The organism is Pseudomonas sp. GCEP-101 (assembly GCF_025133575.1).
Taxonomy (GTDB): domain Bacteria; phylum Pseudomonadota; class Gammaproteobacteria; order Pseudomonadales; family Pseudomonadaceae; genus Pseudomonas; species Pseudomonas nitroreducens_B.
The window spans coordinates 4,122,862-4,237,807 of the sequence record NZ_CP104011.1 but is presented as its reverse complement, the minus strand read 5'-3'; the positions used below and the strand labels follow the sequence as shown (position 1 = coordinate 4,237,807).

Annotated in this window: 95 protein-coding genes (2 of these 95 running past the window's edge); 43 read left to right on the top strand and 52 right to left on the bottom strand. The window is 67.2% G+C overall.

Translation table 11 applies throughout. The features are described from left to right. Together N0B71_RS19445 and N0B71_RS19440 are read left to right on the top strand one after the other, a co-directional pair. A protein-coding gene (locus tag N0B71_RS19445; RefSeq protein ID WP_259754343.1) for a thiolase family protein crosses the window boundary here: on the top strand, window positions 1–95 show its final stretch. 1,039 nt of this gene lie to the left of the window's left edge; 95 of the gene's 1,134 nt are visible here — the last part of the coding sequence; its start codon lies off the left edge, out of view; it ends in the stop codon at window positions 93–95. A gap of 187 nt (window positions 96–282) precedes the next feature. Then, window positions 283–849, top strand: coding sequence for a TetR/AcrR family transcriptional regulator (locus N0B71_RS19440; RefSeq protein WP_259754342.1), 567 nt, complete (start codon window positions 283–285; stop codon window positions 847–849). Window positions 850–1,128: 279 nt separating this feature from the next. On the opposite strand, the gene N0B71_RS19435 is transcribed toward N0B71_RS19440, so the two are convergent. After that, window positions 1,129–1,935 carry an SDR family NAD(P)-dependent oxidoreductase gene (locus N0B71_RS19435; RefSeq protein WP_259754341.1) on the bottom strand — a complete coding sequence of 269 codons (807 nt, stop codon included), beginning with the start codon at window positions 1,933–1,935 and terminating at the stop codon, window positions 1,129–1,131. Window positions 1,936–2,269: 334 nt separating this feature from the next. On the opposite strand from N0B71_RS19435, the gene N0B71_RS19430 reads away from it, so the two are divergent. Then, window positions 2,270–2,407, top strand: a complete 138-nt coding sequence (locus N0B71_RS19430; RefSeq protein WP_259754339.1) for a PSPA7_2676 family Cys-rich small protein — start codon at window positions 2,270–2,272, stop codon at window positions 2,405–2,407. Window positions 2,408–2,471: 64 nt separating this feature from the next. Here N0B71_RS19430 and peaD read toward each other — a convergent pair whose 3' ends face one another. From peaD to peaA, 4 genes are all read right to left on the bottom strand, one after another. Next, window positions 2,472–3,605, bottom strand: coding sequence for a quinohemoprotein amine dehydrogenase subunit beta (gene peaD / locus N0B71_RS19425; RefSeq protein ID WP_259754337.1), 1,134 nt, complete (start codon window positions 3,603–3,605; stop codon window positions 2,472–2,474). A gap of 44 nt (window positions 3,606–3,649) precedes the next feature. After that, window positions 3,650–3,973, bottom strand: coding sequence for a quinohemoprotein amine dehydrogenase subunit gamma (qhpC, locus tag N0B71_RS19420; protein WP_015477047.1), 324 nt, complete (start codon window positions 3,971–3,973; stop codon window positions 3,650–3,652). Between the two features lies 1 nt (window position 3,974). Continuing rightward, a complete protein-coding gene (gene peaB / locus N0B71_RS19415; protein ID WP_259754336.1) occupies window positions 3,975–5,405 on the bottom strand; it encodes a quinohemoprotein amine dehydrogenase maturation protein in 1,431 nt (476 codons plus the stop codon). A 76-nt stretch (window positions 5,406–5,481) separates the two neighbouring features. Then, window positions 5,482–7,053: a quinohemoprotein amine dehydrogenase subunit alpha gene (gene peaA / locus N0B71_RS19410; RefSeq protein WP_259759620.1), complete on the bottom strand. Its 1,572-nt coding sequence runs from the start codon at window positions 7,051–7,053 to the stop codon at window positions 5,482–5,484. 624 nt (window positions 7,054–7,677) lie between these two features. Between peaA and N0B71_RS19405 the strand changes: the two genes are divergently transcribed. Together N0B71_RS19405 and N0B71_RS19400 are read left to right on the top strand one after the other, a co-directional pair. Then, window positions 7,678–9,354, top strand: coding sequence for an MFS transporter (locus N0B71_RS19405; protein WP_259754335.1), 1,677 nt, complete (start codon window positions 7,678–7,680; stop codon window positions 9,352–9,354). 469 nt (window positions 9,355–9,823) lie between these two features. Beyond that, entirely contained in the window at window positions 9,824–11,317 is a 1,494-nt protein-coding gene (locus N0B71_RS19400; protein WP_259754334.1) for an aldehyde dehydrogenase family protein, read from the top strand. Between the two features lie 387 nt (window positions 11,318–11,704). Here N0B71_RS19400 and N0B71_RS19395 read toward each other — a convergent pair whose 3' ends face one another. Then, the gene (locus N0B71_RS19395) at window positions 11,705–12,364 is read right to left on the bottom strand and encodes a glutathione S-transferase family protein (RefSeq protein WP_259754333.1); all 660 of its coding nucleotides are present in this window, start codon (window positions 12,362–12,364) and stop codon (window positions 11,705–11,707) included. Between the two features lie 64 nt (window positions 12,365–12,428). Beyond that, window positions 12,429–13,598, bottom strand: coding sequence for an MFS transporter (locus N0B71_RS19390; RefSeq protein ID WP_259754332.1), 1,170 nt, complete (start codon window positions 13,596–13,598; stop codon window positions 12,429–12,431). A 114-nt stretch (window positions 13,599–13,712) separates the two neighbouring features. Here N0B71_RS19390 and N0B71_RS19385 point away from each other — a divergent pair, with 114 nt between their 5' ends. The 3 genes from N0B71_RS19385 (at window position 13,713) to N0B71_RS19375 (ending at window position 16,970) form a co-directional block, all read left to right on the top strand. After that, window positions 13,713–14,210: a MarR family winged helix-turn-helix transcriptional regulator gene (locus tag N0B71_RS19385; protein WP_259754331.1), complete on the top strand. Its 498-nt coding sequence runs from the start codon at window positions 13,713–13,715 to the stop codon at window positions 14,208–14,210. Between the two features lie 286 nt (window positions 14,211–14,496). Then, the gene (gene gabP / locus N0B71_RS19380; RefSeq protein WP_259754330.1) at window positions 14,497–15,909 is read left to right on the top strand and encodes a GABA permease; all 1,413 of its coding nucleotides are present in this window, start codon (window positions 14,497–14,499) and stop codon (window positions 15,907–15,909) included. Between the two features lie 62 nt (window positions 15,910–15,971). Continuing rightward, entirely contained in the window at window positions 15,972–16,970 is a 999-nt protein-coding gene (locus N0B71_RS19375) for a GlxA family transcriptional regulator (RefSeq protein ID WP_259759619.1), read from the top strand. A 919-nt stretch (window positions 16,971–17,889) separates the two neighbouring features. On the opposite strand, the gene N0B71_RS19370 is transcribed toward N0B71_RS19375, so the two are convergent. Both N0B71_RS19370 and N0B71_RS19365 read right to left on the bottom strand, forming a co-directional pair. After that, complete coding sequence (locus tag N0B71_RS19370) at window positions 17,890–19,584, bottom strand: amidase (protein WP_259754328.1); 1,695 nt, start codon at window positions 19,582–19,584, stop codon at window positions 17,890–17,892. Between the two features lie 433 nt (window positions 19,585–20,017). Next, on the bottom strand, window positions 20,018–20,407 hold the full coding sequence (locus tag N0B71_RS19365) for a hypothetical protein (protein ID WP_259754327.1): 390 nt from the start codon (window positions 20,405–20,407) through the stop codon (window positions 20,018–20,020). Between the two features lie 221 nt (window positions 20,408–20,628). Here N0B71_RS19365 and N0B71_RS19360 point away from each other — a divergent pair, with 221 nt between their 5' ends. Continuing rightward, window positions 20,629–21,048, top strand: a complete 420-nt coding sequence (locus N0B71_RS19360; RefSeq protein ID WP_259754326.1) for a transcriptional regulator — start codon at window positions 20,629–20,631, stop codon at window positions 21,046–21,048. 4 nt (window positions 21,049–21,052) lie between these two features. On the opposite strand, the gene N0B71_RS19355 is transcribed toward N0B71_RS19360, so the two are convergent. Next, a complete protein-coding gene (locus tag N0B71_RS19355; RefSeq protein ID WP_259754325.1) occupies window positions 21,053–21,553 on the bottom strand; it encodes a GNAT family N-acetyltransferase in 501 nt (166 codons plus the stop codon). Window positions 21,554–21,633: 80 nt separating this feature from the next. Then, on the bottom strand, window positions 21,634–22,029 hold the full coding sequence (locus N0B71_RS19350) for a RidA family protein (RefSeq protein ID WP_259754324.1): 396 nt from the start codon (window positions 22,027–22,029) through the stop codon (window positions 21,634–21,636). Between the two features lie 151 nt (window positions 22,030–22,180). On the opposite strand from N0B71_RS19350, the gene N0B71_RS19345 reads away from it, so the two are divergent. Then, complete coding sequence (locus tag N0B71_RS19345) at window positions 22,181–23,104, top strand: LysR family transcriptional regulator (RefSeq protein ID WP_259754323.1); 924 nt, start codon at window positions 22,181–22,183, stop codon at window positions 23,102–23,104. Between the two features lie 39 nt (window positions 23,105–23,143). Here N0B71_RS19345 and N0B71_RS19340 read toward each other — a convergent pair whose 3' ends face one another. Continuing rightward, window positions 23,144–23,836: a B3/B4 domain-containing protein gene (locus N0B71_RS19340; protein ID WP_259754322.1), complete on the bottom strand. Its 693-nt coding sequence runs from the start codon at window positions 23,834–23,836 to the stop codon at window positions 23,144–23,146. Between the two features lie 427 nt (window positions 23,837–24,263). On the opposite strand from N0B71_RS19340, the gene N0B71_RS19335 reads away from it, so the two are divergent. After that, complete coding sequence (locus N0B71_RS19335) at window positions 24,264–25,172, top strand: MBL fold metallo-hydrolase (protein ID WP_259754320.1); 909 nt, start codon at window positions 24,264–24,266, stop codon at window positions 25,170–25,172. Window positions 25,173–25,304: 132 nt separating this feature from the next. Here the strand turns inward: N0B71_RS19335 and N0B71_RS19330 are convergent, their stop codons facing one another. Beyond that, window positions 25,305–26,210, bottom strand: coding sequence for a LysR substrate-binding domain-containing protein (locus tag N0B71_RS19330; RefSeq protein ID WP_259754319.1), 906 nt, complete (start codon window positions 26,208–26,210; stop codon window positions 25,305–25,307). Between the two features lie 379 nt (window positions 26,211–26,589). Here N0B71_RS19330 and N0B71_RS19325 point away from each other — a divergent pair, with 379 nt between their 5' ends. Next, window positions 26,590–28,137 (top strand): nucleobase:cation symporter-2 family protein, encoded by a 1,548-nt coding sequence (locus N0B71_RS19325; protein ID WP_259754318.1) that lies wholly within the window; start codon window positions 26,590–26,592, stop codon window positions 28,135–28,137. A 170-nt stretch (window positions 28,138–28,307) separates the two neighbouring features. On the opposite strand, the gene N0B71_RS19320 is transcribed toward N0B71_RS19325, so the two are convergent. Further along, window positions 28,308–29,225 (bottom strand): hypothetical protein, encoded by a 918-nt coding sequence (locus tag N0B71_RS19320; protein ID WP_259754317.1) that lies wholly within the window; start codon window positions 29,223–29,225, stop codon window positions 28,308–28,310. Between the two features lie 311 nt (window positions 29,226–29,536). Here N0B71_RS19320 and N0B71_RS19315 point away from each other — a divergent pair, with 311 nt between their 5' ends. Genes N0B71_RS19315 through N0B71_RS19305 form a run of 3 tightly spaced genes read left to right on the top strand, consistent with a single transcriptional unit; the run spans window position 29,537 to window position 33,121 of the window. Continuing rightward, window positions 29,537–30,007, top strand: coding sequence for a DUF2271 domain-containing protein (locus N0B71_RS19315; protein WP_259754316.1), 471 nt, complete (start codon window positions 29,537–29,539; stop codon window positions 30,005–30,007). Between the two features lie 14 nt (window positions 30,008–30,021). Then, window positions 30,022–32,184: a PepSY domain-containing protein gene (locus N0B71_RS19310; RefSeq protein ID WP_259754315.1), complete on the top strand. Its 2,163-nt coding sequence runs from the start codon at window positions 30,022–30,024 to the stop codon at window positions 32,182–32,184. 40 nt (window positions 32,185–32,224) lie between these two features. Next, the gene (locus tag N0B71_RS19305; protein ID WP_442964685.1) at window positions 32,225–33,121 is read left to right on the top strand and encodes an FAD:protein FMN transferase; all 897 of its coding nucleotides are present in this window, start codon (window positions 32,225–32,227) and stop codon (window positions 33,119–33,121) included. Between the two features lie 3 nt (window positions 33,122–33,124). Here N0B71_RS19305 and ptrR read toward each other — a convergent pair whose 3' ends face one another. Beyond that, window positions 33,125–34,003, bottom strand: a complete 879-nt coding sequence (ptrR, locus tag N0B71_RS19300; protein WP_259754312.1) for a putrescine utilization regulator PtrR — start codon at window positions 34,001–34,003, stop codon at window positions 33,125–33,127. A gap of 143 nt (window positions 34,004–34,146) precedes the next feature. On the opposite strand from ptrR, the gene N0B71_RS19295 reads away from it, so the two are divergent. Further along, window positions 34,147–35,532, top strand: coding sequence for an NAD-dependent succinate-semialdehyde dehydrogenase (locus N0B71_RS19295; protein ID WP_259754311.1), 1,386 nt, complete (start codon window positions 34,147–34,149; stop codon window positions 35,530–35,532). Between the two features lie 357 nt (window positions 35,533–35,889). Here the strand turns inward: N0B71_RS19295 and N0B71_RS19290 are convergent, their stop codons facing one another. The 5 genes from N0B71_RS19290 to N0B71_RS19270 form a co-directional block, all read right to left on the bottom strand. Continuing rightward, window positions 35,890–36,417, bottom strand: a complete 528-nt coding sequence (locus N0B71_RS19290) for a YbjP/YqhG family protein (RefSeq protein WP_259754310.1) — start codon at window positions 36,415–36,417, stop codon at window positions 35,890–35,892. Between the two features lie 284 nt (window positions 36,418–36,701). Then, window positions 36,702–38,015: a flavin-dependent monooxygenase QhpG gene (gene qhpG / locus N0B71_RS19285; RefSeq protein WP_259754309.1), complete on the bottom strand. Its 1,314-nt coding sequence runs from the start codon at window positions 38,013–38,015 to the stop codon at window positions 36,702–36,704. 178 nt (window positions 38,016–38,193) lie between these two features. Next, a complete protein-coding gene (qhpE, locus tag N0B71_RS19280; protein WP_259754308.1) occupies window positions 38,194–38,853 on the bottom strand; it encodes a subtilisin-like serine protease QhpE in 660 nt (219 codons plus the stop codon). Window positions 38,854–38,856: 3 nt separating this feature from the next. Beyond that, window positions 38,857–40,584: an ABC transporter ATP-binding protein gene (locus N0B71_RS19275; protein ID WP_259754307.1), complete on the bottom strand. Its 1,728-nt coding sequence runs from the start codon at window positions 40,582–40,584 to the stop codon at window positions 38,857–38,859. Beyond that, complete coding sequence (locus tag N0B71_RS19270) at window positions 40,584–42,482, bottom strand: sigma-54-dependent Fis family transcriptional regulator (protein ID WP_259754306.1); 1,899 nt, start codon at window positions 42,480–42,482, stop codon at window positions 40,584–40,586. Before N0B71_RS19270 ends, N0B71_RS19275 begins: the two co-directional genes overlap by 1 nt. Before the next feature lie 240 nt (window positions 42,483–42,722). Here N0B71_RS19270 and N0B71_RS19265 point away from each other — a divergent pair, with 240 nt between their 5' ends. The 11 genes from N0B71_RS19265 to N0B71_RS19215 all read left to right on the top strand — a co-directional run bounded on the left by N0B71_RS19265 (window position 42,723) and on the right by N0B71_RS19215 (window position 58,175). Further along, window positions 42,723–43,127: a MerR family transcriptional regulator gene (locus N0B71_RS19265; protein ID WP_259754305.1), complete on the top strand. Its 405-nt coding sequence runs from the start codon at window positions 42,723–42,725 to the stop codon at window positions 43,125–43,127. A 57-nt stretch (window positions 43,128–43,184) separates the two neighbouring features. Then, a complete protein-coding gene (locus N0B71_RS19260) occupies window positions 43,185–44,348 on the top strand; it encodes an isovaleryl-CoA dehydrogenase (RefSeq protein WP_259754304.1) in 1,164 nt (387 codons plus the stop codon). 128 nt (window positions 44,349–44,476) lie between these two features. After that, window positions 44,477–46,084, top strand: coding sequence for a carboxyl transferase domain-containing protein (locus tag N0B71_RS19255; RefSeq protein ID WP_259754303.1), 1,608 nt, complete (start codon window positions 44,477–44,479; stop codon window positions 46,082–46,084). A gap of 92 nt (window positions 46,085–46,176) precedes the next feature. Beyond that, the gene (locus N0B71_RS19250) at window positions 46,177–46,974 is read left to right on the top strand and encodes a gamma-carboxygeranoyl-CoA hydratase (RefSeq protein ID WP_259754302.1); all 798 of its coding nucleotides are present in this window, start codon (window positions 46,177–46,179) and stop codon (window positions 46,972–46,974) included. Next, on the top strand, window positions 46,974–48,935 hold the full coding sequence (locus tag N0B71_RS19245; protein ID WP_259754301.1) for an acetyl/propionyl/methylcrotonyl-CoA carboxylase subunit alpha: 1,962 nt from the start codon (window positions 46,974–46,976) through the stop codon (window positions 48,933–48,935). Before N0B71_RS19250 ends, N0B71_RS19245 begins: the two co-directional genes overlap by 1 nt. A gap of 191 nt (window positions 48,936–49,126) precedes the next feature. Next, window positions 49,127–50,029: a hydroxymethylglutaryl-CoA lyase gene (locus N0B71_RS19240; protein WP_259754300.1), complete on the top strand. Its 903-nt coding sequence runs from the start codon at window positions 49,127–49,129 to the stop codon at window positions 50,027–50,029. 620 nt (window positions 50,030–50,649) lie between these two features. After that, window positions 50,650–52,074 carry a sigma-54 interaction domain-containing protein gene (locus N0B71_RS19235; protein ID WP_259754299.1) on the top strand — a complete coding sequence of 475 codons (1,425 nt, stop codon included), beginning with the start codon at window positions 50,650–50,652 and terminating at the stop codon, window positions 52,072–52,074. Between the two features lie 321 nt (window positions 52,075–52,395). Then, entirely contained in the window at window positions 52,396–53,661 is a 1,266-nt protein-coding gene (locus tag N0B71_RS19230) for an OprD family porin (RefSeq protein ID WP_259754298.1), read from the top strand. A 93-nt stretch (window positions 53,662–53,754) separates the two neighbouring features. After that, window positions 53,755–55,146, top strand: coding sequence for a GntP family permease (locus N0B71_RS19225; protein WP_259754297.1), 1,392 nt, complete (start codon window positions 53,755–53,757; stop codon window positions 55,144–55,146). Between the two features lie 201 nt (window positions 55,147–55,347). Further along, window positions 55,348–56,118 carry a 3-hydroxybutyrate dehydrogenase gene (locus N0B71_RS19220; RefSeq protein WP_259754296.1) on the top strand — a complete coding sequence of 257 codons (771 nt, stop codon included), beginning with the start codon at window positions 55,348–55,350 and terminating at the stop codon, window positions 56,116–56,118. Window positions 56,119–56,219: 101 nt separating this feature from the next. Then, window positions 56,220–58,175, top strand: a complete 1,956-nt coding sequence (locus tag N0B71_RS19215; RefSeq protein WP_259754295.1) for an acetoacetate--CoA ligase — start codon at window positions 56,220–56,222, stop codon at window positions 58,173–58,175. Between the two features lie 804 nt (window positions 58,176–58,979). On the opposite strand, the gene pcaC is transcribed toward N0B71_RS19215, so the two are convergent. From pcaC to N0B71_RS19170, 9 genes are all read right to left on the bottom strand, one after another. Then, window positions 58,980–59,378 carry a 4-carboxymuconolactone decarboxylase gene (gene pcaC, locus N0B71_RS19210; protein ID WP_045208224.1) on the bottom strand — a complete coding sequence of 133 codons (399 nt, stop codon included), beginning with the start codon at window positions 59,376–59,378 and terminating at the stop codon, window positions 58,980–58,982. Window positions 59,379–59,483: 105 nt separating this feature from the next. After that, window positions 59,484–60,272 carry a 3-oxoadipate enol-lactonase gene (gene pcaD / locus N0B71_RS19205; RefSeq protein WP_259754294.1) on the bottom strand — a complete coding sequence of 263 codons (789 nt, stop codon included), beginning with the start codon at window positions 60,270–60,272 and terminating at the stop codon, window positions 59,484–59,486. 9 nt (window positions 60,273–60,281) lie between these two features. Continuing rightward, window positions 60,282–61,592 (bottom strand): 3-carboxy-cis,cis-muconate cycloisomerase, encoded by a 1,311-nt coding sequence (locus N0B71_RS19200; protein WP_259759618.1) that lies wholly within the window; start codon window positions 61,590–61,592, stop codon window positions 60,282–60,284. 189 nt (window positions 61,593–61,781) lie between these two features. Next, window positions 61,782–62,987: a 3-oxoadipyl-CoA thiolase gene (gene pcaF, locus N0B71_RS19195; protein WP_259754292.1), complete on the bottom strand. Its 1,206-nt coding sequence runs from the start codon at window positions 62,985–62,987 to the stop codon at window positions 61,782–61,784. Then, window positions 62,984–63,766: a CoA-transferase subunit beta gene (locus N0B71_RS19190; protein ID WP_259754291.1), complete on the bottom strand. Its 783-nt coding sequence runs from the start codon at window positions 63,764–63,766 to the stop codon at window positions 62,984–62,986. The genes pcaF and N0B71_RS19190 overlap by 4 nt, the downstream gene beginning before the upstream one ends. Beyond that, window positions 63,766–64,614: a CoA transferase subunit A gene (locus tag N0B71_RS19185; protein WP_259754290.1), complete on the bottom strand. Its 849-nt coding sequence runs from the start codon at window positions 64,612–64,614 to the stop codon at window positions 63,766–63,768. The genes N0B71_RS19190 and N0B71_RS19185 overlap by 1 nt, the downstream gene beginning before the upstream one ends. Window positions 64,615–65,137: 523 nt before the next feature. Beyond that, entirely contained in the window at window positions 65,138–66,070 is a 933-nt protein-coding gene (gene catA, locus N0B71_RS19180; RefSeq protein ID WP_259754289.1) for a catechol 1,2-dioxygenase, read from the bottom strand. A 42-nt stretch (window positions 66,071–66,112) separates the two neighbouring features. After that, on the bottom strand, window positions 66,113–66,403 hold the full coding sequence (gene catC, locus N0B71_RS19175) for a muconolactone Delta-isomerase (protein ID WP_089390365.1): 291 nt from the start codon (window positions 66,401–66,403) through the stop codon (window positions 66,113–66,115). A gap of 41 nt (window positions 66,404–66,444) precedes the next feature. Beyond that, window positions 66,445–67,566, bottom strand: coding sequence for a muconate cycloisomerase family protein (locus tag N0B71_RS19170; protein ID WP_259754288.1), 1,122 nt, complete (start codon window positions 67,564–67,566; stop codon window positions 66,445–66,447). Window positions 67,567–67,714: 148 nt separating this feature from the next. On the opposite strand from N0B71_RS19170, the gene N0B71_RS19165 reads away from it, so the two are divergent. After that, on the top strand, window positions 67,715–68,587 hold the full coding sequence (locus tag N0B71_RS19165) for a LysR family transcriptional regulator (protein WP_259754287.1): 873 nt from the start codon (window positions 67,715–67,717) through the stop codon (window positions 68,585–68,587). 18 nt (window positions 68,588–68,605) lie between these two features. Here N0B71_RS19165 and N0B71_RS19160 read toward each other — a convergent pair whose 3' ends face one another. The 13 genes from N0B71_RS19160 to N0B71_RS19100 form a co-directional block, all read right to left on the bottom strand. After that, window positions 68,606–69,379, bottom strand: a complete 774-nt coding sequence (locus N0B71_RS19160; protein ID WP_259754286.1) for a 1,6-dihydroxycyclohexa-2,4-diene-1-carboxylate dehydrogenase — start codon at window positions 69,377–69,379, stop codon at window positions 68,606–68,608. A 132-nt stretch (window positions 69,380–69,511) separates the two neighbouring features. Then, window positions 69,512–70,525: a benzoate 1,2-dioxygenase electron transfer component BenC gene (benC, locus tag N0B71_RS19155; protein ID WP_259754285.1), complete on the bottom strand. Its 1,014-nt coding sequence runs from the start codon at window positions 70,523–70,525 to the stop codon at window positions 69,512–69,514. Window positions 70,526–70,603: 78 nt separating this feature from the next. Continuing rightward, window positions 70,604–71,089 carry a benzoate 1,2-dioxygenase small subunit gene (benB, locus tag N0B71_RS19150; RefSeq protein WP_442964618.1) on the bottom strand — a complete coding sequence of 162 codons (486 nt, stop codon included), beginning with the start codon at window positions 71,087–71,089 and terminating at the stop codon, window positions 70,604–70,606. Then, complete coding sequence (benA, locus tag N0B71_RS19145; RefSeq protein ID WP_259754283.1) at window positions 71,089–72,456, bottom strand: benzoate 1,2-dioxygenase large subunit; 1,368 nt, start codon at window positions 72,454–72,456, stop codon at window positions 71,089–71,091. The genes benB and benA overlap by 1 nt, the downstream gene beginning before the upstream one ends. A gap of 150 nt (window positions 72,457–72,606) precedes the next feature. Continuing rightward, complete coding sequence (locus N0B71_RS19140) at window positions 72,607–73,050, bottom strand: cupin domain-containing protein (protein WP_259754282.1); 444 nt, start codon at window positions 73,048–73,050, stop codon at window positions 72,607–72,609. 803 nt (window positions 73,051–73,853) lie between these two features. Beyond that, on the bottom strand, window positions 73,854–74,807 hold the full coding sequence (locus N0B71_RS19135) for an AraC family transcriptional regulator (RefSeq protein ID WP_259754281.1): 954 nt from the start codon (window positions 74,805–74,807) through the stop codon (window positions 73,854–73,856). Window positions 74,808–75,029: 222 nt separating this feature from the next. Further along, the gene (locus tag N0B71_RS19130) at window positions 75,030–75,443 is read right to left on the bottom strand and encodes a type IV pilin protein (RefSeq protein WP_259754280.1); all 414 of its coding nucleotides are present in this window, start codon (window positions 75,441–75,443) and stop codon (window positions 75,030–75,032) included. 12 nt (window positions 75,444–75,455) lie between these two features. Continuing rightward, window positions 75,456–79,793 carry a pilus assembly protein gene (locus tag N0B71_RS19125; protein ID WP_259754279.1) on the bottom strand — a complete coding sequence of 1,446 codons (4,338 nt, stop codon included), beginning with the start codon at window positions 79,791–79,793 and terminating at the stop codon, window positions 75,456–75,458. A 28-nt stretch (window positions 79,794–79,821) separates the two neighbouring features. Further along, a complete protein-coding gene (locus tag N0B71_RS19120) occupies window positions 79,822–80,364 on the bottom strand; it encodes a pilus assembly PilX family protein (protein ID WP_259754278.1) in 543 nt (180 codons plus the stop codon). Next, window positions 80,361–81,137 carry a PilW family protein gene (locus tag N0B71_RS19115; RefSeq protein WP_259754277.1) on the bottom strand — a complete coding sequence of 259 codons (777 nt, stop codon included), beginning with the start codon at window positions 81,135–81,137 and terminating at the stop codon, window positions 80,361–80,363. The genes N0B71_RS19120 and N0B71_RS19115 overlap by 4 nt, the downstream gene beginning before the upstream one ends. A 1-nt stretch (window position 81,138) precedes the next feature. Then, window positions 81,139–81,681: a type IV pilus modification protein PilV gene (pilV, locus tag N0B71_RS19110; protein WP_259754276.1), complete on the bottom strand. Its 543-nt coding sequence runs from the start codon at window positions 81,679–81,681 to the stop codon at window positions 81,139–81,141. Beyond that, window positions 81,678–82,100, bottom strand: a complete 423-nt coding sequence (locus N0B71_RS19105) for a GspH/FimT family pseudopilin (RefSeq protein WP_259759617.1) — start codon at window positions 82,098–82,100, stop codon at window positions 81,678–81,680. Before N0B71_RS19105 ends, pilV begins: the two co-directional genes overlap by 4 nt. Window positions 82,101–82,466: 366 nt before the next feature. After that, window positions 82,467–83,816, bottom strand: a complete 1,350-nt coding sequence (locus tag N0B71_RS19100; RefSeq protein ID WP_259754275.1) for an MFS transporter — start codon at window positions 83,814–83,816, stop codon at window positions 82,467–82,469. A gap of 311 nt (window positions 83,817–84,127) precedes the next feature. Between N0B71_RS19100 and N0B71_RS19095 the strand changes: the two genes are divergently transcribed. After that, a complete protein-coding gene (locus tag N0B71_RS19095) occupies window positions 84,128–84,673 on the top strand; it encodes an RNA 2'-phosphotransferase (RefSeq protein WP_259754274.1) in 546 nt (181 codons plus the stop codon). A 6-nt stretch (window positions 84,674–84,679) separates the two neighbouring features. Here N0B71_RS19095 and N0B71_RS19090 read toward each other — a convergent pair whose 3' ends face one another. The 6 genes from N0B71_RS19090 to N0B71_RS19065 form a co-directional block, all read right to left on the bottom strand. Next, entirely contained in the window at window positions 84,680–85,522 is an 843-nt protein-coding gene (locus N0B71_RS19090; protein WP_017519476.1) for an IclR family transcriptional regulator, read from the bottom strand. Between the two features lie 513 nt (window positions 85,523–86,035). After that, window positions 86,036–87,115 (bottom strand): cell division protein ZapE, encoded by a 1,080-nt coding sequence (gene zapE / locus N0B71_RS19085; RefSeq protein WP_259754273.1) that lies wholly within the window; start codon window positions 87,113–87,115, stop codon window positions 86,036–86,038. Beyond that, complete coding sequence (gene pcaG / locus N0B71_RS19080) at window positions 87,105–87,710, bottom strand: protocatechuate 3,4-dioxygenase subunit alpha (RefSeq protein ID WP_259754272.1); 606 nt, start codon at window positions 87,708–87,710, stop codon at window positions 87,105–87,107. Before pcaG ends, zapE begins: the two co-directional genes overlap by 11 nt. Before the next feature lie 12 nt (window positions 87,711–87,722). Continuing rightward, complete coding sequence (pcaH, locus tag N0B71_RS19075; protein ID WP_259754271.1) at window positions 87,723–88,442, bottom strand: protocatechuate 3,4-dioxygenase subunit beta; 720 nt, start codon at window positions 88,440–88,442, stop codon at window positions 87,723–87,725. A 117-nt stretch (window positions 88,443–88,559) separates the two neighbouring features. After that, window positions 88,560–89,489, bottom strand: coding sequence for a pca operon transcription factor PcaQ (pcaQ, locus tag N0B71_RS19070; protein ID WP_259754269.1), 930 nt, complete (start codon window positions 89,487–89,489; stop codon window positions 88,560–88,562). Between the two features lie 6 nt (window positions 89,490–89,495). Then, window positions 89,496–90,365 (bottom strand): helix-turn-helix domain-containing protein, encoded by an 870-nt coding sequence (locus tag N0B71_RS19065; protein ID WP_259759616.1) that lies wholly within the window; start codon window positions 90,363–90,365, stop codon window positions 89,496–89,498. 117 nt (window positions 90,366–90,482) lie between these two features. On the opposite strand from N0B71_RS19065, the gene pobA reads away from it, so the two are divergent. The 7 genes from pobA to N0B71_RS19030 all read left to right on the top strand — a co-directional run bounded on the left by pobA (window position 90,483) and on the right by N0B71_RS19030 (window position 100,260). Further along, window positions 90,483–91,667, top strand: coding sequence for a 4-hydroxybenzoate 3-monooxygenase (pobA, locus tag N0B71_RS19060; RefSeq protein ID WP_259754267.1), 1,185 nt, complete (start codon window positions 90,483–90,485; stop codon window positions 91,665–91,667). A gap of 422 nt (window positions 91,668–92,089) precedes the next feature. Next, window positions 92,090–92,653 (top strand): hypothetical protein, encoded by a 564-nt coding sequence (locus tag N0B71_RS19055; RefSeq protein WP_259754266.1) that lies wholly within the window; start codon window positions 92,090–92,092, stop codon window positions 92,651–92,653. Window positions 92,654–92,926: 273 nt separating this feature from the next. Continuing rightward, window positions 92,927–94,834 carry a c-type cytochrome gene (locus N0B71_RS19050; protein WP_259754265.1) on the top strand — a complete coding sequence of 636 codons (1,908 nt, stop codon included), beginning with the start codon at window positions 92,927–92,929 and terminating at the stop codon, window positions 94,832–94,834. Window positions 94,835–95,227: 393 nt separating this feature from the next. Further along, entirely contained in the window at window positions 95,228–96,382 is a 1,155-nt protein-coding gene (locus N0B71_RS19045; RefSeq protein WP_259754264.1) for a catalase family protein, read from the top strand. Window positions 96,383–96,495: 113 nt separating this feature from the next. Beyond that, on the top strand, window positions 96,496–97,878 hold the full coding sequence (locus tag N0B71_RS19040) for an AAA family ATPase (RefSeq protein WP_151186595.1): 1,383 nt from the start codon (window positions 96,496–96,498) through the stop codon (window positions 97,876–97,878). Between the two features lie 17 nt (window positions 97,879–97,895). Beyond that, the gene (locus N0B71_RS19035; RefSeq protein WP_259754261.1) at window positions 97,896–98,540 is read left to right on the top strand and encodes a DUF4276 family protein; all 645 of its coding nucleotides are present in this window, start codon (window positions 97,896–97,898) and stop codon (window positions 98,538–98,540) included. A 481-nt stretch (window positions 98,541–99,021) separates the two neighbouring features. After that, entirely contained in the window at window positions 99,022–100,260 is a 1,239-nt protein-coding gene (locus N0B71_RS19030; protein ID WP_259754260.1) for a tetratricopeptide repeat protein, read from the top strand. Window positions 100,261–100,748: 488 nt separating this feature from the next. On the opposite strand, the gene N0B71_RS19025 is transcribed toward N0B71_RS19030, so the two are convergent. The 4 genes from N0B71_RS19025 to N0B71_RS19010 form a co-directional block, all read right to left on the bottom strand. Beyond that, window positions 100,749–101,201 (bottom strand): PaaI family thioesterase, encoded by a 453-nt coding sequence (locus N0B71_RS19025; RefSeq protein WP_259754259.1) that lies wholly within the window; start codon window positions 101,199–101,201, stop codon window positions 100,749–100,751. 130 nt (window positions 101,202–101,331) lie between these two features. Next, the gene (locus N0B71_RS19020) at window positions 101,332–101,724 is read right to left on the bottom strand and encodes a hypothetical protein (protein WP_259754258.1); all 393 of its coding nucleotides are present in this window, start codon (window positions 101,722–101,724) and stop codon (window positions 101,332–101,334) included. Window positions 101,725–102,062: 338 nt separating this feature from the next. Then, complete coding sequence (locus N0B71_RS19015) at window positions 102,063–102,218, bottom strand: hypothetical protein (protein WP_259754257.1); 156 nt, start codon at window positions 102,216–102,218, stop codon at window positions 102,063–102,065. Between the two features lie 285 nt (window positions 102,219–102,503). Continuing rightward, a complete protein-coding gene (locus tag N0B71_RS19010; protein ID WP_259754256.1) occupies window positions 102,504–103,625 on the bottom strand; it encodes a M14 family metallopeptidase in 1,122 nt (373 codons plus the stop codon). A 210-nt stretch (window positions 103,626–103,835) separates the two neighbouring features. Here N0B71_RS19010 and lpdA point away from each other — a divergent pair, with 210 nt between their 5' ends. The 7 genes from lpdA to N0B71_RS18975 form a co-directional block, all read left to right on the top strand. After that, a complete protein-coding gene (gene lpdA, locus N0B71_RS19005; protein WP_259754255.1) occupies window positions 103,836–105,236 on the top strand; it encodes a dihydrolipoyl dehydrogenase in 1,401 nt (466 codons plus the stop codon). A 244-nt stretch (window positions 105,237–105,480) separates the two neighbouring features. Next, window positions 105,481–105,750, top strand: coding sequence for a hypothetical protein (locus N0B71_RS19000; RefSeq protein WP_259754254.1), 270 nt, complete (start codon window positions 105,481–105,483; stop codon window positions 105,748–105,750). Between the two features lie 311 nt (window positions 105,751–106,061). After that, window positions 106,062–109,733, top strand: coding sequence for a PAS domain S-box protein (locus N0B71_RS18995; protein WP_259754253.1), 3,672 nt, complete (start codon window positions 106,062–106,064; stop codon window positions 109,731–109,733). Then, the gene (locus tag N0B71_RS18990; RefSeq protein ID WP_259754252.1) at window positions 109,730–110,731 is read left to right on the top strand and encodes an HD domain-containing phosphohydrolase; all 1,002 of its coding nucleotides are present in this window, start codon (window positions 109,730–109,732) and stop codon (window positions 110,729–110,731) included. The genes N0B71_RS18995 and N0B71_RS18990 overlap by 4 nt, the downstream gene beginning before the upstream one ends. A 58-nt stretch (window positions 110,732–110,789) precedes the next feature. Further along, entirely contained in the window at window positions 110,790–111,335 is a 546-nt protein-coding gene (locus N0B71_RS18985; RefSeq protein ID WP_259754251.1) for a DUF4256 domain-containing protein, read from the top strand. Between the two features lie 151 nt (window positions 111,336–111,486). Then, complete coding sequence (locus N0B71_RS18980; protein WP_259754250.1) at window positions 111,487–112,569, top strand: efflux RND transporter periplasmic adaptor subunit; 1,083 nt, start codon at window positions 111,487–111,489, stop codon at window positions 112,567–112,569. Continuing rightward, on the top strand, window positions 112,569–114,946 hold the 5' portion of the coding sequence (locus N0B71_RS18975) for an efflux RND transporter permease subunit (RefSeq protein ID WP_259754249.1). The gene runs 676 nt beyond the window's last position; the window shows 2,378 of its 3,054 coding nt (coding positions 1–2,378); its start codon is at window positions 112,569–112,571; its stop codon lies beyond the right edge, outside the window. Before N0B71_RS18980 ends, N0B71_RS18975 begins: the two co-directional genes overlap by 1 nt.

The window sequence follows — 114,946 nt, the reverse complement described above, 5'->3', positions numbered from 1 at the left end:
CGCTGCTGAAGGAAACCGGCGGGCGCTACGCCATCGCTACCCAGTGCATCGGCGGCGGCCAGGGTGTGGCGACGCTGCTCGAAGCCGTTCGCTGAGGGCTACCGCTGTAGGAGCGAGCTTGCTCGCGAACATTGCTTGACCGGCAAACCCGCGGTTGAGCGGTTCGCGAGCAAGCTCGCTCCTACAGCCAGCCCCACCGCCGTTCCTGCCCTGAATCACCTCCCCGCGCCCGCCCTGCGTTAGAATGACAGCCAGCATTCCATGATCCGCAGGAGACCGGTCATGCGTTACTCCGAAGACCACAAGGCCCAGACCCGCGAACGCATCATCAACGAGGCGGCGCAGCGCTTTCGCAGCGAAGGCGTGGACGCCACCGGCCTGCAGACGCTGATGAAGGCGCTGGGCCTGACCCACGGCGGCTTCTACGCGCACTTCAAATCCAAGGACGAACTGGTGGAGATCGCCCTGCAGCAGGCCGCCGAGCAGTTGCGCCCGATCGTCGACCAGCAGTTCGCCAAGGCCGATCCGCTGCCCGGTTTCATCGACCAGTACCTCTCCCCCGGCCACCGCAACACGCCCGGCAAGGGCTGCCCGCTGCCGACCATCTCGGCCGAACTGGGGGCGCGCGGCAACGCCAGTGCGACGACCGACGCCATCGTCCAGGCGCGCATCGACGCCATCGAGAAGGCGCTGCCCAGCGAGCATGCCGAGGATGAGAGCGTCGCCCTGCTCGCGACCCTGATCGGGGCGCTGGTGCTGTCGCGCAGCGTGGCCGACCCGGCGATGTCCGACCGCATCCTGGAGAGCACGCGGCGGCATCTGAAGCGGGAGATTGGTGCGGCGGAGTGATTGCCGCAGGAACAATCATCTCTTTCGAAAAGTTTGTGCCTGCGTATTCCCCTCACCCCAGCCCTCTCCCGGAGGGAGAGGGAGCCGCCCGTGCCGGCTGACGCTGTGGTTCCACTTCACACCGACTAGTCCCCTCTCCCTCTGGGAGAGGGTTAGGGTGAGGGCCAATCCGAGCGCGGATGCTCCCCCCTAGCGGCCATGACCCGCCACCTCGAAAGCCACGCATAAAAAAGCCCCGGCGCGAGGCCGGGGCAAGCTTTTCGCCACTCTGTTGCTCGGTTACGCCACTACCACGCCATAACGTTGCGCCGGGGCGCTGCGCGACAGGTTCGGCGCCATCTTCAGGCGCGCGGCGGTGAAGGCTTCGAATTCGCCCGCGTCCGGCAGCGCCGGCAGGGTCACCACTTCGCCCTGGGCCAGGCCGGCCAGCGCGGCGTCGACCATGTGGTTCACGTCCATCAGCATTTCCGCCGGCAAGGAGCCGATGTCGGTGCCGGCGCGGTCCCAGATTTCGGTGCGGGTGGCGCCGGGCAGCACGGCCTGGATGCGCAGGCCCAGCGGCGCCAGTTCCTGCTGCATGGACTGGGTCAGGTTCAGCACGAAGGCCTTGGTCGCGCTGTAGCTGCCGTTGAACAGCTCCGGCGCCAGGGCCAGCACCGAGGCCACGTTGATGATGGTGCCGCGGCCGCGCCCGGCGAAAGCCTTGGCGGCGGCGCCGGCAAGGCGCGCGGTGGCGATGACGTTCAGCTCGATCATGCTTTCCAGGCGGTCCAGGTCGGTCTCCAGCAGGGTGCCGTTGATCGCCACGCCGGCATTGTTCAGCAGCAGGCTGATGCTGGCGTCTTCGGCCAGACGCGCCTCGACGCGGGCGCGGTCTTCGCGGCGGGTCAGGTCGGCCTTGAGCACGTCCACCGAGACGCCATATTCCTCACCGAGGCGCGCGGCCAGGGCCTCCAGGCGTCGCTGGTCGCGGGCCACCAGCAGCAGGTCGTAGCCCTGGGCGGCGAGGCGCTGGGCGTAGGTGGCGCCGATGCCGGAGGAAGCACCGGTGATCAGTGCGCGGCCCAGTTCGGATTTGGCATTCATGGTTCTTTCTCCAGGGAGGCGTTCGCCCCGCTTGCAGGATTGAGTGGGCCGGTTGGCCGTCAGGAATGTCCGGCCATTTGAATGATGGCCGTCATCTGAAGGTGAATATTATGCTCATAATATTATCTGTCAAGGCCTGTGGTTCAGCGCTGACAAACGGCCAGAGAGGCAGTGGAAAGCTTAGTGCGACGAGCGTTACGCGCCACCGGGCAGTTTAGGTTGCCCATTCCAGAGCGCCCGCGAGAGGCTCGTGGGCGTCTCCACACAAGAACAATCCCGGAGCGTCACCTGCACCCTGCCTGTCTACGAACCGGAGCGATCCGGAGGAGGACACATGCGATTGCGCTGCTTTTTCCTGGGATGCGTTTGGGATGAAGGGAATCTCACCGAGGTCGGTCGCGTGCCGATGCTGTGCCAGCGCTGCGTGCGCTGCGGCGCGCAGCGGTACCTGAGCCCGGAACCGGAGATCTGAGCCGGAAACGACACTGCCCCGGAGCACGGGAATGCTCCGGGGCAGTTCGTCAATCAGACAGCGTTCAGTTGGCCACGAACGCCTGGCTGGTGGTGATTGCCATGTCGCCGCCGGGCAGCTTCAGATCGCCGATGCGCTCCAGGCTGTCGGCGTCGAAGATCGCCACGTCGTTCAGGGTGCCGGTCAGGTACAGCTTGTTGCCGGCCTTGTTGGTGGTCAGACAGTAGTAGGAGTGGTCCAGGTTCGCCGCCTTGACCAGCTTCTGCTGCTTGATGTCGTACTTCGCCAGGCGGTTGAGCACGCCGTAGACGATGTTGCGGTCCTTGGCCGACCGCATGCCGCTGAAATACACCTCGGTGACCGGGCCGAAGTCGACGGTCTCGGTCTTGCCGGTGGCCAGATCGATGTTGAAGAAGCCGTAGAGGAACTCGGCGGTGGCCATGTCCTGCTTGGCGTCCTTGAACTTCGCCGTGGTGTAGAGCAGCGAGAAGTCGCGCGGGTAGGTCTGCTGGTTCCACACGTAGAGCACATCTGGCGGCGCGTAGTTGGGGCGCTTCCAGTTGCGGCTGGCAATCGCCACGTCGAACTTGCCGGTCTTCACGTCCACCTTGTAGATGTCCGGGCCCGCGACGTAGAGGGTGCCGTCGTCGCCGGTCTGCATGATCGTCAGCTGGCGCGGCGCCGGGAAGGTGCGCACGGGCTTGGCGTCCATGCCGTCGGCGACCGAGTACACCTGCAGGCGCGGCTGCTGCACCTCGTAGTGCTCGGCAAGGATCAGCGTGGGGTTGGCGATGGCGTAGATCTCCTTGCCGTCATGACTGACGGTCATGGAGAACATCGAGCGCGCGTTCTCGCCCGGCTTCTGCGCGATGGTGGCGTGGAACACCGGCTTGCAGTCGTCGAGCTGGATGCCGTAGATGTCCGCGTAGTGGTTGCTGAGGATGTAGGCGACCTTGCGGTCCGGCGACAGCTGGGTCATGCCCGGGCCGTAGGCGCCGGGGATGGTGCAGGTCTTGTAGAGCTTGTCGGTCTGCATGTCGATGACATGCAGGTTGTTCGGGTAGTTGGTGCTGATCAGGTACTCGTGACCACGTTGCAGCGCCTTGCTCACATCGCTGCCGGCATCGGCGGCGACCGCTTGCAGCGCGCAGGCCAGCGAGAGACCGCCGAGCGTGGCGGCGAATGCTTGTCTGGACATGCAGGATTTCCTCTTGTTCTTCTGTCCCATGTGTTTCAGGGCGATCATTTGTCGTCCGGGAATACGGTGCCGAGGTTGCGCCAGTTCTCGGCCGAGGCCTGCGCATCCTTGTTCCAGTCGGGGTAGGTGCTCATCATGTCCGGCACCTGGGCCGGCCACCAGCAGGGGTCGGAGCAGCCGTAGAGGTCCGCTTCCATCGGCTGGCACAGCGAGGACACGCCGCCGAACACGTCGACTTCCCAGCCCGGGTCGGTGGTGGCCGCGCAGCCGGCCACGGAGTTCATCGCCACCACGTCCTCGATGCGATCCTCGGCGGCGGCCTGTTCGAGCTTCTGTGCTTTGGTGTTGATCGCTTTCAGATGTTTCATGTCAGTGCGCCTTCCGCGGTGTGATGTGGCGGTCGATGAAGCTGGGGTTGGAGGCCATGATCCGGCTGTAGACCTCGATGCCGAAGTCGACCCAGTCCCTCATCAGTTCGCAGTAGTGGTAGGTGGGGTGCGCCGGGTCGCCGTAGCGCGCGTAGCTCTCGTGGTAGCAGCCGCCGGAGCAGAGGTTGCGGATGCGACAGCTGGCGCAGCCGGTGTCGGTGCGGTCCAGGCGCTGCGAGAGGAACTCGTTCAGCTCGGCCTGCTTCACCCCTTCATGCACGTTGCCGAAGGTCGGCAGCGAGGAACCGGTGAAGCGGTGGCACAGGTTCAGCTCGCCCTTGTGGTCCACCGCCAGCATCTTCAGGCCGGCGCCGCACGGCAGGGCCTTCTTCTGCCCTTCGTGGATGTCGGTGATCAGCTGGTGCAGGTTGGAGAAGCCGATGTTGCGCCCCTGCAGCGCCTCGTCCAGGTAGCGGCGACCGAGGGCCTTCATGTTGGCGAAGACGTCCTTGAGCTCCTCCCCGGTGAGGTTGTAGCTGCTGATGTCGCCGGAGGTGACCGGCGCGAAACCGACTTCGGCAAAGCCCATCTCGTTGAACAGGTGGTTCCAGATGGTTTCGACGTCGGTGACGCCGGTGGTCAGCGTCACCCGCGCGCCGACCGGCCGCGCGGTGTAGCGCGAGAGCAGCATGTCGGCCTTGCGCCGCACCACGTCATAGGTGCCCTGCCCGCCCACGGTGATGCGGTTGCGGTCGTGCACCGTCTTCGGCCCGTCAATGCTGATGGACAGCCCAAAGCGATGGGCATTGAGCCAGTCGACGATCTCCTCGGTGAGCAGCGTGGCGTTGGTGGTCATGACGAAGTCCACCGTCTTGCCCAGCTCGCCGAAACGACGCTCGCAGTAGGCGACCATGTGCTCGATCAGCGGGCGGTTGGACAGCGGTTCGCCACCGAAGAACACCACGGTGTAGCGCGGCTCGTCGGGGGACTCCTGGATCAGCATTTCCACCGAGGCCTCGGCGGTCTCCGCGCCCATCTTCTTGCCGGCGGACGGCTTGTCCAGGTCTTCCTTGTAGCAGTAGGTGCAGCTGAGATTACAACCGGTGTTGACGTTCAGCACCACGGTGTTGAGCGCGGTGCGATCAACCTTCTTGATGCCGATTTCAGGGGTCAGCGGCGAGCCGTCGCTGACCAGTTCCAGCGCGATCAGCTCGCGCAGGGTCTCGTCGATGTCCTCGGCGGCGAAGCGACCGCCCAGCCGTTGGGTCAGCTCGTCCGGCGAGCAGGCATGCCCGCGCAGCGCGTCGATGATCCCGCCGGTCAGCTCGTCGCTGGCGAACAGCGAGGAGCTGGGGATGTGGAACAACAGGCGGTCGGCGTCGACCTGCACTTCATGCAGGTTGCGTTCGACCAGATTCAAGATGGCGCCCATGGCGACCTCCCGGAACTTTCTTGTTATGCCCACCCGCAGGTGGGCCTCACGCATTCAGTTCATCCGCTCCCGACGGTTACGGGATCGGCGGGTTGTTCCAACGCTGCACGGTGACGATCATGTGCCCTTCGCCCTTGTGCGACTGGCCGGCGTCGTCCACCGCGGCGATCACCTTCAGGTTGCCGGCGTTGTTGGTCATCATCTTGCGCTGCGGGTTCGGGCCGGCATCGCCCGGGGTGAAGATGCCGCTGTCGGCGTCCATCACACCGGCGAACTTCACGTCCTGGTCTTCCTTGGCGCGATCGTCGAAGGGCTCGACCGACCACTGCGCCGGGAACACGCCGATGCGGAACGGCTTGCCATCGGCGCCCTTGCCCCAGGCCTCGGCATCGAAGCTGCCCTGGACCTTGGGCGTGGAGCCGCCATTGCCGCCGATGCGGGCGATGGAGAACTCCGGCACCACCTTCACTTCGGCGATGTCCTTGTACACCGCGAGGCTGCCGCCCTTGGCGGTGCCAACGCTGACGTCGCGCTCGCCGGCGGCCGCCGCATCGCCGGCCTTGACCTTGAGGGTCACGCGCTCGGGCGTCTCGGACACCACCGACACCACCTCCACGCCCTTGCCGAACGACGGCTTGCCCTTCAGGCCGGTGCCGACCACGCTCACTTCGGTCTCCACGCCCGCCTTGATGTAGGCCGGCTGCACGCCCAGCACGCGGCTGGTGCCGTCCTTCGCCGCGACGAAGTCCAGGCCGCGCTCGTCGTGGGCCTTGTCGAACATGCGGCCCTGCATCTGGCCGTTGAGGGCGGCGAACACCTGGCGCAGGGTCACGTCACCGACCGTCACCGCGCCGCGCCATTCGTAACCGTTGTAGAGCACCGCGCTGCCCTCGCCGCTGAACGGCGAGCCATCGGCGTACTGGCCCTTGACGCTGACCTTGAAGGCGTCGTCGCCATCCTGGGTCACGTTCATGCTGCCGGCCAGATCGCCCTTGCCCGGCATGTGCCCGGCGAAGCTCCAGTTGCCCGCCAGCGATTCAGCCTTGGGCCGGTTCTTCTGCCAGTCGGCCCAGGCCTTGCTGTCCAGCGGGTAGCGCTTGGCCAGTTCCGGGACCATCTCTTTCTTCGCCAGGTCGAACCAGTCACGGTCACGGGCCAGGGCCTGGTATTCCAGCGACGGCCAGCGACCCAGGTGGAAGTTCACCAGCTTCTCCCACTCCGCCGCCGGGCGGCGCTGCAGGGCGATGCGCGCGCCGGAGTGACAGCGGGCGCACATCTGCTCGAAGTTCGTATCGAATTTCTCGACGGTGTTGAGCCGGCGCTCGAGGGCGTAGCGCACGCCTTCGGTCTCGCTCGGCGCCAGGCCCTGCTTGTCGGCGAGGAACTTGACCACCGAGCGACGCTCGTCGTCGGTGATCTTCAGGCCATACATCACCTGCATGCGGGCGATGCTCATCAGCCAGCCTTCGGGGGTCTTGCGCTGGTGGCTGATACGGCTGAGGGAATCGTTGCCTTCGGGCGTGTGGCACGCCTGGCACTTGGCGCTGATGATCGCCTGGCCTTCGGGGGCGGCCTGGGCCGTCTGCTGCAGCGCAAGGGCCAGTGCGGCCAGGGTTCCGGCACCCAGATAGTGCCGAAGTCGTGTCATCTTCAAGGTCAGGCCTCCTCGGTATTCTTGTTGGTTATTGGCGCCCACCGATGGGCTAAGAGCTAGCTCTTGAAAGCGGTTTTGCAGGTTGTGTGCCACTACTGCACAGGCCACGCCGGATCAGGCCTCGGGCGGCATCTACCGGCGCTCGCGCAGCACGACGTCGAGGTTGCGCCGTCACATTTCGCGATTGCTGTCTAACTCTGAGACAGGGCCGTGAAACACCCTGAGGCAGTATGGCGCATTGGCCGTGACCGGCAGCGACACCGGGACGGATCGCGGCGGCCGGGCACCGCGGAACAGACCCGGCCGGCATAGACGATGGTCTAATTGCGAGCGCCGCCATTGAGGAAGTCGCCAACGCCGAGGCGCCAGCCAGACGCCTTGCGCGCCACCGCCTGGCCAGGACAGGCGTCAATCCGCGCCAGCCGTGGCGCCAGCAGGCCCCGCGGGTGGCCAGATGCGTGAGAACGATTATGCTTTCAGATGACCCTGCGACTTGTCGCGGGGCCATCTGTCTTCAGGCTTTGCGCAATCCGTACGACCTGACATCAGCCCTGGGCTCGAGTGCGGTAACGGTATTGAGGGACTCCGGCCCAAAACAACAACAAGACGGAGACGAACATGGCGCAGACATACAGCCCGGCCGCGGGCAACGCTCCTCACAGCGGGATCACCAAGGAGGAGCGCAAGGTCATCTTTGCCTCCTCCCTGGGTACGGTGTTCGAGTGGTACGACTTCTACCTCTACGGCTCCCTGGCGGCGATCATCGCCAAGCACTTCTTCGCCGGGGTCAATGAAACCACCGCCTTCATCTTCGCCCTGCTGGCCTTCGCCGCCGGCTTCGCGGTACGGCCCTTCGGCGCCATCGTGTTCGGCCGCCTGGGCGACATGATCGGGCGCAAGCACACCTTCCTCATCACCATCATCATCATGGGCGTCTCCACCGCCGTGGTCGGCCTGCTGCCCGCCTACGCCACCATCGGCGTGGCCGCGCCGATCATCCTGATCACCCTGCGCCTGCTGCAGGGCCTGGCGCTAGGCGGCGAGTACGGCGGCGCGGCGACCTACGTCGCGGAACACGCGCCCAAGGGCAAGCGCGGCTTCTTCACCTCGTGGATCCAGACCACCGCAACCCTGGGCCTGTTCCTCTCGCTGCTGGTGATCATGGCCTGCCGCACCGTACTCGGCACCGAGGCGTTCGAGGCCTGGGGCTGGCGGATTCCCTTCCTGCTGTCGATCCTGCTGCTGATCGTCTCGGTGTACATCCGCCTGCAACTCTCCGAGTCGCCGGTGTTCATGAAGATGAAGGAGGAAGGCAAGGCGTCCAAGGCACCGCTGACCGAGTCCTTCGGCCGCTGGGAGAACCTCAAGGTGGTGATCATGTCGCTGCTCGGCGGCACCGCCGGGCAGGCCGTGGTCTGGTACACCGGGCAGTTCTACGCGCTGTTCTTCCTGCTGCAGACGCTGAAGATCGACGCGCAGACTGCCAACCTGCTCATCGCCGGCTCCCTGCTGCTGGGCACCCCGTTCTTCGTGTTCTTCGGCAGCCTGTCCGACCGCATCGGCCGCAAGAAGATCATCATGGCCGGCTGCATCCTCGCCGCGCTGACCTACTTCCCGATCTTCCACGGCCTGACCCAGTTCGGTAACCCGGACGTGTTCGCCGCCCAGGAGAAGAACCCGGTAACCGTGGTGGCCGACCCGAGCGCCTGCTCCTTCCAGTTCGATCCGGTGGGCAAGGCGAAATTCGTCAGCTCCTGCGACATGGCCAAGAGCCTGCTGGCCAAGCGCGCCATCCCCTATGAGAACCTCAAGGCCGAGACCGGTGCGCTGGCCCAGGTGCACATCGGCGACAAGGTCATCGCCAGCTTCGAAGGGGCCGGCATGCCGGCGGCGGATTTCAAGGCGCAGTCCGAAGCCTTCACCGCGCAGCTGGCCGCCTCGCTCAAGGAAGCCGGCTACCCGGAAAAAGCCGACCCGGCGAAGATCAACCACCTGATGATGCTGGTGCTGCTGACGGTGCTGGTGATCTACGTGACCATGGTCTACGGGCCGATCGCCGCGTGGCTGGTGGAGCTTTTCCCGACGCGCATCCGCTACACCTCGATGTCACTGCCCTACCACATCGGCAACGGCTGGTTCGGCGGCTTCCTGCCCACCGTCGCCTTCGCCATGGTGGCGGCCACCGGGGACATCTACTACGGCCTCTGGTACCCCATCGTCATCGCGGTGATGACGGCCATCCTGGGCATTTTCTTCCTGCCGGAGACGAAGGATCGGGATATCAACCACGGCTGAGCCCCGCCGGCGTGCAACCGTTCGCGGTTGTGCGCCCGCAGGTCCGGCTCTCGTAGGAGCGGACTCCGTCCGCGATCCTCCGGCAGGGCCGGTGCCGCGTCTGTTCGCGAGCAAGCTCGCTCCTACAGGCTCTGGCGGACCAGCTCTTCGTAGGAGCGAGCTTGCTCGCGAACCGCACCGCACGAAACCCATCGCGGACGGAGTCCGCTCCTACGGCTCCCCCGGTGCGAGGCTCCCGGGTGAAATGGCCCCCACCTCGAACGCCATCTTCTGCAATGCGGGCGCCCTGCGTCTCAGCCGCTGTCGCAATGTGCGACAGCGGCCTCCTTCCTCGATCTGCTAAAAATCAATCAATTCTTTTAAATTCAGTAGGTTGCATAAACAACCTAGCCTTGGCACAGCCGTTGCGATACCTCGCCCCAGCGCCTCCCCGACCGGGAGCACGAACAGACAACAAGAGGCCACCGCAATGCTCGCTTCCCTGCCCATCAAGCCCGAATCCCGCGCCTTCCTGCAGCGCTCCCCGACGATGCTGATCGGCGCCGACTGGTCCCGCGCCAGCGACGGCGCCCTGATGGACCTGCGCAACCCGGCCACCGGCGACGTGCTCTGCCAAGTGCCGGCCGCCACGCCTGCCGACGTCGACCGCGCCGTGCGCGCCGCCCGCCAGGCCTTCGATGACTCCGCCTGGAGCCGCACCCGCCCGCGCGAGCGGCAGAACCTCTTGTGGAAGCTCGCCGACCTGATGGAGCGCGACGCCGACCTGCTGGCCGAACTGGAGTGCCTGAACAACGGCAAGAGCGCCGCCGTCGCCCGGGTGATGGACGTGCAGCTGGCCATCGACTTCCTGCGCTACATGGCCGGTTATGCCACCAAGATCGAAGGCGCCACGGTGGATGTGTCCATGCCACTGATGCCCGACGGCGAATTCCACGGCTACATCCGCCGCGAAGCCGTCGGCGTGGTGGGCGCCATCGTCGCCTGGAACTTCCCGCTGCTGCTGGCCTGCTGGAAGCTCGGCCCGGCACTGGCCACCGGCTGCAGCGTGGTGCTCAAACCCGCCGACGAAACCCCGCTGTCCGCTCTGAAGCTCGCAGAGCTGGTGCTCGAAGCCGGCTACCCGGCGGGCGTGTTCAACGTCGTCACCGGCACCGGCATCAGCGCGGGCGCTGCCCTCTCCCACCACCCGCTGGTGGACAAGCTGACCTTCACCGGCTCCACCCCGGTCGGCAAGGAAATCGGCAAGGCCGCCATGGACAACATGACCCGCGTGACCCTGGAACTGGGCGGCAAGTCGCCGACCATCGTCATGGCCGACGCCGACCTCGCCACCGCCGCCGCGGGCGCCGCCCAGGCGATCTTCTTCAACCAGGGACAGGTCTGCTGTGCCGGCTCGCGTCTGTACGTCCAGCGCAAGCACTTCGACAACGTGGTCGCCGACATCGCCGGCATCGCCAACGGCATGAGGCTGGGCAACGGCCTGGACCCGAGCATCGACATGGGCCCGCTGATCTCCGCCAAGCAGCAGAAGCGCGTGTACGACTACATCGAACTGGGCCGCGACAAGGGCGCCACCATCGCCTGCGGCGGCGAACAGTTCGGCCCCGGCTACTTCGTCAAGCCCACGGTGATCGTTGACGTCGACCAGAAGAACCCGCTGGTGCAGGAAGAAATCTTCGGCCCGGTGCTGGTCGCCATGCCCTTCGACGACATCGAGGACGCCCTGCGCCTGGCCAACGACAGCCCCTACGGCCTGGGCGCGAGCGTCTGGTCCAACGACCTGGCAGCAGTCCATCGCATGGTGCCGCGCATCAAGTCCGGCTCGGTGTGGGTCAACTGCCACAGCGCACTCGACCCGGCGCTGCCCTTCGGCGGCTTCAAGATGTCCGGCCTGGGCCGAGAAATGGGCGCCGCCGCCATCGAGCACTACACCGAGCTGAAGTCGGTGCTGATTCGCCTGTGAGCTTTGCCGGCCAGTAAGAGCTGTCTTCTCCTGAACCTCCGTCCGGGATTTCCCTCTCCCCAACCCTCTCCCTGAAGGGAGAGGGAGCCACCAGTGCCGGCTGAAGCAACGATTTCACCTGCACCGAACGGTCCCCTCTCCCGCTTGCGGGAGAGGGTTAGGGTGAGGGGCTCTTGGCTCATCAAAACACCCGGTTCTACCTCGCCCGCGCAGCCCCCCTGCGTGGGTCTTGCCTCCCCCGGTCGCGGCAGCGCACGGGGGATTTTTTTGCCTGTTGCCTAAGGTCTGCCCAGCATCCAGGCGATTGCCCCTGTAGGAGCGAGCTTGCTCGCGAACCGCTTGGCAGGATGTTCGCGAGCAAATTCGCTCCTACAAAAGGCGGAACACTCAATCGCGATCCGGCGCCCCCAGCGGGAACAGCGGCCGGTGCGGCCGTGCCTCCTCCACCGCGCGGGCGAACGACGGGCGCGCCAGCAGGCGGGAGCGATAGGAGCGCAGGGTCGGGTAGCGGTCGCCGATGGGGTGCGTCCAGTCGGCATAGAACAGCGACGGAGCCGCCGCGCAGTCGGCGAGGCTGAAGCCATCCCCCGCCGCCCAGGTGCGTCCGGCGAGTTCCTCCTCCAGCCAGGCGTAGGCCAGCTCCAGCTTGCTCACGGCATGGGCCAGGCCCTCGGCGCGCCGGGTCGCGTCCCCGCTCATGGCCCCCAGCACGGCGTGCTGCACCGGGGTCATCACGTGCCAGTCGAAGAAGCGGTCGAGGAAGCGCACGTCCAGCGCCTTCAGCGGATCCTCCGGCAGCAGGCGCACCGGGCCGGGATGCTTTAGGTGCAGGTACTCGATGATGATGCTGGTCTCGGCCACGCTGTGTTCGCCATCCAGCAGCACCGGGAACTTCGCCAGCGGCCACAGGCGCAGCCAGTGCGCGCCGTTCTCCGGCTGATCCGGGCCAAGGCTGCGGAACTCGAAGGGCATGGCGTTCTCGTAGAGCGCGATCAGCACTTTCTGCGTGTAGGAAGAAAACGGGTGGCCGAACAGGACGAGGGACATGGCGGATCACCTGAGGCAGACCAAAGTACTCAGCCTAGTCCCGAATGATCGCGCCATGGGCTTATCAGCAGGCCTGTGCCTCGACCGCCTGCGGGCGCGGCGGCGCGAAGCGGCTGACAAGTACGAGCATCACCAGGCAGACCAGCGCCATGCCGATCCAGGCCGGCGCCAGGCTGGCCATGGACTGCCGCGCCAGCCCCGCCAGCAGCGGGAACAGCGCCGCGATCAGGTAGCCCACACCCTGGACGAAGCCCACCAGCGCGCCGGCTTCGGCGGGGCCATGGGCGCGGTCCATGGCGACGATGAGCGACAGCGGGAACAGCGCCCCGATCCCCAGCCCGAGCCCGACCATGGCCAGCAGCGCCAGCTCCTGTGGCCAGGCGATCAACACGACCAGGCCGCCCAGCAGCAAGGCGATGGCCAGGACCAGCGCCGGACGGCGGTCCGGCAGCCGGTCGATGAAAGCCGAGACCAGCAGGCCGGCGACCACCTCGGTGAGCGTCAATCCGCCAAGCAGCGCGCCGGCCTGCGCCGGCGTCCAACCGAGCGCCGTGTAGTACGGCGGCAGCCACGCGAGCACCAGCACGTAGGCGCCGGTGCCCAGGCCGAAGAACAGCGCCAGCCAGGCGGCGCGCCGGGCAACCCCGGAAAAGGCCGGCGCGCCCGCATTCATTGGCGCGACCTCGTCCGCCGCCTGGGCCCACACCGGCAGCGCCAGGACGGCAGGCAGCGCCCAGAACGCCAGCGCCGGCAGGTCTCCCCAGACGCTCGCCAGCCAGGGCGAGGCCACGCTGGCCAGCACCGCGCCGCCCATGATCGCGGTGGAATACGCCCCCATCGCACCGCCCACCCGCGTGCCGAAACGCTGACGGATGAACACCGGCAGCAGCGCCTGGCAGGCGGCGATGCCCAGCCCGGCAAGCACCGCCCCGCCCAGCAGCCCCCAAGGCCCCGGCAACAGGCGCAGCCCGCAGGCCAGGGCGATCAGCAGCAGGCCGAACGCTACACCCCGGCGCACCCCCACGTGGTGCAGCAACTGGGCAGCGCTCAGCGCGCCCAGGCCCATCAGCAGCACCGGGAGGCTGGTCAGGAGGCTGGCGAGACTGTCGCTCAGCGTCGCAGAGGCTTGTAGCGAGTCCAGCAGCGGGCCGATGGAGGCCAGCGCCGGGCGCAGGTTGAGGCCTGCCAGCACGACGGCGAGCAGGCAGGTGGCGAGCGAAACGCTTCTGGGCATGGGAATCATCCTTACGGTGCACGCCAGCCCTTGATCGCAAGGACGGCGCAGGCGAATATCTCTACATCAAGACAATTTCAATGTATCTCGACATCAAGATAAAAAGGAAGCCCCATGGACAGAGCCGCGTTCGCTGTCGAGCAATGGCGCCAGCAACTGCCCGAGCTGGACACCGACGGCATGCTCCTGCTCGGCCGCCTTGGCGAAGCCGCGCAGCTGATCGCCCGTGACCACCTCAACCCGCTGTTCGCCGCGTACGGCCTGCAACCGGGCGAGTTCGACGTACTCGCCACCCTGCGCCGCAGCGGCCCGCCCTTCCGCCTCACGCCCACCGTGCTCTACGAAGCGGCGATGATCTCCTCCGGCAGCATGACCAACCGCCTCGACCGCTTGGAGAAGCAAGGGCTGATAGAGCGCATGCCCAACCCCGACGATGGCCGGGGCTCGCTGGTCGGCCTGAGCGAAGCCGGCCTCGCGCTGATCGATGACGCCGTGAGCGCCCACGTCGACAACCAGCGCCAGGTGCTCGCCGGCCTGAGCGCGACGGAGCAGAAGAAGCTCGCCGCCCTGCTGGAAAAGCTCCTCGCCAGCCTGCCCGCCCCCCCTCGCTGAGCGACCTAGTGCCGCCGGCGCCGAGGGGCGTCTGGGCTCCAGGAACCATCATTGCAGAGCGGCTCTTGGCCAGTAATGCGTCGGCCGGTGATGTCGTTTTTGGCCATGCCCATGGCGATTTCGAGCAACTCGCCGCCCACCCGGTGCCTTAGCTTGGGCCTCGCGTGCAGCGCATGTTGCCGCGTCGTCGTCCCGGCCTCGCCTCAAGGACGAGCAAAGCGAAGGGAACTGCGCCGGGCCGGTGTCAGCCCGCCCTGATAACAATTTCAATAAAAAAGGCCGATAGATGAGTGCTCCCAGTGCAAACGGCGCCAATGGCGATCTGGTGCAGGGCTTCAAGCCCCGCCACGTGACCATGCTTTCCATCGCGGGGATCATCGGCGCGGGGCTGTTCGTAGGCTCCGGCCACGCGATCGCCGCCGCCGGTCCCTCCGCCATCGTCGCCTACGCCCTCTCCGGACTGCTGGTGGTATTGGTGATGCGCATGCTGGGCGAGATGGCCGTGGCCAGCCCGGACACCGGCTCCTTCTCCGCCTATGCCGACCAGGCCATCGGCCGCTGGGCCGGCTTCACCATCGGCTGGCTGTACTGGTGGTTCTGGGTACTGGTGATCCCCATCGAGGCCATCGCTGCCGGGGTCATCCTCAACAACTGGTTCCCGCAGGTCGAAACCTGGGTGTTCGCCCTGTCGATGACCCTGCTGCTCACCGTCACCAACCTGTTCAGCGTCGCCAAGTACGGCGAGTTCGAATTCTGGTTCGCCATGCTCAAGGTGGTCGCCATCATCGCCTTCATCGGCCTGGGCGCGGCCGCGCTGCTGGGGCTGCTGCCGGGGCGCGAGGTCAGCGGCCTGCACCGGCTGATGAGCGAGCACGGCGGCTTCATGCCCAATGGCTGGACGGCCATCTTCAGCGCGCTGATCACCACCCTGTTCAGCTTCATCGGCACCGAGGCGGTGACCATCGCCGCCGCCGAATCCAGCGACCCCAGCCGCAACATCGCCAAGGCCACGCGCTCGGTGATCTGGCGCATCAGCGTGTTCTACCTGCTGTCGATCCTGGTGATCATCTCCGTGGTGCCGTGGAACGATCCGCGCCTGGTGGAGATCGGCTCCTACCAGCGCGCCCTGGAGCTGCTGGACATCCCCAACGCGCAATTGTTGATGGACCTGGTGGTGCTGGTCGCCGTGGCCAGTTGCCTGAACTCCTCGGTGTACATCGCCTCGCGGATGATCTATTCGCTGAGCCGGCGCAACGACGCGCCAGCCTTCATCCAGCGCACGTCCGCCGCCGGCGTGCCGCGCGCGGCGGTGATCGCCAGCACGCTGATCGGGGTATTCACCACCCTGCTCAACTTCTTCGCACCGGGGCGGCTGTTCGACTTCCTGCTGGCCAGCTCCGGCTCCATCGCCCTGCTGGTCTACCTCGCCATCGCCGTGTCGCAGCTGCGCATGCGCGGCATCCTGCGCCGGCGCAACCATGAGCTGGTGTTCCGCATGTGGCTGTTCCCCTGGCTCACCTGGCTGGTCATCGCGATCATCAGTTTCATCCTGGTGGTGATGTTCATCATGCCGACGCACCGCGTGGAGGTGAGTTCGACCCTGGCGCTGACGGTGATCATCATCCTGCTCAGCCAGACCGGCCGACGCACGACGCACCACGCCCAGGCCAGTATCGGCCGCCGCGCCGTGCGCAGCTGAGCCAACCGCCCCACCGACAGAGGAGGTGCCGATTGGTCGAACGCCGGCAGTTCAGCGGAGCCATGCAGGGCCGCAACCTGCGCTATCTCGACAGCGAATCGAAGGAGCCCACCCGCCTCGCGCGGGTGGGCTTCCTGCTGCTGGAACACTTCTCCCTGCCGGCGTTCACCCAGGCGCTGGACACCCTGGTCACCGCCAACCTGATCCGCGCGCAGACCTTCGCCACGCAGACCTTCAGCCTCGACGGCGAATCCGTCACCAGCGACCTCGGCCTGGTGATCTGCCCCGGCGCGGCGCTGAACGCCGCGCAGCTCGTCGAGCTGGACCTGCTGGTCGTCTGCGGCGGCCTGCGCACGCCGCTGCGGGCGATCCCCGACCTGACGCGCCTGCTGCAGGCCGCCGCCGACAAGGGCATCGCCCTGGCCGGCCTGTGGAACGGCGCCTGGTTCCTCGGCCAGGCCGGCCTGCTGGACGGCTACCGCTGCGCCATCCACCCGGAGAACCGCGCGGCGCTGGCGGAGATCGCGCGGCACAGCGAGGTGACCAGCGAGAGCTACCAGGTCGATCGCGACCGCCTGACCGCCGCCAGCCCCACGGGTGCCTTCAACCTGGTGCTGGAGTGGATCAATGCGCGCCACGGCCGCGAGCTGGTGGACGCCATCGTCGACATCCTCGCCTTCGAGGAATCGCGCTTCCGCCGCACCCGCCCGGCGCTGCACGAGAAACTCAGCGAGCCGCTGCGCGAGGCGATCAACCTGATGAGCGCGAACATCGAAGAGCCGCTGAGCCAGGACCAGCTGTCCCGCTATGTCGGGCGCTCCAAGCGGCAGATCGAGCGATTGTTCCAGGAGCAGTTGGGCACCACGCCCGTGCGCTATTACCTGGAGCTGCGCATCACCGAGAGCCGGCGCCTGCTGCAGCATTCCAGCCTGCCGATGTACGAGGTCGGGCTGGCCTGTGGCTTCGTCTCGCCCAGCCATTTCAGCAAGTGCTACACGTCGTTCTACGGCTATTCGCCGTCGAAGGAGGTGCGCCATGGGAATGTGAAGTCGGCGAAGTGAAGGCGGCTCCCGTGGGAGCGACTGTCTTTCTCTGAAAGTTCGTGCCTGGGATTTCCCTCTCCCTAGCCCTCTCCCTGAAGGGAGAGGGGACTGACCGGCGTCACGCAAAGCACCGCGCTGGCCGGCGGCATCGGACGACTCCCTCTCCCTTCGGAGTGGGGCGCGCAGCCAGGGCGGAGAAATGCCCCAGCGAGATACTTCAGGTAGGAGCGGAGCGTCTCCGCGATGCTCTTTTGCGAGACAAACCTTCGCGGACAAGGTCCGCTCCTACGAAGGCGGATCGGCGCGCCATCTGCGCAACGGGGCCAGGCACACCGTCCCGTCTCCAAGGTTAATGCCTGCGTCGGATCCGTTCGCGAGCAAGCTCGCTCCTACATTCGATTTCTGCCGTTCGCTCTCCAGGGCTCTGCAGCGAAATGTCCGCAAACGCCCAACGGCCCCGTTCAGAGGCCTCGTTGAAGCGGAGTTTCAGGGGTTGCGCGACAGGGATGTCGCGAGAGCCGCGATGGGCCAGGGATGGCCCTTCGCGGCGGGCCCCTGAAACTGCGCTTCAACGAGGGGATTTTTCGCCCAGGCGAAAACCGGATGATTGGGGCAAGACCTTTGCCCACTTTGGGGCGTTTACCAAAGTGGGTCGCCCGAGGGGGCGAAACGGGAAGTCCATGCGCACGCCAAAGCGGCGCAGAAACACCCAAACTGAAGCAGCACACCGGGAGGATTCGCGCGCAGGCCAGCGCCGGCTCTGCCGACGGATCGCGCGCATGGCCCGCTCCTACAGGGGAGCGCCAGTGCCACCGGTGAATACCAGGCTGGTTCGCGAGCCAGCAATGCATCGGACCATCGACAACGCGGCCCCCACACTTTGCGACCATAAAAAAACCGCGCCCGAGGGCGCGGTTCTTCATCGAGCGTGAGCCAATCAGCCCAGCGGCGGCGTCAGCGGCGGCACCTGGCGCTTGGAGCCGGTCGCCTCGAAGGCGGCGGCGAAGCGCAGCAGCGCCGAGTCGTCATAGGCGCGGCCGGCGAAGGTCAGGCCTACCGGCATGCCGATGTCCGCCATCACGCCCATCGGCACGGTAACGGTCGGCACGCCCAGGTGACGGATCGCCAGGTTGCCGTTGGCGACCCAGATACCGTTGCTCCAGGCGATGTCGGCCGATTCCGGGTTGACGTCGGCGTCCGCCGGGCCGACGTCGGCCACGGTGGGGAACAGCACGGCGTCCAGCTTCAGCTCGTCCATCCAGTCTTCCAGGTCGAGCTTGCGGGTCTTTTCCAGGCCACGCAGGCCGTCGGGCAGGGTCTCGATCTGGTCCCAGGTCTTCAGGCCGCGCTTGGCCATGTTGACGTACTCGTCCATGCCCGCGCAGAGGTCGTCCTCGCGGTTGGGCAGCGTGCCCGGGTCGTGGGGGAAGATCTTCGGCCCATCGACGTCGGCCAGCTTGTTCAGCTTGGGATCGCCGTTGGCCCGGAGGAAATCGTCGAAGCCCCAGCCAGACAGCTCCCACAGCTCATCGTGGAGGAATTCCGGCGAAACGATGCCGCGGTTGTACACCGTCGGCGCGCCCGGACGGTCGCCCTCGCAGTTGGAAACCAGCGGGAAGTCCACTTCGATGACTTCGGCGCCGGCCGCTTCCAGGGCCTTGCGCGCCTGCTCCCAGAGGTCGATGACCGAGGCGCGGGTGTGGATGCGCTGGCCGGTCGGGCCGCCGATGCCGGGCTTCTCGCTGGTGCCGGCCAGCTCGTCCTTGTTGATGTACATGCGCGGCACGCCCAGGCGCTTGCCCTTGAGCGCTTCCGGGCCGGCAGCCAGGTCCAGGTAGGACGCCGGGCGCACCTCGGAAACGGCGGGAATCGGCACCCACGGCTGCAGGCGCCACAGATCGCCGCGCTTGTCGGGGTCTTCGGCAACCACCACGTCGAGCACTTCGAGCAGGTCGGCCATGGTGCGCGCATAGGGCACCACCACGTCCATGGTCGGGGTCAGCGGCCAGTTGCCGCGCACGGAAATCACGCCACGGGACGGCGTGTAGGCGCACAGGCCATTGTTCGAGGCCGGGCCGCGACCGCTGGACCAGGTCTCTTCCGCCAGGCCGAAGGCCGAGAAGCTCGCCGCGGTCGCGGTGCCGGCGCCGTTGGAGGAGCCGGACGCGAACGGCGCGGTGAGGAATTTCGGGTTGTACGGGCTCTCCGCACGGCCGTAGACGCCGCGCTGCATGCCGCCGTTGGCCATGGGCGGCATGTTGGTCTTGCCCAGGCAGATGGCGCCGGCAGCGCGCAGGCGCTCGATGGTGAAGGCATCGCGGTAGGCGATCAGGTCCTTGAAGGCCGGGCTGCCGGAGGCGGCGGTCAGGCCCTTGACCAGGTAGCTGTCCTTGGCGGTGTAGGGGATGCCATCCAGCGGGCCGAGGGTCTCGCCACGGGCGCGGCGGGCGTCGGAGGCTTCGGCTTCCTTCAGGGCCTCGGGGTTGCGCACGACCACGGCGTTGAGCTTGGTCGGGCCATCGTAGGCGTCGATGCGCGCGAGGTAGGCCTTGACCAGTTCGACCGCGGTGGTGCGGCCTGACTCGAGGGCTTCACGCAGCTGCGCAATGGAAACTTCGGTTACCTCGATCATGCTGTCACCGTCGGCTGGAGGTTGGTGGGAAGGGGCAGGTCTGCGTCGCGACGGACCCAGACGGCGCAAGTCGGAAAGTGCGTGTTCATCTCGATTCTCTTGTACTTCTGTTACGCGACGGGAGTGAGTGTACCGTCGGCCGGCGGCTTCGTTCAGCGCCCGGCGGACAGACCGGATGCGCAGGATGGGCAACGAAAGGCGAAGACAGCCGCCAGGGCGCACACACTGGCATGCCCGATCAGAATACACAACAGTCGTAAATTAAAAAAAACGCCCGTCGAGTGGGGGGCTCGGCGGGCGATACAGGGGCGCCGGGGGGAGCGCCCTGGGAGAGTGATTCAGCGAGAGCCCGATGGCAGACGCTGACGCAGGCTATTCGCCGCCTGCCGGCGCTGGGCAGGTCGCTGGGGGGAGCGACCCGCTCGAAGCCGATTCAACTGTGTTGCGCGCACTGGTAGGCGGCGTCCAGCAACTCGCCCTTGTCGTGCCACGCGCTGCGCTGGTAGGCGCTGAAATGATTGCCGCCGGCGATCGGGGTCACCTCGACGATGCCGCTGGCCTGCACCGGGTCGGCGCTGCCGGTGAGCAATTGGCGGGTGCCGCCGCTCTCGCTGACGAAGGTGGCGGTGCCGGGCGTCAGCCTGCCGTCGACGCAGCTCAGGTAGGCGCCGCCATCCTGGGCCGTGCTGCCGCCCAGGCTGTCCCAGCTCAGCCGGGTTTCCGAGGTCGCCGCGCAACCGCTCAGGCCGGCCGCGGCCAGCACCAGCGAACCCAGGGCAGCGCGGATGATGAGGCGGTTGGGTATGAGGTGCACGGTGTTCATCGATTCTGTCCCTTGCTCGGTTCGACCAGCTCGTGGGACAGATCTTCAGGCCCGCGCGGCCCGCACTCCACTCGATTGTGTCGATAGTGAAGCTCGACGGTATCGATGGTTGCACCGCCGCTCAGGGCCGCCTCGCAGGAAAGTCGAACCCTCCCCGCCTCGCCGGGTCGCACGTCAGGAAGGCCCTCAATCGCCTTCCATCCCGACGAGGAGAACACGCCATGAGCTACGACTGGGACCTGATCGAACGCCTGCTGCTGCGCGCGCAGGATTGCGCCGACGAACCCTACAAGGCCCGCGAGTGCGGCGAGGAAGTGGCCGAGCAGCACCGGCTGCAGGGCGAGCCGGTGGAAGGCAGCGTGGACCATCTGAAAAAGGTCGCCGGCGACCTGGAGGGCGACCTCTACGCCAACGGCTATATCCAGGAACGCCCGCGCGAACATGGTGGTACCGGCAACAACTTCGAGCTGACCGAGCGCGGCACCGAGCTGCTCACCCTGATCAGCCGCAGCTTCCCGGACCACCTGGTGTTCCGCCAACTGCTCGACGAACAGGGTGAAGCCGCCCTGCTGCCGGAAACCTTCGACCAACTGGCCGAACGCGCCACCCGCGATCGGGTCGACGACCGACCGGAGCGCTGACGCGTCAGGCGGCGGGCAGCTCCATCACCATTTCGTGCCACGCCATGCCGCCGTGGTCGGACGCCGACGGCTGCACGTAGCGGTAGCCGAAGCGCTCGTAAAGCGGCACATGGCGGTCCTTGCACATCAGGTGGATGGTGCGCTTGCCCAGGCCGGTCATGCGCTGGATGAAGGCGCGCATCAGCCGGGTCGAATACCCCTTGCCCTGCTGCGCCGGGTCGATCACCACCGACATGATCACCACGTTGAGCGCCGCCGGGTCGTGGCCGACGAGTTCCTTGAACGCCTCGTCGGACATCACCACTTCATGGGCGCAGCCGCCGTTGATGAAGCCGATGATCTCGCCGCCCAGCTCCATGATCAGAAAGCCCTCGGGATACTGGGCGATACGCGTGGCGATTTTTTCCCGCGTGGCGGCCTCGTCGCCCTCGTAGGCAGTGGTTTCGATCTCGAAGCAGCGGTCGGTATCGGCGGGGGTGGCGGTGCGGAAGGTGGGAGTCGTCATGGGGTATTCCTGGCGATGCAAAACAAGGCGGCATGGTAAAGAAACCCGGCCGCCCCGTCTCGCCGCCCTGCCCTGTGCCCTCAACCCTGCGGCAGGCGCGCGATCACCTTGATTTCGAAGTCGAAGCCGTACAGCCACGTCACTCCCACCGCCGTCACCGTGGGATAGGGCGCAGCGCCCCAGTAATCGGCGGCTACCTGCCAGGCACGCTCGAAGTTCGCCTGGGGGTCGACCATGAACAGCGTCACGTCCATCACGTCCTCGAAGCTGCAGCCGGCGGCGGCGAGGATCGCGTTGAGGTTGTCGAAGGCCCGCCGGACCTGGGCCTCGAGGCCGGGTTCGGGTGAACCATCCTCGCGACTGCCGACCTGGCCGGAGACGAACAACAGGCCGTTGCTGCGGACCGCCGGGGAATAGCGGTTGCGTTCATAAAGGGCCTGGCGGCCAGCGGGGAAAACCACATCACGAGTCGGCATGGACGTGCTCCATCAGGGGGGCCGCGGCCCCGGTTCAACGATGGAGGCAGGTTAAGGCGCACGGGCTTCGCGATAATCTGGCAACACGCTTCAGCATTGTTTGTAGAATCCAAACAATCTGCCCTCCACCCGCCAGCCAGCCGGAGCCGCCGTGGACCGTTTCGATGCGATGCAAGCCTTCGCCCGCGTGGTGGAAACCGGCAGCTTCACCAAGGCCGCCGACACCCTGCACATGAGCCGCACCAGCGTGACCCAGCTGATCCAGCAGCTGGAAGCGCGGCTGCGCGTGCGCCTGCTCAACCGCACCACCCGCAAGCTCAACCTCACCGCCGATGGCGCCGCCTACTACGAACGCGTGGTGCGCCTGCTGGCGGACATGGACGACGCCGAGACCAGCCTTTCCAGCGCGGCCGCCACGCCACGCGGGCGGCTGCGGGTGGACGTGCCCACGCCGCTGGCGCGCCTGCTGCTGATCCCCGCCCTGCCCGACTTCCATGAGCGCTACCCGGACATCCAGATTGATTTGGGCGTCAGCGACCGCATGGTCGACCTGATCGACGAGAACGTGGACTGCGTGGTGCGCGGCGGCGAGCTCACCGACCAGTCGCTGATGGCGCGCAAGGTCGGCGACCTGCCGCTGGGCGTCTTCGCGGCGCCCGGCTACCTGCGGCGCGCCGGAGTGCCCCGGCATCCGCGCGACCTGGAAGACCACCCGCAACGCATCGTCGGCTACCTCTGGGCGCGCACTGGCAAGCCGCTGTCCTATGCCCTGCAAAAAGGTGGCGAGACCGTGCAGGTCCATGGCCGCCCGGCGCTGACGGTCGACGACGGCAACGCCTACCTGGCCGCCGGTATCGCCGGCATGGGCGTGCTCTGGCTGCCGCGCTACATGGCCGAGGAGGCCCTGGCCCGCGGCGAGCTGGTGGAACTGTTCGCCGACTGGAGCATGGACAGCATGCCCCTCTACCTCGCCTTCCCACCCAACCGCCACGTCAGCGCCAAGCTGCGGGTCTTCATCGACTGGATCGTCGAGCTGATGGCGCGGCATGCGCCGGTGGCCGGAGCACCTTTGTAATCGGGGCGTGGCCCGACGCTGAGCAACGGCACGCCAGGCTCAAGCGCCCGGCCCGACCAGCAAGGTCGAAGTCCTTGCCCCCGGCATCATTGCCAGCAAGCCGGCAACCAGCTGATCGCCCGCTTCGCGCAAGGCTTCCAGCGGCATCTCTGGCAGGCTTTCGAGGATGAACCACATCTGCTGCGCCTCGGCATCCAGGCGGGTGCGCACGCCCTGGCGCCAGTTCCAGCGGCGGCAGGTAACGCCCAGGTCGTCGCGCCAGATGACTTCGCCGGGGTCGGGGGATTCGTGAGCCGGTGCGCCGTCCTTCAGGGTGTCGAAGGTCTCGCTGCCCTCGGCGATCACCAGGCGTGGGGTGCCGGCGTAGGCGGCGAGGTTTTCCCCGCCCACCGGGATGGCGAACTGCACACTGATGGCGTTGTACAGGTCCACCACCGGATCGATGCTCGGCAGGCCGCCGTCGCGCCGCACGCGCTTGCGCAGCGCTTCCGCCGAGCAGGGGGTGCGCTGCGGTTTGGCGCCAAAGCGGCGGAACGCCTCGGCCCAGGCGGCCAGGTGCGCATCACCCCACGCCGGCTCGCCCGCCGCCAGGGCCGCGCAGGCGCGCTGCAAGGCCTGCTCCGCCACCTCGGGATGAAGAATCGGCGCGGCCTCCACAGTGATGCTCAGGGCACGAAAGCCGGGAGCGAGGGTAGCGATGGCGGGGGCGATCTGCGGTGTGACGGGTTGCATGACGAAATCCTTGGGGTAAGGCGGAAACGAGACTGAACGGTGGGGCGAATCGCCCGCCTCAGCGGCGGACGAAATTGCGCCTGTTGTAGTCGCCCCAGGCGACGGACAGGGTTTTCAGCACGTGCAGCAAAGCGGTCCATCTGGACGTCATGGAAATGGCTCCGGGAACAGTGGGAACTGGCGCGAACAGCGCGCTCGACCCGCACAGTTCTACCGGCATGGCGACGTCGCTGCCATGAATTCCCCGAATGAATAATTAGCCCTGCTTATGCAGAACGCCGAAAATCAGCGCCGCTGATCCCGCCAGGCTTTAGCCGAACTGAACTGTCGGGCCGCAGAAATCGTGCATTGAAGTGCGCCCTCGCCAGCAGTGAGATGCTGGCGGACAACCCGCCCCCGACAACAACGAGAACGAGGTTCGCGCCCCATGCGCATGCTGATCAAAGCCCTGGCCGTGGCTTCCACTACCCTCCTCGGCGCGCCCTTCGCGGTGACCGCCGCCGAAGCCCCCAAGCCTGAAAAACCAGCCTTCGTGGTCCACAAGCTCACGGATTTCCTCTACGCCATCGGCGAGCCGCACTACTACCAGAAGAACTATTCGTACCTGCTGGTGGGCTCGCACCAGGCGCTGATGTTCGATTCCGGCGCCAACCAGACGGAAGACATCACACAGGTCGCCCGCCGGATCACCGACAAGCCGCTGTCGGTACTGCCCTCGCACCTGCACTTCGACCACCTCGGCGGGCTGCACAACTTCCAGAGCATCTACCTGCTCGATACCCCCTTCACGGCAAAATTCCGCCGCGCCGACGGCCTCTACCAAGTGCCCGAGCCGGTCCACCTGGGCAGCATCGACCATATGACCCTGGCGCCCTTCCGGGTCTCGCGCCTGGTGAAGCCCGACGAGGTGATCGACCTGGGCGGCCTCAAGCTGCGCCTGCTGAGCATGCCCGGCCACACGCCGGACGAAGTCGCGCTGTTCGATGAAGCCCACAACATCCTGCTCTCCGGCGACCACCTCTACCCGTCCTGGCTGCTGGCGGGGAACCTCGCGGACTACGTGGCGTCGCTGGACTCCACGCTGAAGGTGATCAACCCGCAGACCACCCTCTATGGCGCCCACGCTGACGAAGACCCGGGCAAGGTGCCGGCCATGACCTACGCCGATGTCGTCGCGGTGCGCGACAAGATGCAGCAGATCCAGGCCGGCCGCGCCAAGGGCGAAGCCTTCAGCGACCCGGAGCTGATCAGGAGCTCGGCGCTGTACAAGGTGGAGAAGAACATCAGCATTCTCACCGACATCCGGTTCACGGATGGACGGGGGTATCGATACTGAGGCCCACGCTGACGCCTGGCATGGAGTCACTAGATCCTTGCAGGAGCGAGCGTGCCCGCGAACAACGGCCGATCGTTCCGCACTGGCGCGCCAGGTTGATTCTGGTTCGCGAGCAAGCTCGCTCCTACAGGCTCATGCCGAGCCCGTCGCCCCCTGCTCGCCTATCGACAGCAACCACTCGATGAACGCCCGGACCTCCGGGCGTTCGCGTTTCGCCTCGGGGCAGACGACGTAGTAGTTGTGCACCGCCGCCACGGAGATCGGCAACGGGCGTACCAGCCGGCCTTCGTCGAGGTCGCGCCGTGACACCGCCTCATCGCTGAGCGCCACGCCGAAACCGTCGCGCGCCGCCTGCAGGACCATGCCGAAATCCTCGAAATGGATGTCCTCGGCGCCGCCCCGACTGTACCCAGCCTCCGCCAGCCATTGCTGCCACTGGCTGCCGTCGTCCTCGTGCAGCAGCCGGTGCCGCGCCAGGTCGGCGGCCTCGACGATGGCCAGCGGCCCGCGCAGGTATTGCGGACTGCACACCGGTGTCATGCGGATGCCATGCAGCAGGCGCCACCAGACACCGGGCCATGGCGGATTACCGTAGATCACCGCCACATCGGCGCGGCGCCAGTCCACCTGGGGCATGCCCGGCGCGGTGATCACGCTCACCCGCACCGACCGCGACTGCTCCATGAAACGCAGCAGCGGCCGGGCCAGCCACTCAACGCCTTCGGCCGGCGGGATCGACAGGCAGATGTCCACCCGCTCCTCGTCCTGCCGGCTTCCCGCCTGCAGCGCCTGGACGGCCCCGGTGATCTCGCCCATGGCGCTCGCCACGCGCTTCTGCAGCTCACGGCCGCTGTCGGTCAGCACCAACTGGCGGCCGCGCTTCTCGAACAGTTCCACGCCCAGGCTGGCCTGCAGCGCCTTCACCTGCTGGCTGACCGCGCCGGTGGTGACGTGCAGTTCGACCGCGGCCGCCGCCAGGCTGCCCAGGCGGGCCACGCTTTCGAACACCTTGAAACTGTGCAGCGGTGGGAGGGCCATCTCTTCTCGAAATCCGCCAAAGACCAAGGCGGACGGTTATAGCAGCACCAGCCTCCATCGGGGAGAAAGACCTGCGCGATGCTTCGCTGGCCCGCAATTTGCGACGGGCTGTGTACAGGCTGTTGCAAAGCCCCTTATCGCGCCTTGCACGCAACCTGCTGGTGCTTTTGGATTCACCTGTGCACACATTTCGTGCAGCGCACGCCGGGTCAGGATTTCATGCAGAACGCCGATTGCAGAGCCTTCAAGCCAGAAAAACCACATAACCGTTCGGTCAGATTCCGGACCATCGGACAGAAACATGTATACAAAACAGTGGAAATCTCCCACGTAGTTTGTCTACAGTGGCCGCACAACAAAAACAAGCGAGTCCTCAGCCATGAATGATCGTTCAGCTGTAGCGTCCGCCGGAGCACGCCCGGAAGACGAGAACCTCGGAATCGGCGCCAACCTGGCGTACGGCCTGCAACACGTTCTGACCATGTACGGCGGTATCGTCGCCGTGCCCCTGATCCTCGGCCAGGCGGCCGGCCTCTCCGGCAGCGAGATCGGCCTGCTGATCGCCGCCTCGCTGTTCGCCGGCGGCCTCGCCACCCTGCTGCAGACCCTCGGCATTCCCTTCTTCGGCTCGCAGATGCCACTGGTGCAGGGCGTATCCTTCGCCGGTGTCGCCACCATGATCGCCATCCTCGGCGGCGGCTACGAGGGTGGCGGCCTCAACGCCGTGCTGGGCGCCGTGATGGCGGCATCGTTCATCGGCCTGCTGATCACCCCGGTGTTCTCGCGCATCACCAAGTTCTTCCCGCCGCTGGTCACCGGCATCGTCATCACCACCATCGGCCTCACGCTGATGCCGGTGGCGGCGCGCTGGGCCATGGGCGGCAACCCCAAGGCCCCGGATTTCGGCAGCATGGCCAACATCGGCCTGGCCGCCCTGACCCTGGTGATCGTCCTGCTGCTGAGCAAGCTGGGCAGCGCCTCCATCTCGCGCCTGTCGATTCTGCTGGCGATGGTGATCGGTACGCTGATTGCCGCCGCGCTGGGCATGACCGACTTCTCCCGCGTGGCCGAAGGCCCGATGGTGGCCTTCCCGGCGATCTTCCACTTCGGCATGCCGACCTTCCACATCGCCGCGATCCTGTCGATGCTGATCGTGATCATGGTGACCCTGGTGGAAACCTCGGCGGACATCCTCGCGGTGGGTGAGATCATCGGCACCAAGGTCGATTCCAAGCGCCTGGGCAACGGCCTGCGCGCGGACATGGCATCGAGCATCCTCGCGCCGATCTTCGGCTCCTTCACCCAGAGCGCCTTCGCCCAGAACGTCGGCCTGGTGGCCGTGACCGGCGTGAAGAGCCGCTACGTGGTGGCCACCGGCGGCCTGATCCTGGTCACCCTTGGCCTGCTGCCGGTGATGGGCCGGGTGATCGCCGCGGTGCCCTCCTCGGTGCTCGGCGGCGCCGGTGTGGTGCTGTTCGGCACCGTGGCGGCCAGTGGTATCCGCACGCTGTCCAAGGTGGACTACCGCAACAACATGAACCTGATCATCGTCGCCACGTCCATCGGCTTCGGCATGATCCCGATCGCCGCGCCGAGCTTCTACGAGCACTTCCCCAGCTGGTTCGCCACCATCTTCCATTCCGGCATCAGCTCGGCGGCGATCATGGCCATCGGCCTGAACCTGCTGTTCAACCACTTGAAGACCGGCAACTCGGACCAGCAATCGGTATTCGTCGCCGCCGAGGAGCGCACCCTGCGCTACCGCGACATCGCCGCGCTGAACGAGGGCGACTACTTCCAGAACGGCAAGCTGTTCGACGCCGAGGGCAACGAGGTGCCGGTGATCGTCGACGATCACGAGCACGACGAGCACCACGCGCCCGCCGCCCGATCGGTGAAGCGCGCCACGGTGAACAGCAGCGCCTGACGGCCTGTCCGGCGTCCATGAAAAAGGCCCGTTTCGGGGCCTTTTTCATTTTGCGCACCTCCCGCTTTGGGTAGGAGCGAGCTTGCTCGCGAACGGCTCTACCGGCAGCACCGACGCCCAGCGGTTCGCGAGCAAGCTCGCTCCTACAACGGCCAAAGTCACCGCTGGGCTCAGTGCAGCGACGCCACCGCCGAGTCCTCCTCTGCCGACGCCACCACCATCGCCACCGGCGCTGACTGCGCCAGTTCCGGTGGCTCGGGGGCGCTCACTTCCAGCATCAGCGACGCGGACGGCCCGCCGCCCGGCGGCGGGTTGACCACCACCACGGCCAGCGTGCCGCCGACCGCCACATCCTCGGGCAACAGCTGGAACGCCAGACGGCAACTATCGGCCAGCGACGTCTCGCGCTCGGCGCCATTCACCAGTACCCGCGCGCCACGGCTGAAGCCCTTGCCGCGCAGGGTGACGTACAACGACTGGGCGTCGAGCACCGGCGGCTGCGCCTCGCTGATCAGCGCCACGGGGTTCTCCAGCGGGTCCTTGCGCCGGGCGTCGCCGCCGCCGCGACGGGTGCGCAGCAGCGCGTCGAGTACCTCGGCGAACTTGTCGGTGCCCTGCTTGGAGGCGATCCCTACCAGAGCGGCCATGGCCATCAGCCCATAGAGGTTGACGCTGGCGGGATCGCCGCCAGTGCTCACCGCGACGAGCACCGCACGCACCAGCAGGTAGAGCATCAGCGCCAGCGCCATGCCGATGCAGGGTTTGAGCAGGTACCACCAGATCCAGCTGGCCATGAAGCGGTCGTTGCCGACGAAGTCGCCGAAGGACTTCGCCACGTGGACGAAACTGCCCAGCGCCCCCGCGACCATGACCATCACCAGCAGCCGCGCATCCGGCCCGGGGCACCAGCCGACCAGGCATTGCACGCCGGGGTCGCCCACCGCGCCGGCCGCTGGGAACTTGGGGTAGGACTGCGGCCACAGGTCCACCAGGGCGGCCGCGAGGACCAGGGCGAGGCACATCAGCCCCGCGCCCATCAGGGTGATCTGCAGGGCATTGGCGCGTCGTCTCTTGCTGCGTGTTTCCATCATGCGCTCCGGGCAGAAGTTCAGCGGAAAAACACCCTGCCGCGAAGGGCGCTTTCGCCTTCGCACGACGGCCGGAGAAACACACGTTAGCGCAGCGCCAACGCGCTGCAAGAGGGCGCGCGGGGAATTTTTCCGCTGTTGCGCCGGCGAGACGTAACACCCCTGCAACACGGCGCCGCCGCCTCGCGCGCAGGGCGCAGCGCAGGCCTTAGCAGCGCAACCTGAAACCAACCTGAAGTCGCGCCGCAGAGCGGTTCAGCTTGGTTTAAGCGCAGCGGCACACAGTCGAGTCTCCCCATAGGAGGCCCATCATGAAGACCACCCTGATCACCCTGGCCGTCGCTGGCGCCGTGGCCGGCCCGGCCCTCGCCCAGGCCCGCGAACTCACCCTCGACACCACCCTCACCGACTACAGCGGCAACAACGCCTACCTGGCCATCTACCTGACCGACGCCCAGGGCCAGTACCAGCGCACCCTGTGGGTCGCCGGGCCGAAGGCCAAGTACTACAAGCACCTGGGCGACTGGGCGCGCGGCAGCGGCCTGCGGGCCACCGAGTTCGACGGCCTGAGCGGCGCCAGCGTCGGCAGCGGCGAGCACCTGCAGGTCTCGGTGGAGGTGGCCGACAGCCTGATCGACGCCGGCTACCAGATCCGCATCGACAGCGCCGTGGAAGACAAACGCTCCAACCGCGCCGAAGTGAAGGTACCGCTGACCCGGGACGGTGCCGGCCAGGACAACGCCGGCAGCGGCTACGTCGCGAACTTCCGCTACCAGATGTGATTCAGGAGGCCGCCATGCTTCGTCGTCTGCACGCCTGGCCCGGCATCTTGCTGGCCGCCCTGCTGCTGGTGCTGGCCGGCAGCGGCGCGCTGCTGTCCACCCAGCCGCTGGCCGAGCGGGTCACCGCCGGGGCCGAACCGTCGCGAACCGTGGCGCAGCTCGCCGAGCAGGTGAGCCATTCGGTGCCCGGCGTGGAGCGCCTGGAGCGGCACGCCTCCGGCCTGCTGATCGCCTATGGCGAACAGGGTGCGCTGCGGGTGTCGGCCCGGGATGGCGCGGTGCTCGGCAGCTATGAGCCGCCCGCCATCTACCGCCTCGCCCGCGACCTGCACCGCTCGCTGCTGCTGGGCGAGACGGGCCACGCCCTCGCCGGCGGCGGTGCGCTGGGGATGCTCCTGCTGGGCCTTTCCGGGCTGGCCCTGCTCGCCCGCCGCCAGGGTGGCTGGCGCAAGCTGGCGGCCCCGGTGCGCGGCGGGCGCGCCTCGCGCTGGCACAACCAGGTCGGCCGCGCGCTGCTGCCGGTGGCCCTGCTGCTGGGCCTGAGCGGCGCCTACCTGTCGGCGGAGCACTTCGAATGGTTCGCCAGCGACCTGGAACAGCAGGCCGCCTTCCCTGAACAGGTGACGCAAGGCACGCCGCTGCCCGCTGGCGAGCTGGCGGCCTTGCAGCAGGTGCCGCTGCGCCAGCTGCGCGAACTGGAATTCCCCCTGGCCGGCGACACCCAGGCCACCTACACCCTGCGCACCGCCAACGGCGACGGCTATGTCGACCCGGTCAGCGGCCAGTGGCTGGGCTACACGCCCCACACGCCGGCGCAGCGCCTCTACGAGTTCATCTACGGCCTGCACAGCGGCGAACTGCTGGGGGCCGCCAGCCCGCTCCTCGGCGTCGCCGCCCTGGGCGTACCGCTGCTGGGCGTGACCGGTGTGCTGCTGTTCCTGCGGCGCCGCCGCCAGCAGCCGACCTTCGCCTCGCAAGCCGATCCCGAGAGCGCGGAGTACGTGTTGCTGGTGGGCAGCGAAACCCAGGGCACCTGGGCCTTCGCCAGCGCCTTGCAGACGGCGCTCGCGACAACCGGCGCCCGCGTGCACAGCGCCGCGCTGAAGGATGGCCCACGCCCCTTCCCGGCGGCGCGCGCCCTGCTGGTCCTGACCGCCACCTACGGCGATGGCGACGCCCCGCAATCGGCGGCGGGCTTCCTCGAGCGCCTCGACCGGCTGCACCTCCCCGCCTCGGCGCGCTTCGCCGTGCTGGGCTTCGGCGACCGGCGCTTCCCGCGCTTCTGCCAATACGCGGTGGACGTGGACGCCGCCCTGGCCGGCCGCGGCCTACAACGCCTGCTGCCGCGGCGCGACATAGAGGCCAGCCAGCCCGAGGAGTTTGCCGCCTGGACAGGCGAACTGGGGGCGGCACTGGGCTTGCCGCTGGTGGCAGGCGACGTGGGCCTGCCGCGCCCGGAGTCGCGCTTCAGGCTGGTCGAGCGCCAGCTGCACGCGGCGCCCGGCGATGTGCCACTGGCGGTGCTGCGCTTCGCCCCGCTCGGCCAGGTGCCGCACTACCAGGCCGGCGACCTGCTGGCGATCTACCCGCCCGGCGCCGCCACGCCCCGCCAGTACTCCATCGCCAGCGACAGTCGCGACGGCCTGCTGGACATCTGCGTGCGCCTGCGCGCCGGCGGCCTCTGCTCCACCTACCTGCACGGCCTGCAACTTGGCGACACCCTCGACGCGACGCTGCAGCCGCACCGCGACTTCCAGCCGCAGCCGGGCGATGCCCCGCTGATCCTGATCGGCGCCGGCAGCGGGATCGGCCCGCTGGCCGGCTTCACCCGCCACAACCGCCCGCAGCGGCCGCTCTACCTCTACTGGGGCGGGCGCGTCGCGCAAGCCGGCGTGCCGTTCCAGCGCGACCTCGATCAGGCCCGCGCCGATGGCCGCCTGAGCGACCTGCGCACGGTGTATTCCGCCGGCCCGCAGCCGGGCTACGTGCAGGACCGCCTGCGCGCGGATGCGGGCGAGCTGCGGCCACTCATCGCGGCCGGCGCCCAGGTGCTGGTCTGCGGCGGGCGCGACATGGCCCAGGGCGTGCGCCGCGCCTTCGACGAACTGCTCGGCCCGCTGGCGCTGAGCGTGGAACAACTGCGTGCCGGAGGCCGCTACCGTGAAGACCTGTTCTGACCCCGTCAGCGCCCAGCGCTACCGTTTCAACGGCCCCACCATGGGCAGCCGCTACTGCGCGCTGTTCTACAGCCGCGCGCCCCTCGACGAGGCAGCCCTCGCGCACGCCCTGCAAGACGCGGTGGCACGCGTCGACGCGCAGATGTCGAACTGGCGGGACGACTCCGACCTGTCGCGCCTGAACGCCAGCGCAGCGGGCACCTGGGTCAGCCTGCCGGCCGAGCTGCTGTGGGTACTGCAGACCGCCATCCAGGTGGAGGTCGAGTCAGGCGGCGCCTTCGATATCGCGGTGGGCGACCTGGTGACGGCCTGGGGATTCGGCCCACCACGGCGTTGCGCCGGGGCGGTCGGGAGGGACGCGCTGCCCCCATCGCCGCGGATCAGCGCCAGCACGGCGCTGGAGTTCGACTTCGCCGGCGCCCGTGTGCGCAAGCGCCAGCCGGTACAACTGGACCTGTCCGGCATCGCCAAGGGCTTTGGTGTCGATCAACTGGCGCGCTGCCTGGAGGACCGCGGCATCCACGATTACCTGGTGAGCATCGACGGCGAGTACCGCGCACGTGGCTGCAAACCCGGCAACCAGTGCTGGACGGTGGCCATCGAACGCCCGCAGCCGGGCAGGCGCGAGGCGCTCGGCGTGCTGCAGATGGGCGACGGCGGGCTGGCCACCTCCGGCGACTACCGGCACTTCCGCGAGCAGGACGGCACACGCTACGCCCACACCATGGACCCGCTGCGCGGCGCGCCGCTGGACAACGGCCTGGCCTCGGTGTCGGTGCTGGCGCGCAGTTGCATGCTCGCCGACGCCTGGGCCACCGCGCTGATGGTGCTGGGCCCCGAGCGCGGCGCGCAGCTGGCGCGCCAACGTGGCCTGGGCGCGCTGTTCCTGCTGCGCGAAGGCGACGGCGTGCGCCAACTGTGGATCGAGGGACGCTGAGCCTCAGGCCACCTCGGCCTCGATCAGCGGCTCGTCGAGCAGCCCGATGAACGCCCGCAGCGCCGGCGTATCGGTGCCGCGTCGCCAGAACAGCCAGGTGGTGGCGTCGGCATGCTGGGGCGCCAGGCGGTGGATCGCCACGTTGCGCCCGCCGGCCAGGCTGTCGAACATTGCCCGCGGGATGATCGCCACACCGCCGCCCGCCGCGATGCAGGCGAGCATGCCATGGTAGGACTCCATCTCCATGATCTTGCCCGGCACCACGCGGTGCTCGGCGAACCAGCCCTCCAGGCGCTTGCGGTAGGAACAGGTATCGCGGAAGGCGAACACCGTTTCCCCCGCAACGTCCCGCGCGTCATGCACCGGCGCATGGTGCTGGGCGCTCATCAGCACCAGTTCCTCGCGGTACACCGGCTTGCCGTCCAGCTGCGGATGGTTCGCCGGGCCGTCGGCGAAGGCGGCGATGAAACGCCCCGACAACACGCCGTCGATCATCTCCCCCGACGGCCCGGTGGAGAGGTCCAGTTGCACCTTCGGGCATTGCTGGTGGTAGCGCGCCAGCATCTCCGGGATGCGCACCGCCGCCGTGCTCTCCATCGAGCCCAGGGAAAAACTGCCGTGGGGCTCCGCGCCCACTGCCACCTGCCGTGCCTCGTCCACCAGGTCGAGGATGCGTTCGACGTAGTCGAGGAAGCTGCGCCCGGTAGGCGACAGGCGGAGGCGCAGCTTTTCCCGGATGAACAGCTCGGTGCCCAGCTCCGCTTCCAGCTGCTTGATGCGCGTGGTCAGGTTCGACGGCACGCGGTGTAGACGGGCCGCGGCAGCGGTGATGCTGCCCTCGTGGGCGACGGCGCGGACGATTTCCAGCTGGGTGAGGTCCATGATTCTCTCCGAGAGAAAGACTCTTTCTTGATTATTCATTTTACATGAATGAATGCGCATCTTAATTTCTGCGTCATCCCGGAGCCACCATGCCCGGACGAACGACCGGCCTTGCGCCTCATCCAGAACAAGCAGGACTCACCATGAACCAGATCGCCGCCATCCCCGCTGCCATCTCCCGCAGCCCCGCCACCGGCCAGGAACTGGCCCGCTACACCTTCGAAGACGCCGCCCAGCTGGAAGCCTCGCTGGCCCGCACCGATGCCGCGTTCCGCCAATGGCGTGACACCAGCATCGCCGAACGTGTCGCCGTGCTGCGCAAGATGGCCGAAGTCCTGCGCGCCAACGTCGAACCCATGGCCCGCATGGAAGCCCAGGAAATGGGCATGCCGGTCACCCAGGCCCGTGGCGAGATCAACAAGTGCGCCAACCTCTGCGAGTGGTACGCCGACAACGGCCCGGCCATGCTCGAAGACGAGAAGACCAGCATCGAAGGCGCGTACATCTCCTACCTGCCGCTGGGCCCGGTGCTGGCCGTGATGCCGTGGAACTTCCCCACCTGGCAGGTCATGCGCGGCGCGGTGAGCATCATCCTGGGCGGCAACACCTACGTGCTCAAGCACGCGCCGAACGTCATGGGCTGCGCCTATCAGTTGCGCGACGCCTGGCTGCAGGCCGGCCTGCCCGAAGGCGTGTTCGAGGTGCTGAACGTCGAACCGCCGCTGGTTTCCAAGGCCATCGCCGATGACCGCATCGCCTCCATCGCCGTGACCGGCAGCGTCGGCGCGGGCGCGGCCATCGCCTCCCAGGCCGGTGCCGCACTGAAGAAATGCGTGCTCGAACTGGGCGGTTCCGACGCCTTCATCGTGCTCGCCGACGCCGACCTCGACGCCGCCGTGAAAGCCGCCGTCGCCAGCCGCTTCGGCAACTGCGGCCAGGTGTGCATCGCCGCCAAGCGCATGATCCTCGAGGAATCCATCGCCCCGGCGTTCACCGAGAAGCTGCTGGCCGCCGTCAAGGCGCTGAAGATCGGCGACCCGCTGGCGGACGACACCTTCGTCGGCCCGATGGCCCGCTTCGACCTGCGCGACGAACTGCACGGCCAGGTCCAGCAGGCCATCGCCGACGGCGCCACCCTGCTGCTGGGCGGCCACAAGCTCGAGGGCGAAGGCAACTACTACGCGCCGACCGTGCTGGCCGACGTGAAGCCGGGCAACACCGCCTTCCAGAAGGAAATCTTCGGCCCCGTTGCCTCGCTGATCGTCGCCCGCGACGCCGAGCATGCCCTGGAGCTGGCCAACGATAGCGAGTTCGGCCTCTCCGGGGCGATCTGGACTGCCGACAAGGCGAAGGCCCAGCACATGGCCCGTCGCCTGGTCAGCGGTGGCGTGTTCATCAACGGCTTCTCCGCCTCCGACCCGCGCGTACCAATCGGCGGCGTGAAGAAGAGCGGCTTCGGTCGCGAGCTGTCGCACTTCGGCCTGCGCGAGTTCACCAACCCGCAGACCGTGTGGATCGACCGCAAGTAAGCCGACTGGCGATACGAAAAAGCCCCTGCCGTTCGCGGCGGGGGCTTTTGTTTTTGTAGGAGCGGACTTCGTCCGCGATGGTCTCCGGCTCGATGCGGGCCGATCGCGGGCAGCGTCCGCTCCTACGTTCGTGGGCAGTCGTCGACCCTCTCGTGCGATGATCCCTCCCTGTAGGAGCGGGCCATGCCCGCGATCGGCCCGCATGGCGCGCTCCTACACAAGCATCGGTGAGCGAGGGTTTCGGTGCGATGTAGGCGGGCTTCACGGAATGCGGTTCGCGAGCAAGCTCGCTCCTACGAACAGCGACCGTGCCCCCCTTGTAGGAGCGAGCTTGCTCGCGAACCACGCCGGTCGACATCAGGGTTTGGCCGCATCCTGCTTGAACTGCAGCAGGTCCTGGGTGCTCTTGCGCAGGTTCTGCGCCAGGCTGCCCTCGGCGTTGACGAAATCCTCGACGCGCCACCCATGGGCCGTGTGGTGCAACAGCAGGTCGAGCTGCTTGCCCTCGCCCGTCACCTCGTCCTTGAGCGTCACGCTGGCGGTGAGCCGGTCGCCGTCGGCCGCGGCAAAGGTCAGCGTCTGGATGCGCAGGTCGCCCCAGTCCTGGCAATCGCACACCGGGTCGCCATTGAGGTAGCCGACTTCGCCATCGGCGGCGTCCTGGTCAGCCTTCATCAGCGCGAGCAGCGAGGCGTCGTAGACGTCCTCCTCCTTCAGCGCCGGGTTCGGCACGCCCGGCCCGTCGTGCGAGTAGCTGGCGTACACCTGCCGCAGGAAACGCTCCGCGCTCGCCGTATCGGCCGCCGGCGTCGACGCCGCGAGCGAGGTATCGAAGAGCGTCAGCAGGATCAGCGACAGGGCAAAGACGGATCGCAGGAAGGCCATGGGATTCTCCATCGGGCAGCCGGACATCATCGCCCGACGAGGCCTCGAAAATCCGTGAAGTGGTTAAACCTGTGGCCCATAGCCCTGGGGCGACAGCCAACGCCACGGGACCGTAGGGCGCATAACCCGGAACGGGTTATCCGCCGTCATGGCGGATAACGCCGGAGGCGTTATGCGCCCTACGAGTCGCACGGGAATCCCGGTGTCACCCGATTGCGTAGGAGCGGACTCCGTCCGCGATTGGCCCGCATCGCGCCGGACAAGACAACGGACGAAAACCGCCCTTACGCCGGACGATACCCCTGGGACAGCAACCACCCCTGAAACGCTCGGCGGCGCTCGGGCGGCAAATCCGCCAGCACCTGCGCTTCCGGCTCCGCGCGCAGCCGCCGCAGCCATGGCGCCAGCTCCAGGCCGTCGAGGTGCCAGATGCCCAGCGGCTGGTCCGCGCTGACCACCACCTCCGCCTCATCGACGAACTCGCCGTTGAGTACCGGGGCGCGCTCGATGCGCAGGCTGGCAAAATCCGCCGGCATGTGGCTCGGCTGCGCGTCCGGCCAGGCGCGGCGGGCCTGCCAGAACGGCTGGTCGGCCCACTGGGTTTCGCTGGCGTAGAAGTCGCGGCCGACACGGGCGAAGCGCAGGAACAGCTGCTCCACCCGCTGCTGGTGGAAGCGCCGGGCCAACGCCGCCCGCTCCGGCGCGCGCAACAGCGTGTTGATCACCAGCGGCGCCTGCAGGGCCGACGACAGCGACTGGAAGATGCCGTTGCCGGACAGCGGGTCCACCGCCATGGCCGCATCGCCCACGCGGATCCAGCTGTCGCCGCAGGCTTCCAGACAGAGGATCGCCGTGCTGCTGCGGGCGTGCAGGTCCAGTTCGCGCTCTGCCACGTCGCCGAAGAACTGCCGGGCCAGTGGCGAGGTGGCGCGCCGCTCGCGGCAGTAATCGAGCAGTTGCTGACGGGGCGGCAGGTCGCTGCTGGCGACGTCCAGGGTGAGCTGCCAGTAGCAGCGCCCATCGTCCTGCCGCGCCATCCACGCCCAGCCGTCGGGCAGGCTTTCCACCGCCGTCGCCAGCGGGCCGGGCTCGCCTTGCCAGCGGTTGAGCAGACTCAAGGTTTCCGGCCCGCGCCGGGCCTTGCTTCCCTTCTGGCTCAGCGGCGCCTGGCGGCCCCGGGCTTCGACGAGAAAGGCGCCCTGCACTGCGCGGCCGCCGTCGAGCGTCACCCGCCAGCCGGGGCCGTCTTCTGCCACGGCCAGCACCTGGGCTTCGATCAGCTCGGCACCGGCTTGCCTGAGGTCCTCGCGCAGCCCGGCATCGAAGCGGGGACGGTCGAGGAGGTATTCGATGTTCTGCGCGCTTTCCACGCCATTCCAGTGCACGCGCCGTTGCGAGGGTGGCGCGGCGCAGCTCAGCGCGTGCGTGAGGCCAGCATGGCGCAGGCCTTCCAGCACACGCTGGGAAACGCCCTCCACGGCGGCGAAGCGGCGCCATTCGCTGATCACGGTGACGGGGTAACCCAGGCGGCGCAGGCCGAGGGCGACGGCCGCTCCAGCGGGGCCGGCGCCAAGGATCAGGATGGGGAGGTCGCTCATGCTCCGGCAACCCTCACCCTAACCCTCTCCCAAAGGGAGAGGGGACTGTTCGGTGCGCTCGGGGACATCTGCGCACGCCGATCCTTAACGGAGAGCCCAAAACCTGAACGCTTACTGCGGACGGCCCCCTCTCCCTCTGGGAGAGGGTTGGGGTGAGGGAAACGGATTCGACCTCCACTCATGGCCCCACCCTCCGCTCAATCCCCCGAAACGCCGCCCGCTCGCGCATCACCTCGACGAGCTGCACGTTCGACAGCTCCGGCCGCTCAACCAGCAACGCCGCCAGATGCCCAGTGAACGCCGCGCACCCCAGGCTCGCGCCGGAACGCCCGGCCACCTTCACCGCCGCACCGAAATCCGCCTGTGGGCTGTCCAGCCAGGACCACTCGCCCGCGCCGCAGCGGGCATCGCCGGTCACCCGGACAACGCCCGGGTAGCTCGCCGGAAACACCGGCTCGCCCCGCGCCGGGCTGGACGCGCAGAGCAGCACGCCGGCCTCGATCAGTTCGGCTACTGCCTCGCGCAGGATGGGCCGGTCCTGGCGCACGCCCAGGCTCAGGTTGATCACCCGCACGCCCTGCTCGCCCAGCCAGTGCAGCGCCGCGGCGATCTGCAGCGGGCTGGTCACGCCGCGCTCATCGAACACCTGAGCGACGCAAAGGCGGGCCTCCGGAGCATGGCGAAGTATGGCTTCGCAGACGGCGCTGCCGTGGCCGAGCAGATCAACCGACAATGGCAGTCGGTCCAATCCATCATCGGCCAGACGGAAGCGCTGGCCGATGATGACCGACGCAGCCTGCTCCTCTGAATGCCCGCTATCGATTACGCCGACTAACACAAGTCAGGCCTCATGCTGCCGCACCGGCTGGGTCTCGCGCACACGCAGCTGCCCGTCCTGCAATTCCAGGTGCAGCTCGGCGGCGGCCAGGGTCGAGGGGCGGTGGCTGATCAGCAGGCGCGTGCGCCCGGCGAACAACCGGTCGATGGCGGCGATCACCTCGCGCTCGGTGCTTTCATCCACCTGCGAGGTGGCTTCGTCCAGCACCAGGATCAGCGGGTCCTGCAGCAGCGCGCGGGCAATGGCGATGCGTTGCTTCTGCCCGCCGGACAACTGCTGGCCGCGCTCGCCCAGCGGGCTGTCGAGGCCTTCGGGGAGGCTGGCGATCAGGCCGTCGAGCTGCGCAGCGCGGGCGGCCCGGTCGATGGCCTCGCGGCTCGACTCCGGCGCACTGTAGGCCAGGTTGTCGGCCAGGCTGCCGCGGAACAGCACGATGTCCTGGCTGACCACCGCCACGCGCCGGCGCAGCGCGTGCAGGTCGAGGTCGCGCAGGTCCACGCCGTCCAGCAGGATGCGGCCGTGGTCCGGGTCGTAGAAGCGTTGCAGCAGGTCGATCAGGGTGCTCTTGCCGACGCCGGACGGGCCGCTGAGCGCGACCTTGAGGCCGGCGGGAATCACCGCCTGCACGTCCTGCAGGACCGCTTGCGCGCGGCCCGGCCAGGCGTAGTGCAGATTTTCCAGGCGCAGCTCGCCCACCGACGGCATCGGCCGTGGCGCGGCAGGGGAAACGATGGCGGCTTCCTCGCCGCGCAACTCCATCACGCGGCCCAGGCTGACGGTCATGCGTTGCAGCGCGACGTACAGGCCCAGCAGGCTCTGCACCGGCCCGATGGCCATGCCCAGGTAGGTGGAAAAGGCGATCAGCGAACCCAGCTGCCAGGTGCCCTGCACCACCCAGTAGCCGCCGACCAGAAAGGCACAGGCGCGCGACAGCGACATCAGCGTGCCGGGCACGGCCTGGGTGAAGAATTCGGTGAGTTGCAGGCGCAGCAGCTGGCCCAGGTAGCCCTGCCCCAGAGCTTCCAGGCGCCCGGCTTCGCGGGATTGCTGGCCGGCGGACTGGATGAACTTCATGGCCGGCAGCGTCTCGACGAAGAACGACGAGAGGTCCGCCGAGCGCTCGCGCAGGCCGCGCGCCTCGCGCTCCACCTTGCGCCGCATCCAGCGCAGCCAGAGCACGTCCAGCGGAATCAGCAGCGCCACCAGCAGCGAAAGCTTCCACGACAGGGTGAGCAGCAGCACCAGCGCGCCGACCAGCCCGATCACGCTGGACACGGCGGAGAACAGCGAGTCCACGGCGAAGCGCTGGATCTCGGCGACGTCGCCGTCGAGCCGGGACATCAGGTCGCCGATGCGGCGGCGGCCGAAGAAGCTCGGCGAGAGCCTCTGCAAGTGGCGGTACAGCGCGTCGCGCAGGGCGAACAGGATGCGCCCGGACAGGCGCGTGTGCAGGTAGCGGTTGAGGCCGGACAACGCCGTGCCGACCAGGCCGACGACGATCATGGCGCCGGCCACCATCACCAGCACCGGGAAGTCCTTCGCCAGCAGGCCGTCGTCGATCAACAGCTTGGTCAGCCAGGGCTGCGCCAGCACCAGGAGCGAGGCGCAGAACGACAGGCCGAGCAGCCCGGCGATGGCCGCCTGGTGCGGCCGCACGAAGCCATACAGCCAGCGCAGCGAGGCCTTGAGCGCCTGCGGATCGTCGCTCTCGATCAGGCGGGTGAAGAACATCAGCCCACCTTGAGTTGCTTGAGCTTGCGGTAAAGCGTGGCGCGGCTGATGCCCAGCGCGTCGGCGGCGGCGGAGACGTTGCCCTGGTGGCGTTCCAGCGCCTGGCGGATCAGCTCCAGCTCGTTCTCGCGGATGCTGCCGCTCTGCGGGCGCTCGCCAGCGGCGAGTTCGTCCAGGGTGCTGTCGGGCAGGTGATCCAGGCCCAGTTCTTCCTCGCCCTCCTCGCGCATGGCCAGCGCGGTGCGCAGGACCATCTCCAGCTGGCGGATGTTGCCCGGCCAGTGGTACTCGCGCAGCAGGCCGAGCAACTCGGCGGAGAGTTTCACCTTCGGCGCGCCCAGGCGGGCCAGCAGGCCGCCGGCGAGTTCGGCGAGGTCGTCGCGCTCGCGCAGCGCCGGCAGCTTCACGCTGATGCCGTTGACGCGGTAGTAGAGGTCTTCACGGAAGTGTTTCTCCTCCACCAGGCGCTTGAGGTCGCGGTGGGTGGCGCAGATCAGCGCGACGTCGATGTCCTGCTCTTCGCCGGCGCCCAGCGGCGCCACCTTGCGCTCCTGCAGCACGCGCAGCAGGCGCGCCTGCAGGGCCAGCGGCATGTCGCCGATCTCGTCGAGAAACAGCGTGCCGCCGTGGGCCTGTTGCAGACGGCCGACCATGCCGCCGCGCCGCGAGCCGGTGAAGGCGCCGTCACGGTAGCCGAACAGTTCGGATTCGATCAGGCCTTCGGGAATCGCCGCGCAGTTCACCGCGACGAAGGGTTTGTCGCTGCGCGCGCTGGCCTGATGCAAGGCACGGGCGACCACTTCCTTGCCGCTGCCGGTTTCGCCCAGCAGCAGCACGGGCAGCTCGTTCACCAGGCCCTGGCGCGCCATGCGCAGGGCGCGGGCGTAGCGCGGGTGGTTGCCGGCGAGGGCTTCGAGTTCGGGCCCGGCGGCCGGGCGCGCAGCGCGGGCGCTGACCGGCACCGCGTGGCTGCGCAGCGGCGCTTGCAGGGTCTTGTAGAACAGCTCGCCCTTGGGCGTCTGCAGGCTGCCGACGCCGCCCTGGTAGAGGCGGCCGAGCAGTTGCTCGCCGCGCACCCCGAGGAGCTCTTCGCTGCGCCGGCCCACGAGGCTTTCACGGTGGGCGCCGAGCAGTTGGCAAGCCTGGCCGCTGACGGCCAGCACCTTGCCGTCCAGGCTCAGCGCGAGCAGGCCCTGCCAGGCGGAATCGAGGTACTGGCGGCGGTAATGGAAGGCGATCACCACCTGCCCCGGATGGCTGACGGCGAACAGCCGCGCCTCGATCTGGAACACCGCGAGGCTGAGCAGCGAGAGGCTTTCGCGCGGGCCGGAGAGCGGCCCTTCGCGGGTCATGTCGAGCACGCCGAGCAGCGTACCCTGCGGCCCTTCGATGGGCACCGAGGTGCAGGAGAAACGGCTCAGGCGATCGAGGAAGTGTTCGCCGCAATCGATCTGCGTGGCGCGCTTTTCCACCAGCGCGGTGCCCAGAGCGTTGGTACCGCGCGAGGCTTCGCTCCAGCAGGCGCCCTGGACGATGTCGGACAGGCCCTTGCTCTGCATGCGCTCGCGTGCGCCCTCGACGGACAGGATGGTGGCGTCGGCGTTGGCCAGGATGATCACGCCGTCGTGCCCCTGGCGCTGTTGCAGGTAATCGAGCTCGGGGGTGGCGGCGTCGAGCAGCAGGCGGTTGCCGGCCAGCAGCACGTCGGGTTTGACCCGCGTGTCGAGGCCGTGCTCGGTGCCGCCGGAGCAGTCCAGGCCGTGGCCGAGGCTGCGCCGCCAGGAGGCGTCAATTTCCTCGCGGAGCACGCCGCTGGGGACTTCGCCTTCCTGTTGCAGGCGCTCGCGGGCCAGGTGGGCTTCGCGCAGCAGGTCGCCGCTTATTGTTCTTGTCGTCATGCATCGCTCCGGTAGGTTCCGCGCCGCTTTCAGGCGCACGGAACTCGCAGGCTGGTCAGGGCTGTGTACACCCGCGGACAGCGTCCGTAAAGGGGAAGCTCAGCGTAGGAAAGTCTTACTCATGACGAGAGGCAATTCTCGCGCCACGACGCATTCGCCGTTGCCGATTGCGTTTGTTGACAGTGACCCAAGGCAGGTTTACGTTAACGTAAAGGTAAACGACCGAGCAAGAAGATTCCCATGCCCACGACCTACACCATCTCCGAGCTGGCCCGCGAACTGGACATTACCACCCGCGCCATCCGCTTCTACGAGGAACAGGGCATGCTCAGCCCCGAGCGCCGCGGCCAGGAGCGCATCTACAGCCCCAAGGACCTGGTGGCCCTGAAGCTGATCCTGCGCGGCAAGCGCATCGGCTTCTCGCTGGCCGAGTGCAAGGAGCTGATCGACCTCTACGACCCCAGCAGCGGCAACACCCGGCAGCTGCAGACCTTCCTCGACAAGATCACCGCGCGCCGCGCGCAGCTGGAACAGCAGCTGCTCGACATCGAGCAGATGAAACTGGAACTGGACACGGCCGAGGAGCGCTGCCTGGCGGCCATGGCCGAGACCGACAAACCCCGCAAGCAGCGCGTGCCGAGCTGATCTCGCCGCCCTGCCCCGCTCTCTCATCCGAATATAAATACAAGTACAGGTGATTCCATGAGCTACCCCTCCCTCAACTTCGGCCTCGGCGAAACCATCGACATGCTGCGCGAGCAGGTGCAGGGCTTCGTCGCCAGCGAACTCGCCCCGCGCGCCGCGCAGATCGACGCCGACAACCTGTTCCCCATGGACATGTGGAAGAAGTTCGGCGACATGGGCCTGCTCGGGATCACCGTCAGCGAGGAATACGGCGGCGCCAACATGGGCTACCTGGCCCACGTCATCGCCATCGAGGAGATCAGCCGTGGCTCGGCCTCGGTCGGCCTGTCCTACGGCGCGCACTCCAACCTGTGCGTCAACCAGATCAAGCGCAATGGCAACGCGGAGCAGAAGGCCAGGTACCTGCCCAAGCTGATCAGCGGCGAGCACATCGGCGCCCTGGCCATGAGCGAGCCCAACGCCGGCTCCGACGTGGTGTCGATGAAGCTGCGCGCCGAGAAGCACGGCGACCGCTTCGTGCTCAACGGCAGCAAGACCTGGATCACCAACGGCCCGGACGCCAACACCTACGTGATCTACGCCAAGACCGAGCCGGAGAAAGGCGCCCACGGCATCACTGCGTTCATCGTCGAGCGCGACTGGAAAGGCTTCAGCCGCGGCAGCAAGTTCGACAAGCTGGGCATGCGCGGCTCGAACACCTGCGAGCTGTTCTTCGATGACGTGGAAGTGCCGGAAGAGAACGTGCTGGGCGCGGTCAACGGCGGCGTGAAGGTGCTGATGAGCGGCCTGGACTACGAGCGCGTGGTGCTCGCCGGCGGCCCGATCGGCATCATGCAGGCCTGCATGGACGTGATCGTCCCCTACATCCACGACCGCAAGCAGTTCGGCCAGAGCATCGGCGAGTTCCAGCTGATCCAGGGCAAGGTCGCCGACATGTACACCCAGCTCAACGCCAGCCGCGCCTACCTCTACGCCGTGGCCCAGGCCTGCGACCGTGGCGAGACCACCCGCAAGGACGCCGCCGGGGTCATCCTCTACACCGCCGAGCGCGCCACCCAGATGGCCCTGGACGCCATCCAGATCCTCGGCGGCAACGGCTACATCAACGAGTTCCCCACCGGCCGCCTGCTGCGCGACGCCAAGCTCTATGAGATCGGCGCCGGCACCAGCGAAATCCGCCGCATGCTGATCGGCCGCGAGCTGTTCAACGAGACCCGCTGAACCCACCCGCTTCCGCCTCTGTAGGAGCGAGCTTGCTCGCGAACCAGCCCCCGCTGCGGAGGTTGTTCGCGAGCAAGGGCTAGGCGCCCCCCTCGCTCCTACAAAAGACACTCGCTCGTGGAGACCCCATGACCATCCTCGGCACCCAACTCAACACCCGTTCCCCGGAATACGCCGCCAACGCCGCGACCATGCTGGAGAACGTCCAGGACCTGCGCGCCCTGCTCGGCCGCGTCCACGAAGGCGGCGGCGCTGCCGCCCAGGCCAAGCACACCGCGCGCGGCAAGCTGCTGGTGCGCGAGCGCATCAACCGCCTGCTCGACGCCGGCTCGCCCTTCCTCGAAGTCTCCGCCCTCGCCGCCCACGAGGTGTACGGCGAAGACGTCGCCGCCGCCGGCGTGGTCGCCGGTATCGGCCGCGTGGAAGGCGTGGAATGCATGATCGTCGGCAACGACGCCACGGTGAAGGGCGGCAGCTATTACCCGCTGACCGTGAAGAAGCACCTGCGCGCCCAGACCATCGCCCAGCAGAACCGCCTGCCGTGCATCTACCTGGTGGACTCCGGCGGCGCCAACCTGCCGCGCCAGGACGAGGTGTTCCCCGACCGCGAGCACTTCGGCCGGATCTTCTTCAACCAGGCCAACATGAGCGCCCAGGGCATCCCGCAGATCGCCGTGGTGATGGGCTCCTGCACCGCCGGCGGCGCCTACGTGCCGGCGATGAGCGACGAGACCATCATGGTGCGCAACCAGGCCACCATCTTCCTCGCCGGCCCGCCGCTGGTGAAGGCCGCCACCGGCGAGGTGGTGAGCGCCGAGGACCTGGGCGGCGCCGACGTGCACTGCAAGACCTCCGGGGTGGCCGACCACTACGCCGAGGACGACGAGCACGCGCTGGCCATCGCCCGCCGCTGCATCGCCAACCTCAACTGGACCAAGCAGGGCCAGCTCAATACCCGCGCCCCGCGGGCGCCGCTGTATGCCGCCGAGGAGCTGTACGGGGTGATCCCGGTGGACAGCAAGCAGCCCTTCGACGTGCGCGAGATCATCGCCCGCCTGGTGGATGGCAGCGAGTTCGACGAGTTCAAGGCGCTGTTCGGCACCACCCTGGTGTGCGGCTTCGCCCACCTGCACGGCTACCCGGTGGCGATCCTGGCCAACAACGGCATCCTCTTCGCCGAGGCCGCGCAGAAAGGCGCGCACTTCATCGAACTGGCCTGCCAGCGCGGCATCCCGCTGGTGTTCCTGCAGAACATCACCGGCTTCATGGTCGGCCAGAAGTACGAGGCCGGCGGCATCGCCAAGCACGGCGCCAAGCTGGTCACCGCCGTGGCCTGCGCCCAGGTGCCGAAGTTCACCGTGATCATCGGCGGCAGCTTCGGCGCCGGCAACTACGGCATGTGCGGCCGCGCCTACGATCCGCGCTTCCTGTGGATGTGGCCCAACGCGCGGATCGGCGTGATGGGCGGCGAGCAGGCCGCCGGCGTGCTCGCCCAGGTCAAGCGCGAGCAGGCCGAACGCGCCGGTAATGCGCTGTCGGCCGAGGACGAGGCGAAGATCAAGGCGCCGATCCTCGAACAGTACGAGCGCCAGGGCCACCCCTACTATTCCAGCGCGCGGCTGTGGGACGACGGTGTCATCGACCCGGCCCAGACCCGCGACGTACTTGGCCTGGCCATTTCCGCCTCGCTCAACGCGCCTGTCGAAGCCACGCGCTTCGGCGTCTTCCGTATGTGATTCGAAGCCACAAGCCGCAAGCTTCAAGCCGCAAAGAGCGCCGCTTGCAGCTTCGGGCTTGTGGCTTGCCGCTAGCGACCGAAGGTAGCTATATGACCGATTTCCAGAACATCCAACTCGACATCGACCCGCGCGGCGTCGCCAACCTCTGGCTGAACCGCCCGGAAAAGAACAACGCCTTCAACGCCCAGACCATCGCCGAACTGATCCAGGCACTCGACATCGTCGCCGGCGAGGAGCGCGTGCGCCTGCTGGTGCTGCGCGGGCGCGGCAAGCACTTCTGCGGCGGCGCGGACCTTTCCTGGATGCAGGAATCCGTGCAGCTGGACTACCAGGGCAACCTGAACGACGCCCAGCAGCTCGCCGAACTGCTCTACAACCTGCACCACCTGAAGAAGCCGACCCTCGCCGTCGTCCAGGGCGCGGCCTTCGGCGGCGGCGTCGGGCTGGTGGCCTGCTGCGACATGGCCCTGGCCGCCGAGGACGCGCAGTTCTGCCTGTCCGAGGTGCGCATCGGCCTGATCCCGGCGACCATCGGCCCGTTCGTCACCAAGGCCATCGGCCAGCGCGCCGCCACCCGCTACGCCATGACCGCCGAACGCTTCAGCGGCGTGCGCGCCCGCGAGCTGGGCCTGGTGGACGAGCACTACCCGGCCGCCGAACTGGAGGACGAAGCCGACGCCTGGATCGCCAACCTGCTGAGCAACAGCCCGGCGGCGCTGGTGGCCTGCAAGGCGCTGTTCCACGAAATCGGCGCGGGCGAGCTCAAGCCCGAACTGCGCCGCTACACCGAAGCGGCCATCGCCCGCATCCGCATCAGCACCGAGGGACAGGAAGGCCTGCGCGCCTTCCTCGACAAACGCAAACCGGCCTGGCAGGAGCAAGTCTGATGAAGAAGATCGATACCCTGCTGGTGGCCAACCGCGGCGAGATCGCCTGCCGCGTGATGCGCACCGCCAAGGCCCTGGGCCTGACCACCGTGGCCGTGCACAGCGCCACCGACCGTAACGCGCGCCACGTCGAGGAGGCGGACATCGCCATCGACCTGGGCGGGGCCAAGCCCGCCGAGAGCTACCTGCGCGCCGACGCCGTGCTGGCCGCCGCGAAAGCCGCCGGCGCCCAGGCCATCCACCCCGGCTACGGCTTCCTCTCGGAGAACGCCGGTTTCGCCCGCGCCTGCGAAGAGGCCGGGTTGATCTTCCTCGGCCCGCCGGCCAGCGCCATCGACGCCATGGGCAGCAAGTCCGCCGCCAAGGCGCTGATGGAAACCGCCGGCGTGCCGCTGGTGCCCGGCTACCACGGCGAGGCCCAGGACTACGCGACCTTCCAACGCGAGGCGCAGCGCATCGGCTACCCGGTGCTGCTCAAAGCCGCCGCCGGCGGTGGCGGCAAGGGCATGAAGGTGGTGGAGCGCGAGGCCGAACTGGCCGAGGCGCTGGCATCCGCCCAGCGTGAAGCGCAGTCCGGCTTCGGCGATTCGCGCATGCTGGTGGAGAAGTACCTGACCAAGCCTCGCCACGTGGAAATCCAGGTATTCGCCGACCAGCATGGCCATTGCCTGTACCTCAACGAGCGCGACTGCTCGATCCAGCGCCGCCACCAGAAAGTGGTGGAAGAAGCGCCCGCTCCTGGCCTCTCCGCCGAACTGCGCGCCGCCATGGGCGAGTCCGCTGTGCGCGCCGCCCAGGCCATCGGCTACGTCGGCGCCGGCACCGTGGAGTTCCTCTACGACGAAGGCAGCGGCCAGTTCTTCTTCATGGAAATGAACACCCGCCTGCAGGTCGAGCACCCGGTCACCGAAGCCATCACCGGCCTCGACCTGGTGGCCTGGCAGATCCGCGTCGCCCGTGGCGAGCCGCTGCCGATCACCCAGGAACAGGTGCCGCTGATCGGCCACGCCATCGAAGTGCGCCTCTACGCCGAAGACCCCGAAGGCGGCTTCCTCCCGGCCAGCGGTCACCTTGCGCTGTACCGCGAACCCGCCGCCGGCCCCGGCCGCCGGGTGGACAGCGGCATCCGCGAGGGCGATGACATCTCGCCGTTCTACGACCCGATGCTGGCCAAGCTGATCGCCTGGGGCGAGAACCGCGAGGAAGCGCGCCAGCGCCTGCTGTCGATGCTGGCTGAAACCGCCGTCGGCGGTTTCAAGACCAACCTGGCCTTCCTGCGCCGCGTGCTGGCCCACCCGGCCTTCGCCGAGGGCGAGCTGGATACCGGCTTCATCGGCCGCCACCAGGACGCCCTGCTGCCCGCCGCCACCGCCCTGCCCGAGCGCTTCTGGCAGCTCGCCGCCGAAGCCTGGGTGCAGAGCGAAGCCGCCCGCGTGCGCGGCGACGATGCCCACTCGCCGTGGTCCGCCCAGAGCGGCTGGCGCAGCGGCCTACCGGGAGAAACCGACCTGCACCTGCTGGCCAAGGGCGAGTCCCAGGTGGTGCGCCTGCGCCATGCCGATGGCCAGCGCATTGCGCAGCTCGACGGTCAGTGGCTGGATGTGAACGACGGTGAGATCCGCCGCCGTCACCAGGTGATCCGCCGGGGCGACAGCCTCTACCTGGAATGGAACGGCGAGCTGGTCAGCGTGCAGCGCTTCGACCCCATCGCCGAGGCCGAGGCCGCGCATTCGCACCAGGGCGGACTGGGCGCACCGATGAACGGCAGCATCGTGCGCATCCTGGTCGAACCCGGCCAGAGCGTCGAAGCCGGCGCCGCGCTGGTGGTGCTCGAAGCCATGAAAATGGAACACAGCATTCGCGCGCCGCACGCCGGCGTGGTGAAATCGCTGTATTGCAGCGAAGGCGAACTGGTGTCGGAAGGTACGGCGCTGGTGGAGCTGGAGGAGGCGCCGGCCTGAAGCCGGCTCTTGTAGGGCGCATAACGCGCCCTACATGACTTCCGCCTGATACCGATGCCGCTTTTTTGTAGGAGCGAGCTTGCTCGCGAACCGCATCACTCCGGTCATACAGGGTGCCATGCGTTCGCGAGCAAGCTCGCTCCTACGAAGAGCCAAAGCCGCTCTTCGCGAGAACCCAACGAGGACACTCCATGACCCTGCCCCATTCCGTCCGCCTCGTCGAAGTCGGCCCGCGCGACGGCCTGCAGAACGAGAAACAACCCATCGCCGTGGCTGACAAGGTGCGCCTGGTGGACGACCTGACCGCCGCCGGCCTCTCCTACATCGAAGTCGGCAGCTTCGTCTCGCCCAAGTGGGTGCCGCAGATGGCCGGCTCGGCCGAGGTCTTCGCCGGCATCCAGCAGAAGGCCGGCGTCACCTATGCCGCCTTGGCGCCGAACATGAAGGGCTTCGAGGCCGCGCTGGAATCGCGGGTCAAGGAAGTCGCGGTGTTCGCCGCCGCCTCCGAGGCCTTCTCGCAGAAGAACATCAACTGCTCGATCAAGGAGAGCCTGGAGCGCTTCGTGCCGATCATGGAAGCGGCGCGCCAGCATGGCGTGCGCGTGCGCGGCTACGTCTCCTGCGTGCTCGGCTGCCCCTACCAGGGCGAGGTGGACGCGGAACAGGTCGCCGCCGTCGCCGCGGAACTGCACGCCATGGGCTGCTACGAAGTCTCCCTGGGCGACACCATCGGCGTGGGCACCGCCGGCGCCACCCGCCGCATGTTCGAAGTGGTCGGCCAACGCGTGCCGCGCGCGCAGTTGGCCGGGCACTTCCACGACACCTACGGCCAGGCCACGGCGAACATCTATTCCAGCCTCCTGGAAGGCATCGCCGTGTTCGACAGCTCGGTCGCGGGCCTGGGCGGCTGCCCCTACGCCAAGGGTGCCACCGGCAACGTCGCCACCGAAGACGTGGTCTACCTGCTCAACGGCCTGGGGATCCACACCGGCATCGACCTGGACCTGCTGATCGACGCCGGCCAGCGCATCTGCGCCGTGCTCGACAAGCCCAATGGCTCGCGCGTGGCCAAGGCGCAGTTGTCCAAGCGCTGAGCCACGCCTGTACCTGACCGATACACGTGCGCTCGGCAGCCCTCACCCCAACCCTCTCCCACAGGGAGAGGGGGCTGATTGTGCCGGCTGATGCAATAGCTTCATCCTGAACCGAACGGTCCCCTCTCCCCTTGGGAGAGGGTTAGGGAAAGCACAAGCACGGATTTTCACAAGAGGCAGACCGTAGGGCGCATAAAGCGGAACGCTTTATCCGCCGCCGCGAAAGCATTCCCACAATTCCCGACATCCTCCTATAGGAACGGGCCATGCCCCTGATCGCGGGCATGGCCCGCTCCTACAGGTAGCCACGACACTCGACACCGACCGTAGGGCGCATAAAGCGGAACCGCCGCCGCGAAAAGTATTCCCTTGCGTAGGAGCGGACTCTGTCCGCGATAGATCCGCATGCGCTGGGGGCCATCGCGGACGGAGTCCGCTCCTACGATTCCCGACACCCACCTGTAGGAACGGGCCATGCCCGTGATCGCGGGCATGGCCCGCTCCTACAGGGAGCCCCCGGGTTTGTTCGCGAGGAAGGACCAGGCGTCCCCCTCGGTCCTACAAAGAGCTTCCGCATCCCGGTACAGTGCGCCCTCTGCCCCTTGCGCACGGCCCGCCCCATGACCGACACCCACAGCCTCAAGGACTACCCCAGCGTCCGCCAACTGGCGATCCGCTCGTTGTTCGAGATCTTCGAGCAGTTCAGCGAAGGCACGGTGATCGTCGATCGCGAGGCGCGCATCGTCTGGATCAACCAACGCTACGCCCAGCGCTTCGGCCTGGACAGCGCCGAGCAGGCCATCGGCCGGCCGGTGGAACAGGTGATTCCCGGCAGCCTGATGCGCGAGGTGGTCAGCAGCGGCCGGCCGATGCTGCTGGACATCCTCGACATGGCGAAGGACCCGTTGGTGGTGATGCGCGTGCCGATCCGCGACGACGCAGGCGTTGTCATCGGCGGCATCGGCTTCGCCCTGTTCGACGAGTTGCGCGCGCTCTCGCCGCTGCTCACCCGCTACCAGCGCATGCAGGCCGAGCTGGCCTCGACGCGCTCGCTGCTGCAGGCGCGCCAGGCCAAGTACAGCTTCGCGCACTTCATCGGCACCAGCCCGGCCAGCCTGGAGGTGAAGCGCCGCGCGCGCCGCGGCGCCGCCAGCGAGGCGCCGATCCTGCTGCTGGGCGAAACCGGCACCGGCAAGGAACTGCTTGCCCATGCCATCCACGCCTCCTCCCCCCGCGCGGACAAACCCTTCGTCAGCATCAACGCCGCCGCCATTCCCGAGACCCTGCTGGAAGCCGAATTCTTCGGCACCGCGCCGGGCGCCTTCACCGGCGCCGACCGCAAGGGCCGCGCCGGCAAGCTGCAGATCGCCCAGGGCGGCACGCTGTTCCTCGACGAGATCGGCGACATGCCGCTGGCCCTGCAGAGCAAGCTGCTGCGCGTACTGCAGGAAAAGGAATTCGAGCCGGTCGGCTCCAACGAGGTGCTGCGCAGCGACATCCGCCTGATCGCTGCCACCTCCATCGACCTCGACGCCGCCGTGCGCGAGGGGCGCTTCCGCGCCGACCTGTTCTACCGCATCAACGTCCTGCCCATCGAGATTCCACCGCTGCGCGAACGCCTGGACGACCTGCCGGCGCTGTGCGAAGCCATCCTCGATGACCTGCGCGACGACCGCCAGGCGCTCTTCGAGCTCGATGCCGGCGGCCTCGCGCTGCTGGCCCGGCATGCCTGGCCGGGCAACGTGCGCGAGTTGCGCAACCTGCTCGAGCGCACCGTGCTGCTGGGCGACCGCCCGCAGATCGACGCCGCCGCCCTGCGCGCCGCGCTGGGCGAGCTGCAACCGCTGCCGAGCGTGACGACCACGCCGGCCGCCCGGCTGGCTGACGGACAGGACTTCTACGCAGCGCGGGACGCCTTCGAGCGCGAGCTGATCGCCAACACCCTGGCCGAACACGCCGGCAATGTCGACGCCGCCGCGCGCCGCCTGGGGCTGGGCCGCTCGACGCTGTACAAGAAGATGGCGGCGCTGGGCCTGCAGGCCTGACAGGAGTCCCGAAAACGAGACATGTCTCCAACCAGAGACAACTCCTCTATGTCAAGTATTACGGCAAGCCCGCCTGATTCACGGGCACATTCGTCTCCATTCCGAGACAAACCCCTGCTGCGCGCCATGCGAATTCTCAAAATAAGACTTTAAAATCAAATAGTTACAATCCTGGCACGGTCCTGGCTATGTCGTCTCTCGCGGCCTTCGCGCCGCACAGCCGACATAACAACAATCAACGCTGCCCGAACGCGAACAGACCCCAGCGGACCCCACGGCGAGTCCCGCTTCGCACTCGGCGCCGCGCCAGGAGATCACCCGATGAGCCGTTCCACGCTCAATCACGCTGCCGTTCTGACCGCCCTCGGTTCCACCCTCGCCCTCTCGCCCCAGGCCTTCGCCGAGTTCCTTGCCGACAGCAAGGCCAGCGTCGAGCTGCGCAACTTCTACTTCAACCGCGATTTCCGCCAGGGCAATGCCACGCAGTCCAAGCAGGAAGAGTGGGCGCAGGGCTTCCTGCTGCGCTACGAATCCGGCTACACCGAAGGCACCATCGGCGTGGGCGTGGACGCCCTCGGCCTGCTGGGCGTGAAGCTGGACTCCAGCCCCGACCGCGCCGGCTCCGGCCTGCTGCCGCGCGACAAACACAAGGTCAACGGCGCGGCCGACGACTACAGCGAACTGGGCCTGACCGCCAAGCTGCGCGCCTCCAAGAGCACCCTGAAGATCGGCACCCTGCTGCCCAAGCTGCCCACCGTGCTGGCCAACGATTCACGCCTGCTGCCACAGACCTTCGAAGGCGCGCACCTGAATTCCGCCGAGTTCGCCGGCCTGACCTTCGACGGCGGCCGTCTGCGCCAGGTGAGCCAGCGCGACTCCTCCAACCGCGAGGACATGACCGTCACCAGCGGCAGCGCGCGCGGCATCGTCGCCACCGATACCAGCGACCAGTTCGACTTCGCCGGCCTGAGCTACAAGTGGACGCCGCAACTGACCACCGGCTACAGCTACGCCAAGCTCGACGGACTCTACGACCAGCACATCGTCAACCTGCTGCACGTGCTGCCGATTGCCGCCGGCCAGTCGCTGAAGACCGACCTGCGCTACGCCCGCTCCGACGACGACGGCCACAGCAACGTCGACAACCGCGCCTTCGGCGCCATGCTCACCTACACCCTGGGCGGCCATGGCTTCGGCGCCGGCTACCAGTCCATGAGCGGCGACACCGGCTTCGCCTACATCGCCGGCACCGACGCCTTCCTGGTCAACTTCGTGCAGATCGGCGACTTCGCCAACCGCGACGAGAAATCCTGGCAGGCCCGCTACGACTACGATTTCGCCGCCCTGGGCGTACCCGGCCTGACCTTCATGACGCGCTACCTGTCCGGCGACAACATCGAGCTGGGCGCAGGCAAGCCCGAGGGCAAGGAGTGGGAGCGCGACACCGATATCGGCTATGTGGTGCAAAGCGGCCCGCTGAAGAACCTCGGCGTGAAGTGGCGCAACGCGACGGTGCGCTCCAGCCACTTCGGCAACGACCTGGACGAGAACCGCCTGATCCTCAGCTACGTGCTGCCACTGTGGTAAACGCCTGACCGCCTGAACTCTCAATCGTAAAGCAGGCCCATTACAACAAGAACGACGCGCGGCCCTGGCCGCGCTGAACCTGGAGATACTTCGATGAGCGTGGTCATCGCCCTTGCGGCCCTCGCCCTGCTGATGCTCGCCGCCTACCGCGGCTACAGCGTGATCCTCTTCGCCCCCATCGCCGCGCTGCTGGCGGTGCTGCTGACCGACCCATCCGCCGTCGCCCCGGCCTTCACTGGGGTGTTCATGGAGAAGATGGTTGGCTTCGTCAAACTCTACTTCCCGGTGTTCCTGCTCGGCGCGGTGTTCGGCAAGCTGATCGAGCTGTCGGGCTTCTCGCGCTCCATCGTCGCCGCCGCCATCCGCCTGCTCGGCACGAGCCAGGCGATGCTGGTGATCGTGCTGGTCTGTGCCCTGCTCACCTACGGCGGCGTGTCGCTGTTCGTCGTGGTGTTCGCGGTCTACCCCTTCGCCGCCGAGATGTTCCGCCAGAGCAACATTCCCAAGCGGCTGATCCCGGCGACCATCGCCCTGGGCGCGTTCAGCTTCACCATGGATGCCCTGCCCGGCACCCCGCAGATCCAGAACATCATCCCCACCGCCTTCTTCAACACCACCGGCTGGGCCGCGCCCTGGCTGGGGCTGATCGGCAGCCTGTTCGTCTTCGCCGTGGGCATGCTGTTCCTGCGCCGCCAGGCCGGCAAGGCGCGCGCCGCCGGCGAAGGCTACGGGACCGAGCTGCGCAACGAGCCGGAAACCGCCGATGACATCCGGCTGCCCCACCCGCTGCTGGCGCTCTCGCCGCTGGTGCTGGTGGGCGTCGCCAACCTGCTGTTCACCCACTGGATTCCCCAGGTCTACGGCAAGACCCACAGCCTGCAACTGGCCGGCATGGCCGCGCCAGTGGCCAGCGACGTGGCCAAGCTGACCGGCATCTGGGCGGTGCAGGCGGCGCTGCTGCTGGGCATCCTGCTGGTGCTGGTGACCAGCTTCGCGGTGATCCGCAGCAAGATCGCCGAGGGCAGCAAGACCGCCGTGGCCGGCGCGCTGCTGGCAGCCATGAATACCGCCTCGGAATACGGTTTCGGCGCGGTGATCGCCTCCCTGCCCGGCTTCCTGGTATTGGCCGACGCGCTGAAGAAGATCCCCGATCCGCTGGTCAACGAGGCCATCACCGTCACCACCCTGGCCGGCATCACCGGTTCGGCGTCGGGCGGCATGAGCATCGCCCTGGCGGCCATGTCCGAGCAGTTCATCGCCGCCGCCCACGCCGCCAACATCCCGCTGGAGGTGCTGCACCGGGTCGCGGCCATGGCCTCCGGCGGCATGGACACCCTGCCGCACAACGGCGCGGTGATCACCCTGCTGGCGGTCACCGGCCTCACCCACCGCGAGGCCTACAAGGACATCTTCGCCATCACCCTGATCAAGACCCTCGCGGTGTTCGTGGTGATAAGCACCTTCTACGCCACCGGCATCGTCTGAGAATCCGCTTGTGGCTAGCTGCGCGTCGGCATAACTGCGTCAAAAGCAAGCGATGACTGCTCATTGACTACACGTCAACTCCGCGTCCTCGCCTGCTTTTTCCTTGTTCTGCTCTAGCTCGCAAGGCCACAAACGGATTCTGGGCAGCCATATGTTTGATGGTCGCAGTAATGCGATCAACCCGTTCCAGAGGAGATTTGCATGACTCTCAAAGGCAAGACCGCACTGGTCACCGGCTCCACCAGCGGCATCGGCCTGGGCATCGCCGCGCGCCTCGCGCAGGCGGGCGCCAATGTGGTGGTCAATGGCTTCGGCGATATCGACGCGGCGGTGCGCGAGCTGTCGGTGCACGGCACGCGCATCGGCCACCACGGCGCGGACATGGCGCAACCGGAACAGATCGCCGAGATGATCGCCTACGTCGAACGCGAGTTCGGCGGCCTCGACATCCTGGTCAACAACGCCGGCATCCAGCATGTCGCGGCGCTGGAGGAGTTCCCCGTGGAGCGCTGGAACGCGATCATCGCCATCAACCTCTCCTCGGTATTCCACACCACCCGCCTGGCATTGCCGGGCATGCGCCAGCGCGGCTGGGGACGCATCCTCAACATCGCCTCCACCCACGGCCTGGTCGCCTCCGCCGGCAAGAGCGCCTACGTGGCCGCCAAGCACGGGGTGATCGGCCTGACCAAGACCACCGCCCTGGAAACCGCCACCAGCGCCATCACCTGCAACGCCATCTGCCCCGGCTGGGTGCTGACCCCACTGGTGCAGCAGCAGATCGATGCGCGGGTGCAGGCCGGCGCCAGCCCGGAGCAGGCGCGCCACGACCTGCTGGCGGAGAAGCAACCGTCGCTCGATTTCGTCACCGCCGAACAGCTCGGCGAGCTGGCGCTATTCTTGTGTTCAGAAGCCGCCGCCCAGGTCCGCGGCGCCGCCTGGAACATGGATGGCGGCTGGGTCGCGCAGTGATTCACCCGCACCGGCGAAGCACGGGTGGCGAAGCTTCGTGTCAAGATGATGGGTACCGCTTGTCGGCGGTGCCCACCGATCCTTCGCTGGAGTTGTCGTCAATGAACCCACTGCTCTGGACCCCCTCCCCCGAACGCATCGCCGCCACCCGGATGGACGCCTTCCGCCGCAAGGTGGCGCAGCAGCACGGGCTCGACCTGCCCGACTACGCCGCCCTGCACGCCTGGAGCATCGCCGAGCGCGAGGCCTTCTGGCTGGCCATCGTCGATACCTTTGCCGTGCAGTTCCACGAAGCGCCCACCGCGGTGCTCGAGGAAGGCCCGGAAATGCCCGATGCGCGCTGGTTCCCCGGCGCCACCCTGAACTTCGCCGAACACCTGCTGCGCCGCCGCGACAGCAAGCCGGCGCTGATCGCCATCAGCGAGGACGAACAGCGCGAGGTGATCAGCCACGCCGAACTGGCCGCCCAGGTCGCCGGCCTGCAGCGCGCCCTGCGCGAAGCCGGGGTGGGCGTCGGCGACCGCGTCGCGGCGTTCATGCCCAACACCTGGCAGACCGTGGTCGGCATGCTCGCCACCACCAGCCTGGGCGCCACCTGGTCGAGCTGCTCGCCGGACTTCGGCACCCAGGGCGTGATCGACCGCTTCGGCCAGATCGAGCCCAAGGTGCTGATCGCCTGCGCCGGCTACCGTTACGCCGGCAAGGTGCTGGACCTCACCGCCAAACTCAACGAAATCCTCGCCCAGCTGCCCAGCCTGGAGCAGTTGCTGATCGTGCCCTATGCCAACGGCCACGCGCGCCGCAGCGACTTCCAGACCCCGGCGCGGGTCAGCCTCTGGCAGGACTTCTTCCACAGCGGCGGCGAACCGGTGTTCACCCCGGTGCCCTTCGACCACCCGCTGTACATTCTCTACTCCTCCGGCACCACCGGCGTGCCCAAGTGCATCGTCCACGGCGCCGGCGGTGTGCTGCTGCAACACCTCAAGGAACACGGTCTGCACGTCGACCTGGGGCCGGACGACACGCTGTTCTACTACACTACCTGCGGCTGGATGATGTGGAACTGGCTGGTGTCGGGCCTCGCCGTCGGCGCCACCCTGGTGCTCTACGACGGCTCGCCCTTCCACCCCGGCCCCGAGCGCCTGATGGATTTGATCGACGCGGAGGACATCAGCGTCTTCGGCACCAGCGCCAAGTACATCGCCGCGCTGGAGAAGACCAACGTGCGGCCGCGCCAGACCCACGCGCTGGCGCGCCTGAAGACGATCCTGTCCACCGGCTCGCCGCTGGCCCACGAGAGCTTCGACTACGTCTACCGCGACGTGAAGCCCGACCTCTGCCTGTCGTCGATCTCCGGTGGCACCGACATCGTCTCCTGCTTCGCCATCGGCAACCCCACCGCGCCGGTGTGGCGCGGGGAAATGCAGTGCAAGGGGCTGGGCATGGCCGTGGAAGTCTGGGGCGAGGACGGCAAGCCGGTGCGCGGCGAGAAAGGCGAGCTGGTCTGCGTGCGGCACTTCCCATCGATCCCGGTGGGCTTCTGGAACGACGAGAACAACGAGAAGTTCCTCGACGCCTACTTCGCCACCTTCCCCGGCGTCTGGGCCCATGGCGACTACGCCGAGGAAACCGAACACGGCGGCCTGGTGATCCACGGCCGTTCCGATGCCGTGCTCAACCCCGGCGGCGTGCGCATCGGCACCGCGGAAATCTACCGCCAGGTGGAGAAGATCGAGCAGGTGCTGGAATCCATCGCCATCGGCCAGGAATGGCAGGGCGACGTGCGCGTGGTGCTGTTCGTGCGCCTGCGCGACGGCGTGGCGCTGGACGAGGCGCTGCAGGAGCGCATCCGCCAGACCATCCGCAACAACACCACGCCGCGCCACGTACCGTCGAAAATCCTCGCGGTCAGCGACATCCCGCGCACCATCAGCGGCAAGATCGTCGAACTGGCGGTGCGCAACGTGGTGCACGGCCGACCGGTGAAGAACACCGACGCCCTGGCCAACCCGCAGGCGCTGGAGTTGTTCAGGGATCGCAAGGAGCTGGAGAGCTGAGGTTCACCGGCGGCGCCGGCGTGTCGGCCCTGGTTCGCGAGCAAGCTCGCTCCTACGAAGAGCGTGCTGGGGCAGGCCTGTAGGAGCGAGCTTGCTCGCGAACCCTACCCGCAACCTCGTAGGAGCGGAGCTTCTCCGCGATCCGGCCGGCAGGCCGGCCTGTTCCGCCATCGCGGGCATGGCCCGCTCCTACAGGGACATCGCATTCGGATGAGCTGGGCCGGCCCATGTCCTCGACCCATCGTAGGGCGCATAACCTGGAACAGGTTATCCGCCGGCCATCCCGCGGCGGATAACGCTGGCGCGTTATGCCCCTACAGGCTAGCTCTCGTAGGAGCGGAGCTTCTCCGCGATCCGGCCGACAGGCCGGCCTGTTCCGCCATCGCGGGCATGGCCCGCTCCTACAGGGATATCGCATTCGGATGGGCTGGGCCGGCCCATGCCCACGACCCATCGTAGGGCGCATAACCTGGAACAGGTTATCCGCCGGCCATCCCGCGGCGGATAACGCGGGCGCGTTATGCGCCCTACAGGCTAGCTCTCGTAGGAGCGGAGCTTCTCCGCGATCCGGCCGATAGGCCGGCCAGTTTCGCCATCGCGGGCATGGCCCGCTCCTACAGGGATATCGCATTCGGATGGGCTGGGCCGGCCCATGCCCACGACCCCTCGTAGGGCGCATAACCTGGAGCAGGTTATCCGCCGGCCATCCCGCGGCGGATAACGCTGACGCGTTAGGCCCCTACCGAGCGAACCGTGCACCAGCCAATCAGCCACCGCCCGGATGCGTGGTCCGGGCGGCGCTGATCAGGCGTCGCCCAGCGACTCGGTGCCCAGCTCGTCCCACACCGCCTCGGCGAGGTGGAAGGTGGCGTTGGCCGCCGGGATGCCGCAGTAGATCGCGCTCTGCAGCAAGACTTCCTTGATCTCCTCGCGGGTCACGCCGTTGTTGCGCGCGGCGCGCAGGTGCAGCGTCAGCTCGCCCTCGCGGTTCATGCCGATCAGCATGGCGATGGTGATCAGGCTGCGGGTGTGGCGCGGCAGGCCCGGGCGGGTCCAGATGTCACCCCAGGCGTGGCGGGTGATCATTTCCTGGAACTCCTCGTTGAAGGCGTTGCGCTTCTGCAAGCTGCGGTCGACGTGGGCATCGCCCAGCACCGCACGGCGCACCTGCATGCCGGCTTCGTAGCGTTCTTTCTCGTCCATCTCTAACTCCGATATGAGTCTGTAGGAGCGAGCTTGCTCGCGAACAATCCCCGCTGCAGAGCCTGGGGTTCGCGAGCAAGCTCGCTCCTACAAGAGCAAAAGCGGTCAGGCGCGCAGGAAGTCCAGCACGCGTTGGCTGAAGGCATCGCCGGCCTGCACGTTGGACAGGTGCGCGGCGCGGAACTCCACCAGTTCGGCGCCGGGAATGCGCGCCTGCAGGAAGCGGCCATCTTCAGTCGTAGTCACCGGATCGGCGGCGCCGCAGACCACCAGGGTCGGCGCGCTGATCGCACCGATCTCGCCACGGAAATCGGCATCGCGCACGGCCGCGCAGTTGGCCGCGTAACCTTCGGGCGAGGTCTGCGCCAGCATGCCGACAATGGGCTCGACCTTGCCCGGATAGCTCTCCGCGAAGTCCGCGGTGAACCAGCGCGAGATCGACGCATCGCGCAGGTTGCGCATGGCCTCGGCACCGCCGCTGAGCACGGTTTCGATGCGCGGGTTCCAGACTTCCGGGGTGCCGATCTTCGCGGCAGTGTTGCACAGCACCAGGCGCGAGAGGCGCTCGGGCGCATGGATGCCCAGCCACTGGCCGATCAGGCCGCCCATGGACAGGCCGCAGAAATGCGCGCGCGCAATCTCCAGCGCATCCAGCAGGGCGAGCACGTCGCGGCCGTTCTGCTCGATGCTGTACGGGCCGGGAGTGACCAGCGAGCCACCGTGGCCACGGGTGTCATAACGCAGCACGCGGAAGTGCACGGCGAAGGCCGCGACCTGCGCGTCCCACATGTGCAGGTCGGTGCCCAGGGAGTTGGACAGCACCAGCACCGGCGCGCCGGCAGGGCCTTCCAGTTGATAGTTCAGGTCGCCATCGGCGAGACGTACGGCAGGCATGCAAGGCTCCTAGCGCAAAGATTCATCGTGTTCGGCCAGCGCACGCTCGACCCAGCGGCGCGCCTGGCCCAGGTAATGGGCGGGATCGAGCAGGCGATCCAGCTCCTCGGCATTCAATTGGGCAGCGACCTCGGCGTTGGCCCCGAGCACGGCGCGCAGGTGCGCGCCCTCCTTCACCGCCTGCTTGCAGCAATGCTCCACCAGGTGGTGCGCGGCGTCGCGGCCGATGCGCTGGGCCAGGGCGATGCTCACGGCTTCGGCGAGCACCAGGCCACGGGTCAGGTCGAGATTGGCGAGCATGCGCTGCGCATCCACTTCCAGACCCGGCACCAGGCCCAGCGCCTGTTGCAGAGCGCCGGAGACGAGGCAGCACAGCTCCGGCAGGCTTTCCCATTCGGCGTGCCACAGGCCGAGGCTGCGCTCGTGCTCCTGGGGCATGGCGGCCAACAGGGTCGCGACGAGGCCCGGCGCGCGGGTGGCCGCGCCGATCAGCACGGCGGCGCCCACCGGGTTGCGTTTGTGCGGCATGGTGGACGAACCACCCTTGCCCGGCGCGGAGGGCTCGAAGACTTCGCCGGCCTCGGTCTGCATCAGCAGGCTGAGATCGCGGCCGAGCTTGCCGAGGCTGCCGGCGATCAGCCCGAGCAGACTGGCAAATTCCACCAGGCGGTCGCGCTGGGTGTGCCAGGGTTGCTCGGGCAGTTGCAGGTGCAGCTCATCCGCCAGCGCTTCGGCCACGGCAAAGCCCTGTTCGCCCAGCGCGGCAAGGCTGCCGGAGGCGCCGCCGAACTGCAGGCACAGCAGGCGCGGCTTGAGTTCGTTCAGGCGCTGGCGATGGCGGGTGATCGCCCCCAGCCAGCCGGCGATCTTCATGCCGAGGGTGACCGGCGTCGCGTGTTGCAGCCAGGTGCGGCCGACCATGGGCGTGCCGGCGTGGGCCTTGGCCTGCACGGCGAGCGCGTCGGCCAGTTGGGCGAGATCGTTTTCCAGCAGCTCGATGGCGGCACGCAGTTGCAGGACCAGGCCGGAGTCCATGGCATCCTGGCTGGTGGCGCCCAGGTGCACGTAGCGCTCGGCCTCGGCGTCCTCGGCGGCGATGCGCTTGCCCAGTGCCTTCACCAGCGGGATCGCGGAGTTGCCGGCACTGCAGATGGCCTGGGCCAGCGCCTCGAAATCGTAGAGTTCGGCGCGGCAGGCAGCGGCGATGGGCGCCACGGCGCTGGCCGGGATGACACCGACGCGAGCCTGCGCACGGGCCAGCGCAGCCTCGAAGTCGAGCATGCCCTGCACCCGTCCGCTGTCGCTGAAGATTGCGCGCATGGCGGGCTGGGTGAAGTAGGCATCGAAAAGAAGGTTGGTGCTCACGAGGTGGCTCCGGAGATCGGCGGGCGTTGTCCGGACAGTATGACCGGAGAGTTGCTTTCTGTAGGAGCGAGCTTGCTCGCGAACCTGGTCCCGCAGCGGGGTTTGTTCGCGAGCAAGCTCGCTCCTACGAAGAGCCAGAGCGGGTCAAACGCGCTCGACCACCAGCGCCACGCCCTGCCCTACACCCACGCACATGGTGCACAGGCCGAGCTTGCCGCCGGACTTCTGCAACTGGTGTACCGCGGTCAGCACCAGGCGTGCGCCGCTGGCGCCCAGCGGGTGGCCGAGGGCGATGGCACCGCCGTTGGGGTTCACCCTCGCGTCGTCATCGGCGATGCCGAGCTCACGGGTCACCGCCAGGCCCTGGGCGGCGAAGGCTTCGTTCAGCTCGATGACGTCGAACTGGTCTACCGACAGGTTCAGGCGCTCCAGCAGCTTGCGCACCGCCGGCACCGGGCCGATGCCCATCACCCGCGGGGCGACGCCGGCGCTGGCCATGCCGAGCACTTTCGCCCTCGGCGTCAGGCCGTGTTTCTTCACGGCTTCAGCGCTGGCGAGGATCAGCGCCACGGCGCCGTCGTTGACGCCCGAGGCGTTGCCGGCGGTGACGGTCTTGCCTTCGCCGTTGACCGGCTTGAGCTTGGCCAGCGCTTCCAGCGTGGTGTCCGGGCGCGGGTGTTCGTCGGTGTCCACGACGGTCTCGCCCTTGCGACCCTTGATCACCACCGGGACGATTTCCTCGGCGAAGTAACCGCTGGCCTGGGCGACGCCGGCACGCTGTTGGCTGCGCAGGGAGAAGGCATCCTGGTCGGCGCGGCTGACGTGGTAATCGTCGGCCACGTTGTCGGCGGTCTGCGGCATGGCATCCACGCCGTACTGGGCTTTCATCAACGGGTTGATGAAACGCCAGCCGATGGTGGTGTCCTCGATCTTCTGGCCGCGGCCGAAGGCGCTGTCGGCCTTGCCCATCACGTAGGGCGCGCGGGACATGGATTCCACGCCGCCGGCGATGACCAGTTCGGCTTCGCCGCTGGCGATGGCGCGGAAGGCGGTGCCCACCGCGTCCAGGCCCGAGGCGCAGAGACGGTTGAGGGTGACGCCCGGCACGCTGTCCGGCAGCCCGGCCAGCAGCAGCGCCATGCGTGCGACGTTGCGGTTGTCCTCGCCGGCCTGGTTGGCGCAGCCGAGGTACACCTCGTCCAGCGCGGCCCAGTCGACCTGCGGGTTGCGATCGACCAACGCCTTCACCGGCACCGCGGCGAGGTCGTCGGCGCGCACGCCGGAGAGCGCGCCGCCAAAGCGGCCGATGGGCGTGCGCACGGCGTCGCAGATGAAGACCTCGCGGCTCATTCCTCACCTCCCAGCTGGCCGTGGGCGGCGGCGGTGCGGGCTTCGAGGGCGCGCAGGGCTTCCAGCTCCACGTCGGTCGGCGCGACGGTTTCGCCCACCTGCTCGGCGAAGCGGATCGCCCAGCCGGTATTCTCGATCACCTGCTCGCGGGTCACGCCCGGGTGCAGCGAGGTGACGATGAATTCGTTGCTGCCGGCTTCCGGCTCCATGATGCACAGGTCGGTGATGATCGCCACCGGGCCCTTGCCCGGCAGGCCGAGCTGCTGGCGATGGTCGCCGCCCTCGCCGAAGCCGACGGAGGTGATGAAGGCCAGCTTGTCGACGAAGGTGCGGTGCGACTGCTTGAGGATGATCAGCACTTCCTTGGCGGAACCGGCGATCTCCGGCGCGCCGCCGGCGCCGGGCAGGCGCACTTTCGGCGAGTGGTAGTCGCCGATGACGGTGGTGTTGATGTTGCCGAAGCGGTCGACCTGGGCGGCGCCGAGGAAGCCGACGTCGATGCGTCCGCCCTGCAGCCAGTAGCGGAAGATCTCGCCGGTGGGCACCACGGTGTCGGCGGTTTCGGCCAGTTCGCCATCACCGATGGACAGCGGCAGCACGCTGGGCTTGGCGCCGATGGGGCCGGATTCGTAGATCAGGACCACGTCCGGCGAGGCGGTCAGGCGCGCCAGGTTGGCGGCCTTGGACGGCAGGCCGATGCCGACGAAGCAGACGGCGCCGTTCTTCAGGCGGCGGGCGGCGGCCACGGTCATCATTTCATTGGTGCTGTAGGCGCTCATTACTTGGCCTCCGCGAGTTTGGAACGGAACTCTGCAAAATCCTTGGTGCCACGGATGTAGGTGTCGATCCAGGCGTTGAAGGTGTCGCGGTCGCGGGCGATCGGGTCCCAGGCCTGGTAGAAGCGGTTGTCGCGTTCGGAGTAGCCGTGGGCGTAGGACGGGTGCGAACCGCCGGGCACCAGGCAGACGGCGGACAGCGCCCAGGTCGGCAGGACGCAGGCGTTCATCGGCGCGTTCAGGTCGTCGACGATTTCTTCCACGGTGACGATGCAGCGCTTGGCGGCCAGGGCGGCTTCCTTCTGCACGCCGAGGATGCCCCACAGCAGCACGTTGCCCTTGCGGTCGGCCTTCTGCGCGTGGATCACGGTGACGTCCGGGCGTACCGAGGGCACGGCGGCCAGTTGCTCGCCGGTGAACGGGCAGTTGATGAACTTGATGTTCGGGTTGACCTTCGGCAGGTCGGAACCGGCATAGGCGCGCAGCACGGCGAACGGCAGGCCAGAGGCACCGGCGACGTAGGAGTTGGCGAGGTCGGCATGGCTGTGTTCATCGATCTCCAGCGCGCGCGGCCAGCCCTTCTCCACTGCGTCACGCAGACGATGCAGCGAACCGACGCCGGGGTTGCCGCCCCAGGAGAAGGTCAGCTTGCGCACGCAGCCGGCACCGATCAGCAGGTCGTAGACCAGGTCGGGGGTCATGCGCACCAGGTGCAGGTCTTTCTTGCCCTGGCGGATCAGCTCGTGGGAGGCAGCGGTCGGGATCAGGTGGGTGAAGCCTTCGAGCGCGACGGTGTCGCCGTCGTTGACGAAGCGCTCGACCGCTTCGCGGAGAGTCAGGAGTTCAGCCATGGTCGGTCTCGTTGTGTAGGGGGTGCCGATGGGAAAACAGTACCGTCGGGGGGATGGGTGAACAATGCGATAATCGACTATTGGTGCGAATATCGAACACTTCTCTTAGGGGGCTAACGGCTGGATTGCAGGGTGCAGATGGCCGCCTGGGCGGGCGCGGACCCTGTCCGCGGATCGCGAGCATGGCTCGCTCCTACAGTGAGCGCGGGATTGCCCTGTAGGAGCTGGCCATGCCTGCGACGGCCCAGGTACCAGAGCATCGCGGACGGAGTCCGCTCCTACGCCTGGGCTGGCATCGGCGTTCGGTGGCGCGCGCGGACGTTGTCCGCGGATCGCGAGCGTGGCTCGCTCCTACAGTGAGCACAGCGTTGACCTGTAGGAGCTGGCCATGCCTGCGACAGCCCGAGCACCAGACCATCGCGGACGGAGTCCGCTCCTACGTATGGATTGGCTTCCGCGTTCGGTGGCTGGCGCGGACGTTGTCCGCGGATCGCGAGCATGGCTCGCTCCTACAGGCCCGGCATCAGGCCTGCTGCAACGCGCGGGGACGGTTGCTGCGGTCTTCGGCGTCGGCGGAAACCGCCTGCTGCAGCTGGAAGTCGAACTCGATCTCGGCAAAGCGCCCTTCCACGCCGCGCGCCTGGGCGGCGGCTGCGTCCTCGATGAAACGCACCTCGCCGATCAGCCCGTCGCGGGTCGCGTAGGCGAAGTCGTCCCACAGGTATTGGTCACCGGCCAGGTTGATCTGCGTGGTCAGGTGGCGATGCCCCGGCGCGGAGATGAAGAAGTGGATGTGCGCCGGGCGCTGACCGTGGCGGCCGAGCTGGTTCAGCAGTTCCTGGGTCGGGCCGTCCGGCGGGCAGCCGTAGCCGCTGGGCACGATGCTGCGCGCCTTGTAGCGGCCCTCGGCATCCGTAACGATGCGGCGGCGCAGGTTGAACTCGGACTGGGTGCTGTCGAAGTACGAGTACGTGCCCTGGGTGTTGGCGTGCCACAGGTCGACTACCGCGCCAGCCAGCGGCTGGCCTTCGGGGTCGAACACGCGGCCGGAGAGGAACATCACGGTGCCCGGGTCCTTGCCGTCGTCCATTCGCGCTTCGCCTTCGGACAGCGGTGCGCCGGCCACGTACAGCGGGCCTTCGATGGTGCGCGGGGTGCCGCCGCCGATGCCGGCCGCCGCGTCCTGGGCGTCCAGCAGCAGGTCGAGGTAGTGCTCGATGCCCAGGCCCGCGACCACCAGCCCGGCCTCCTGGCGCGCGCCGAGGCGGTTGAGATAGTCCACCGCCTTCCAGAATTCGTCGGGGGTGACGTTCATGTCTTCGATCAGCCTGGCGGTGTCCTGCAGGATGCGCAGGACGAGGTTCTTCACGCGCGGGTTGCCCGCATCGTTCAGGGCGCCGCTGGCTTCTTCGAAGAACTTCTGGATGTCGGCAGTCTGGGAAATCTTCACGGTCATGGTGCGATCCTCAAGTCTTGTTCTTGTCGAGTCGTACGAAAATCAGCGGTCGTCGGCATGGATCGAGGACGGATGGCGGCAGAGCCCGTCGACCTCGATGTCCATGTAGGGGAACAGCGGCAGCTGCATCAGGGTGTCGTGCAGTTCCTCGACGCTGGCGAGGTCGAACACGCTGTAGTTGGCGTAATGCCCGGCGATGCGCCACAGGTGGCGCCACTTGCCCTCGCGCTGCAGGCGCTGGGCCAGTTCCTTCTCGTCGGCCTTGAGCTGGGCGGCCCTGGCCGGGTCCATGTCGACGGGCAATTTCACGGTCATCTTCACGTGGAACAGCATCGGGTCTTCTCCTCTATCGGGCAGTCGGAAAGGCTTTCGAATCAGGGGCGGCGGAAGCGCGCCAGGCGCTCCTCGTCGAGCGTCAGACCCAGGCCGGGCGTGCGCGGCACGTGCAGCTGGAAGTCGCGGTAGACCGGCGCCTGGGTGACGATTTCCTCGGTGAGCAGCAGCGGGCCGAACAGTTCGGTGGCCCAGGTCAGCTTCTCCAGGGTGAGGAAGGCGTGGGCCGAGGCCAGGGTGCCGACCGCGCCTTCGAGCATGGTCCCGCCGTACAGCGCGATGCCGGCGGCTTCGGCGATCTGCGCGGTGCGCAGCACGGCGCGCGGGCCGCCGTTCTTGGCGATCTTCAGGGCGAAGATGCTGGCCGCGCCGTCAGCGGCGAGGCTGAAGGCGTCGGCCACGCTCTCGATGGACTCGTCGGCCATGATCGGCGCCGGGCTGCGCTGGTTCAGACGCACCTGGCCGCTGCGGTTGATCCGCGAGATGGGCTGTTCGATGAGGTCGATGCCGTTCTCGCCGAGCACCTGGCAGCCGCGGATGGCCTGGGACTCGTCCCAGCCCTGGTTGACGTCCACGCGCACGCTGGCGCGCTCGCCGAGGGCCTGCTTGATCGCCACCACATGCTTGAGGTCCTGCTCCAGCGGGTTGGCGCCGATCTTCAGCTTGAAGATGCGGTGGCGGCGGATGTCGAGCATCTGCTCGGCTTCGGCAATGTCGCGGGCGGTGTCGCCGGAGGCCAGGGTCCAGGCCACCTCCAGGCTGTCGCGCACGCGGCCGCCGAGCAGCTCGCTGACCGGCAGGCCGAGGCGCTTGCCCTGGGCGTCCAGCAGTGCGCTCTCGATGCCGGAGCGGGCGAAGGTGTTGCCCTTGATCGCCTTGTCCAGGCACTGCATGCAGGCGTTGATGTTGCTGGCGTCCTGGCCCGTGAGCAGCGGCGCGAAGTGCGCGTCGAGGTTGGCCTTGATGCTTTCCGGGCTCTCGTTGCCGTAGGCCAGGCCGCCGATGGTGGTCGCTTCGCCGATGCCCTCGACGCCGTCGGAGCAGCGCAGGCGGATGATCACCAGCGTCTGCTGCTGCATGGTGTGCATGGCCAGCTTGTGCGGGCGGATGGTCGGCAGGTCGACGATGATCGACTCGATGCGTTCGATGACGGGGCTACTCATGGACGGCGTTCCGGTCTGGGATTTCTGAAGGGGCCGGGTCGCGCTGTGGCGATACCCGGCAGGTCGTTTCACGGTGAACGAAGGATTGCGCCGGGGCCTGCGGGCAGTCCAATATCGATGCCGTCTTGTTGCATACCCTGGAGGTATGATGGAGCTGCGACACCTGCGCTACTTCCGCGAAGTGGCCGGCACCCTCAACTTCACCCGCGCCGCCGAGCGCCTGCACATCGCCCAGCCGCCGCTGAGCCGGCAGATCCAGCAGCTCGAGGAACTGCTCGGCGTGCCCCTGCTGGAGCGTGGCCGACCGCTGCGCCTGACCGACGCCGGGCGCTACTTCCACGAGCAGACCGGCACCCTGCTGGCGCAACTGGAGAGCATCTGCCAGAGCACCCGGCGCATCGGCCTGGGCGAACGCCAGTGGTTCGGCATCGGCTTCGCGCCCTCGACGCTGTACGACGGGCTGCCCGAGCTGATCCGCGAGCTGCGCGGTGACGCCGGACTGGAGCTGGGGTTGCAGGAAATGACCACGGTGCAGCAGGTCGAGGCGCTCAAGAGTGGGCGCATCGATATCGGCTTCGGGCGCATCCGCATCGACGATCCGGCCATTACCCAGCAGGTATTGCGCGAGGAGCCGATGGTCGCCGTGCTGCCCGCCGGGCACTGCCTGCTCGGCGCGCCGCTGAGCCTGGAACGGCTGGCCGGCGAGGACTTCGTGCTCTACCCCGCCAACCCGCGCCCCAGCTACGCCGACCATGTGCTGGCGCTGTTCGCTAACCACGGCCTGGGCATCCGCGTGGCGCAGTGGACCAACGAGCTGCAGACCGCCATCGGCCTGGTCGCCGCCGGCCTGGGCGTGGCGCTGGTGCCGGCGTCGGTGCAACAGCAGCACCGCGCCGACATCGGCTACGTCACGCTGACCGACGCCGAGGCGGTCTCGCCGATCATTCTCAGCCAGCGCCGTGGCGACGTCAGCGCGCCGCTGCAACGCTGCCTGCACCTGATCGGCGCGAAGCTGCCGTAGACGCATGATCGCGGCGCCTCAGCCCAGGTCGCCGCCACCCACCGGCAGGGTCACGCCGGTGATGTAGCTGGCCTCGTCGGAAGCGAGGAAGAGGATCGCGCCGGCCTGCTCGTCGAGGGTCCCGTAGCGTTTCATCAGGCTGCTGCCCACGGTCTGGTCGACGATCTGCTGGTACCAGCGCTGCTCCTCTTCGCTCTGCTGCGCCGCGTTGCGCGGGATGCGTCGCGGCGGCGCCTCGGTACCGCCCGGCGCGGTGGCATTGACCCGCACGCCGCGTTCGGCGGTCTCGAAGGCCAGGCAGGCGGTCAGCGCATTCACCCCGCCCTTCGCGGCGCCGTAGGGCACGCGGTTCACCCCTCGGGTGGCGATGGACGACACGTTGACGATGGCGCCCGCGCCCTGCTCCAGCATCGGCACCAGCGCCGCGCGGCAGCACCACAAGGTGGGAAACAATGAGCGGCGCACCTCGGCTTCGATCTCCTCTTCGGCGTAGTGCTCGAAGGGCTTGGCCCAGATGGTGCCGCCGACGTTGTTGATGAGGATGTCGAGGCGGCCGAAGCGCGCGAGCGCCTGGGCGACCATGCCCTGGCAGTCGGCGAAGCGTTCCAGGTCGGCGGTCAGCGTCAGCACCTCGCCACGCTGGCCGAGGGCGTCCTGCAGCTCGTGGACGATCTCGGAGCGGTCCACGGCGATGACCGTCGCGCCCTCTTCCACCAGCCGCTCGGCGACGCGGCGGCCGATGCCTTGGGCGGCGCCGGTGACGAGGGCGGTCTTGTTGTCGAATCTATTCATGGTGACCTCATCGCATCAGGTGGCCCCCCTGTAGGAGCGAGCTTGCTCGCGAACCAAGCCCCGCTGTGAAGCTGTTCGCGAGCAAGCTCGCTCCTACAAGGATCCGTCACGCCTGAGTTTTGGTTGTCGAATTCAGGCCGCGCTCGCCGCGAACTTCTCGTAGTAGAAGTTCGCCGGGGTGATGCCCTGTTCGCGGATGTACTGGCTCACCGCCTCGACCATCGGCGGCGGGCCGCAGAGGTAGATGTCCACCTCGCCGTCGTTCAGGTGCGCCGGTGTGATGTGCTGGGTGACATAGCCCTTGCGCGGGTGGGTGCTCTGCGGGCTGGCCACGCAGGCGCTCCAGGTGAAGGTGGGGATGCGCGCGGCGAAGGCCTCCAGGCGGTCCAGCTCCACCAGGTCGACATCGTGGGTGACGCCGTAGATCAGGTGCAGCGGATGTTCGCTGCCGCGCTCGGCGATCTGTTCGAGCATCGCGGTGAAGGGCGCAAGACCGGTGCCGCCGGCCAGCAGCAACAGCGGCCGCCTGATCTCGCGCAGGTAGAAGCTGCCCAGCGGGCCGGCCAGGGTCATGGTGTCACCGGCCTTGGCAAGCCCGGTGAGGAAGCTGCTCATCAGCCCGCCCGGCACGTTGCGAATGAGGAAGCTCACCTCGCCGTCCTTCTGCAACGAGCTGAAGGAGTAGGCGCGGCTCTGCTCGCTGCCCGGCACCCGCAGGTTGACGTATTGCCCCGGCAGGAAGGCCAGCGTGCTCAGCGACTCGCCGCGAATGGACAGCGAAATCGTACTGTCGGACAGCTGGCGCACCGCACTGATGCTCGCCTCGAAGCTGGCCTGGGCGGTCTTGCAGACCTGCGAGGAAGCCGGCACGCGCACCACGCAGTCGCTCTGCGCACGCATCTGGCAGGTGAGCACGTAGCCCTGCTGGGCTTCCTCCTCGCTCAGCGCATCCTCGATGTAGTCCTGGCCCAGGTCGTAGCGGCCGGCCTCGGCGAAGCACTTGCAGGTGCCGCAGGCGCCGTCGCGGCAATCCAGCGGGATGTTGATGCCCTGGCGGTAGGCCGCGTCAGCCACGGTTTCGCTGGGGCTGGCGTCGATGAAGCGGGTAACGCCGTCTTCGAAGTTGAGGGCGATCTTGTGGTTCATGGCGTGCACCTCGGCGCCGCGCAGGCGGCGTCGCGCGCGGCGAATCCACGCGCGCGACGCACAGCCCTGCCGGCGAAGTCAGATGTGGTAGATGTCGATGACTTGTCTGACGTAGTCGTTCTTCAGGACCACTTTCTTCGCCAACACCCGCGGTTGCTCGCCACGCACATCGAGCGTGTAGAAACTGGTGCCGAAGTAGCTGTCGACGGTCTTGTAGCGGAAGCTCAGCGTGTGCCAGTTGAAGCGCACCCGGCACTGCCCGTCGGCCTCGCCGAGCACCTCGATGTTGCTGAGGTTGTGGGAGGTGCGGGTGTCCGGCAGGGTCGCGCTGGAACGCTCGGTCTTGATGCGGAACACACGGTCTTCCAGGCCGCCGCGGTTGCCGTACCAGATCAGCGAGATTTCCCGCTGCGGGTCCTCGGTGAGCTGGTCGCGGTCATCCCAGGCGGGCATCCAGAAGGTGGCGTCGGCGGCGTACAGCTCCAGCCAGGCGTCCCAGTCCTTGTCGTCGAGGTAGCGGGCTTCGCGGTAGAGGAAGTCGCGCACGGTCTCGTAGCGGCTCATCACACGCCCTCCTCTTTCAGCGCGATGCGAGTGGCCTGCTCGGCGGCCAGCGCGTCGATCATGGTCTGCTGCCAGTACTGGTGCTGCCGCACGAACAAGCCTTCGTCCTCGGTGCGTACGCCGGACAGCGCCGGCGCAAGATCGATCTCCCGCGCGGCGGCATCGGCGCCTTCGACCCAGTGCTGCGCCCCGCGCGACAGGTCGTTCCAGCCGCCGGCACTGCCCTGGTAGGCCTGCTGGCAGGAACGGAACTCCTCCAGGTCGTCCGGCGTGGCCATGCCGCTGACGTTGAAGAAGTCCTCGTACTGGCGGATGCGCTGGGCGCGCGCCGCGCTGCTCTCGCCCTTGGGGGCGATGCAGTAGATGGTGATCTCGGTGCGGTTGACGTCGATGGGCCGGGCGATGCGGATCTGCGAGCTGAACTGGTCCATCAGGTAGACGTTGGGGTACAGGCACAGGTTGCGCGAATTCTCGATCATCCAGTCGGCACGGGCCTGGCCATGGTCGCGGACCAGTTCGTCGCGGCGCTCGAAGGCGGGGCGCGCCTCGGGGTTGGCCCAACGGGTCCAGAGCAGCAAGTGGCCATGGTCGAAGGAGTAGAAACCGCCGCCCTGCTTGGCCCAGCCGCCGGCGCTCATGGTCTTCACCTCGCCGCCTGCTTCGCGCTGCTGCCGCTGGTTCTGGGTGGCGGCGTAGTTCCAGTGCACGGAGCTCACGTGGTAGCCGTCGGCGCCGTTCTCGGCGGTGAGCTTCCAGTTGCCTTCGTAGATGTAGCTGCTCGATCCGCGCAGCACTTCCAGGCCTTCGGGGGACTGGTCGACGATCATGTCGATGATCTTCGCCGACTCGCCCAGGTGCTCCACCAGCGGTCTGACCTCGGCCTTCAGGCTGCCGAAGAGGAAGCCGCGGTAGGACTCGAAGCGCGCGACCTTCGTCAGGTCGTGGGAGCCTTCGCAGTTGAAGCCTTGCGGGTAGCCCGCCTCGGCCGGGTCCTTGACCTTGAGCAGCTTGCCGGAGTTGTTGAAGGTCCAGCCGTGGAAGGGGCAGGTGTAGCTCGCGCGGTTGCCGGACTTGTGCCGGCAGAGCATGGCGCCCTTGTGGCTGCAGGCGTTGAGGAAGGCGTTGAGCTGGCCTTCCTTGTTGCGCGCGATGAAGATCGACTGGCGACCGATCATCGTGGTGAGGAAGTCGTTCTTCTCCGGGATCTGGCTCTCATGGGCGAGGTAGACCCAGTTGCCCTCGAAGATGTGGGTCATCTCCAGGTCGAACAGGCGCGGGTCGGTGAACATCTCCCGCCGGCAGCGGTAGACGCCCTTCTCGGGGTCTTCCTCAAGCAGCGAACGCAAGTACTCGATACCCAGGGACATGGCCGGGGCCTCCGTTGTTATTGTTCAGGCAGGCTCAGGTTAGGGCTGGGGTCGCAGGGGCAATATCCGCTGTGTGCAGAGTGCTATCCGTTTTCTGCACGGTTGCCGTGAAGCCGGGATGCGGCCCGCGCGGGTGGGCCGGCCGGGCGTTCAGAGGCGGAAGATGACGCCGTATTCGCCGGCCACGGCGACGGTCTTCGGCACGTCCAGCGGGCCGGGCGGGAGTTCGCGATCCAGCGCGCGGAACATCTCGATGGCCTGGCTCTGGCTGCCGGTGATCTCCAGCATCTCGCCGCCGCCGGGGCCGAAGTGGAAGCCATGCAGGGTGCCGGCGGGAATATGGATCAGCGTGCCGGGATGGCAGGCGGCGGTGCGCTCGGCGACGGTGAAGACGACCTCGCCGTGCAGCACATAGAAGGACTCGTCCCAGTCATGGGTATGCGGCGGCGGCCCGGCGCCCTCCTCGCCCGTCTGGAAGGTGATTCGCTGCGCTGCCGAATCGGTGTCGGCCACCAGCACGTTGATGCGGATGCCGACCACATTGAGCGCCGGGCTGCGCTCGCTCGGCGTGAGGATGAACGGGGTGGGATGCATGGACGCGACCTCCCGGGGACGGCGCTGGAATTGCGCACGCCTCTTTCCAGTACAGCCCCATCCGCGCAAGCGGAGCGGGGAATCGGAGGAACGGCAGGGTCTGCCTTGTAGAAGCGGGCCACGCCTGCGATTCGCCGCCGCGCGGCGCCTGCCGATCAATGCTGGAATGGGCGGATGCGCAGGAGCGGGGTTTGTCCGCGATGTGCCGGCACGCCGGCACCAGGAGCGTCTGCGTGCAAGCCAAGGAGTTCACCTTGCAGGCCCCATTCCGCCGCGGTGGATTTCGCGGGCATGGCCCGCTCCTACAAGGGGGTTCAGCGTTGGGCGGTCGCGAGCAAGCTCGCTCCTACCACGAGCCGCCCCACGCCGCTCTGGCTCTGATGAGACTTCCAGGGAAACATCCGCACGCGCCGAATGCCCCGTTCAGGAGGCCGAGTGGAAGCGGAGTTTCAGGGGTTGAGCGGCATGGATGCCGCGAGAGCGCTGTCGGGCCAGGGATGGCCCGTCAGCGCGTGCCTCTGAAACTTCGCTGGAGCGAGGGAATTTTTCGCCTCAGCGAAAAACCGGATGTCCGGGGCAAGACCTTTGGTTACTTTCTGTCGTTTGAGAAAGTAACTCGCCCGAGGGGGCGAAACGGGAAGTCCGCGCGCATGCCGAAGCGGCGCTGAAACACCCAGCCCGAAGCAAAGCATCGCGGACGGAGTCCGCTCCTACGTAAAAGAAAACGTCGAAGTCGGCCTGTAGGAGCGCGCCATGCGCGCGATCGCGGGCAGGGCCCGCTCCTATACGGGCGCGGGCGGCGGTCAGCCGCGGCGCCGGAGCGTCTCCGAGGGCAGTTCGCCGAACTGTTGCCGGTAGCCTTCGGCGAAGCGCCCCAGGTGCAGGAAGCCATAGTCCAGGGCCAGCTCGGTGACGCTGCGCACCGGGCACGCCGGATCGCTCAGGCAGGCGCGGATGCGCTCCAGCTTGAGCCGGCGGATGTACTGGCGCGGTGTGGTGCCGGCGTGGCGCTCGAACAGCGCATAGAGGGATCGCAGGCTCATGGACGCCTGGCGCGCCAGTGCCTCGATGTCGATGTCCTCGCGCAGGTGCCCCTCGATGTACGCCTCGATGCGCTCGAAGGACGCACTGGCGCCGGCGATGGGCTCGCGGCTGACGTTGGTCTTGAGCAGGGTCAGCAGTTTGCTGGCGACGATCTGCTGGTAGTGCTCGTCCACCCGCGCCAGGCGCTCGCTGGCCTCGGACTCCTGGCAGATCATCGACAGCAGGTTGACGAAGCCTTCCAGCTCGCCCAGCCGGTAGCGGTTCTCGGTGAAGCGCACGCCGGCGCGCGGGTGGCGCCAGCGCTGGTCGGCGCAGATGGCTTCGAGCAGGGTCACCGGAATCTTCAGGATGAACTTCTCGCAGTCGTCCGAGTAGGTGAGGTCCACCGGGTCGTCCGGGTTGATCAGCAGCAGCTCGCCCGGCGCCAGGGCGTGCTCCTGGCGCTGGCTGCGCCACAGGCAGTGGCCGCTGAGGAGGATCTGCAGGTGGAAGATGCTCTCCAGTGCCGGCGAGGTGACGCGCACTGCGCCGCCATAGCTGATGCGGCACAGGTCCAGGCTGGCGAAGCGCCGGTGGTTGAGGCTGGCCTGCGGCTGGCCATGGGCTGGCAGGCGCAGGTCGTGGCTGCCGACATGCTGGTTGACGTAGCCGGACACCGCATAGGGATCGGCACGCTCGAACACACGGCTGCGCTCGCTCAGCAGGCTTTGCATACAGGCACTCACTCTTGTGGATGGCCGCGCTCTTCGTCGCGGCTCGTGCACCCAGTCTATGCCGCGGCCCGGAGCACGGGCCGTGGCGGAGATGGACGGTCGCGCGGGCATTTTCAGGCGCAAGGCAGGCCCGCGAATGCGCTACACCCTAGAGGCCCGACCTGACCTGCGCCATTGGACCTGTGGCGCAGTGTTCGCCAATCGCACGCTTTCGGCGCCGGCTCACTGCCAGCAGGTGGTGCCGGTTCCCGTGCCGGTGTTGCTGCGGGTGCCGGCCTGGTCGATGCTCAGGCTCAGGCACTGGCCGTCCTTGGCCTGGGCGCCCTGGGCAGTGGCGGTGAGCGTGTAGCTGGTGTCGGTGACGTTGGAGATCGCCAGGCTGTAGTACTGCAGCGCGTTGACCTGGCTGGTCATGTTCAGCGCCGCCGCCGTGCTGGCATAGGCGTTGTTCTGCGAGTAGTAGCGTTCCTGCCGGGCGGCGGCCTCGCTGAGCAGCGCCTGGGCTTCTACCCGATGGCTGCGCAGCACGTAGCGCTGGTAGCTGGGAAAGGCGATGCCGGCGAGGATCGCCACGATCACCACCGCGATCATCAGTTCGATCAGGGTGAAGCCCCGCTCGCGCCGCTGTTGCTTCATGTGCTGTTCCTGTCAGTTGGCTGGCTGGATCTGCCAGGTGCGCCGGCCGCTGACGGCGCCGGTGTTGGTGTGGATGGCATCGGGCAGCACGCTGGTGCCACCCCCTTCGGCGCCGGTGTAGGTGTAGCCACCGGAGACAGTGATATCGCCACCGCCGGTGATGAATCCCGAGAGCGCGTCGAAGGTGCCGTCGTTGTTCAGGTCGAAGACGTTGTAGAGCGTCAGCCCGCCGCTTTCGGGATCGATGGCGTAGCGGGTGCCGGAGAGGCCGGCGGCGCAGGTGCCGGTCTGCGGCGTCGAGCTGCTGAAGATGAGGCTGGCGCCATAGAGCGTCATGTCGTAGATCTGCCGCTCGCCCGCCACGGGGAAGTCGAAGTACCAGCCCCACCTGTTGACGTTGGCATCGGCGGTGTTGCCGGAGCTGTCGTACCAGGCCACCGCGTTGTTGCTCAGGGTGTAGGTCGACGTGCCGTTGAAGGTGCCCGCCGTGAGCGTCTGCGCCTGCAGGTTGCTGCGCGTGCGCGCGGCGGTCAGCGAGACGCTGGTGGCCTCGCCGGCGACCTTGCGGTCCCAGATGCCGTAAAGGCTCTGGGGCGCAGTGGAGGTCTTGTCGGACGTGAGCAGGTAGCGCCCTGTGCCGAAGGCGACGATGTAGCCGATGCCGCTGGGATGGTCGACCAGGGACGGCGCGCTGGTGATCGGCTGGCGCGTGCCGCTGGCGTTGCGCGCGACGTACAGCGGGTTGCCGCCGAAGGACACGGCGTAGCGCGCCTCGGCGGCGGCGCTGTTGAGCGGGTCGCTCAGGCTGGTGTCGATGAGGTCGAAGCGCCAGAGGTTGCCCAGCAGGTCGCCGCCATAGGCATAGTCGGCGATGCCGTCGCTGTTGGCGTCGGCGACGAACAGGCGCGACAGGCCATTGTTCAGCGCGTCCAGCGAGGCGGTTTCGGCGGCGGAGAGGTTCGGGGTGGCGGTGATCTTGCGCAGCAGCGCGCCGGTCTGGATGTCGATGATCAGCAGTGCGGCACTGCTGCTGCCGATATCGTAGCCATTGGGCACCAGCGCCACCCACTTGCCGTTGTGCAGGCGGGCGATGGATGGCCGCGCCGCCGTGTAGCCGAGGCTGCTGTCGTTGTCGCTGGTGAACTCCCAGAGCAACCTGGGCGCGGTGGGGTCGGTGACGTCGAGGGCGAACACCTCGCGGCCGCCGGCGCCGAGGCTGCCCACCAGCACCTTGTGCCAGGCCGAGCCGTAGTAGACATCGGAGACCACCGGCGTGCCGTCGACGAAGTAGCGGTGCTCGGTGCCCTGCTGCTTGCCGTAGTCCGGCGCGGTGAGGGCATTGAGGTTGGGGATGACGGCGCTGGGGATGAAGGCGAACAGCTCGGCGCCGGTGGCGGCGTTGAAGGCGTGCAGCATGCCGTCGTTGGCGCCGACGTAGACCACCGAGGGTTTTGCCGCCAGCGCCGTGGCATACGCCGCGTAGGTCGTGCTGCCCTCCAGGGCATCGGCGCGCGAGGCCAGGTAGTCGGAGCCGCTGACCAGCACCGGCGCCGAATTGATCATGTCGCCCAGCAGCGTGGTGCGGGTGCGGAAGCTGTTGTTCTCGCCGCGCAGGAAGCCGACCCGCGCCTGCCCCTGGCTGTCCACCACGCCGGCGACGGTGCGGTTGAGCTGGGTCTGCTGGGCCGCCGTCAGGTTGTTCCAGTTGAATGCGCTGAGCGCGCCATTCCTGGCGAAGAGGATGTTGCGCGTGCTGGGCGTGCCCAGTTGCGCCGACGCGCGCCACAGCGTGGTGGTGGTCGTGGTGATCGCGCCGGTGCTGGTGGTGGTCAGGGTCTTCTGCTTCTTCACCAGATCGCCGGTCCAGTCGCCAGTGACGAAGGTGGGGACGTAGGTGTAGCTGCCGCTGTCCAGCGACTGCGAGTCCACCGCCACCGCGGCGACCGAGGTGTTGAGCTGGAGGATGTCGTCGAAGGCGGACTTGAGCTGGGAGGCGAGCTTGCCGGGGTTGCTGACCAGGAAGTAGTTGTCCGGGACGCCGTCGCCGTCGCGGTCCCAGTTGACCAGGTCGGTCTTGCCGTACTTGGCGGCGTACCACAATGGGTCCTGCAGGTTGGTCACGGCCGTGGTTGCCGAGGGCGTGAAGGTGCGCGTGTGATAGGCCAGGCGGCCGCCGCTGAGCGCCCCGCTGCTGCCGTTGAGGCCGGGCAGCAGGGCGCAGGTGACGCCGGTTGCCGAGCAGTCGCCGGGGTACCGGCCATCGGGCGTGTCGAGCTTGTTGCGCACGGACCCGCTGCCGCCGCCGGTGACCTCCAGGTACACGCCATCCCGTGTGGTGCCAGCCATGGTGTAGCCCATGTGGGATTCGTCGCCGGCCACCGAATACTCGGTCCGGCTGGTGACGTCCACGCTGCCGTCGCTCTTCGCCGTCACGGTGTAGAGCACGATGGCGTCCATGTCGTAGTCGCGGCCCTGGGCAGAGTCGTCGTAGACCACGCGGAAGGTGATGGCGGTGAGGTTGCCGGCGCTGTCGCGGGTGAGGGTGTCGATGTAGAAGCCGGTGATCTGGCTGACCACGTTCTGGCTGACGTTCATGCTGAACGGCACCAGGCGCAGCGTGCCCTTGCTGGTCTTGATGCGGATGTTGGGCAGCGTCGAGGACTGGGCGATGGAGAAGCTCTGCACCCGGTTCGAGCCGGCGGTGGTCAGGGCGTTCTGGCTGCCGAAGAAGGACACCGCGGAGGTGGCGTAGCTGCCCTGGCGCGTGGGTTCCTCGGCCAGCCCGCGAATGCTGGCGAAGCTGCTGGCGGTCTTGGCGGTGGGCGCCGAATCGTTGCTGGCGCCGGACTGGCCGACGTTCACCGACGCGCTGCCGCCCACCTCGCGGCTCCACAAGGTGGCGCCGATGCTGGCGAAGTCGAAGCCGATGTCGGTAGTCGGGCGGCTGTCGGTGCCCAGGGTGCTGCCCGGCACATCCGAGTCGTAGCTGGGGTTGACGTCGCTCATCAGCGTCATGAACGGCCGGGTGCAGGACGGATAGGTGCTGTAGGGATTGGCCCAGGTGCTCAGGCTGGAAAGGCCGAGGGCGGTGTCGGTGGCACCGGCGGCATAGGCCGCGGTGGGCGCCTTGCCGGCGTAGTAGCGCAGGGTCTCGTAGGCCATTTCGCCCAGCGGGTTGCCCCAGTCCACGCACTTGCCGTTGACCAGCGGGTTGAGGTTGTAGCCGGTGGCGTCGGTGCAGCCGGCGGAAAACACCAGGCGGTCCAGGTTGGCGACGATGCCGCTGTTGTTCACGTAGCAGCGGCCGTTGAGGCAGCCGCTGCCACTGCTGGCATCGGTGAGGAAGCGCCCGGTGGTGCTGCTGTATTCGTTGCTGAAGGACGCCGCGGCCTTGCGCACCACGCCGCCGCGCAGGTTGTTGGCATAGGTGCCGGTGACCAGGCCGAAGTACATCTTGTCGGCGGCGCCATAGTCGTGCAGCACGCCCGTGGGCTTGTAGAGGCTGCCGTACTGGGCGCAGTTGCTTTCCAGCAGGCCGGCCACGCAGACCTGCACGCGCACGTTGAGGTCGTAGGCCGGGGCGATGGTGGCGTCGCTGTTGGTGGTGCTGGTGAGGGTATTGGTGCCCTGGGCCGACTCCCGCGAGACCCAGCCCCAGATGCGGTAGGTGCCCAGGGTCTGCTGGGTGCTGGTGATGATGCGCAGGCGGGGCACCGCGGCGCTGCTGTAGGCGCCCAGGGTGCCGCTGCCGATGGAGGTGTTGGCGAAGAGCACGTACTTGCCGTTGGTGGGCGCGCTGATCGGCGTGTAGTCGGCCAGGTTGTAGCCGTCGCGCGCAACGCTCAGGTACTCCTTGCCCCAGCTGTGCGCGTCGTTGGGGATGAAGGCGCGCTCGAGCACCGTGGCCAGGCCGCTGTCGGTGGAGCGGTAGCCGCCGTAGAGCACCTTGCGCAGCACGTCCAGGCGCGACATGGTCAGGTAGTTCAGGTAGTCGCCGCTCCAGCGCCCGGCCGCGCTGGTGCAGCGCTTGGTGCTGGTGGTGCTGGACGGCGCGAAGGTGCCGCTCAGCGCGTCGTAGACATAGCACTTGTAGGAGTCGAAGTAGCCGGTGTAGTCGATGCTTGGCTTGTAGTAGGTATCCAGTTGGCCGTCGCCGTCGATGTCCGAGGCGTCGTTGTAGGCCGGGAAGTACAGCTTCTGGTCGCGGCCGACCACCAGCATGTTCATCGGCGGGGCGATGTTGCTGACCAGCAGCGGCGTCTGCGCCAGCGAGGCGCCAAAGGCCTGGGCGCTCGCCAGCCAGGCGAGCAGCAGGAGCGTCGCGCGCAGCAGGCTCAGGGGATGGGCCATGTCGTCGGCATCCTTCCAGCGGAACGGTTCACGGGATCACCAACCCGAAGGTCGAGCGCAGGCACAGCGCATCGGCGCCGCAGGCCTTGCCGCTGGCGGTGCCCTTGTAGGCCTGGGCATTGACCTCGTAGTAGTAGGTGCAGCCCACCTGCCCCTTCGACAGGTAGGAGTTGGCGCTGCCGCCGGCGCCGCCTTTGCAGTTGTTGGCGATGTAGCGCAGGTACCAGCGCGCGCTGCGCAGCAGGCGGGTGCTGCCGTCGAGGCCGGCGTAGAGGTTGGACTTGCTGAAGTCGGTGGCGTAGCTAGTCGCCGGCGCGGTGAAGCACGGCGTGGTGCCCGCCGTGCAGTTATCCAGCGCGCGGGTGCTTCTGCGCAGGCGCCCTTCCCCTTCGCGCAGCGCGGATTCCGCCGCGCTCATCAGGCGGTGCTGCTCCAGGCGGTTGCCGGTCATCCGGCCCTCCAGCTGCATGCCGCGCATGCCCGCCACGGCGGCCAGGGTGATCAGCAGCAACATCACCAGGGCGACGAACAGCACCGCGCCGCGCTGACGGTGGAAAGTCTGTCGGTTCATGGCATCAGGTTCCTCAGCATGCTGGTGCCGCTGACGATGCGCCGCACGGGCCCGTCGCCATCGGTGCAGACCTTGCTGCCGTACAGGTCCTGCCAGCGCTGGCAGGTGGTCGCGGCCAGGCCGCCGCTGACCGATTCGCTGCTGGCCAGCAGCAGCGCGTAACGCAGGCTGCGCACGGTTTGCCCCGCGGCGGGCGCGGCGACGTACTGCCTCACCTGGCGATCGAATTCGTCGTTGCTGGTATCCACGCCGAAGTCGAAGCGCAGCGCGGCCACGTTCTCCACCAGCGTGGTGCCGTTGCAGGTCAGCTGGTCACCGCTGAGGGTGAGCTTCTCCACCACGTTGTTGCTCGGGCTGTAGGTGCTGTACGGCTTGTTCACCCCGCTACGGCCGCCCAGCGACGCGCCGGTGCAGTCGGTATCGCTGGGGTCGCGCGGCTGGTAGCGCAGGCAGAGGGTGTTGGCGTCGACCCGCACCAGCGCCTGCCCGGCAGCGAAGACGCAGCCGTTGGTGCTCTGCGCGGGAAACGCCGCGCTCATGCGCGAAGACGGCAGGCGTCGGTAGCCGGCCTTGGACAGGCGCCCGTCGAGCATCTGCTGGGCGTAGCGCGCGTTGTCCTGGTTCTGCGCCTGGCCATCGAAGTAACGCGAACGGTTCTGCCCATCGAGGAACATCTGCGTCACGCCAAGAATCAGGAACAGGCTCAGGCCCATGGCGATCATCAGTTCGATGAGCGTCACACCGCCCTGCCGGCACGCGCCTGGCCGACGCATCCTAGGGTTCCTCCCGCAGCACGTAGCGACAGATGGTGTCGTCGCCGGTGGCGCTCGCGTCCAGGCACTCGCCCGCCTTCACCCGCCAGGCCAGCTGGATCTCGATGGCCGAACCGCTGCCGGTGCAGGGACCGGTGCCATTGGTGCGGCACACATGGAACTCGCTGGCCAGGCCCGAGGCGCCCGGCAATGCCTGGTTCACCCGTTGCGCCCAGCAGGCCAGGCGCTGGCTGGCGGTCAGCGACGCCAGCGAGGCGCAGCTGCCCGGCGCGCTGGGGAACGCCGCGCTGGCGGCCTTGTAGTAGCCCCAGTTGCTAGGGGGCAGCACCTGGGCGGCGCTGCCGTCCTGGGTGGAATACAGGTCGGTGCGCATCATCTCCATCAGCTCGTCCGCCAGTTCCGCCGCGTTGCTGCGCAGCAGGGTGTCCTGGGCGTAGCCGATGGTGCGCCCCTGCATCGCCAGCATGCCCAGCACGCCGATGCAGGTGACCAGCAGCGCCACCAGCACCTCCACCAGGCTGAAGCCCGCCATGGGCCGGCTCATTGGGCGCTCGCCCCTTGCAGGTTGATGTAGCCCGAGGCGGCCACCTTGATGCTGAACGCCTTGCTGGTGCCGCTGCTGGCAATGCCCAGGTCAGCCGCCGCTGCGGTGCCATCGGGCTTGAACGAGAGCGCGTTGACGCTGCTGCTGACGCTCAGGCTGCCGGGCAGGTCGAGGCGCTGGCTGACCAGGTTGCCGGCCAGCGAGCCGCAGGTGCTGGCGCGCACCACCACCCACTGCAGGTTGCCGCTGGCGGGGCAAAGGGTGAGGGTCTGGCGGGTGTTCACCGCATCGGCGCGCGACGCCTGGAGCAGCCGGTAGAGGGTCGTGGCGCCGCTCTGCACCCGGCTGGATTCGATGAGGTAGCGAAAGCCTGGCAGCGCCACGCCGGCGAAGATCGCCAGCAACGCGACCACCACCATCAATTCCACCAGGGAAAAGCCTTCCTGGCGTCCGCGACCCCGCCGCACGGTGGGGCGGGAAACTGAGCATCCAACTGCATGAAGAACCATGGATTTTTCCAACGATGGTCAGGTGGCTGGCTCCCAAAGGAGCCCCCTTGCGGGGTGCCAAGACAAAGATTGGCTATTGGTCCGACAGCAATTTCTTCAGGGAGTTGAATCGGATTTGGCGAAAAGGCAGGAAATTTCGACCGCTCGTTCCCGCTCAGCGACCGCTCATCCTTTTGACGCCAGAGCAACCGACAGAATGTCGGGCGTCGCCAAGCCGGCGATGGCGGCTGGCAGAAGGGCCGCGATCGTGCATCGCGGCCCCTTCAGAAACGTCTGTCAGGTTGCGTCGGCGTGACTCACCAGGCCCTTGACCAGCACGGCCGCCGTGGCGATGGCCGCGGGCACCATCAAGGCGGTCAGCACCTGCTCGAAGTTCCAGCCCAGGCCCAGCAGCGTCGCACCGATCCAGGCGCCGAGGATGGCGCCGAAGCGGCCGATGCCGAGCATCCAGGACACCCCGGTGGCGCGCCCCTGGGTCGGGTAGAAGCGCGCCGCCAGGGACGGCATGGCCGACTGCGCGCCGTTCACGCACATGCCGGCGGCCAGCACCAGGGTCGCCAGCAGCGTCACGGTGCCCAGGCTCTGCCCGACGAAATAGGCGAACACCCCGGCCAGGCAGTAGAAGATGCCGATGACCTTGTGCGGGTTGAAGCGATCCATGGCCCAGCCCACCGCGACCGAGCTGAGCACACCGCCCAGCTGGAACAGCGCACCGATGAACGCCGCCTGCTCCATGCTCGCGCCGGCGTCACGCATCAGCGTCGGTAGCCAGCTGGTCAGCAGGTAGACGATCACCAGGCCCATGAAATAGGTCAGCCACAGCAGCAGCGTGCCCGCGCTGTAGGTGCCGGCGAAGATCACCTTGAACACGTTGCGGCTCTGCACCGTCTTCTGCTCGGGCACGCTGAAGTCCCGCGCGGCGACCACCTCGGCCGGCGCGATGGGCGCCAACACCTGCTTGACCCTATCCGCGCCACGGTTGCGCACCACCAGGAAGCGCGCCGATTCCGGCAGCCACACCAGCAGCACCGCCGCCAGCAGCAGCGGCAGCACGCCGCCGAGCAGCAGCAGGCTGTGCCAGCCGTAGGCCGGGATCAGCTTGGCGGAGACGAAACCGCCCGCCGCCATGCCCAGGTTGAAGCCGCAGAACATGCTCGTCACCAGCAGCGACTTGAGGCGCTCGGGGGTGTATTCGGAGAGCAGCGTGGTGGCATTGGGCATCGCCGCGCCCAGGCCGATGCCGGTCAGCAGGCGCAGCACCAGCAACTGATCGAGGTTGCTGCTGTAGGCCGAGATCAGGCTGAACAGGCCGAACAGGAACACCGCCACCACCAGCACGCCCTTGCGGCCGAAGCGGTCGGCCAGCGGGCCGGAACCCAGGGCGCCGAACACCATGCCGATCAGCGCGGCGCTCATCACCGGGCCGAGGCTGGCGCGGTCGATGCCCCAGTCCTGGGTCAGCGCCGGCGCGATGAAGCCCATGGCGGCGGTATCGAGGCCGTCGAGGAACACGATGAGGAAGCACAGCAGCACGATGCGGCACTGATACAGCGACAGCGGCTGGGCGTTGATGAAGGACTGGACGTCGAGAGTGCCGGCAGCGGGCACGCGGGCGGAACTGGTCATGCGAAGACTTCCTGCGAAGGCGTCGTCGCGGGAAGGTCGGCTGGATCGCCTGGCACTCCCGCAAGCTGGACAGGAATGAGGCGCGAGCCGGTGGACGCACGAACCGGCGGACGGGGCAGGCACACAGTGGCCATGGCTGACGCTCATTGTTGTTATGGCCCGTCCGGCTGGACGGGTGAAGCAACAGTACGAAGAGACGCCCAGCCGTTCAATTCGATAATCGCGCCTGTGGGCGGTTAGCGAACAGGATTACCCGCCCTGCCTGCTGCGGCTAAAATGCGCCGCGCCCAACAGGACATTCAGAGGAAGAAATGAACGACAACGAAAGGAAATCCATCAGCAAGTGGCTGTCGCTGATCCTGCGCCACAGCCCGGAAAGCGCCGGCCTGACCCTCGACGCCAATGGCTGGGCGAACATCGATGAACTGCTGGCGCAGTCAGCTCGCAAGGGCCATCGATTCGACCGCGCGATGCTCGATGAAGTGGTCGCGAACAATGACAAGCAACGCTTTGCCCTCAGCGAGGACGGCCTGCGCATCCGCGCCAACCAGGGCCACTCGGTCCGCATCGATCTACAACTGGAGCCGTGCGAGCCACCCGAAGTGCTCTATCACGGCACGGTTCCCGCGGCGATGGCGGCGATCCTGGCAGACGGCCTCAAGCCCATGACGCGCCAGCACGTGCACCTCAGTGCGGACCGCGAAACCGCCGACCGGGTTGGCTCGCGACGCGGCAAGCCGACCATCCTGGTCGTGCGCAGCGGCCAGATGTGGCGCGACGGTCACCGATTCTACCGCTCGGCCAACGGCGTCTGGCTGGCCGACGCCGTCCCCTCGACCTACCTGGAGCAGCGCTGACCGCGATCAATGGAACAGCCGCGTCCCCAACTCGCGGCTGGCCTCCAGCAGCACCGGCAGGAAGCGTGTTTCCAGCTCCTGGCGCGACACGCGGCCGGCGTGGGTGCCGACGTTCAGCGCCGCGAGCACCTGGCCGGCGGAATCCTTCAGCGGCACGGCGATGGAGCGCAGGCCCACTTCCAGTTCCTGGTCGATGATCACCCAGCCCTGCTGGCGGATTTCGGCGATGCTGGCGCGGAGCATTTCCGGCGTGTGCACGGTGCGGCTGGTCTTCACCTGCAGGTCGGCGTGGGCGAGGTAGTCCTCCAGGGCGTCGTCATTCAGCCCCGCGAGCAGGATGCGGCCCATGGAGGTGCAGTAGGCCGGCAGGCGGCTGCCCACGCTGAGGTCCACGGAGATCAGGCGCTGCGGCGTGGCTGAGCGGGCGATGTAGAGAATCTCGTCGCCTTCGAGCGTGGCCATGGAGCAGGCCTCGTGCAGTTGCTCGCTCAAGCGGTCGAGAATCGGCTGCGCGGTGACTGCCAGCGGCGTCGAGGACAAATAGGCATGGCCGAGGGTCAGTACCTTGGGCAGCAGCGAATAGGTGCGGCCGTCGGAGGTGACGTAGCCCAGCTTCATCAGCGTGTGCAGGCAGCGACGCACGGCGGCGCGGGGGATTTCGGTGCGGTGGCTGATCTGCGCGATGGTCAGGTGGCGCTTGCGCTCCTGGAAGGCATGGATCACCGCCAGCCCCCGGGCCAGCGAGGTCATGAAGTTCGGGTCGCCAGTGAAGGCCTCGATGCGCTTGGCGGGCGAAGCGATGATCGGCGGCGCGAGGGGCGGCAGGCTGGCACGGGGAGCGTCGGTCATTGTGGTTATCCTGGCAGGCAGATGCCGGGCGATTATCGACACGGGCGGGCGATAATCGCAACACAAGTAGCCGATTACCGAACGGTGCTTCGCGGATAGCTGGGAAACTGTTTGCGCCCCTCAACCCTTCCCGCGCCCTGGCTGCGCGCCACGCTCCGAAGGGAGCGGGAGCTGTCCGTACCGGCTGATGCCATCATTTCAACCTGCGGCGAACCTGTCCCCTCTCCCTTCAGGGAGAGGGCTAGGGAGAGGGCACGACCCCGCCGCGGACCAACCGGTTGCGTAGGAGCGGACTTCGTCCGCGATGGGTTCCCGCCAGCTCAGCGCATCGGTCGGTCGCGGGCATGGCCCGCTCCTACACGGGACGTTCGGCGGCAGGAGCGGTCGCTTTCCGTTGGCGCAGCCGCGCCAGGCGTTGGTTCGCGAGCAAGTTCGCTCCTACGAAGAGCGGGAACGGACCTGTAGGAGCGAGCTTGCTCGCGAACAGAGCTCGCCCGCCCGCTCAGCAGCCCTCTACAACGGCTCCAGCTTCAACTGCCGCAACCGGCTCAGCGTGCGCGAAAAGTCCAGGGCCGCACCGCCCGCCGCCAGCTCATCCAGCGACACCGTGGCGAACAGCTGCAGCTTCAATTGGCGGTCGTAGGCGATGTCGATGAAGTTGAGAAAGCGCATGCTCACGTCCGGCGGATAGTCCGCCAGCGGGCCGAGGCCGCTCACCGCCATGCGCGGGTAATGCTCGATCAGCCACAGGTAGTCGCTGGCCGAGCGCGGGCGTTCGAACATCTCGCTGAAGTCCATCCACGCGCAGCTGTCATCGTGGGCATGCACTTTCAGCGGGTGGTGATTGACGTTGAGTACCTCGTCGAACGTCGCGTCCGCCGCCAACCCCAGCCGGGAGCCGATCAACTCCAGATCATCGGCACGGGCCGGCCAGAGGAAGCTGCCCCACTCCTCCAGCGACGTGCTGTGCTCGCGGTAGTCCTGCCCGGCATCCACCGAAATCACGTCGAAGCGCTTTTCGATCAGCTCGATGGCCGGGCGGAAGCGCTCGCGGTACAGCGGATTCGGACAGAGGTTTTCCGGCTCGTAGTTGGACGTACAGACCAGGCCTACACCTTCGTCCACCAAAACCTTCAGCATCCGCCCCAGGAGCATGGCGTCGCCGATGTCGTGCACGTGGAATTCGTCGAAGCACAGCAGCCGGGTTTCCTCGGCGATGGCGCGGGCCACGCGTACCAGCGGATCGGACTGCCCGGTGATTGCCAGCATGCGCCGCTGCAATTCCTGCAGGAAGGCGTGGAAGTGCACGCGGCGCTTGGCCTGGGTCGGTGCGGCGGCGAAGAACTGGTCCATGACGAAGCTCTTGCCGCGCCCTACCCCGCCCCACAGGTAGACGCCGGCCACCGGCTTGCGCAGGAAGCCATGGCGGCCAGCGAGGAAATCGTCGAGCCAGCTGGCGAGGTGGTCCACCGCCGCCATCTGGGCATCGTCCGCCCGGTAGCCGCGCTCGTCGAGCGCGGCGGCGAAGTGCCGCCGAACACGGTCGGCGACCGATTCGGCGGATGCTGCATGTAGTCGTGTGTCAGAAGTCAAAGAACACCGTTTCCGCATTGCCCTGGACGCGGATATCAAACCGGTAAGCGAGCTTCCCGTCCACCTCGCAACGCTTTGCAATGAGGGTTTGCCGACGTTCGGGCTGCTCGATGAGGTTCAAGACCGGGTCCACGGCGTTCGCCTGCGCTTCGTCGTCGAAGTACAGGCGGGTCTGCAGGTGCAGGTTGATGCCACGGGCAAACAGCGACAGGTTGATGTGCGGCGCCATGGGCACGCCGGCGGCGTTTTTCACCACGCCGGGCTTGATGGTCCGCACCTGCCATTCGCCGGCGTCGAAGGTCGTTGCGGTACGTCCGAAGCCGTTGAAGGGCTTCTCCAGATCGTAGGCAGTGTCGTACACGCCTTCGTGATTCGCCTGCCACAGCTCCAGGAACGAATCGCGGATCAGGTGGCCATTGCCGTCATACACGTGGCCGATCAGCAGGATGTGCTCGCCGGGCGCGCCGGGTTTGGCCATCTCGCTCCAGATTTCCTGGTCACGGGTCGGGTTGCCGGCGGCGGCGAGCGCCAGGCCGATGTGCACATAGGGGCCGGCGGTCTGCGAGGGGGTTTCCGGCAGCAGTTCGATAGGCATGGTCGGTCCTCCTCACTTGTTCTCGAAATGTGTCTTGCGCTGGCCGCGCAGTACGATGTCGAAGCGGTAAGCCAGGCAGTCCATGGGGTTGGCGTTGCTCATGTCGAGCTTGGCGATCAGGCTTTGCACCGCGTCCGGATTGGCGATGGACTTGACGATGGGGCACATCGGGATCAGCGGGTCACCCTCGAAGTACAGCTGGGTGATCAGCCGTGTGGAAATCGACGGGCCGCTGATGGAGAAGTGGATGTGCGCCGGGCGCCAGTCGTTCGGGCCGTTGCGCCAGGGGTACGGGCCAGGCTTGATGGTGCGGAAGATGTAGCGCCCTTCGCTGTCGGTCAGTGCGCGGCCGACGCCGCCGAAGTTCGGGTCCAGCGGCGCCAGGTAACGGTCGTTCTTGTGGCGGTAGCGGCCGCCGGCGTTGGCCTGCCACATCTCCACGAGGGTGTGCGGCACGGGCTTGCCGTACTGGTCCATGACCCGGCCGGAGACGAGAATGCGCTCGCCGATGGGCAGGCCGCCCTGGTTGAAGTTGAGCAGCAGGTCGTTGTCGTGCTCGCCCATCTTCAGGTGCGAGAAATCCGGGCCGCTGGTTTCGGAGATCGACTGCGGAATGCTCACCAGCGCCTGGCGCGGCGAGCGGGGAATGGAGGTCTTGTAGTCGGGCGTGAGGGCTTTGGGGTGCCAGTTTCGGTCACGAATGACGAAGCGGCTGTTCTCCGCGTCGGACATGTCGGTCTCCTGTTGTTGGATTTATCGGAGCCTGTTGCATCAGGCAGTGCGGCGAAGTGTCGCCGGCAAGCCTGACGCCGAAAACTGAAAAGATGCCCTCCATCCATAACCATATGGTTATGGATAAGTTCCTTCCCGGTACGCCTCGCCCACCTCCCGCAGTACCTCCAGGCACCAGTGCGCGCCCAGCGAAAGCGGCAGCGTCGAGTTGCTGCAGACCCCCACCGAACCGCCCGGCTCCTGTACATCCAGCGGCAGTTCGACGATCTCGCCGGAGCGCAGGTCCAGGCGCACCGAATCCAGCGGGGCGATCCACAGGGCGTCACTGGTCAATACATAACGACGGCTGAGTACTGTGGAGAGTGTTTCCAGGCGCTGGCGCGGCTGGCCGAGGCCACTTTGCACCAGCAGGCTGTCGGCGGATTTGCGGATGGTGGTGCCGGCCAGCGGCAGCACCAGCGGCCAGTCGTCCAGCGCCGAGGGCGGCAGCGGCCGGCCCAGCAGCGGGTGGCCGGCGCGGGCCACCAGGGTCATGGACTCGCTGTACAGGTGTTCGAAGGCGAGGCCCTGGATCTGCGGGCTTTCGGTCATGCGGCCCACTACCAGGTCCAGTTCGCCGACGCGCAATTGCGAGAGCAGGTGGGCGCTCGGCCCGGTCACCACGCTGACCACCAGCGCCGGGTGGCGCTGGTGCAGACGCCGCACCGTCTCCGGCATCAGCAGGCTCTCCACGGTGGAGAGCACGCCCAGGCGCACGGTGCTGGAGGCGTACTCGCCGCCGCGCAGGCTGTTTACCCCGTCCCGCAGCGCCTGCACGCAGGGGCCGGCGTAACGCAGGAAGGCCACGCCCGCCTCGGTCAGGCTGGCGCCGCTCTTGCCGCGCTCGAACAGGCTGGCGTCGAGCAGATCCTCCAGCTCCTTGAGCGTCTTCGAGATCGCCGGCTGGCTGACCGCCAGGACGTCCGCCGCGCGGGCCAGGCTGCCCTGCCGGGCCACTTCGAGGAAACACACCAGGTGGCGGAACTTGATACGCGAATCGATATTCATGGCGGCTCAACGCGGCTCGCGGAATGCGCGGGGCGACACCCCGGCATAGCGCTTGAAGAAACGGGAGAAGTAGGCGGGCTCGGAAAAGCCCAGGCTGTCCGATACCTGCTGGATGGTCATGGCGGTGTACACCAGATTGCGCTTGGCCTCCAGCAGCAGGCGCTGGTGGATCATCTGCAGCGCCGACTGCCCGGCCAGGCGCCGGCACAGCGCATTGAGGTGCGCGGCGCTGATGCCCAGGGCCGCCGCGTAATGCTCGATGGGCCGGTGCAGGCGAAAGTCCTGCTCCAGCAGGCGGGCGAACGCATGCACGTGCTCGACGCCGCGATCCTGCTGGCTCGCCTCCGCCCGGGATTGCTCCAGGGCACGGCGGCTGAGCCAGACCAGCAGCATGTTCAGCAGCGATTGCAGCATCAGGTCGCGGCCCGGCGCCTGCTGGGCATATTCGCGGTCGATGGACTCGAACAGGGCATCCAGCTGGCGCTTGCCCTCGCCCACGGCGAAGCACGCCGGCTGCTCCAGCACGTTGCTGTGCAGCAGGCCGCCGAGTTGCTCGGCCAGCGGCAGGCCCATGCTCAGCACCCAGCCCTGCACATCCTCGGCGAAGCGAAAACCATGCACCGCCAGCGCCGGCGTGACCTGCAGCGACGCCTCCCGCACCGGCGTCACGCGCCCCTCCACTTCCAGTTCCGCCGCGCCGGATTGCACATACAGCAGTTGCACCAGGTCGCCATGCCGATGCGGGCGGATCTCCCAATCGTGCAGGCGGCTGCGCGAGGCGATGGACTCGCAGTGGATCAGGTCCGGCGTCGGCCACACCGTCGTCTCGCCATACAGGCGGAACACCGGGACCGGCGCATCAGCAGGTTGTTCGATCACCGCCCACATCCATGAAAAGTCCAAGAAGAGTGTTGGAAATTACCTTCAAAGGCCGTTCCCATCCACAAAAAATGCAGAAGACAAAAACAACAGCGCTCTCCAAGGAGCCACCCCATGAAGACTCAAGTCGCCATCATCGGCGCCGGGCCTGCCGGCCTCCTGCTGGGCCAACTGCTGCACACCGCTGGCATCGACAGCGTGATCCTCGAACGCCAGACCCCCGAATACGTGCTCGGGCGCATCCGCGCCGGCGTGCTCGAACAGGGCACCACCGACCTGCTGCGCGAAGCTGGCGCCGGCGCGCGGATGGACGCCGAGGGCCTGCTCCACGATGGCTTCGAACTGGTGCTCAATGGCCGCCGCGAGCGCATCGACCTCAAGGCCCTCACCGGCGGCAAGCAGGTGATGGTCTACGGCCAGACCGAAGTCACCCGCGACCTGATGCAGGCTCGCACGGCCAGCGGCGCGATGAGCGTGTACGAAGCGGCCGACGTCGAGCTGCACGACGTTACCGGCGAAAAGCCCTACGTCACCTTCACTCACCAGGGCGAGCGCGTGCGCCTGGACTGTGACTACATCGCCGGCTGCGACGGCTTCCACGGCGTGGCCCGGCGCAGTATTCCCGCCGAGCGGCTGAGCGTCTTCGAGCGCGTCTACCCGTTCGGCTGGCTCGGTCTGCTCAGCGATACCCCGCCGGTCAACCACGAACTCATCTACGCCAGCAGCGAGCGCGGCTTCAGCCTGTGCAGCCAGCGCAGCGCCACCCGCAGCCGCTATTACCTGCAGGTGGGGTTGGAGGAGAAGGTGGAGGATTGGTCCGACGAGCGCTTCTGGGACGAACTCAAGCGCCGCATCCCTAAAGACGCCGCGCGCCAGCTGATCACCGGTCCGTCACTGGAAAAGAGCATCGCCCCGCTGCGCAGCTTCGTGGTGGAGCCACTGCAATATGGCCGGCTGTTCCTCGTCGGCGACGCCGGCCACATCGTTCCGCCCACCGGTGCCAAGGGCCTGAACCTGGCCGCCAGCGACGTGAACACGCTGTACCGCATCCTGGTGAAGGTCTACGGCGAAGGCCGCAGCGACCTGCTGGAGCAGTATTCGCCCATTGCCCTGCGGCGCATCTGGAAGGCCGAGCGCTTCTCCTGGTGGATGACCTCGATGCTGCACCAGTTCCCCGACAGCGACGCCTTCACCCGGCGCATGCTGGAGACCGAGCTGGACTACTTCCTCGGCTCCGAGGCCGGCCGCACGACCATCGCCGAGAACTACGTCGGGCTGCCATTCGAGGCCGTGGCCTGACAGCGGATTCCCCGCTGTAGGAATGCCCCGCGGGCACGGTTCGCGGGCATGGCCCGCTCCTACACGCAAGGCTCCAGCGCCGCGCCAGCCCCTGTAGGAGCGGATTCATCCGCGACCCGGCCGACAGGCCGGTGCTCTTCTCGGCCCGCCTGCGCCGGGATTTCGCGGAGAAGCTCCGCTCCTACAAAAAGCCGCACGCTCCAAAGCCCGGCCTGTAGAAATGCCCCACGGGCGCGGTTCGCGGGCATGGCCCGCTCCTACACGCAAGGCTCCAGCGCCGGGCCAGCCCCTGTAGGAGCGGATTCATCCGCGACCCGGCCGACAGGCCGGTGCTCCTCTGGGCCCGCCTGCGCCGGGATTTCGCGGAGAAGCTCCGCTCCTACAAGAGCCAGCGCTCCGAAGCTGACCCTGTAGGAGCGAGCTTGCTCGCGAACCGCCCAAGCGCGAAGTCACCCGCATCACCCACTATCCTTACCCCTCCCGCCACGCCGCTCGCCGCGAAACCGCCGGAGGCTGCCATCGACCCGGACGAAGCGAACTTCCTCAGCTACCTGCTCGCCGAAAGCGGCGACGGCGATGCGCGCGCCTTCGCCACGCTGTACCGCTGCACGGCCCCACGCCTCTATCCCCTGGCGCTGAAGCTGAAGCCCGATCAGTCAGCCGCCGACGCGCTGCTGGTCAACACCTACCTGCACGTCTGGACCGACGCCGACCACTACCACCCCACGCGCATGGCGGCACTGGACTGGATGGTCGCCCTGCTCTACCAGCTCGCCGATCACTCGTCGCCACCCTCCAGCGACGAGCCCTGGCCGGAACTACCGCCGCCGGACGACCTATGGCCCCGCATCCACGCGCGCATTCCCGATGCCGAAGACGACAGCCCAGGCCTGCGCTGGCCGCTGATCATCGCCAGCGTGGTCGGGCTGCTGATCGGCGCGGCGATTTGCCTGAGCCTGCTGCTGGAGCTTCGCCCCGCACAGTAGGCGGTCGCCTGATGGACGATGGGCATCGCTTCGCTCAATGCCATCCTACCAATGTGCCCCTACCAACCTCGGGACGCTCCGTAGGATGGGTGGAGCGCAGCGATACCCATGCCGCTGCCATCCACCACTCCTACCCTCGAATCGACACACTCCTGCCCAGCGCCTTCATCCGCCATAAAAACCCTGAATTCAGTGCGGCATCACCTTGCCAAGCCGCCGCGTACTTGGCATAAACGTCCGATTCTTTTTCGCACACCTAACAAGGAAGTTTCGATGCGCATTCTCGGCCGCGTCCTACTTGCAGTCCTGCTACTGCTCCTGCTCATCGGAGGCGTCGTCGCCTGGTACACCGCGCATCCCAACCTCCCCGAATACACCAAGCCGGAGCGGATGATCCACCTCGACCAGTGGAGCCCGGCGGATCGCGAAACCTACTACTACACGCCCCAGGGCACCCAGGTGAAAGGCCTGCGCTACGACTGGTTCACCCACCTCGAGCAGCCCTTCTCCCGGGACAAGTTCGCCAGCCCCGAAAACCTCGCGCGCTTCGGCTTCCTCATCGAACCCGAGCAGATCGGCCGCGACGCCGACGACACCCTCGCCGCCAGTGCGAAGAACCCGGGCAACCTGCCGGTCGGCTTCGCCCGCCACCAGGACGGCGAAACCGGCGCCTGGTACCTGGACATCACCTGCTCCGCCTGCCACACCGGCGAATTGCGCTACCAGGGCACCGCCGTGCGCATCGACGGCGGCGCGGCCATGCACTCCATCGCCTCCACCGTGCCCACCCTGCGCGGCGGGGCGTTCGGCCAGGCGCTGGGCGCCAGCCTCGCCTCCACCTACTACGTGCCGTGGAAGTTCGACCGCTTCGCCAAGGGCGTGCTGGGCGACCGCTACCCCAAGGGCAAGGCTGCGCTCAAACGCGACGTGCGCAACGTGCTCGGCACGCTCGTGTCCACCGCCTGGAACGACACCCACCGCGGCCTCTACCCGACCCTGGAAGGCCCCGGCCGCGCCGACGCGTTCGGCCGCATCGCCAACAGCGTGTTCGGCGACGGCATCGACGCCTCCAACTACCGCGTCGCCAACGCCCCGGTGAACTACCCGCAGGTGTGGGACATCTGGAAATTCGACTGGGTGCAATGGAACGGCTCGGCCATGCAGCCCATGGCACGCAACATCGGCGAAGCCCTGGGCGTCGGCGCCACGCTGCGGATGTTCGAGAGCGACGGCAAGCCGGTGCTGGGCGATGAGCGCTACGCCTCCAGCGTGCGCCTGCGCGACCTCTACACCCTCGAGGAAACCCTCAAGCAGCTCAAACCGCCGACCTGGCCGAAGGAGGTCTTCGGCGAAATCGACCTGAAGAAGGCCGCCCAGGGCCGCGCCCTGTTCCAGGCCAACTGCGTCTACTGCCACGGCCCGCACATCAAGGCCCTCGGCTCCGCCGACAGCATTGCCCCGGAGCGCGTCCCCGAATGGGCGATGAAGATGGTGTCCACCCAGGAAATCGGCACCGACCCGACCACCGCCAACAACATCGCCGACCACACCTTCGACGTGCGCGCGCTGAAGTGGAAGGTCGAAGACCTGAAGAACATGAACGTGCGCCTCTACCCCAAGAGCGAGGAACCGCTGGACCTGTCGAAGATCTCCGCGGCCAAGGGCCTGGCCTACGTCACCGCGTTCGTCGAGCAGCGCGGCTACCGCGATGCGCACATCAGCCCCGAGCAGCAGAAGGAAATGAACGGCTACGGCCTCGACATCGGCGTGCGTGAACTGCGCGCCTACAAGGCTCGCCCGCTGGACGGCATCTGGGCGACCCCGCCCTTCCTGCACAACGGCTCGGTGCCCAACCTGTTCCAGTTGCTCTCCCCGGTGGCCGAGCGCGACAGCCAGTTCTGGGTCGGCAGCTTCGAGTACGACCCCAAATACGCCGGCTACCGCACCGAGCGCTTCCCTGGCGGCTTCCTCTACAAGACCAGCGTCACCGGCAACAGCAACGGCGGCCACGAATTCCGCGACGGCTGCCGCAAGGACGGCGTCATCGGCCGCGCCCTGTCGCCGGAAGAACGCTGGGCGCTGGTGGAATACCTGAAGGTGCTGGGCAACCCCGAGTACGAAAACCGCCTCGACCCGAACGTGCCCACCCCGCCGTGGACGCCGGGGCCGAAGTGCGAATGAGCCGCGCGCCCGGATTGCTCTTCGTAGGAGCGAGCTTGCTCGCGAACCCGCCCAGATCCGGCGCCGCCGGACAGCCCGTTCGCGAGCAAGCTCGCTCCTACAGGCAAACCGTGCTCGGCAGCACCGCCTGAACACCGATCCGCCCCTCTCCCTCCGGAGCCGGGCGCGTAGCCAGAGCTGGAGTGAGGGCCAAGGCCCGCTCCGAAGCTCCACCGAATCACCGAACCAGCCCCCTCTCCCTTCAGGGAGAGGGTTGGGGAGAGGGAAACGCCCAGCGCCACCCCCTTCCCGTAGCACCATCCGCCAAGCAGTCCCCTTTCCCCGGAGAGGGTCAGGGAGGGAAACCCCCAGGAATCCCCTCCATAAAAAAAGAACACGAAAGGACCCCGTGCCATGCGCTCCCTGCTCACCCGAATCTGGCTCTTCCTTGGCAAATGGCTCGGCCGTCTGCTGCTCGCCGTCGCCGCCATCGGCCTGCTCGGCTGGGGCATCGGCAGCCTCTACTACGCGTGGAAATTCTCCGGCCCCGTCTCCGCCCAGGAAGAAATCCCGCCGGGCGAAGCCCAGCTCACCCAGGCCATCATCGAAGACGCCATACGCATCGTCGAACAGCACCGCGACAACACCCGCGTGCTGCGCGACGCCCACGCCAAGGCCCATGGCTGCGTGAAGGCCGACGTCACCGTCGCCAGCGACCTCGCCCCCGGCCTGCGCCAGGGCGTGTTCGCGGAACCCGGCCACAAATGGCAAGCCATGGTCCGCTTCTCCAACGGCAACGCCTACCCGCAGTTCGACAGCGCCCGCGACGCCCGCGGCATGGCCATCAAGCTGCTCGACGTGCCCGGCGCAAAGCTGATGCCCGGCAAGGGCCACGACACCGAGCAGGACTTCGTCATGTTCAACCACCCGGTGTTCTTCGTCCGCGACGTCGCCGAGTACCGGCAGAACTTCGCCGCGCAAGCCAGCGGCCAGAAGATCGCCGCGTTCTTCCCCAGCTGGAAGCCCAGCACCTGGGAAATCCGCCACCTGATAATCGCCCTGCAGACCCTCGCCCCCGCCCCGGACAGCCCCCTGCAGGCCGGCTACAACGGCATCGCACCGTACAAGCTGGGCGAGGAAAACAACATCAAGTACCGCGTCATCCCGCAGACCGAAGGCTGCCCGGCCTACCAGTTGCCCAAGCTCAACGAGAAGCTGCCCAACTTCCTGCGCACCGCCCTGTACCAGCAGCTCTCGGTCGACCGCGTCCCCGCCTGCTTCGCCCTGCAGGTGCAGAAACAGGACCCGAGCAAGTACATGCCCATCGAAGACACCAGCGTCGAATGGAGCGAAAAGGACTCCCCCTTCCAGACCGTCGCCACCGTCAGCATCCCGCCCCAGGACTTCGACAGCCGCGAGCAGAACCTCGCCTGCGACAACCTCTCCTACAACCCCTGGCACGCCCTGCCCGAACACCGGCCGATTGGGGGCATCAACCGGTTGAGGAAGGCGGTTTATGAGGCGGTGAGTGTGTATCGGCACCAGAGGAATGGGGTGGGTGGGGAATGAGCCTGATTGCCGTATTGGTTTGATACACTCTGCCCATGACAAGGTCTGTTCGGTACGCCACTAGATACCGTGTAACAGCTTGCCAAGCAGGAATGGGATAGCACGGAGAACACATGCTCACAAAGATTGAAGCAAATGGATTTAAAAATCTTCTAGATTTCTCAATGTCTCTAGGCCCATTCAATTGCATAGCCGGCCTAAATGGGGTTGGAAAATCCAACATATTTGACGCAATAAAATTCCTATCACTTCTAAGCGATAAAAGCATTGTCGAAGCAGCTTTAGCAGTACGCGACTCTGAATCCACCGACCCTTTAGATATCTTCTGGACGAACGGTGACTACAGGGCTGATCGTATAAGCCTCGCCGTGGAAATGATTGTTCCATTAGACATAGTCGATGACTTCGGTCGGAAAGCCCAGGCAAAGTCCACATTCTTGAGGTACGAAATCGAAATCGCTCGCGACCCCAACGAAGAAAAAGAGGGATCACTAGGATTATACCTCGCCCGCGAAACGCTCAATCACATCAACAAAGGTGATGCGGCCAATCTAATAAACTTCCCTCTTAGCGCCTCCCAGTTTCGCGACCAAGTGGTAATTAACAAACGCAAAGGAGCAGGCTTCATCTCGACGCAAGTCATGGACGATGGAGTTATTGAAATCCATCTCCACCAAGACGGAGGCAGCAGCGGTCAGCCTCAAAAAATCCCCGCACGCCACATCCCAAAAACAGTTATCGCAAACACCAACAGCGCCGTCTGGCCAACAATTCTTGCTGCACGCAGAGAAATGCAATCATGGCGTTTCCTTTCGTTAGAGCCAAGCGCTATGCGACGCTCAAACAAAATGCATGAGGACGGAACTGTGGGCGCCGACGGAGGAAAGCTCGCCGCAACACTTCATCGGTTATACCGCAGAGATGAAAATGTATATTCTCGTGTAGCAAGCCGACTCTCTGCCATCATCCCCACCTCGGATGTAAGAGTAGACGTCGACCAAGTAAGACAGCTTCTAACTGTTGAAGTAAAAGAACGTTCAGGAGCCTTTCTACCGGCACGAGCACTCTCGGACGGGACGTTACGATTTCTATCGCTATGCATAATCGCAGAGGATCCAGACTTCAAGGGGCTGCTCTGCTTCGAGGAGCCGGAAAACGGTATCCATCCTGCTAAAATGCAGGCAATGCTTTCTTTACTCAAAGAGCTTGCAGTCGACCCTACAGAAGCGACTGGCGAGGACAATCCAATGCGCCAGATTCTAATTGCGACTCACTCCCCAGTCCTCGTAAAACTCGAAGTGCCCGATGATCTAATTTATGCAGATGTAGTTAAAGTTCGAGGCTTGGACGGAAAGCCCGCCTCCACCATACGCTGTAAGAGCCTGAAGGGCAGCTGGAGAAGCAAGGCTGGCGATGAATGCATTGAGAAAGGCTCAATCATCTCTTACTTGAATCTCCCACCAGACAGCCAGATATCCCTTGCCTTCGAAGAGTAAGCACCAGGAAGTGCATTATGAAAATAAATTTCATCTTGACCGGCGAAGGAACGTCAGATCTTCGCTTGGTAGACCATATAGAAACCATACTCATAAATGAAGGCTTCTCGGAGGTGAGCGGTGAAGCCCCCGATCTTCGACTTTTTGAGCCTCCCATTGGAAACTCCGTGAGAGACAAGCTCGTAACTCTCGCAAAGAACTACCCGAGTGCCGACGTTTTTTTCGTACACCGTGATGCAGATAGCGCAGGATTGATTGCAAGAGAAAGAGAAATATTAGACTCCGCCCAAAACATAATTTCGGCAGAAAAGATAATACCTGTAATTCCTGTCACCATGTTAGAAACATGGCTTCTTGCGGACACCCAAGCGCTAAAGAGAGTAGCGGGCAATCAATCATTCCGTGGAAACATCGAGCCGTTAAGTAGAAATCGAAACCTGGAAACAATCGCAAACTCTAAGCAAATACTTCTCGAAGTTCTATGCCTCATTAGCGAAACTGAAGGAGCCCGCCTTAGAAAATTTAAAAATCGATTTCAGGATATGCGTGCGCGCCTGACTTATGACCTAGACCCCGACGGACCAGTAAACAATCTTGACTCTTATAGAAATTTCAGAGCTTTTATTCGAAATTTCTCACAATCAAAGTTAGCTGGGGAGTAGCCACCACCTTTAAATAACGAAATTCATGCCATTCATATCTACCGGCCTTGCTGTGCGCAGGGCCGGGATTAGCAGCTCGACGCTCGATAGACTATTGCCGATCTGGATAGGCGACCCAACTATATGGACCACGGGCCGCCCACCGGACCGCGGTGTGTTGGTTCGAGTGCCTGCTGATCCAACATCGTCCGTAGTGGCCTGCTCTTAGTAGAGATGCTGCTGAAATGGACAATTCAATCCTGCCAATCCCACGCTCCTTCCTTTGTAATCGCCCCTGGCGCGCAGTCGCGGGCGTGGTCCGCTCCTACAGGTGAAGCGCGGCCTGCGTAAGACTTCGTAATTATCGCCGCCACGTGCAGGAATTTTCCGATAGAGCCCTGCTCCCCCGCTCCCTAGCCTTGCGCTCCATGCATTCGACGCGCGCGGGCTGCTCATTCCGTGTAGATCCCTCCGCCGCCGTCCTGCCCTGGAGAGTTTCCGCATGTCTGCCGTCGAGAAGAAGTTGAACAAGCTGGCCGCCACCTTTCGCGCTGCGCTGGCCAAGGGGAATTACCCGCAGGGCCGCGACGTGGCGCGCCAGGCGCTGCAGATCGCGCCGAACCATCCCACGCTGCTGGCGGATTACGCCCTGTGCCTGATGCGGACGAAGAACTACGAACAGGCTTACAAGACGTATCTCAAGCTGCTCAACACCCTGGGCGAGGAGAAGATGCCGAACACGGCCCTGGACGGGCTGACCGAGGCGTGCGGCTGGCTGAACAAGCCGGAGCTGGTGCGCCGCTACGGCAACCTGTCGCTCAGCGTGGCGGACCGCAAGTACAGCCAGTTCCCGGCGCATCCCCTGCCCGCCGCGTCGCCGCCGGCGTTCGACGGCTCGCATCCCGAGCGCAACCTGATCGTCTTCTCGCTGTTCGGCGCGCGCCCGCGCTATTGCGAGAGCGCACTGAAAAACGTCGAGGCGGCGCGCGAGCTATTCCCGCAGTGGCGCTGCCGCTTCTATGTGGACGACTCGGTGCCGCAGGCTGTGCAGGCGCGGCTGGCCGAGGCCGGGGCGCAGGTGGTGCGGGTGGACGATGAGACCCGGCACGGCATCCCCGCGACCATGTGGCGCTTCCTGGTGATGGAGGATGGCGAGGTGGCGCGCTTCCAGGTGCGCGATGCCGACTCGCTGCTCTCCGAGCGCGACCAGGCAGCGGTGGAGGCCTGGCTGCGGAGCGACCGCTGGTATCACCACATGCGCGACTACTTCACCCATACCGAGCTGCTGCTGGCCGGCATGTGGGCCGGTTGCCACAACCCGAACCTGCCGGGCATCCGCGCGCTGATCGCGCAGTATCTGAAGGAAGAAAAGGCGCACCAGCGCTACGCCGACCAATACTTCCTGCGGCGCAGCCTGTGGCCGACCATCCGCCAGAGCCTGCTGAACCACGACGATCTGTTCGGCTTCCTCGACGCACAGCCCTTCCCGCCGCACGCGCCGGTGCGCTGGCGAACGGAAGTCTTCCACGTGGGCTGCAACGCCAGTTACCAGGGCATCAAGGTGGACAGCAAGCTGGCGGACGGCGAGTTGCAGCCCTGGGGCCTGTTCGACGCCGAGGGCACGCTGTTGTGCCGTTACGAGTCGCCCGTGACCAAGGGCGCCTGGGGGGAATTGATGCCGTATTTCCTCTGCGAGGCGATTGCCGATGGCCGTTGCACGGTGCGCAGCCTGGCCAAGTGAAGCGGCTGTGGCGGCGTGGGTCGCCGAGATTGAGGGAAGAAGCCCCGGAGAAACGAGCGCCATGCCAAGGCGTTTCCCGATGAACATCCGTTCCGCCGCGATGGATTCGCGGACAAGGTCCGCTCCTACCTCAACGCCTGCGTGGTGGTTTGCCCTCTCCCTAACCCTCTCCCTGAAGGGAGAGGGGACTGGTTCGGAGCACGATGAAACCATAGGGGCAGCCGGCACGGGTGCCTTCCTCTCCCGCCAGCCTCGAGCTGTAGGAGCGAGCTTGCTCGCGAACCTCCCCATCGCGGTGGTCCCTGTAGGAGCAACTGCCTTTTTTCTGAAACCTCCTGCCAGCGTCTTCCCTCTCCCTAACCCTCTCCCTGAAGGGAGAGGGGACGTATGGAGCAGCGTGATGCCGACGTGTCAGCCGGCACGAGCTGTTCGCTCTCCCCTTGGAGCGGGGCGCGCAGCCTGGGCGGGAGAAAGGGCACGTCCCGTCCTCAGGCATCCGCCAGGGGGCGTGGCTTGTTGACGTATTTGAAGGTGCCCGAGGACGTCGCCACCACCACGCCCTGGCTGTTGCGCAGCTCGCCCTCGCAGAAGGCGATCGAGCGCGTGTGGTGCAGTACCTTGCCGTGGGCTTCCAGCACTTCGCCTACTTCGCCGCCGGGGCGCAGGAAGCTGGTTTTCATCTCCACGGTCACCACGCCGCGGTAGGCGTCGTCGGCGTCGCTGGCGCTCAAGGCCATGGCGACGTCGAGCAGGGTCATGATCAGCCCGCCGTGGGCATTGGCCCAGCCATTGACCAGCTGCGGTTCGACGCGCACGACCAGCCGACCCGGCCCGTTGCCGTCCTCCGCCGGGGCGTGGCGGAACTGCAGGAAGTCGAGCATGGGAATGGCAATGCCGCGGTGGGCGGTGTAGAGCTTGAGCTGTTCGATATCGAAGGGCATGGAACATCCTGAGGCATCGGGTGGAACCCGTGATGTTCCCCGCCTTGAACGGTGCGTCGCAAGCCCGGCGAGGCGTCATGCACAGCGGGAATGCCCGCCGATGGCGCCCCCGCACGGCCTCTGAGAAGGCTCAGCGGGATTTGCGCGTGCCGTTCTTCTTGGTGCTCTGGCGCTCCACGGCCTGGACGAAGAGCTCTTCGACCAGCAGCGACTGGATCGGTGCGCGGGTTTCCAGGGACAGGCTCATGGCTTCGAGCTTCTGGTTCACCCCCAGCCGGGCGATGCCGCACAGCAGGATGCGCTGGGCGCCGAAGATGCTGCCCTTGTCGACCAGGACTTCCCGGGGCTTTTCGCCGTCCAGGTAACTGACCTTCAGAGCAATGGCGGTGTCGTCGTGTACCGCGAGATTCAGCCAGGTGGCGATGTTGAATTCGACCACCCAGCCCAGGCCGGTTTTCTTGGCGACGGCTTCCCGGACCAGATGAGCAGGAACCGGACCCAGGGGGGTGCTGTGGTTTTCCATGGGGCTACTTCTGACTGCTGCGGGTAGAGCGAAATGCGCTAACGGAAGACCCGATTTTATGTGAAGCAGTTCAAGTTTTCAGTCGGATTTTTGTAAGACAACCGCTACCGAGTATGCGGGAAGATACAGAAGCGAACCGCTCTGGAATGCCACTCTGCGGCGAGAATCGACTGAAGGAAGCGAAGGTGATGGCGCGGAATACCGGATACTGTCCGACGAAGTGAAAGCCAGCGGCAGCGGCATCGTGCGGGGCCGCTCCGGCGCATGGCCGAAGCGACCTCGTCGTGACCGCCTGGCGGGCACAGACGCCGGCATGGCCGGCGCCCCTGCCCGCTCGATCAGGCCGCGCCAGCGAAGGCGCGAGGCCGGTGCTCGCCCGAACGGTTCTTGCGCACTTCCCGGCGCTCTCTGAAGTCCAGTTCTTCCGGGGCGTCCATGCGTTCCTGCAGGTCCTCGATGACCTGCGGGGTCAACAGCTTGCGATGCCTTGTCATACGCACCTCCTGCGGTCGGGCGCCTCCTCTATTGGACTAGCACGCGGGGAGGAAGATTCAACAGCCAGGCGGGGCGGATTGACCGAGTGGTCAGGCGGGTTGGCCGTAGGAAACTACACGAGAATGATGTGGCAGAAGACAAACCTGCAGGAGCGAGAGGGACGCATCGTTATTGCTCGCGAACAGACTTCCCGGCAGCACCCGCATTGGGCTGTTCGCGAGCACGCTCGCTCCTACGAAAAGGCGGCAACGGCGTACAACCGAGGGCGGTTGTACGCCGTGTGATCAACGCAACTCGTCGACCAGGCTCGCCACCGTGACCAGCACCGCCTCCGCCAGGGCCTTGGAGCGCGCGCCGTTCCAGCCGGTGCGCGGGTTGGGCGACAGGTTGTGGTCCTTGAACGGCATTTCCAGGGTCAGCGACAGGCAATCGTAGGTGCGGCCGACGTGGTTGCAGGCCAGGGTCAGGTTGGCCTGGCCCGGAGCGTCCTTGGGGTAGCCGTGCACGCTCTGGAATTCGCCGTTGGCTTCCAGGCGCTCGCGGAACAGGCTTTCCAGGCGATCCAGGCGCGGGGTGAACTCCGGGTTGCCTTCGCAGCCGGCGGCGAACACGAAGGGGATCTCTTCGTCGCCGTGCACGTCGAGGAACAGGTCCACGCCGTAGCGCGCCATCTGCTCCTGCACGAACAGCACTTCCGGGCTCTCCTCGGCGCTGGGCGCGGCCCAGGCGCGGTTGAGGTCCTTGCCGGCGGCGTTGGTGCGCAGGTGGCCGTGGAAGGCGCCGTCCGGGTTCATGTTCGGCACCAGGTAGAAGTCGGCGTGCTGAAGCAGGCGCTGGATATCGGCGTCGGCGGATTGCAGGCGTTCGATCAGGCCTTCCATGAACCACTCGGCCATGTGCTCGCCGGGGTGCTGCTGGGCGATCAGCCAGATCTTGCGCGCACCCGGCGCGCCGTTGCCGATGCGCAGCAGCGGCAGTTCGCGGCCTTCCACGCTGTGGCCGGTGGCGAGCAGCTCGGCGCCATTGGCGATGGCACGCTTCACCAGCTCGGCATGGCGCTCGCGGCTGTAGGGTTCGAAGTAGGCGAACCAGGCCTGGGCCTGCTCGGCAACCAGGCTGAAATGCAGGCCGTTGGCGTCGAAGGTGCTGGGCACGCGGAACCAGTCGCGCTGGTCAAAGGAGGCCACGGCGTTGTAGCCCGACCACCCGCCGGTGTAGCTGGAGCCGGGCGTGTTGGTCAGGCTGAACCGGTAGGTCTGGCCGGGCTCCAGGCCCTCGGCCTTGAAGTGGAACCACTGGAAGTGCGGGCTTTTCGTGTCCGGGCGCAGCGCCAGGCGCACGTAACGCGGGTCGCTGTCGTCGATGACCTGGATGTTGCCGCTGTCGAAATCGCAGTCGATCTTCATGAATTCTCCGTGGGCGCGCGGACCTTGGGCGCCAAAGCCCCGCATTTTCGCCCTCCTCGCTGCTCCTGTCATGTCCGCGTGACTTGCGCCGATGAATATATTATGTTCGTAATATAAATCAGGTAACGCTTTCCCAGGCCTCGCGCTGGTGATCCGGCGGGCACGGACTAACCTCGATTCACCCTTCTTTCCAACTGCGGAGAACACGGCATGAGCACTTACGATGTGATCGTCATCGGCGGCGGCCCCGGCGGCTACAACGCGGCGATTCGCGCGGGCCAGCTGGGCCTGAAGGTCGCTTGCGTGGAGGGTCGCGAGACCCTCGGCGGCACCTGCCTGAACGTCGGCTGCATGCCGTCCAAGGCGCTGCTGCATGCATCCGAGCTCTACGAGGCAGCGGCCGGCGGCGAGTTCGCCAACCTCGGCATCCAGGTCAAGCCGACGCTGGACCTGGCGCAGATGATGAAACAGAAGTCCGAGAGCGTCGCCGCGCTGACCAAGGGCGTCGAGTTCCTCTTCCGCAAGAACAAGGTGGAGTGGGTGAAGGGCTGGGGCCGCCTCGACGGGCCGGGCAAGGTCGAAGTGACCGCCGCCGATGGCAGCAAGACCGTGCTCAGCGCCAAGGACATCATCATCGCCACGGGTTCGGAGCCCTCCCCGCTGCCCGGCGTGAACGTGGACAACCAGCGCATCCTCGACTCCACCGGCGCGCTGTCCATCCCCGAGGTGCCCAGGCACCTGGTGGTGATCGGCGCCGGCGTCATCGGCCTGGAGCTGGGTTCGGTGTGGCGCCGCCTGGGCGCGGAGGTCACGGTGATCGAGTACCTGGACCGCATCTGCCCCGGCATGGACCTGGAAACCGCCAAGACCTTCCAGCGCGCGCTGACCAAGCAGGGCATGAGCTTCAAGCTGGGCAGCAAGGTCACCCAGGCCACGGTCAGCGGCAAGCAGGTGACCCTGAGCGTGGAGCCGGCCGCCGGCGGCGCGGCGGAGTCGATCCAGGCGGATTACGTGCTGCTGGCCATCGGCCGCCGCCCCTACACCCAGGGTCTCGGGCTGGAAAGCGTCGGGCTGGCCACGGACAAGCGCGGCATGCTGGAGAACCACGAGCACCGCAGCAGCGTGCCGGGCATCTGGGTGATCGGCGACGTCACCTCCGGCCCGATGCTTGCCCACAAGGCCGAGGACGAGGCCATCGCCTGCGTCGAGCTGATCGCCGGCAAGGCCGGGGAAGTGAACTACGACGTGATCCCGGGCGTGATCTACACCCACCCGGAAGTCGCCACCGTGGGCAAGACCGAAGAGCAGCTCAAGGCCGAGGGCCGCGCCTACAAGGTGGGCAAGTTCCCCTTCACCGCCAACAGCCGGGCGAAGATCAACCACGAGACCGAAGGCTTCGTGAAAGTGCTGGCGGACGAGCGCAGCGACGAAATCCTCGGCGTGCACATGATCGGCCCGAACGTCGGCGACATGATCGCGGAATACTGCGTAGCGATGGAGTTCCGCGGCGCCGCCGAGGACGTCGCGCGCACCTGCCACCCGCACCCGACCCGTTCGGAGGCGCTGCGCCAGGCCGCCATGAACGTGGACGGCTGGGCCATGCAGGCATGACCGTCCGTCGCCTCTGACAAACGGGCCATGCGGCGCGATGGCGCACCTCCCATCGCGCTGCAGGCCACGGTTGACGGGGCCTGCAGCGTTCAGCTCGGTTTAATTTGCGACGCCTTTGTGTACAAACGCGACATGGCCTGTGACTTTCTTCGGCTCTGAAAACATCAATTGCGTGAACGAACACGAAAGCGGATGAACCGCTTTCGCCACCTTCGCAATGGATTACCGCAGAGAGATCACAACCATGCATGCGACTCTTCGTTTTAACGAGGCTCTGCTGATCACCGGACGAGCCTTCCAACCCTTCCACTGTGTGACTTGGGTTGATCAAGGGGGCGACGGCAGCCTCGACCTGTCCGTCCTCGACCGTACCGGTACCCGCCTGCTGGGCCTCACCCGCATCCCCAGCTCCGCCTACTCCGACCCGGAGCAGCTCGAAGGCCTGCTGAACCAGGCCCGCGACGAGCTGAACCGCGAAGGCTACCGCCTGCAGGAATGGCACATGCCCGCCTGATCCGCACCCAGGTACCTCGAAAAGCCCGGCCCATGCCGAGCTTTTTCGTTGGTGCCGCCAGCCGTCGGCAAGCATTCAATTTCCCACGGCGCTCGCCGATAGAAGGTTACCGGTCGCCGCTGCCCGCAGCGTTGAACGTCGACGCCGAACCGTAGCGCCCCGCTCGTCCGATTCCATCGCCGCGACACGGGTTTCGCAGGGGCGGCGACCGACAATGATGGCAATTTGCACCCATCCTGTGCTCTGCTTCGCACTGGCTACCCCGTCTCGTCTTCCACCGGGCCTTCGGCACGCAGTACGGTCTTCGTTCAATGCTCGATCTGCAGCGATATTTCTACAGCGGCGATTCCCCTTCGCTGCTGGTTTTCGGCGAGCACAACACGGCACTGGTGCTGCTTTCCGTGCTCATCGCCATCTTCACCTCGACCATGGCCCTGCAGCTGTCGGGCGTGGCGCGACTGGCGCGCAACCCGTTCTATCGTCAACTGGCCATCGGCACCGGCGCGGTCGCGCTGGGCGGCGGCGTGTGGGCGATGCACTTCATCGGCATGCTGTCCTTCCAGCTGTGCGCGGCGGTGCGCTATGACCCGCTGATCACCCTGCTGTCCGGCCTGCCGAGCCTGTTCGCCTCGTGGATCGCCCTGAACCTGCTGGCCCGGCGCAACGTCAGCCGCCTGCAGTTGATCGGCGGCGGCGTACTGGTCGGCGCCGGCATCGGCGCCATGCACTACAGCGGCATGGCCGCCATGCACATGGCCCCGCTGCTGCGCTACAACCCGTGGATGTTCGCCCTGTCGATCCTGGTGGCCGTGGTGCTGGCGGTGATCGCCCTGTGGGTGCGCTTCGGCCTGCGCGGGCGGATGCGGCCGAACCTGGCCATCCTGCTCAGCGGCGCGGTGATGGGCCTGGCGATTGCCGGCATGCACTACACCGGCATGGCGGCAGCGCGCTTCGTCGGCCGGGAGGAGTTCGGCGTGCCGCAGGGGGTGCAGGGCAGCTTCTACCTGGCGATGGCGGTGTCCATGGCCACCATCAGCCTGAGCATCTGCGTCGCCGCGGTGAACGGCCTGCTGCGCTATCGCCAGCTGTTCCAGGAACTGCAGCGCCGGCGCAAGCACCTGGATTCGTTGCTCGACGCCGCGGTCGAAGCCATCCTCACCATCGACCACAGCGGCGTGATCCGCTCGGTCAACCACGCCGTGCTGCGTCTGTTCGGCTGGCACCCGCACGAACTGGTCGGCAAGTCCATGCAGGTGCTGATGAACGAGGCCTACGGCCAGCAGTTCCGCAGCGCCCTGGAGAACTACAAGCGCAGCGGCGAGCGGCAGTTCCACAATTCCGAGCTGGAACTGGAGGGCCTGACCCGCGACGGTCGCGAATTCCCGGCGCGGGTCAGCCTCGGCGTCACCGACCACGATGGCATGCCCTGGTTCGTCGTGTTCGTCGCCGACATCAGCGAACGCCGCGAGATGGAGCAGGCCCTGCGCACGCGCGAGGAGCAGTACCGCTCGCTGATCCGCAACATGCCCGGCATCGCCTTCCGCGTCGTCCCGGACGAGGTCTGGAGCATCCTCTTCGTCAGCGACGCGGTGGAGGCCGTCACCGGCTGGTCGGCGCAGGATTTCATCGAGCAGCGCGTCACCTTCAACCAGCTCTACCACCCCGACGACCAGCACGCGGTGAACGAGGAAGTCCGCCGCGCCATCGCCGAGGGCCGCAGCTACGTCGTCGAGTACCGCCTGTTCGACCGCACCGGCCGCGAGCGCTGGATCTGGGAGGGCGGCAGCGCCTGCTACGACGAGGCCGGCACGCCGCAGTGGATCGACGGCGTCCTGCTCGACCAGACCGAGAGCAAACTGCTGAGCAACGAGTACGAAGGCAAGGTCACCGCCATCGGCCGCGCCATGGCGCTGATCGAGTTCGACCTGGACGGCCGCGTGCTGGCCGCCAACGACAACATCCTCGAACTCTTCGGCTACACCGAAGCCGACGTGCTGGGCCAGCACCACAGCCTGTTCTGCCCGCCGGATATCGCCGCCAGCGCCGAGTACCGGGCGTTCTGGGACGGGCTGCGCGCGGGCGAACACAGCGCCGGCGAATACCGCCGCCTGGCCAAGGACGGGCGCGAGGTGTGGATCCACGCGACCTACAACCCGATCCTCGACTTCGACGGCCGGCCGGTGAAGGTGGTGAAGCTGGCCACCGACCTCACCCCGCGCCGCGTCATGGAGCAGGAACTGCGCAGCGCCCGCGACCGCGCCGAACAGGCCGCCGCCGCGCGCAGCAGCTTCCTCGCCAACATGAGCCATGAAATCCGCACGCCGATGAATGCCATCATGGGCTTCACCGAACTGCTGCTGGATTCGCCGCTGGAAGACAACCAGCGGCGCTACCTGAGCACCGTGCAGAACGCCTCGCGCTCGCTGCTGAGCCTGCTCAACGACATCCTCGACACCGCCAAGCTCGACCGTGGCGCCATCGAGCTGGAAGCCCTCGACTTCTCCCTGCCGGAACTGTGCGAACAGGTCTGCGCGGCGCTGCGGCTGTCCGCCGAACGCAAGGGCCTGACCCTGCGCATCGACTACGGCCAGCGCGCCGGCGAGTACTTCCGCGGCGATCCGCTGCGCCTGCAACAGGTGTTGACCAACCTGCTGGGCAACGCGGTGAAGTTCACCGAGCGTGGCGAAGTGCGCCTGGTCATCAGCGGCGAACCGGGCGCGCTGCGCCTGGCGATTCGCGACACCGGCATCGGCATTGCCGCCGACCGCCTGGAGCGCATCTTCGACCCCTTCGCCCAGGCCGATGCCTCCATGAGCCGGCGCTTCGGCGGTACCGGGCTGGGCACCACCATCTCGCGCCAACTGGTGGAGCTGATGGGCGGGCGCATCACCGTGGAGAGCGAAGTGGGCCGCGGCAGCGTGTTCACCGTCGACCTGCCCCTGCCCGCCGGGCGCAGCGTTCAGCCGACCGCACGCAGCCATGCGCCGAGCCTGCCGCCGCTGCGCATCCTGGTGGCCGACGACGTGCCGCAGAACGTCGAGTTGCTGGAGCTGAACCTGCGCCGCCTCGGCCACCGTCCGCACAGCGTCGGCGATGGTCTGGCGGCCGTGGAAGCCTACAGCGCCCAGACGTTCGACCTGATCCTGATGGATGTGCAGATGCCCGGCATGGACGGCCTGGAAGCCACGCGGCGCATCCGCGCCCTCGAACAGCAGCGTGGCGCGGCAGCCGTGCCGATCATTGCGCTCACCGCCAGCGTACTAGACCGCGACCGCCAGAATGCCCTGGACGCCGGCATGAACGGCTTCGCCAGCAAGCCACTGGATCTCGCCGGCCTGCTGGACGAGATGGCCCGCCTGCTCGGCGCCGCGCCTGCCGTCCGCCGTGCACAGCCCAGCGAGCCCGCGCCACTGGCGACCCTCGACTGGGACGCTGGCGCGCACCTGTGGGGCGGCCCGCTGCCCATGGCGCGGGCCATCGTGCGCTTCCTCGACGAACAGCACGCCAGCCTGGCGACCCTGGAAGGCGCGGTGAATCAAGGCGACCGCGCCAGCATCGCCGCCCTCGCCCACCGCCTGCGCGGCGCCGCCGCCAACCTCGCCTTGCCGCGCCTGGCCGGCGCCCTCGGCGTGCTGGAAGGCGCCGCCGACCACGGCACGGCGGAGCAGCTGGGCAGCGCGCTGGAGCGCGTTGGCGCGGAATTCGCCGTCGTCCGCGATTCGGTGCCGCTGGTGCCGGAGGCCGTCGCCGAGGTCGTTGGCGAGGCCGCCTCCCAGGACCTGCGCGAGGCGCTGCACGCCCTGCAACTGGCGCTCTCCCGCGGCGGGCTGGACGACCAGGCGCTGGAGCGCCTGCGCCTGGGCACCGCCCACAGCGAACACCGCGACGCCTTCGAAGCGTTGCGCTACGCCATCGACGACTTCGATTTCGACCAGGCCCTGGAATGGGTCCGGACACTCGGCAGCCGCCTGGAGCAAGCATGACCCTCACCGCGCAAGACCATCGGCCCTGCCTGCTGCTGGTGGACGACGAAGCCACCAACCTCCAGGTCCTGCGGCACATCCTGCAGGACGACTACCGCCTGCTGTTCGCCAAGGACGGCGACAAGGCGCTGGAACTGGCCAACCGCGAGCGCCCCGAGCTGATCCTGCTGGACGTGATGATGCCCGGCATGACCGGCTTCGAGGTTTGCCAGCGGCTCAAGGCCGAGCAGGCCACCGGCGCCATCCCGGTGATCTTCGTCACCGCCCTGGCCGACGTGCCGGATGAGGCGAAGGGCTTCGAGGTCGGCGCCGTGGACTACATCACCAAGCCCGTCAGCCCGCCCATCGTCAGGGCACGGGTGCGCACGCACCTGTCGCTGGTGCGCGTAGAGGAGCTGCGCGAGACGCGCCTGCAGATCGTCCAGCGCCTGGGCAAGGCATCCGAATACAAGGACAACGAGACCGGCCTGCACGTCATCCGCATGAGCCACTATGCGCACCTGCTGGCGCGCGCCGCGGGCTACTCGGAGAAGGCCGCCGACGACCTGCTCAACGCCGCGCCAATGCACGACGTAGGCAAGATCGGCATTCCCGACGCCATCCTGCAGAAGCCCGGCCGGCTCGACGAGCGCGAGTGGCAGGTCATGCGCCAGCATCCGGAGATCGGCGCGGGGATCATCGGCGAGCACGACTCCGACCTGCTGCGCCTGGCGCGCAGCATTGCCCTCACCCACCACGAGCGCTGGGACGGCACCGGCTATCCCAATGGCCTGCGCGGCGAAGAGATTCCCGTCGAAGGGCGCATCGTCGCCATCGCCGACGTGTTCGACGCGCTGACCAGCGCACGGCCCTACAAGCCGGCGTGGAGCATCGACGACGCCGTGGAACTGCTGCGCCGGGAAAAAGGCGGCCACTTCGACCCGCAGCTGGTGGAGCTGTTCCTCGGCTGCCTGCCCGACATCCTCGCCGTGCGCGAGCGCTGGGCCGACGCCGGCTGAACGGCGAGCCCGGCAAATCCTGCTTTACTCTGAGCTTCCCCTGCGCGGAGTAGATGCGATGAATGCGAAACAGCGCGACGCCCTGCTGGCGACCCTGCAGACGCGCTTCGAGCAGCACCCTGAACGCCACCCGGGCATCGACTGGGCGGAGGTCCAGGCGCGCCTGAAAGATGCCCCGGCCAAGCTCAAGGCCCTGGAGCAGATGGAAGCCACCGGCGGCGAACCCGACGTGGTTGGCCGCGAAAGCGCCAGCGGCGCCCTCCTGTTCTTCGACTGCTCCGCCGAAACCCCGGCCGGCCGCCGCAGCCTCTGCTACGACCGCGAAGCGCTGGACGCACGCAAGAAGGACAAGCCCGCCGGCTGCGCCACCGAGCTGGCCGCGCAGATCGGCATCGAGCTGCTGGACGAGGCGCAATACCGCCAGTTGCAGGAGCTGGGCAGCTTCGACCAGAAGACCTCCAGCTGGCTGCGCACGCCGGGCTCCATGCGCAAGCTGGACGGTGCGCTGTTCGGCGACCGCCGCTACGGGCGCGTCTTCACCTATCACAACGGGGTACAGTCGTATTACGCCGCGCGCGGCTTTCGCGGCGTGCTGAAGGTCTGAGGATCGACTCCTTGTAGGCCGTTTCTGAACGATTCCTGTACCGTCACTGAACTTTCCCAAGGCCGCCCAGCGGCCCTTGATACAAGTCAGGCGGATTCCGCCGGGTGGCGCGCAGCCTTGTCACATCCCACTCGTCGACGAGGAATCCTTCGTGAAAACCCCCGCCTGCCTTCTGCTCGCCAGCCTGCTGGCCGGTTGCGGTCCGACGCCCCCGGCGCCGGCCGAGAGCGTGCGCCCGGTGAAGCTCCTGGGCGTGCCCGCCGCGGCCGCCGAAGGTGTGCGCCAGTTCCCCGGCCAACTCGTGGCCTCGGATGAGGTCGACCTGTCCTTCCGCCTCGCCGGGCATCTCAAGACCCTGGCGGTGAAGACCGGCCAGCGCGTGGAGCGCGGCCAGCTGATCGCCGAACTGGATGACGCCGACCTGCGCCTGCGCCTGCGCGACCGCGAGGCCAGCTACAACCTCGCCCGCGCCCAGTACCAGCGCGTCGCCACGCTCAATGAGCGGCAACTGGTGGCCCGTGCCGAGCTGGACCAGCGCAAGGCCCAGCTGGACTCCGCCGAGGCCGCGCTGAAACTGGCGCGCCAGGAACTCGGTTACGCACGCCTGACGGCCCCCTTCGACGGCGTCATCGCCCAGTTGCCGGTGCAGAACCACCAGATGCTGCAGCCCAAGCAGCCGGTGGCGGTCCTGCAATCGGCCGACCGCTACGACGTGCAGTTCCAGCTGCCGGAAAGCCTGCTGGAGCGCGTCGACGGCGCCAGCCTGCGCAGCGACTACCAGCCCATCGTGCGCCTGGCCCGGGTGCCCGGCCGCGAGTTCCCTGCACAATACAAGGAGCACAGCACCCGCCCCGATCCGGCGACCCTGAGCTACACCGTCACGCTCACCCTGCAGCGGCCGCAGGACGTCACCCTGCTGCCGGGCATGAGCGCCACCGTCGAGGTGGACTTCGCCCAGCTCGGCCGCGACGCCCGGACCGTTCTTTATGTCCCGGTGGAGGCCGTGTTCAGCGCCGACGACGGCGCGCCGGGGCAGAGCCAGGTGTGGGTGGTGAAAGGCCAGGGCGACAACCTGCACGTCGAGCGCCGCACGGTCGAGCTCGGCCAGCCGGGCGCCACGGGCATCCAGGTGCTTGCCGGGCTGGAGCCGGGCGAGCGGATAGTCGCCGCCGGCACCGCCGAGCTGCGCGAAGGCCAGCGCGTGCGCCCCTGGCACCGTGAACGGGGGCTGTGATGGACATCAGCGGCTACTTCATCCGCAACAAGGTCAGCAGCTGGATCGTCATCCTGCTGCTGGCCCTCGGCGGGCTCTACGCCATCCTCGACATAGGCCGCCTGGAAGACCCGGCCTTCACCGTGAAGACCGCCGTGGTCGCCACCCGCTACGCCGGGGCCTCGCCGCAGCAGGTCGAGGAAGAGGTCACCTACCCGCTGGAGAACGCCATCCAGCAGCTGGCCTATGTCGACAAACTCACCTCGATCTCCAGCGCCGGCCTCTCGCAGATCACCGTCAATGTGAAGCCGCAGTATCGCGCCGGCGACCTGCCGCAGATCTGGGATGAGCTGCGGCGCAAGGTCAACGACCTTGCCCCGCACCTGCCGCCGGGGGTTTCGCCGCCGCAGGTGAACGACGACTTCGGAGACGTCTACGGCATCCTGCTGTCCCTGTCCGGCGACGGCTACAGCTACCAGGAACTGCGCGACTACGCCGACTACCTGCGCCGCGAGCTGGTGCTGGTGCCGGGCGTGAGCAAGGTGGTGGTCTCCGGGCTGCAGGCCGAGCAGGTGCAGGTGCAGGTCTCGCGGGAAAAGATGAATGCCATGGGCGTGCCCCTGCAACGCCTGGTGGACCTGCTGAACCGGCAGAACGTGGTGTCCGACGCCGGCAGCCTGCGGGTCGGCAGCGAGAGCATCCGCCTGCATCCCACCGGCGAGTTCGCCGAGGTCGGCGAGCTGGAGCGCCTGCTGGTGAGCGCGCCGGGCAGCGCCCAGTTGATCCGCCTGGGTGACATCGCCACGGTGCAGCGCGGCTTTACCGACACGCCCAGCCACCTCTGGCGCGCCGATGGCAAGCCGGCGCTGGCGCTGGGCATCGCCTTCGCGCCGCAGGTGAACGTGGTGAAAGTCGGTGACGCCGTGCACCAGCGACTCGACCAGCTCGAAAGCGAACGCCCGGCGGGCATGCAGCTGACCCCCTTCTATGACCAGGCCGTGGAAGTACACGGGGCGGTCAACGGCTTCCTGCTCAGCTTCGTCACCGCGCTGGCGATTGTCGTCGGCACGCTGCTGGTGTTCATGGGCCTGCGCAGCGGGCTGGTGATCGCCGGGGTGCTGGCGCTCAACGTGCTGGGCAGCCTGCTGCTGATGTACCTGCTGGGTATCGAACTGCAGCGCATCAGCCTCGGCGCTCTGATCATTTCCCTGTGCATGCTGGTGGACAACGCCATCGTGGTGGTTGAAGGCGTGCTGGTCGGCCGCCTGCGCGGCCAGGGCATCGACGCCGCGATCCGCCATATCGTCCGCCTCACCGCCCTGCCCTTGCTGGGCGCGACGGTGATCGCGGTGCTGGCCTTCGCGCCCATCGGCCTGTCCTCGGACTCCACCGGCGAATACTGCCGCTCGCTATTCGACGTGCTGCTGGTGTCGCTGCTGCTCAGCTGGCTCACCGCCATGACCCTGGCGCCGCTGTTCGCCCGCTGGGCCTTCGAGAAGATGCCGGCGAAGGCCGACAGCGCCGAGCCCCACGCCGGCTGGCTGTACCGCGCCTACCGCGGCCTGCTGGAAGCCTGCCTGCGCCAGCGCGCACTGACCCTGGGCCTGCTCGCCGTGGCGCTGGCCGCTTCCCTGCTGGGCTTCACCCAGGTCCGGCAGAACTTCTTCCCGCCGGCCAACACGCCGATGTTCTTCGTCGATCTGTGGCTGCCCCAGGGCACCGCCATCGAGCACACCCGCGACCTGGCCGCCGAGATCGACCGGCACATCACCGCCCTGCCGGGGGTTGAGCGTACGGTGACCAGCATCGGCCAGGGCGCGCCGCGCTTCATCCTGACCTACGGCGCCGAGCGCCAGCACGCCAACTACGCCCAGGTGCTGGTGCGCACCGAAAACCGCGCGCAGATCCCTGGGCTGATCGCCGACATGCAGCATTACCTCGACGAGCACTACCCGCAGCTGCAGACCGGCCTCAAGCGCCTGATGTTCGGCCCCTCCAGCGGCAGCGCCATCGAAGTGCGCCTGACCGGGCCGGACCCGCAGGAGCTGCGCCGCCTCGGCGCGCAGGTGGCCGACCTCCTCGCCGCGGACCCGGTGGCCACCGGCGTCAGCCACGACTGGCAGGCCCGCGCGCTGCTGGTGCGCCCGCAATTCAACGAGGCCCGCGGCCGCGAGCTGGGCATCGACAAGCGCGACCTCGACAGCCTGCTGCGCATGAGCTTCAGCGGCCTGACGGTGGGCATCTACCGCGACGGCACCCGGCAGATGCCGATCGTGGTGCGCGAACGCGACCTCGACGCCGGGCAGATCAACGACCTGATGCTGTGGAGCCCGGTGAGCCAGCGCTACCTGCCCATTGAGCAGGTGGTCGGCAGTTTCCGGAGCGTGTGGGAGGACCC

Coding starts and splice junctions, on each gene's coding strand:
- N0B71_RS19440 (WP_259754342.1), top strand. CDS start 283: ATGCGTTACTCCGAAGACCACAAGGCCCAGACCCGCGAACGCATCATC.
- N0B71_RS19435 (WP_259754341.1), bottom strand. CDS start 1,935: ATGAATGCCAAATCCGAACTGGGCCGCGCACTGATCACCGGTGCTTCC.
- N0B71_RS19430 (WP_259754339.1), top strand. CDS start 2,270: ATGCGATTGCGCTGCTTTTTCCTGGGATGCGTTTGGGATGAAGGGAAT.
- peaD (WP_259754337.1), bottom strand. CDS start 3,605: ATGTCCAGACAAGCATTCGCCGCCACGCTCGGCGGTCTCTCGCTGGCC.
- qhpC (WP_015477047.1), bottom strand. CDS start 3,973: ATGAAACATCTGAAAGCGATCAACACCAAAGCACAGAAGCTCGAACAG.
- peaB (WP_259754336.1), bottom strand. CDS start 5,405: ATGGGCGCCATCTTGAATCTGGTCGAACGCAACCTGCATGAAGTGCAG.
- peaA (WP_259759620.1), bottom strand. CDS start 7,053: ATGACACGACTTCGGCACTATCTGGGTGCCGGAACCCTGGCCGCACTG.
- N0B71_RS19405 (WP_259754335.1), top strand. CDS start 7,678: ATGGCGCAGACATACAGCCCGGCCGCGGGCAACGCTCCTCACAGCGGG.
- N0B71_RS19400 (WP_259754334.1), top strand. CDS start 9,824: ATGCTCGCTTCCCTGCCCATCAAGCCCGAATCCCGCGCCTTCCTGCAG.
- N0B71_RS19395 (WP_259754333.1), bottom strand. CDS start 12,364: ATGTCCCTCGTCCTGTTCGGCCACCCGTTTTCTTCCTACACGCAGAAA.
- N0B71_RS19390 (WP_259754332.1), bottom strand. CDS start 13,598: ATGCCCAGAAGCGTTTCGCTCGCCACCTGCCTGCTCGCCGTCGTGCTG.
- N0B71_RS19385 (WP_259754331.1), top strand. CDS start 13,713: ATGGACAGAGCCGCGTTCGCTGTCGAGCAATGGCGCCAGCAACTGCCC.
- gabP (WP_259754330.1), top strand. CDS start 14,497: ATGAGTGCTCCCAGTGCAAACGGCGCCAATGGCGATCTGGTGCAGGGC.
- N0B71_RS19375 (WP_259759619.1), top strand. CDS start 15,972: ATGCAGGGCCGCAACCTGCGCTATCTCGACAGCGAATCGAAGGAGCCC.
- N0B71_RS19370 (WP_259754328.1), bottom strand. CDS start 19,584: ATGATCGAGGTAACCGAAGTTTCCATTGCGCAGCTGCGTGAAGCCCTC.
- N0B71_RS19365 (WP_259754327.1), bottom strand. CDS start 20,407: ATGAACACCGTGCACCTCATACCCAACCGCCTCATCATCCGCGCTGCC.
- N0B71_RS19360 (WP_259754326.1), top strand. CDS start 20,629: ATGAGCTACGACTGGGACCTGATCGAACGCCTGCTGCTGCGCGCGCAG.
- N0B71_RS19355 (WP_259754325.1), bottom strand. CDS start 21,553: ATGACGACTCCCACCTTCCGCACCGCCACCCCCGCCGATACCGACCGC.
- N0B71_RS19350 (WP_259754324.1), bottom strand. CDS start 22,029: ATGCCGACTCGTGATGTGGTTTTCCCCGCTGGCCGCCAGGCCCTTTAT.
- N0B71_RS19340 (WP_259754322.1), bottom strand. CDS start 23,836: ATGCAACCCGTCACACCGCAGATCGCCCCCGCCATCGCTACCCTCGCT.
- N0B71_RS19335 (WP_259754320.1), top strand. CDS start 24,264: ATGCGCATGCTGATCAAAGCCCTGGCCGTGGCTTCCACTACCCTCCTC.
- N0B71_RS19330 (WP_259754319.1), bottom strand. CDS start 26,210: ATGGCCCTCCCACCGCTGCACAGTTTCAAGGTGTTCGAAAGCGTGGCC.
- N0B71_RS19325 (WP_259754318.1), top strand. CDS start 26,590: ATGAATGATCGTTCAGCTGTAGCGTCCGCCGGAGCACGCCCGGAAGAC.
- N0B71_RS19320 (WP_259754317.1), bottom strand. CDS start 29,225: ATGGAAACACGCAGCAAGAGACGACGCGCCAATGCCCTGCAGATCACC.
- N0B71_RS19315 (WP_259754316.1), top strand. CDS start 29,537: ATGAAGACCACCCTGATCACCCTGGCCGTCGCTGGCGCCGTGGCCGGC.
- N0B71_RS19310 (WP_259754315.1), top strand. CDS start 30,022: ATGCTTCGTCGTCTGCACGCCTGGCCCGGCATCTTGCTGGCCGCCCTG.
- N0B71_RS19305 (WP_442964685.1), top strand. CDS start 32,225: ATGGGCAGCCGCTACTGCGCGCTGTTCTACAGCCGCGCGCCCCTCGAC.
- ptrR (WP_259754312.1), bottom strand. CDS start 34,003: ATGGACCTCACCCAGCTGGAAATCGTCCGCGCCGTCGCCCACGAGGGC.
- N0B71_RS19295 (WP_259754311.1), top strand. CDS start 34,147: ATGAACCAGATCGCCGCCATCCCCGCTGCCATCTCCCGCAGCCCCGCC.
- N0B71_RS19290 (WP_259754310.1), bottom strand. CDS start 36,417: ATGGCCTTCCTGCGATCCGTCTTTGCCCTGTCGCTGATCCTGCTGACG.
- qhpG (WP_259754309.1), bottom strand. CDS start 38,015: ATGAGCGACCTCCCCATCCTGATCCTTGGCGCCGGCCCCGCTGGAGCG.
- N0B71_RS19275 (WP_259754307.1), bottom strand. CDS start 40,584: ATGTTCTTCACCCGCCTGATCGAGAGCGACGATCCGCAGGCGCTCAAG.
- N0B71_RS19270 (WP_259754306.1), bottom strand. CDS start 42,482: ATGACGACAAGAACAATAAGCGGCGACCTGCTGCGCGAAGCCCACCTG.
- N0B71_RS19265 (WP_259754305.1), top strand. CDS start 42,723: ATGCCCACGACCTACACCATCTCCGAGCTGGCCCGCGAACTGGACATT.
- N0B71_RS19260 (WP_259754304.1), top strand. CDS start 43,185: ATGAGCTACCCCTCCCTCAACTTCGGCCTCGGCGAAACCATCGACATG.
- N0B71_RS19255 (WP_259754303.1), top strand. CDS start 44,477: ATGACCATCCTCGGCACCCAACTCAACACCCGTTCCCCGGAATACGCC.
- N0B71_RS19250 (WP_259754302.1), top strand. CDS start 46,177: ATGACCGATTTCCAGAACATCCAACTCGACATCGACCCGCGCGGCGTC.
- N0B71_RS19245 (WP_259754301.1), top strand. CDS start 46,974: ATGAAGAAGATCGATACCCTGCTGGTGGCCAACCGCGGCGAGATCGCC.
- N0B71_RS19240 (WP_259754300.1), top strand. CDS start 49,127: ATGACCCTGCCCCATTCCGTCCGCCTCGTCGAAGTCGGCCCGCGCGAC.
- N0B71_RS19235 (WP_259754299.1), top strand. CDS start 50,650: ATGACCGACACCCACAGCCTCAAGGACTACCCCAGCGTCCGCCAACTG.
- N0B71_RS19230 (WP_259754298.1), top strand. CDS start 52,396: ATGAGCCGTTCCACGCTCAATCACGCTGCCGTTCTGACCGCCCTCGGT.
- N0B71_RS19225 (WP_259754297.1), top strand. CDS start 53,755: ATGAGCGTGGTCATCGCCCTTGCGGCCCTCGCCCTGCTGATGCTCGCC.
- N0B71_RS19220 (WP_259754296.1), top strand. CDS start 55,348: ATGACTCTCAAAGGCAAGACCGCACTGGTCACCGGCTCCACCAGCGGC.
- N0B71_RS19215 (WP_259754295.1), top strand. CDS start 56,220: ATGAACCCACTGCTCTGGACCCCCTCCCCCGAACGCATCGCCGCCACC.
- pcaC (WP_045208224.1), bottom strand. CDS start 59,378: ATGGACGAGAAAGAACGCTACGAAGCCGGCATGCAGGTGCGCCGTGCG.
- pcaD (WP_259754294.1), bottom strand. CDS start 60,272: ATGCCTGCCGTACGTCTCGCCGATGGCGACCTGAACTATCAACTGGAA.
- N0B71_RS19200 (WP_259759618.1), bottom strand. CDS start 61,592: ATGCGCGCAATCTTCAGCGACAGCGGACGGGTGCAGGGCATGCTCGAC.
- pcaF (WP_259754292.1), bottom strand. CDS start 62,987: ATGAGCCGCGAGGTCTTCATCTGCGACGCCGTGCGCACGCCCATCGGC.
- N0B71_RS19190 (WP_259754291.1), bottom strand. CDS start 63,766: ATGAGCGCCTACAGCACCAATGAAATGATGACCGTGGCCGCCGCCCGC.
- N0B71_RS19185 (WP_259754290.1), bottom strand. CDS start 64,614: ATGGCTGAACTCCTGACTCTCCGCGAAGCGGTCGAGCGCTTCGTCAAC.
- catA (WP_259754289.1), bottom strand. CDS start 66,070: ATGACCGTGAAGATTTCCCAGACTGCCGACATCCAGAAGTTCTTCGAA.
- catC (WP_089390365.1), bottom strand. CDS start 66,403: ATGCTGTTCCACGTGAAGATGACCGTGAAATTGCCCGTCGACATGGAC.
- N0B71_RS19170 (WP_259754288.1), bottom strand. CDS start 67,566: ATGAGTAGCCCCGTCATCGAACGCATCGAGTCGATCATCGTCGACCTG.
- N0B71_RS19165 (WP_259754287.1), top strand. CDS start 67,715: ATGGAGCTGCGACACCTGCGCTACTTCCGCGAAGTGGCCGGCACCCTC.
- N0B71_RS19160 (WP_259754286.1), bottom strand. CDS start 69,379: ATGAATAGATTCGACAACAAGACCGCCCTCGTCACCGGCGCCGCCCAA.
- benC (WP_259754285.1), bottom strand. CDS start 70,525: ATGAACCACAAGATCGCCCTCAACTTCGAAGACGGCGTTACCCGCTTC.
- benB (WP_442964618.1), bottom strand. CDS start 71,089: ATGAGCCGCTACGAGACCGTGCGCGACTTCCTCTACCGCGAAGCCCGC.
- benA (WP_259754283.1), bottom strand. CDS start 72,456: ATGTCCCTGGGTATCGAGTACTTGCGTTCGCTGCTTGAGGAAGACCCC.
- N0B71_RS19140 (WP_259754282.1), bottom strand. CDS start 73,050: ATGCATCCCACCCCGTTCATCCTCACGCCGAGCGAGCGCAGCCCGGCG.
- N0B71_RS19135 (WP_259754281.1), bottom strand. CDS start 74,807: ATGCAAAGCCTGCTGAGCGAGCGCAGCCGTGTGTTCGAGCGTGCCGAT.
- N0B71_RS19130 (WP_259754280.1), bottom strand. CDS start 75,443: ATGAAGCAACAGCGGCGCGAGCGGGGCTTCACCCTGATCGAACTGATG.
- N0B71_RS19125 (WP_259754279.1), bottom strand. CDS start 79,793: ATGGCCCATCCCCTGAGCCTGCTGCGCGCGACGCTCCTGCTGCTCGCC.
- N0B71_RS19120 (WP_259754278.1), bottom strand. CDS start 80,364: ATGAACCGACAGACTTTCCACCGTCAGCGCGGCGCGGTGCTGTTCGTC.
- N0B71_RS19115 (WP_259754277.1), bottom strand. CDS start 81,137: ATGCGTCGGCCAGGCGCGTGCCGGCAGGGCGGTGTGACGCTCATCGAA.
- pilV (WP_259754276.1), bottom strand. CDS start 81,681: ATGAGCCGGCCCATGGCGGGCTTCAGCCTGGTGGAGGTGCTGGTGGCG.
- N0B71_RS19105 (WP_259759617.1), bottom strand. CDS start 82,100: ATGGTGGTGGTCGCGTTGCTGGCGATCTTCGCCGGCGTGGCGCTGCCA.
- N0B71_RS19100 (WP_259754275.1), bottom strand. CDS start 83,816: ATGACCAGTTCCGCCCGCGTGCCCGCTGCCGGCACTCTCGACGTCCAG.
- N0B71_RS19095 (WP_259754274.1), top strand. CDS start 84,128: ATGAACGACAACGAAAGGAAATCCATCAGCAAGTGGCTGTCGCTGATC.
- N0B71_RS19090 (WP_017519476.1), bottom strand. CDS start 85,522: ATGACCGACGCTCCCCGTGCCAGCCTGCCGCCCCTCGCGCCGCCGATC.
- pcaG (WP_259754272.1), bottom strand. CDS start 87,710: ATGCCTATCGAACTGCTGCCGGAAACCCCCTCGCAGACCGCCGGCCCC.
- pcaH (WP_259754271.1), bottom strand. CDS start 88,442: ATGTCCGACGCGGAGAACAGCCGCTTCGTCATTCGTGACCGAAACTGG.
- pcaQ (WP_259754269.1), bottom strand. CDS start 89,489: ATGAATATCGATTCGCGTATCAAGTTCCGCCACCTGGTGTGTTTCCTC.
- pobA (WP_259754267.1), top strand. CDS start 90,483: ATGAAGACTCAAGTCGCCATCATCGGCGCCGGGCCTGCCGGCCTCCTG.
- N0B71_RS19050 (WP_259754265.1), top strand. CDS start 92,927: ATGCGCATTCTCGGCCGCGTCCTACTTGCAGTCCTGCTACTGCTCCTG.
- N0B71_RS19045 (WP_259754264.1), top strand. CDS start 95,228: ATGCGCTCCCTGCTCACCCGAATCTGGCTCTTCCTTGGCAAATGGCTC.
- N0B71_RS19040 (WP_151186595.1), top strand. CDS start 96,496: ATGCTCACAAAGATTGAAGCAAATGGATTTAAAAATCTTCTAGATTTC.
- N0B71_RS19035 (WP_259754261.1), top strand. CDS start 97,896: ATGAAAATAAATTTCATCTTGACCGGCGAAGGAACGTCAGATCTTCGC.
- N0B71_RS19030 (WP_259754260.1), top strand. CDS start 99,022: ATGTCTGCCGTCGAGAAGAAGTTGAACAAGCTGGCCGCCACCTTTCGC.
- N0B71_RS19025 (WP_259754259.1), bottom strand. CDS start 101,201: ATGCCCTTCGATATCGAACAGCTCAAGCTCTACACCGCCCACCGCGGC.
- N0B71_RS19020 (WP_259754258.1), bottom strand. CDS start 101,724: ATGGAAAACCACAGCACCCCCCTGGGTCCGGTTCCTGCTCATCTGGTC.
- N0B71_RS19015 (WP_259754257.1), bottom strand. CDS start 102,218: ATGACAAGGCATCGCAAGCTGTTGACCCCGCAGGTCATCGAGGACCTG.
- N0B71_RS19010 (WP_259754256.1), bottom strand. CDS start 103,625: ATGAAGATCGACTGCGATTTCGACAGCGGCAACATCCAGGTCATCGAC.
- lpdA (WP_259754255.1), top strand. CDS start 103,836: ATGAGCACTTACGATGTGATCGTCATCGGCGGCGGCCCCGGCGGCTAC.
- N0B71_RS19000 (WP_259754254.1), top strand. CDS start 105,481: ATGCATGCGACTCTTCGTTTTAACGAGGCTCTGCTGATCACCGGACGA.
- N0B71_RS18995 (WP_259754253.1), top strand. CDS start 106,062: ATGCTCGATCTGCAGCGATATTTCTACAGCGGCGATTCCCCTTCGCTG.
- N0B71_RS18990 (WP_259754252.1), top strand. CDS start 109,730: ATGACCCTCACCGCGCAAGACCATCGGCCCTGCCTGCTGCTGGTGGAC.
- N0B71_RS18985 (WP_259754251.1), top strand. CDS start 110,790: ATGAATGCGAAACAGCGCGACGCCCTGCTGGCGACCCTGCAGACGCGC.